Annotated in this window: 107 protein-coding genes, 2 tRNA genes, 1 pseudogene and 1 riboswitch (1 of these 111 cut by a window edge); of the genes and pseudogenes, 61 read left to right on the forward strand and 49 right to left on the reverse strand. The window is 65.4% G+C overall.

Features of this window, described 5'->3' with window-relative positions:
• Positions 1-5,035, reverse strand: a 5,035-nt coding sequence (locus GM910_RS03070; protein WP_159586049.1) for a DUF7507 domain-containing protein, incomplete at its 3' end; no start/stop codon positions are given.
• Between the two features lie 75 nt (positions 5,036-5,110).
• Here GM910_RS03070 and GM910_RS03075 point away from each other — a divergent pair.
• A complete protein-coding gene (locus tag GM910_RS03075) occupies positions 5,111-5,323 on the forward strand; it encodes a hypothetical protein (protein WP_159586050.1) in 213 nt (70 codons plus the stop codon).
• 173 nt (positions 5,324-5,496) lie between these two features.
• Here the strand turns inward: GM910_RS03075 and GM910_RS03080 are convergent, their stop codons facing one another.
• Positions 5,497-6,339 carry a helix-turn-helix domain-containing protein gene (locus tag GM910_RS03080; RefSeq protein WP_159586051.1) on the reverse strand — a complete coding sequence of 281 codons (843 nt, stop codon included), beginning with the start codon at positions 6,337-6,339 and terminating at the stop codon, positions 5,497-5,499.
• A gap of 379 nt (positions 6,340-6,718) precedes the next feature.
• Here GM910_RS03080 and GM910_RS03085 point away from each other — a divergent pair, with 379 nt between their 5' ends.
• Positions 6,719-7,012 (forward strand): hypothetical protein, encoded by a 294-nt coding sequence (locus GM910_RS03085; protein ID WP_159586052.1) that lies wholly within the window; start codon positions 6,719-6,721, stop codon positions 7,010-7,012.
• Positions 7,013-7,100: 88 nt separating this feature from the next.
• Here the strand turns inward: GM910_RS03085 and GM910_RS03090 are convergent, their stop codons facing one another.
• Both GM910_RS03090 and GM910_RS03095 read right to left on the reverse strand, forming a co-directional pair.
• Positions 7,101-11,030, reverse strand: coding sequence for an autotransporter outer membrane beta-barrel domain-containing protein (locus GM910_RS03090; RefSeq protein ID WP_159586053.1), 3,930 nt, complete (start codon positions 11,028-11,030; stop codon positions 7,101-7,103).
• 441 nt (positions 11,031-11,471) lie between these two features.
• Positions 11,472-11,556: transfer RNA gene (locus GM910_RS03095), tRNA-Leu, on the reverse strand.
• A gap of 181 nt (positions 11,557-11,737) precedes the next feature.
• On the opposite strand from GM910_RS03095, the gene GM910_RS03100 reads away from it, so the two are divergent.
• On the forward strand, positions 11,738-12,319 hold the full coding sequence (locus tag GM910_RS03100) for a YqaA family protein (RefSeq protein ID WP_159586054.1): 582 nt from the start codon (positions 11,738-11,740) through the stop codon (positions 12,317-12,319).
• Between the two features lie 7 nt (positions 12,320-12,326).
• Positions 12,327-12,830: a disulfide bond formation protein B gene (locus GM910_RS03105; RefSeq protein WP_159586055.1), complete on the forward strand. Its 504-nt coding sequence runs from the start codon at positions 12,327-12,329 to the stop codon at positions 12,828-12,830.
• A gap of 61 nt (positions 12,831-12,891) precedes the next feature.
• Here the strand turns inward: GM910_RS03105 and GM910_RS03110 are convergent, their stop codons facing one another.
• Positions 12,892-13,449 carry an HNH endonuclease gene (locus GM910_RS03110; protein ID WP_159586056.1) on the reverse strand — a complete coding sequence of 186 codons (558 nt, stop codon included), beginning with the start codon at positions 13,447-13,449 and terminating at the stop codon, positions 12,892-12,894.
• A gap of 129 nt (positions 13,450-13,578) precedes the next feature.
• Positions 13,579-14,223, reverse strand: coding sequence for a DNA-3-methyladenine glycosylase family protein (locus GM910_RS03115; RefSeq protein WP_159586057.1), 645 nt, complete (start codon positions 14,221-14,223; stop codon positions 13,579-13,581).
• Positions 14,224-14,302: 79 nt separating this feature from the next.
• Between GM910_RS03115 and gluQRS the strand changes: the two are divergent.
• A pseudogene (gene gluQRS, locus GM910_RS03120) lies at positions 14,303-15,172 on the forward strand (tRNA glutamyl-Q(34) synthetase GluQRS); the annotation flags it as partial.
• Positions 15,173-15,311: 139 nt separating this feature from the next.
• On the opposite strand, the gene GM910_RS03125 reads toward gluQRS, so the two are convergent.
• Complete coding sequence (locus GM910_RS03125) at positions 15,312-15,602, reverse strand: hypothetical protein (protein ID WP_159586263.1); 291 nt, start codon at positions 15,600-15,602, stop codon at positions 15,312-15,314.
• A 137-nt stretch (positions 15,603-15,739) separates the two neighbouring features.
• Here GM910_RS03125 and GM910_RS03130 point away from each other — a divergent pair, with 137 nt between their 5' ends.
• Positions 15,740-16,627, forward strand: a complete 888-nt coding sequence (locus GM910_RS03130) for a DMT family transporter (RefSeq protein WP_159586058.1) — start codon at positions 15,740-15,742, stop codon at positions 16,625-16,627.
• On the opposite strand, the gene GM910_RS03135 is transcribed toward GM910_RS03130, so the two are convergent.
• Positions 16,597-17,436 carry a YihY/virulence factor BrkB family protein gene (locus tag GM910_RS03135; protein ID WP_425482648.1) on the reverse strand — a complete coding sequence of 280 codons (840 nt, stop codon included), beginning with the start codon at positions 17,434-17,436 and terminating at the stop codon, positions 16,597-16,599. The genes GM910_RS03130 and GM910_RS03135 overlap by 31 nt on opposite strands.
• Between GM910_RS03135 and GM910_RS26895 the strand changes: the two genes are divergently transcribed.
• The 8 genes from GM910_RS26895 to GM910_RS03170 all read left to right on the forward strand — a co-directional run bounded on the left by GM910_RS26895 (position 17,395) and on the right by GM910_RS03170 (position 23,085).
• Positions 17,395-17,541, forward strand: a complete 147-nt coding sequence (locus GM910_RS26895) for a hypothetical protein (protein ID WP_201285398.1) — start codon at positions 17,395-17,397, stop codon at positions 17,539-17,541. The genes GM910_RS03135 and GM910_RS26895 overlap by 42 nt on opposite strands.
• A gap of 71 nt (positions 17,542-17,612) precedes the next feature.
• Positions 17,613-18,446 (forward strand): SDR family oxidoreductase, encoded by an 834-nt coding sequence (locus GM910_RS03140; protein WP_159586060.1) that lies wholly within the window; start codon positions 17,613-17,615, stop codon positions 18,444-18,446.
• Between the two features lie 28 nt (positions 18,447-18,474).
• Positions 18,475-18,672, forward strand: coding sequence for a twin transmembrane helix small protein (locus tag GM910_RS03145; protein WP_159586061.1), 198 nt, complete (start codon positions 18,475-18,477; stop codon positions 18,670-18,672).
• A 3-nt stretch (positions 18,673-18,675) separates the two neighbouring features.
• A complete protein-coding gene (locus GM910_RS03150; protein ID WP_159586062.1) occupies positions 18,676-19,257 on the forward strand; it encodes a cob(I)yrinic acid a,c-diamide adenosyltransferase in 582 nt (193 codons plus the stop codon).
• A gap of 33 nt (positions 19,258-19,290) precedes the next feature.
• A complete protein-coding gene (locus GM910_RS03155; protein ID WP_159586063.1) occupies positions 19,291-20,004 on the forward strand; it encodes a rhomboid family intramembrane serine protease in 714 nt (237 codons plus the stop codon).
• 273 nt (positions 20,005-20,277) lie between these two features.
• On the forward strand, positions 20,278-21,027 hold the full coding sequence (locus GM910_RS03160) for an electron transfer flavoprotein subunit beta/FixA family protein (RefSeq protein ID WP_159586064.1): 750 nt from the start codon (positions 20,278-20,280) through the stop codon (positions 21,025-21,027).
• 16 nt (positions 21,028-21,043) lie between these two features.
• The gene (locus GM910_RS03165; protein ID WP_159586065.1) at positions 21,044-21,973 is read left to right on the forward strand and encodes an electron transfer flavoprotein subunit alpha/FixB family protein; all 930 of its coding nucleotides are present in this window, start codon (positions 21,044-21,046) and stop codon (positions 21,971-21,973) included.
• Between the two features lie 230 nt (positions 21,974-22,203).
• Entirely contained in the window at positions 22,204-23,085 is an 882-nt protein-coding gene (locus GM910_RS03170) for a 3-hydroxybutyryl-CoA dehydrogenase (RefSeq protein WP_159586066.1), read from the forward strand.
• Here the strand turns inward: GM910_RS03170 and GM910_RS03175 are convergent.
• Both GM910_RS03175 and GM910_RS03180 read right to left on the reverse strand, forming a co-directional pair.
• Complete coding sequence (locus tag GM910_RS03175) at positions 23,082-23,873, reverse strand: GGDEF domain-containing protein (RefSeq protein ID WP_246225836.1); 792 nt, start codon at positions 23,871-23,873, stop codon at positions 23,082-23,084. The genes GM910_RS03170 and GM910_RS03175 overlap by 4 nt on opposite strands.
• An 87-nt stretch (positions 23,874-23,960) precedes the next feature.
• A complete protein-coding gene (locus GM910_RS03180; protein WP_159586067.1) occupies positions 23,961-26,246 on the reverse strand; it encodes an acyl-CoA dehydrogenase in 2,286 nt (761 codons plus the stop codon).
• 278 nt (positions 26,247-26,524) lie between these two features.
• Here GM910_RS03180 and GM910_RS03185 point away from each other — a divergent pair, with 278 nt between their 5' ends.
• Positions 26,525-27,682, forward strand: a complete 1,158-nt coding sequence (locus tag GM910_RS03185) for an autotransporter outer membrane beta-barrel domain-containing protein (protein ID WP_159586068.1) — start codon at positions 26,525-26,527, stop codon at positions 27,680-27,682.
• Between the two features lie 24 nt (positions 27,683-27,706).
• Here the strand turns inward: GM910_RS03185 and tlpA are convergent, their stop codons facing one another.
• Positions 27,707-28,375: a thiol:disulfide interchange protein TlpA gene (tlpA, locus tag GM910_RS03190; protein ID WP_159586069.1), complete on the reverse strand. Its 669-nt coding sequence runs from the start codon at positions 28,373-28,375 to the stop codon at positions 27,707-27,709.
• A 33-nt stretch (positions 28,376-28,408) separates the two neighbouring features.
• On the opposite strand from tlpA, the gene argH reads away from it, so the two are divergent.
• The 3 genes from argH to lysA are packed head-to-tail and all read left to right on the forward strand — an operon-like array spanning position 28,409 to position 31,359.
• Positions 28,409-29,845 (forward strand): argininosuccinate lyase, encoded by a 1,437-nt coding sequence (argH, locus tag GM910_RS03195; RefSeq protein ID WP_159586070.1) that lies wholly within the window; start codon positions 28,409-28,411, stop codon positions 29,843-29,845.
• Positions 29,846-29,886: 41 nt separating this feature from the next.
• The gene (lptM, locus tag GM910_RS03200) at positions 29,887-30,090 is read left to right on the forward strand and encodes an LPS translocon maturation chaperone LptM (protein WP_159586071.1); all 204 of its coding nucleotides are present in this window, start codon (positions 29,887-29,889) and stop codon (positions 30,088-30,090) included.
• Positions 30,091-30,093: 3 nt separating this feature from the next.
• Positions 30,094-31,359 carry a diaminopimelate decarboxylase gene (gene lysA, locus GM910_RS03205; RefSeq protein WP_159586072.1) on the forward strand — a complete coding sequence of 422 codons (1,266 nt, stop codon included), beginning with the start codon at positions 30,094-30,096 and terminating at the stop codon, positions 31,357-31,359.
• Here lysA and GM910_RS03210 read toward each other — a convergent pair.
• The 7 genes from GM910_RS03210 to GM910_RS03240 all read right to left on the reverse strand — a co-directional run bounded on the left by GM910_RS03210 (position 31,314) and on the right by GM910_RS03240 (position 38,625).
• Positions 31,314-32,504 (reverse strand): OpgC family protein, encoded by a 1,191-nt coding sequence (locus GM910_RS03210; protein WP_159586073.1) that lies wholly within the window; start codon positions 32,502-32,504, stop codon positions 31,314-31,316. The two genes, lysA and GM910_RS03210, sit on opposite strands and share 46 nt — an antisense overlap.
• On the reverse strand, positions 32,504-34,321 hold the full coding sequence (gene mdoH, locus GM910_RS03215) for a glucans biosynthesis glucosyltransferase MdoH (RefSeq protein ID WP_159586074.1): 1,818 nt from the start codon (positions 34,319-34,321) through the stop codon (positions 32,504-32,506). Before mdoH ends, GM910_RS03210 begins: the two co-directional genes overlap by 1 nt.
• Positions 34,322-34,354: 33 nt before the next feature.
• On the reverse strand, positions 34,355-34,510 hold the full coding sequence (locus GM910_RS03220; protein WP_159586075.1) for a hypothetical protein: 156 nt from the start codon (positions 34,508-34,510) through the stop codon (positions 34,355-34,357).
• Positions 34,494-36,095, reverse strand: a complete 1,602-nt coding sequence (locus tag GM910_RS03225; RefSeq protein WP_159586076.1) for an OpgD/OpgG family glucan biosynthesis protein — start codon at positions 36,093-36,095, stop codon at positions 34,494-34,496. The genes GM910_RS03220 and GM910_RS03225 overlap by 17 nt, the downstream gene beginning before the upstream one ends.
• A 203-nt stretch (positions 36,096-36,298) precedes the next feature.
• Entirely contained in the window at positions 36,299-37,252 is a 954-nt protein-coding gene (gene ligD, locus GM910_RS03230) for a non-homologous end-joining DNA ligase (protein WP_246225837.1), read from the reverse strand.
• A gap of 78 nt (positions 37,253-37,330) precedes the next feature.
• A tRNA-Arg gene (locus GM910_RS03235) sits at positions 37,331-37,407 on the reverse strand.
• Between the two features lie 54 nt (positions 37,408-37,461).
• The gene (locus GM910_RS03240) at positions 37,462-38,625 is read right to left on the reverse strand and encodes a M20 aminoacylase family protein (RefSeq protein WP_159586077.1); all 1,164 of its coding nucleotides are present in this window, start codon (positions 38,623-38,625) and stop codon (positions 37,462-37,464) included.
• A 179-nt stretch (positions 38,626-38,804) separates the two neighbouring features.
• Here GM910_RS03240 and GM910_RS03245 point away from each other — a divergent pair, with 179 nt between their 5' ends.
• A complete protein-coding gene (locus GM910_RS03245; protein WP_159586078.1) occupies positions 38,805-39,932 on the forward strand; it encodes a D-alanyl-D-alanine carboxypeptidase family protein in 1,128 nt (375 codons plus the stop codon).
• A 2-nt stretch (positions 39,933-39,934) separates the two neighbouring features.
• A complete protein-coding gene (locus GM910_RS03250; RefSeq protein WP_159586079.1) occupies positions 39,935-40,981 on the forward strand; it encodes a CobW family GTP-binding protein in 1,047 nt (348 codons plus the stop codon).
• 89 nt (positions 40,982-41,070) lie between these two features.
• Here the strand turns inward: GM910_RS03250 and GM910_RS03255 are convergent, their stop codons facing one another.
• The 5 genes from GM910_RS03255 to GM910_RS03275 form a co-directional block, all read right to left on the reverse strand.
• Positions 41,071-41,316, reverse strand: a complete 246-nt coding sequence (locus GM910_RS03255) for a sulfurtransferase TusA family protein (RefSeq protein WP_159586080.1) — start codon at positions 41,314-41,316, stop codon at positions 41,071-41,073.
• A gap of 4 nt (positions 41,317-41,320) precedes the next feature.
• A complete protein-coding gene (locus GM910_RS03260) occupies positions 41,321-42,523 on the reverse strand; it encodes a L,D-transpeptidase family protein (protein ID WP_159586081.1) in 1,203 nt (400 codons plus the stop codon).
• Between the two features lie 185 nt (positions 42,524-42,708).
• On the reverse strand, positions 42,709-43,659 hold the full coding sequence (locus GM910_RS03265) for an acetyl-CoA carboxylase carboxyltransferase subunit alpha (protein WP_159586082.1): 951 nt from the start codon (positions 43,657-43,659) through the stop codon (positions 42,709-42,711).
• A gap of 90 nt (positions 43,660-43,749) precedes the next feature.
• Positions 43,750-44,676 carry a site-specific tyrosine recombinase XerD gene (locus GM910_RS03270; protein ID WP_159586083.1) on the reverse strand — a complete coding sequence of 309 codons (927 nt, stop codon included), beginning with the start codon at positions 44,674-44,676 and terminating at the stop codon, positions 43,750-43,752.
• A gap of 7 nt (positions 44,677-44,683) precedes the next feature.
• Positions 44,684-44,830: a histidine kinase gene (locus tag GM910_RS03275; RefSeq protein WP_159586084.1), complete on the reverse strand. Its 147-nt coding sequence runs from the start codon at positions 44,828-44,830 to the stop codon at positions 44,684-44,686.
• A 120-nt stretch (positions 44,831-44,950) separates the two neighbouring features.
• Between GM910_RS03275 and GM910_RS03280 the strand changes: the two genes are divergently transcribed.
• From GM910_RS03280 to GM910_RS03290, 3 genes are read left to right on the forward strand one after another with little or no spacing between them, the layout of a single operon-like run.
• Positions 44,951-45,553 carry a shikimate kinase gene (locus tag GM910_RS03280; protein WP_159586085.1) on the forward strand — a complete coding sequence of 201 codons (603 nt, stop codon included), beginning with the start codon at positions 44,951-44,953 and terminating at the stop codon, positions 45,551-45,553.
• On the forward strand, positions 45,550-46,677 hold the full coding sequence (aroB, locus tag GM910_RS03285; protein ID WP_159586086.1) for a 3-dehydroquinate synthase: 1,128 nt from the start codon (positions 45,550-45,552) through the stop codon (positions 46,675-46,677). The genes GM910_RS03280 and aroB overlap by 4 nt, the downstream gene beginning before the upstream one ends.
• On the forward strand, positions 46,674-47,966 hold the full coding sequence (locus tag GM910_RS03290; RefSeq protein ID WP_159586087.1) for an HlyC/CorC family transporter: 1,293 nt from the start codon (positions 46,674-46,676) through the stop codon (positions 47,964-47,966). Before aroB ends, GM910_RS03290 begins: the two co-directional genes overlap by 4 nt.
• A gap of 57 nt (positions 47,967-48,023) precedes the next feature.
• On the opposite strand, the gene GM910_RS03295 is transcribed toward GM910_RS03290, so the two are convergent.
• A complete protein-coding gene (locus tag GM910_RS03295; protein WP_159586088.1) occupies positions 48,024-48,326 on the reverse strand; it encodes a BolA family protein in 303 nt (100 codons plus the stop codon).
• Positions 48,327-48,465: 139 nt separating this feature from the next.
• Here GM910_RS03295 and GM910_RS03300 point away from each other — a divergent pair, with 139 nt between their 5' ends.
• The 16 genes from GM910_RS03300 to GM910_RS03375 all read left to right on the forward strand — a co-directional run bounded on the left by GM910_RS03300 (position 48,466) and on the right by GM910_RS03375 (position 66,701).
• A complete protein-coding gene (locus GM910_RS03300; RefSeq protein WP_159586089.1) occupies positions 48,466-49,086 on the forward strand; it encodes a J domain-containing protein in 621 nt (206 codons plus the stop codon).
• A gap of 178 nt (positions 49,087-49,264) precedes the next feature.
• On the forward strand, positions 49,265-50,251 hold the full coding sequence (gene cobS / locus GM910_RS03305; protein ID WP_159586090.1) for a cobaltochelatase subunit CobS: 987 nt from the start codon (positions 49,265-49,267) through the stop codon (positions 50,249-50,251).
• A 9-nt stretch (positions 50,252-50,260) separates the two neighbouring features.
• Positions 50,261-50,608: a GFA family protein gene (locus tag GM910_RS03310; RefSeq protein WP_159586091.1), complete on the forward strand. Its 348-nt coding sequence runs from the start codon at positions 50,261-50,263 to the stop codon at positions 50,606-50,608.
• The gene (gene cobT, locus GM910_RS03315) at positions 50,592-52,517 is read left to right on the forward strand and encodes a cobaltochelatase subunit CobT (protein WP_159586092.1); all 1,926 of its coding nucleotides are present in this window, start codon (positions 50,592-50,594) and stop codon (positions 52,515-52,517) included. Before GM910_RS03310 ends, cobT begins: the two co-directional genes overlap by 17 nt.
• Positions 52,518-52,523: 6 nt before the next feature.
• A complete protein-coding gene (locus GM910_RS03320; protein ID WP_425482646.1) occupies positions 52,524-53,540 on the forward strand; it encodes an esterase-like activity of phytase family protein in 1,017 nt (338 codons plus the stop codon).
• 260 nt (positions 53,541-53,800) lie between these two features.
• Positions 53,801-54,841 (forward strand): LacI family DNA-binding transcriptional regulator, encoded by a 1,041-nt coding sequence (locus GM910_RS03325; RefSeq protein ID WP_159586093.1) that lies wholly within the window; start codon positions 53,801-53,803, stop codon positions 54,839-54,841.
• Positions 54,838-55,854: a Gfo/Idh/MocA family protein gene (locus GM910_RS03330; protein WP_159586094.1), complete on the forward strand. Its 1,017-nt coding sequence runs from the start codon at positions 54,838-54,840 to the stop codon at positions 55,852-55,854. Before GM910_RS03325 ends, GM910_RS03330 begins: the two co-directional genes overlap by 4 nt.
• The gene (locus GM910_RS03335) at positions 55,851-57,437 is read left to right on the forward strand and encodes an acyl CoA:acetate/3-ketoacid CoA transferase (RefSeq protein WP_159586095.1); all 1,587 of its coding nucleotides are present in this window, start codon (positions 55,851-55,853) and stop codon (positions 57,435-57,437) included. Before GM910_RS03330 ends, GM910_RS03335 begins: the two co-directional genes overlap by 4 nt.
• Complete coding sequence (locus GM910_RS03340; RefSeq protein ID WP_159586096.1) at positions 57,430-58,203, forward strand: enoyl-CoA hydratase/isomerase family protein; 774 nt, start codon at positions 57,430-57,432, stop codon at positions 58,201-58,203. The genes GM910_RS03335 and GM910_RS03340 overlap by 8 nt, the downstream gene beginning before the upstream one ends.
• Before the next feature lie 147 nt (positions 58,204-58,350).
• Positions 58,351-59,595 carry an ABC transporter substrate-binding protein gene (locus GM910_RS03345; protein WP_246225845.1) on the forward strand — a complete coding sequence of 415 codons (1,245 nt, stop codon included), beginning with the start codon at positions 58,351-58,353 and terminating at the stop codon, positions 59,593-59,595.
• Positions 59,596-59,659: 64 nt separating this feature from the next.
• Entirely contained in the window at positions 59,660-60,535 is an 876-nt protein-coding gene (locus GM910_RS03350; RefSeq protein WP_159586098.1) for a carbohydrate ABC transporter permease, read from the forward strand.
• Positions 60,532-61,440 carry a carbohydrate ABC transporter permease gene (locus GM910_RS03355; protein WP_159586099.1) on the forward strand — a complete coding sequence of 303 codons (909 nt, stop codon included), beginning with the start codon at positions 60,532-60,534 and terminating at the stop codon, positions 61,438-61,440. Before GM910_RS03350 ends, GM910_RS03355 begins: the two co-directional genes overlap by 4 nt.
• Positions 61,441-61,444: 4 nt before the next feature.
• The gene (locus GM910_RS03360) at positions 61,445-62,560 is read left to right on the forward strand and encodes an ABC transporter ATP-binding protein (RefSeq protein WP_159586100.1); all 1,116 of its coding nucleotides are present in this window, start codon (positions 61,445-61,447) and stop codon (positions 62,558-62,560) included.
• Between the two features lie 241 nt (positions 62,561-62,801).
• A complete protein-coding gene (locus tag GM910_RS03365) occupies positions 62,802-64,295 on the forward strand; it encodes a GMC oxidoreductase (protein ID WP_159586101.1) in 1,494 nt (497 codons plus the stop codon).
• A complete protein-coding gene (locus GM910_RS03370; RefSeq protein WP_159586102.1) occupies positions 64,292-65,053 on the forward strand; it encodes a 3-ketoacyl-ACP reductase in 762 nt (253 codons plus the stop codon). The genes GM910_RS03365 and GM910_RS03370 overlap by 4 nt, the downstream gene beginning before the upstream one ends.
• Before the next feature lie 16 nt (positions 65,054-65,069).
• Complete coding sequence (locus GM910_RS03375; RefSeq protein WP_159586103.1) at positions 65,070-66,701, forward strand: GMC family oxidoreductase; 1,632 nt, start codon at positions 65,070-65,072, stop codon at positions 66,699-66,701.
• Positions 66,702-66,857: 156 nt separating this feature from the next.
• Here GM910_RS03375 and GM910_RS03380 read toward each other — a convergent pair whose 3' ends face one another.
• A complete protein-coding gene (locus GM910_RS03380) occupies positions 66,858-67,484 on the reverse strand; it encodes a queuosine precursor transporter (RefSeq protein ID WP_159586104.1) in 627 nt (208 codons plus the stop codon).
• Positions 67,485-67,545: 61 nt separating this feature from the next.
• Complete coding sequence (gene rpmB, locus GM910_RS03385; RefSeq protein WP_159586105.1) at positions 67,546-67,842, reverse strand: 50S ribosomal protein L28; 297 nt, start codon at positions 67,840-67,842, stop codon at positions 67,546-67,548.
• A 1,134-nt stretch (positions 67,843-68,976) separates the two neighbouring features.
• On the opposite strand from rpmB, the gene GM910_RS03390 reads away from it, so the two are divergent.
• Both GM910_RS03390 and yddG read left to right on the forward strand, forming a co-directional pair.
• A complete protein-coding gene (locus tag GM910_RS03390) occupies positions 68,977-69,741 on the forward strand; it encodes a DUF3108 domain-containing protein (RefSeq protein WP_159586106.1) in 765 nt (254 codons plus the stop codon).
• Positions 69,742-69,763: 22 nt separating this feature from the next.
• Positions 69,764-70,657 (forward strand): aromatic amino acid exporter YddG, encoded by an 894-nt coding sequence (gene yddG / locus GM910_RS03395; protein ID WP_159586107.1) that lies wholly within the window; start codon positions 69,764-69,766, stop codon positions 70,655-70,657.
• A gap of 67 nt (positions 70,658-70,724) precedes the next feature.
• Here the strand turns inward: yddG and GM910_RS03400 are convergent, their stop codons facing one another.
• The 3 genes from GM910_RS03400 to GM910_RS03410 all read right to left on the reverse strand — a co-directional run bounded on the left by GM910_RS03400 (position 70,725) and on the right by GM910_RS03410 (position 75,277).
• A complete protein-coding gene (locus tag GM910_RS03400) occupies positions 70,725-72,437 on the reverse strand; it encodes an FG-GAP repeat domain-containing protein (protein ID WP_159586108.1) in 1,713 nt (570 codons plus the stop codon).
• A gap of 180 nt (positions 72,438-72,617) precedes the next feature.
• The gene (locus tag GM910_RS03405) at positions 72,618-74,033 is read right to left on the reverse strand and encodes a cytochrome c family protein (protein WP_159586109.1); all 1,416 of its coding nucleotides are present in this window, start codon (positions 74,031-74,033) and stop codon (positions 72,618-72,620) included.
• Positions 74,030-75,277 carry an ROK family transcriptional regulator gene (locus GM910_RS03410; protein WP_159586110.1) on the reverse strand — a complete coding sequence of 416 codons (1,248 nt, stop codon included), beginning with the start codon at positions 75,275-75,277 and terminating at the stop codon, positions 74,030-74,032. Before GM910_RS03410 ends, GM910_RS03405 begins: the two co-directional genes overlap by 4 nt.
• A gap of 173 nt (positions 75,278-75,450) precedes the next feature.
• Here GM910_RS03410 and xylF point away from each other — a divergent pair, with 173 nt between their 5' ends.
• From xylF to GM910_RS03425, 3 genes are all read left to right on the forward strand, one after another.
• A complete protein-coding gene (gene xylF / locus GM910_RS03415; RefSeq protein WP_159586111.1) occupies positions 75,451-76,494 on the forward strand; it encodes a D-xylose ABC transporter substrate-binding protein in 1,044 nt (347 codons plus the stop codon).
• A 102-nt stretch (positions 76,495-76,596) separates the two neighbouring features.
• The gene (locus tag GM910_RS03420) at positions 76,597-77,913 is read left to right on the forward strand and encodes a sugar ABC transporter permease (RefSeq protein WP_159586112.1); all 1,317 of its coding nucleotides are present in this window, start codon (positions 76,597-76,599) and stop codon (positions 77,911-77,913) included.
• A gap of 11 nt (positions 77,914-77,924) precedes the next feature.
• Complete coding sequence (locus GM910_RS03425; protein ID WP_159586113.1) at positions 77,925-78,710, forward strand: ATP-binding cassette domain-containing protein; 786 nt, start codon at positions 77,925-77,927, stop codon at positions 78,708-78,710.
• Positions 78,711-78,725: 15 nt separating this feature from the next.
• Here the strand turns inward: GM910_RS03425 and GM910_RS03430 are convergent, their stop codons facing one another.
• On the reverse strand, positions 78,726-79,520 hold the full coding sequence (locus GM910_RS03430) for a response regulator (RefSeq protein WP_159586114.1): 795 nt from the start codon (positions 79,518-79,520) through the stop codon (positions 78,726-78,728).
• Positions 79,521-79,722: 202 nt separating this feature from the next.
• On the opposite strand from GM910_RS03430, the gene GM910_RS03435 reads away from it, so the two are divergent.
• The 6 genes from GM910_RS03435 to GM910_RS03460 all read left to right on the forward strand — a co-directional run bounded on the left by GM910_RS03435 (position 79,723) and on the right by GM910_RS03460 (position 83,814).
• On the forward strand, positions 79,723-79,929 hold the full coding sequence (locus GM910_RS03435) for a NepR family anti-sigma factor (RefSeq protein WP_159586267.1): 207 nt from the start codon (positions 79,723-79,725) through the stop codon (positions 79,927-79,929).
• A gap of 2 nt (positions 79,930-79,931) precedes the next feature.
• Positions 79,932-80,474, forward strand: a complete 543-nt coding sequence (locus tag GM910_RS03440; RefSeq protein WP_159586115.1) for a sigma-70 family RNA polymerase sigma factor — start codon at positions 79,932-79,934, stop codon at positions 80,472-80,474.
• A 225-nt stretch (positions 80,475-80,699) separates the two neighbouring features.
• On the forward strand, positions 80,700-81,746 hold the full coding sequence (locus GM910_RS03445) for a PRC-barrel domain-containing protein (protein WP_159586116.1): 1,047 nt from the start codon (positions 80,700-80,702) through the stop codon (positions 81,744-81,746).
• A gap of 199 nt (positions 81,747-81,945) precedes the next feature.
• Positions 81,946-82,878 carry a VOC family protein gene (locus GM910_RS03450; protein WP_159586117.1) on the forward strand — a complete coding sequence of 311 codons (933 nt, stop codon included), beginning with the start codon at positions 81,946-81,948 and terminating at the stop codon, positions 82,876-82,878.
• Between the two features lie 4 nt (positions 82,879-82,882).
• Positions 82,883-83,521 carry an alpha/beta hydrolase gene (locus GM910_RS03455; protein ID WP_159586118.1) on the forward strand — a complete coding sequence of 213 codons (639 nt, stop codon included), beginning with the start codon at positions 82,883-82,885 and terminating at the stop codon, positions 83,519-83,521.
• Positions 83,518-83,814, forward strand: a complete 297-nt coding sequence (locus GM910_RS03460; protein ID WP_159586119.1) for a GNAT family N-acetyltransferase — start codon at positions 83,518-83,520, stop codon at positions 83,812-83,814. Before GM910_RS03455 ends, GM910_RS03460 begins: the two co-directional genes overlap by 4 nt.
• Positions 83,815-83,932: 118 nt before the next feature.
• Here GM910_RS03460 and GM910_RS03465 read toward each other — a convergent pair whose 3' ends face one another.
• The 5 genes from GM910_RS03465 to ectA all read right to left on the reverse strand — a co-directional run bounded on the left by GM910_RS03465 (position 83,933) and on the right by ectA (position 88,808).
• On the reverse strand, positions 83,933-85,423 hold the full coding sequence (locus GM910_RS03465; RefSeq protein WP_159586120.1) for an aspartate kinase: 1,491 nt from the start codon (positions 85,421-85,423) through the stop codon (positions 83,933-83,935).
• A gap of 120 nt (positions 85,424-85,543) precedes the next feature.
• Entirely contained in the window at positions 85,544-86,476 is a 933-nt protein-coding gene (gene thpD / locus GM910_RS03470; protein WP_159586121.1) for an ectoine hydroxylase, read from the reverse strand.
• Positions 86,477-86,520: 44 nt separating this feature from the next.
• The gene (locus GM910_RS03475) at positions 86,521-86,919 is read right to left on the reverse strand and encodes an ectoine synthase (RefSeq protein ID WP_159586122.1); all 399 of its coding nucleotides are present in this window, start codon (positions 86,917-86,919) and stop codon (positions 86,521-86,523) included.
• A 6-nt stretch (positions 86,920-86,925) separates the two neighbouring features.
• Entirely contained in the window at positions 86,926-88,215 is a 1,290-nt protein-coding gene (gene ectB, locus GM910_RS03480) for a diaminobutyrate--2-oxoglutarate transaminase (RefSeq protein ID WP_159586123.1), read from the reverse strand.
• Positions 88,216-88,262: 47 nt separating this feature from the next.
• Positions 88,263-88,808 carry a diaminobutyrate acetyltransferase gene (gene ectA / locus GM910_RS03485; RefSeq protein WP_159586124.1) on the reverse strand — a complete coding sequence of 182 codons (546 nt, stop codon included), beginning with the start codon at positions 88,806-88,808 and terminating at the stop codon, positions 88,263-88,265.
• 188 nt (positions 88,809-88,996) lie between these two features.
• Between ectA and GM910_RS03490 the strand changes: the two genes are divergently transcribed.
• From GM910_RS03490 to groL, 4 genes are all read left to right on the forward strand, one after another.
• Entirely contained in the window at positions 88,997-89,473 is a 477-nt protein-coding gene (locus GM910_RS03490) for a MarR family winged helix-turn-helix transcriptional regulator (protein ID WP_159586125.1), read from the forward strand.
• A gap of 176 nt (positions 89,474-89,649) precedes the next feature.
• The gene (locus tag GM910_RS03495; RefSeq protein WP_246225838.1) at positions 89,650-92,154 is read left to right on the forward strand and encodes a TIGR02302 family protein; all 2,505 of its coding nucleotides are present in this window, start codon (positions 89,650-89,652) and stop codon (positions 92,152-92,154) included.
• A gap of 379 nt (positions 92,155-92,533) precedes the next feature.
• Complete coding sequence (groES, locus tag GM910_RS03500) at positions 92,534-92,848, forward strand: co-chaperone GroES (RefSeq protein WP_159586127.1); 315 nt, start codon at positions 92,534-92,536, stop codon at positions 92,846-92,848.
• A gap of 45 nt (positions 92,849-92,893) precedes the next feature.
• The gene (groL, locus tag GM910_RS03505) at positions 92,894-94,522 is read left to right on the forward strand and encodes a chaperonin GroEL (protein ID WP_159586128.1); all 1,629 of its coding nucleotides are present in this window, start codon (positions 92,894-92,896) and stop codon (positions 94,520-94,522) included.
• 54 nt (positions 94,523-94,576) lie between these two features.
• On the opposite strand, the gene GM910_RS03510 is transcribed toward groL, so the two are convergent.
• The 4 genes from GM910_RS03510 to GM910_RS03525 all read right to left on the reverse strand — a co-directional run bounded on the left by GM910_RS03510 (position 94,577) and on the right by GM910_RS03525 (position 96,875).
• A complete protein-coding gene (locus tag GM910_RS03510; RefSeq protein WP_159586129.1) occupies positions 94,577-95,155 on the reverse strand; it encodes a TMEM175 family protein in 579 nt (192 codons plus the stop codon).
• Between the two features lie 102 nt (positions 95,156-95,257).
• The gene (locus tag GM910_RS03515) at positions 95,258-95,623 is read right to left on the reverse strand and encodes a response regulator (protein ID WP_159586130.1); all 366 of its coding nucleotides are present in this window, start codon (positions 95,621-95,623) and stop codon (positions 95,258-95,260) included.
• A 59-nt stretch (positions 95,624-95,682) separates the two neighbouring features.
• On the reverse strand, positions 95,683-96,225 hold the full coding sequence (hpt, locus tag GM910_RS03520) for a hypoxanthine phosphoribosyltransferase (protein ID WP_159586131.1): 543 nt from the start codon (positions 96,223-96,225) through the stop codon (positions 95,683-95,685).
• An 8-nt stretch (positions 96,226-96,233) separates the two neighbouring features.
• Complete coding sequence (locus GM910_RS03525; RefSeq protein WP_159586132.1) at positions 96,234-96,875, reverse strand: hypothetical protein; 642 nt, start codon at positions 96,873-96,875, stop codon at positions 96,234-96,236.
• A 178-nt stretch (positions 96,876-97,053) separates the two neighbouring features.
• Here GM910_RS03525 and ftsE point away from each other — a divergent pair, with 178 nt between their 5' ends.
• The 4 genes from ftsE to GM910_RS03545 all read left to right on the forward strand — a co-directional run bounded on the left by ftsE (position 97,054) and on the right by GM910_RS03545 (position 100,389).
• On the forward strand, positions 97,054-97,713 hold the full coding sequence (gene ftsE / locus GM910_RS03530; RefSeq protein WP_159586133.1) for a cell division ATP-binding protein FtsE: 660 nt from the start codon (positions 97,054-97,056) through the stop codon (positions 97,711-97,713).
• A complete protein-coding gene (locus GM910_RS03535; RefSeq protein WP_159586134.1) occupies positions 97,706-98,704 on the forward strand; it encodes a cell division protein FtsX in 999 nt (332 codons plus the stop codon). The genes ftsE and GM910_RS03535 overlap by 8 nt, the downstream gene beginning before the upstream one ends.
• Before the next feature lie 77 nt (positions 98,705-98,781).
• The gene (locus GM910_RS03540) at positions 98,782-99,480 is read left to right on the forward strand and encodes a YdcF family protein (protein ID WP_201285399.1); all 699 of its coding nucleotides are present in this window, start codon (positions 98,782-98,784) and stop codon (positions 99,478-99,480) included.
• A gap of 102 nt (positions 99,481-99,582) precedes the next feature.
• Positions 99,583-100,389, forward strand: coding sequence for a lysophospholipid acyltransferase family protein (locus GM910_RS03545; protein WP_159586135.1), 807 nt, complete (start codon positions 99,583-99,585; stop codon positions 100,387-100,389).
• Between the two features lie 11 nt (positions 100,390-100,400).
• Here the strand turns inward: GM910_RS03545 and GM910_RS03550 are convergent, their stop codons facing one another.
• Positions 100,401-100,919 carry a gamma-glutamylcyclotransferase gene (locus GM910_RS03550; protein ID WP_159586136.1) on the reverse strand — a complete coding sequence of 173 codons (519 nt, stop codon included), beginning with the start codon at positions 100,917-100,919 and terminating at the stop codon, positions 100,401-100,403.
• A gap of 64 nt (positions 100,920-100,983) precedes the next feature.
• On the opposite strand from GM910_RS03550, the gene GM910_RS03555 reads away from it, so the two are divergent.
• A complete protein-coding gene (locus tag GM910_RS03555) occupies positions 100,984-101,967 on the forward strand; it encodes a DUF2125 domain-containing protein (protein ID WP_159586137.1) in 984 nt (327 codons plus the stop codon).
• Here GM910_RS03555 and GM910_RS03560 read toward each other — a convergent pair.
• Both GM910_RS03560 and hisC read right to left on the reverse strand, forming a co-directional pair.
• On the reverse strand, positions 101,964-102,914 hold the full coding sequence (locus tag GM910_RS03560; protein ID WP_159586138.1) for a prephenate/arogenate dehydrogenase family protein: 951 nt from the start codon (positions 102,912-102,914) through the stop codon (positions 101,964-101,966). The two genes, GM910_RS03555 and GM910_RS03560, sit on opposite strands and share 4 nt — an antisense overlap.
• A 4-nt stretch (positions 102,915-102,918) precedes the next feature.
• On the reverse strand, positions 102,919-104,019 hold the full coding sequence (gene hisC / locus GM910_RS03565; protein WP_159586139.1) for a histidinol-phosphate transaminase: 1,101 nt from the start codon (positions 104,017-104,019) through the stop codon (positions 102,919-102,921).
• A 78-nt stretch (positions 104,020-104,097) separates the two neighbouring features.
• Positions 104,098-104,175: riboswitch (SAM riboswitch) on the forward strand.
• Positions 104,176-104,229: 54 nt separating this feature from the next.
• Between hisC and metA the strand changes: the two genes are divergently transcribed.
• Complete coding sequence (gene metA, locus GM910_RS03570; RefSeq protein WP_159586140.1) at positions 104,230-105,150, forward strand: homoserine O-acetyltransferase MetA; 921 nt, start codon at positions 104,230-104,232, stop codon at positions 105,148-105,150.
• 90 nt (positions 105,151-105,240) lie between these two features.
• On the opposite strand, the gene GM910_RS03575 is transcribed toward metA, so the two are convergent.
• Positions 105,241-106,011, reverse strand: coding sequence for a class I SAM-dependent methyltransferase (locus GM910_RS03575; protein ID WP_159586269.1), 771 nt, complete (start codon positions 106,009-106,011; stop codon positions 105,241-105,243).
• A gap of 101 nt (positions 106,012-106,112) precedes the next feature.
• Here GM910_RS03575 and gloB point away from each other — a divergent pair, with 101 nt between their 5' ends.
• Positions 106,113-106,880 carry a hydroxyacylglutathione hydrolase gene (gene gloB, locus GM910_RS03580; protein ID WP_159586141.1) on the forward strand — a complete coding sequence of 256 codons (768 nt, stop codon included), beginning with the start codon at positions 106,113-106,115 and terminating at the stop codon, positions 106,878-106,880.
• Positions 106,881-106,919: 39 nt separating this feature from the next.
• Here the strand turns inward: gloB and phoB are convergent, their stop codons facing one another.
• From phoB to GM910_RS03610, 6 genes are all read right to left on the reverse strand, one after another.
• Entirely contained in the window at positions 106,920-107,609 is a 690-nt protein-coding gene (phoB, locus tag GM910_RS03585) for a phosphate regulon transcriptional regulator PhoB (protein ID WP_159586142.1), read from the reverse strand.
• Between the two features lie 19 nt (positions 107,610-107,628).
• Positions 107,629-108,333 carry a phosphate signaling complex protein PhoU gene (gene phoU / locus GM910_RS03590; protein WP_159586143.1) on the reverse strand — a complete coding sequence of 235 codons (705 nt, stop codon included), beginning with the start codon at positions 108,331-108,333 and terminating at the stop codon, positions 107,629-107,631.
• A 39-nt stretch (positions 108,334-108,372) separates the two neighbouring features.
• Positions 108,373-109,188, reverse strand: coding sequence for a phosphate ABC transporter ATP-binding protein PstB (gene pstB, locus GM910_RS03595; protein WP_159586144.1), 816 nt, complete (start codon positions 109,186-109,188; stop codon positions 108,373-108,375).
• Between the two features lie 14 nt (positions 109,189-109,202).
• Positions 109,203-110,489 (reverse strand): phosphate ABC transporter permease PstA, encoded by a 1,287-nt coding sequence (gene pstA / locus GM910_RS03600; RefSeq protein ID WP_159586145.1) that lies wholly within the window; start codon positions 110,487-110,489, stop codon positions 109,203-109,205.
• A gap of 4 nt (positions 110,490-110,493) precedes the next feature.
• The gene (gene pstC / locus GM910_RS03605; protein WP_201285400.1) at positions 110,494-111,873 is read right to left on the reverse strand and encodes a phosphate ABC transporter permease subunit PstC; all 1,380 of its coding nucleotides are present in this window, start codon (positions 111,871-111,873) and stop codon (positions 110,494-110,496) included.
• A gap of 84 nt (positions 111,874-111,957) precedes the next feature.
• Positions 111,958-112,963 carry the 3' portion of a substrate-binding domain-containing protein gene (locus GM910_RS03610; protein ID WP_159586147.1) on the reverse strand. It continues 29 nt past the right edge of the window, so only the last 1,006 of its 1,035 coding nucleotides appear in the window; its start codon lies beyond the right edge, outside the window; its stop codon occupies positions 111,958-111,960.

Below are 112,963 nucleotides of genomic sequence, written 5' to 3' on the forward strand. Positions count from 1 at the left end.
CCTCCGGCGCCAACGCCGTGCCCGTCGCATCCGTCACCCTGGCCCGGTTCACATGCTCGCCAGGGCCCGCCGAGCTCAGGGCCAGCATTTGAAGGCGGATGGCCACTTCGGCATTCGGACCGAGCGCTATGTTCTCGAACCTCACCCGCAGGCCGTTGATGACCGGCGTTACCGCCACCCCGTCCACGGTCGCCGAGCCATCGACATAGCGGAAGCCCGATGGGAGAGTATCCGTTACGGTTATGGACCCGACATCGCGGTTGGCGTGGTTGGTGATCCGGATCGTGAACGGGGCTCTCTCGCCGCGCCGGATTTGGCGCAGTCCGGCAATCTTGGCGATGCTCACATCCGACGCCACGGCTGCCGGCGTGGTGATGGTGGACGTTGACGGATCGGACGAAACTTCGCCACCGTTTGCCTCTCCCCGGGCCGTCGCCGAATTCTCGACGCTGTCGGTGATCCCCGCGGCATTGTCGATGTCGCCTTGGGAGAGGACATAGGTCGCCGTGAAGGTCTGCGAGGCGCCGGGGGCAAGCGTCACCGCCGACGGCTGGAATTGAGACAGCGCGTTGGTGCCGGGCCTGCCGTTGAATGTCGGCCCGGCGTCCACCGGCCAGACATTCGTGACGGTCCGTCCGCCATCATTGGTCACCTTGACCGTATAGGTCAGCGTGTCGCCGATGCTCGCGTGACCGTCACTATCGACATCGTTGAAGGCGCCGGTCTTCTCGGCCAGAAGGCTGGCCGGCAGCGGCGGGATCGTCACCGTGTCCGGCGGGCTTTCCCTGGGGGTGCCGGCGGGGCCGGTAGCGGTGGCCGTGGCCGTGTTGACGACCGAGCCTTCGTCGATGTCGGCCTGCGTCGGCGTATAGGCCGCCGTGAAGGTGAAGGAGGCGCCGGGAGCCAGCGTCTGCGGATCCTGATCCACCGTCAGCAGCGGATCGTTCACCGTCACATCGGATAGCGTCACGTTGCCGATGTTTGTGACGAGGAACGAGTAGCTGATCGTCTCGCCGAAATCGATAAGCCCGTTGCCGTTGGTGTCGTTCAGCGTGCCGGTCTTCTCGATGGTCATGCCGGAGGCCTGGTCCGGCGGCACCGTCACCGTATCGGGCGGGCTTTCAGTCGTGTTGCCGCTGGGATCGGTGCCGGTACCGGTCGCAGTGTTCTCCACCGAGCCGGCGTCGATGTCGGCCTGTGTCGGCGTATAGGTCGCCGTGAAGGTGAAGGAGGCACCGGGAGCCAGCGTCTGCGGGTCCTGGTCGATCGTCACCAGCGGATCGTTCACCGTCACATCGGTCATCGTGACGTTGCCGGTGTTGGTGACCAGGAAAGAGTAGCTGATCGTCTCGCCCGGATCGAGCAGGCCGTCGCCGTCGAGATCGTTGAACGTGCCCGTCTTCTCGATGGTCATGCCCGGAGTCTGGTCCGGCGGCACCGTCACCGTGTCCGGCGGGCTTTCCGTGGTACCGCCATTCGGGTCAGTGCCCGTGCCGGTCGCGGTGTTGGTGACCGAGCCGTTGTCGATGTCGGCCTGCGTCGGGGTATAGGTGGCGGTGAAGGTGAAGCTGCCGCCCGGCGCCAGCGTCTGCGGCCCCTGATCGACGGCGACCAGCGGGTCGTTCACCGTGACGTTGGTCACGGTGACATTGCCGGTGTTGCGGACGAGGAAGGAATAGCCGATCGTCTCGCCCGGATCGAGCAGGCCGTCGCCGTCGAGGTCGTTCAGGGTGCCGGTCTTCTCGATGGTCATGCCCGGAGTCTGGTCCGGCGGCACCGTCACCGTGTCCGGCGGGCTTTCGGTGGTGCCGCCATTCGGGTCGGTGCCGGTCCCGCTCGCCGTGTTGGTGACCGAGCCGTTGTCGATGTCGGCCTGCGTCGGGGTATAGGTGGCGGTGAAGGTGAAGCTCTCACCCGGTGCCAAGGTCTGTGGGCCCTGGTCGACGGTGACCATCGGGTCGTTCACCGTGACGTTCGCCTGCGTCACCGTGCCGGTGTTGGTGACGAGGAAGGAGAAGCTGATCGTCTCGCCCGGATCGAGCAGATCGTCGCCGTCGAGATCGTTGAGCGTGCCCGTCTTCTCGATGGTCAGCGCGGGCGCCTGGTCCGGCGGTACCGTCGCGCTGTCCGGCGGGCTTTCATAGGTGTTGCCGCCAGGGTCGGTGCCGGTGCCGGTCGCGGTGTTCTCCACCGAGCCGTTGTCGATGTCGGCTTGCGTCGGCGTGTAGGTGGCGGTGAAGGTGAAGGTTCCGCCCGGCGCCAGCGTCTGCGGGACCTGGTCGACCGTGAGCAGCGGGTCGTTCACCGTGACGTCGGTCAACGTCACGTTGCCGGTGTTGGTGACGAGGAAGGAGTAGTTGATGGTCTCGCCGAGGTCGATCAGCCCGTCGCCGTCGAGATCGTTCAGCGTGCCCGTCTTCTCGATGGTCATCGAGGGGATGCCCTGCTCATCGATGTCGGTCGACGTGTTGCTGCTGGGATCCGGGTCTGGCACGTCCGACGGATTGGTGACGGTGGCCGTGTTGACAAGGTCGCCGGTGAAGTCGGCGGGCACGCTCATGGTCAGCGTGTAGGTCACCGTGCCGCCGAGCGGGATGTTGGCCGTGGTGTTGATCGCACCCGTGCCGCTCGCCGCGCCGCAAACCGCGCCCGCGGCCGCCGCGCAGGTCCAGTTCGCCGTGGTGATGCCGGCCGGCAGCGGATCGCTGATCGTTGCGCCCTGCACGCCGAACGGACCGTCATTGGTGACCACGATGGTGTAGGTGACGTCCGTACCCGGCGAGTAGACGGTGTTGCCGTCAGTCTTGGTGATCGAGAGGTCGGCCGGGAAGCCCACCGCCGTGGTCACGCATTTGGCACCGTCGTTGCTGCCCGAGCCCTGCAGATCCGAGATCAGCGTGGCCGCGCCCGTCGTCAGGTCGAACCGGTAGAAGCCGCCGCTGTTGTTGCTGCCGAAGACGCCGTTGGTGGCGCCGAACATGCCGCCGAAATTACCGGCAACCCCCGTAAGGCCGATGGCGGTGACGTTTCCGTTGGCCGGATTGATGGCGAAGAGGCCGGTGCCGTCGACTGCCGTGTAAAGCAGACCGTTGTGCCACGCCATGTCCAGGGTGCCGACACTCTGGCTCAGTGCGACCGAAGTCGCGCTCATCGTCTCCAGATTGACGCGATAGAGCGTCGTGCTCGTCGCCACATAGTATGTACCGTCCGGACCTATCTCGCCGGACACGCTGGCCACCGGCAGGCCCGAAATCGTGCCGAGTTCCACCACGCTGCCATCGCTGCCGACACGAACCAGCATGGGTGGTGTCGTTGCCCGCACCCCATAGATGTAGCCATCGGTTGGGTGCATGGCGATCGCGTTGTACTGGCCCGACGATGTCGGCCCGACCGGATTGACGACGAAGGGATTGGAGGCCGTATCGAACTGGAAAAGGCCGGTCGGATTGTTCTGCCCCAGATACAAGGTCGCATCGCACGCGCCGAAACTCGGCTGCGGCGGCGACACCGCGTTCGTGTCGCTTGCCGTGTTGTTGCTCGTGTCTGGATCGCCGACGCCGACCGGCGCCGCGACCGTGGCGGTATTGGTCAGTTGGACGCCGGAATATCCTGCGGGCACGGTCAGCGTCAGGGTATAGGTGACCGAAGAGCCCGCCGGCAGGTCCGCCGTCGTATTGATCGCGCCCGTGCCGCTCGCCGCGCCGCAGATGGCCCCGCCCGTGGCACCGCCGCAGGTCCAATTCGCCGTTGTAGTGCCGGTCGGCAGCGGATCGTTGACGGCAGCTCCGATGGCGTCCGCCGGGCCGTCATTGCTGACGACGATGGTGTAGATGACGTTGGAACCGCGCGTGAACGTCGTTGCGCCATCGTCCTTGGTGATGGCGAGGTCCGCCATCGCGAGCAGCCCAATGTTGAAATCCGGATGATCTCCGGTAGCAGAATCCGCGCGGATGACGTTCAGAATGCCGTCAAGCGGTTGAGCGCCCGTCGTGCCATAGGTTGGATTGGGCGTCTCGCTCACCACTCCATAGCCGGAAGGAACGGTGGCCGCCGTAACGACCTGCCCAAGCGATGGCGCGCTGCTCAGCAGGACGACCTTCTGGCCGATATCCGATGTGGAATATGCCGCGTTCTGGAGCAGGTAGGTGCCATCGGCAGCGATCTGGACGAAATCGATGACAGCATTGTTCGCGTCGACCACCGCAACGTAAGGCAAGGGGCCAGAAAGCGTTTCGTCTCCCGCGTCGAAAACGCCGTTCGCGTTGTTATCGACGTATATCTGCCCCGATATTCTGGCCCTCGCCATCTCGACGCGGATATCGTCAACGACAATATCATTCCCTTGAGGAACCAGCGGGGAAGTATTGAAGAAATTGAGATATATCGCGTCTGCGGCGTAGTTGACCGGCAATTGAAAGGAAACGGTTCTCTCCACCCACGGAAGAGGCCCCGGCCCCGTGGCGCGTGACAACGGAACGGAGTTGTCCGGGCCCGTCGCATAAATCGTCCCCCCACTGGGCTGATCCTCCACGGTGAGGCCGATATACCCGTCCGAGTAGATGGGATCTCCGTCGTAAATGATGGCATTGGCCGCCCAGTAGCTGACCCGGTATGTCGCACCAGGCACTTCGACGGGCGAGCTTATGAGATAATAAGGACTCTGATAGTCGGCGTTGAACAGGACCATGTAGCCGGTGCCGGTCGTATGATCGGGGGCGTCCTGCCATGCGGGGTTAGCCAAGGACGGGTTTGTGAGCACAAAGTACTCGCCCACCATGCTCGACGACGTTCCCGGCGCCAGATAGGCATCGGGGTTCGAGGCAACCGGCTCGGCACCCTGTCCAAAGTCCTGGAACAGCGAGGTCTCCCAGATGGCCTGGGCATGGGCGGTAGTGCTCGAGGAAAAAACCGCGCCGATCATCAGTAGGGCGGCCAGCACGTTGTGCCTTAGACCGCACCCCATGAGCAGCAGTGCCGGTATGGCCAGTCTTATGCGCGACGCGGTGTCGGCGGAGCGGGAAGAACTGCGCCACAACGATGCATGCTCTTGCCGGGCTGTCCGCTCGGTCAACACAGCGGGTAGACTGGCCAAAACCCCGGGGATGAAAAGATGGCGCGCGACATCGCGCAGCGAAAATGCATTCCGCATGCAAAGGCCCCCTCGAATGACATCACCCGACGGAGGATCGCGCTGTCAGCACGCAGACCTGTGTCGCACTGCCGAAACTTTGCGCTGGCTTCCCTCGCGAAATCCAACGCGCTGCATCAAAAGCTTCGGCACGACCCGCTGCCGGACAATTCCAACCGGGTCTACGAAGCATAGTTTTTCTGATTTGTTCCCAGAAATTTCGCCCGTTTCAAGATACTACGGCATATTTTCAGGATGCTACGCGATCAGGCGAGTGCAGGAATCGCGCTTTCAATATTGCGCAACAAAAAGAATGCGATATCCATCAGAATGATGGTTATTTAACGCATCGTTATTTTTTGACAATTTTATTTTTTCGTCCGAATCATCGCTGGCGTCTTCTGCCTGTACTTGCTCATCGCGGAGGTGAGATGGCTGTGGCTCGAAAAGCCGCTCATGAAAGCGACCTGATTGTATGGCAGGTCTGTCTCGGCAAGAAGCTTCACCGCAAAGTCGAGGCGCAATCCGATGAGATATCTGTGCGGCTGCTGTCCGAACGTCCTGGTGAAGGCGTGGATGAAATAGTTCGGAGAGAGACCGCAGATGGCGGCAAGCTCGGGCACCGACAGCTTTGAGGCAAAGTTTTCGGCCATGTATTCCCGCAGCAGGCGGGCGCTTTCCGCGGAGAGCCCGCCCTTCACCTTCACTGGAGTTTTGCTGCCGCTCGAATAATTGCGAAGAAGATGGATGCCGAAGAGGGTGAGCAGGGAATCGACATAGAGCTCGTTCGGCGGCTCACCCGTCGTCAACTCCGCCTTCAACAGTTGCGCCACATTGAGGGCCAGCGGATCGACCGTTCCGAAGGGCGGCGGCTGAAGCTCGACATCGCCCATGCCGAACTCCTGGGCGGCAAGCCCGAGCAAATATTCCGGTTCGATGGCTACCGCCACATACTCCTTGGTGGACGACCACCTCACATTGCTTTCCAGACCGGCGGGACTGACATTGATCATGCCCGCCGGAGCATCGAACGACCGCATCTCGTCGCTGCCGCGGGAAACTTGAATACCCGGCGAAGGCGTCAGCAGGATCTTTGCCAAATGGTTGCGGGATTTGACGATCTGCGCGCCAGGCGGGCGGATCGCGTGAACCACGCTGCCCTTGAGTGTTGTCGCCCGTCGGCCGATGTCTTCGGGAATAGAGGTCAGCATGGGATGGTTGCCGCGCGCCGACCCGTTCCAAGCAGTCGGCGACGCGAATCGCCAAGTCCATCATGCATCGCCAGCCGCAACCCCGAATCAACGTTTCCCGTATAGCTTCGGGCATTTGGATGACGATCACAACGTGAGCGGTCGGATCACGTTTAACAACACCTTAAAACACGGCTCCGAAAGCCGGCGTTCCCATGCGTTTACTTAGGTTTCCGCGTCCGGCGCCTACCACTTTTGTCTAGGGGGCCGAGGGATTGCGACCTCGCTATATAGGCCTCGAACACGGCCGCCTTGTTCTCGTCCCGTTCGAGGTGCAGACCATTTTGCACGCAAAATGGCCATTGTCGCAGGCAAAAGCTGCTCTATTTATTGCACACTCATGGCGAACAGATACGATAAACGTCTCGAAGACGAAGACCTGTGGGAGGTCTATGAGGTCAGGACGGGCCGCGTCGTTTTGATCGCAGGGCAGCCCTATGACGGGATGGCCGAGCACGAGGCCGACGAAATAGTCCAACTCCTCGAGACGGGCGCGGTCACGCCTGATGACGAATGGAGTGTTCTCCTGCCTCCGCAACGCCGGCAAGCCGACCCCTTTCCATTGCCGATTAAGCGGCGGGCCGATCTGCCGGACAACGCGGCGACCACCAGGCGCGCCCGCCGCAAGGGTTAGGGCGCCGTCTTCACCCGCACTTTGCTGCCGGTTCTCTGCATCCGATGCGGAAGTCGGCGAGCGCCCCCAGAGCGCCCGCCGGGCTCCTTTACCACCGTATCTTGAAGCCCACTGTGCCGCTCAGGACAAGACTATCTCCGAAATCCCGGAGGCTGGTTTTCGCCTGTGCTTCACCATAAAGGGCGTACTTATTGTCGGCAAAACTGAGCGAGCCGCCGACCCCGATTTCGCCCCACAGCGCCTGATTCCTGCTTGAGAAGCCGGTTCCCGCAACATCCACCCGACTCTCATCGGCAAAGTCGTGGATGAGATTGGCGATGCCGTAGAAATGCGCCCGGCTCTTCTGCCCGGCCCGGTCCTCCCAGCTCCTCTCATGGTCCACTGAGAGGCCCAAGCGCCCCAGGACACTCTCACTTCGGTCCAGGGACACGTGGGCGCCGAACGGATCGACAAAATCGTCGAAATCGACAGAGGAGTAGACGAGTTGGGCTTGCGGGGTGAGCGACCAGCCTCGATTGAGCGCGATGCGCTTGCCGCCCTCAAGCCCAACGGCGTAACCGAAACCTTTGTTGCCGCTGGCCAGGGTGCGACGGGCTGTACTGGAGTGGATGTCGCTGTCGTACCAGGTGACCTCCGCCACCCCATCCAGATAAAAGCCGTCTTCCCCGTACCAGGTGAGCGTGCCGCCCACGCCATAGCCCGCGGTCTTTATGGTGCCGCTGCCGTACAACGAAGCGACATCGGCCGAAATCGAGCCGTAGTGGACGGTGATCCCGCCGATGAGCACGCCCTGGTCTCGCTCGACCAGCGGAATGTCAACCCCGGCCTGCAGCTTCACGGTTGACAGATCATAATCCGTACCGCTCGTGGAAAAAGCCGGCTCGTAGTTGGCGTGAGAGGCCTGAACCCGCGCCCAGGTCCCGTTCCCTTCGATCAGGCGATCAGCCTTCGTGCCGTTCTGAGCCGCACCCGCGCCTGCCCATGAGCGGTTGCCGACGCGCTGCTGATGCGTGCCCGGCGTGTTGAGCGCCTGCAACGTACCGGCATAGGCCTCATAGAGGGGCACGCCGGCCTGATAGTGGGGCTCCGGCTCGGGTTCGGGTTCTGGTTCCGGCTCGGGCTCCGGTTCAGGTTCGGGCTCCGGTTCGGGCTCGGGCTCGGGTTCGGGTTCGGGCTCCGGTTCGGGCTCGGGCTCCGGTTCTGGCTCCGGCTCCGGCTCCGGCTCCGGTTCTGGCTCCGGCTCGGGCTCCGGCTCCGGCTCCGGCTCGGGCTCCGGCTCCGGCTCCGGTTCGGGCTCCGGCTCCGGTTCGGGCTCCGGCTCCGGTTCGGGCTCCGGCTCGACTAGGCTCGAACGAAGATACCAGTCGCCGTCGGTGGGTGAGCTGACGCCGTGCTGATGAAGCATATAGAGATACGCCCCGCCGACGACGGCCTGCTGCCCTTCGAACTCGTAGTCGCCGAGAAGGCTGAAAATGCCGTTGGACGCACCGTCGACATCGACGATCTTGATACCCTCCACCGTCGGCGCGCCCGTGCCGCCGAGATTGATAACCTGGACATTGGTGCTGCCCAAAGTATCGCCGGTCACCACAAGCAGGTCGCTCGGGGAATCGTCGCCGCCCAGGATGACTTCGATCTCCAGGATGTCGCCATCACCGGTATAGTTGCCATCCACAGTGAGCGTGCCGATCAAGTTTCCCGGGGCTATGGTGCCGCCGGCAAGGCCGGTGGTATCACAGACGGTGCCCGTACCCTGCAGCCGACCGCCGGAAGCCACCACGAGTGCGCCGCAGAGACTGCCGTCCACCTGCAGCGTGCCCTCCTCCACCGACGTGGCACCATCGAAGGCCGAGCTGTCTGCGGTAAGGATCGTCTTTCCCGTGCCGATCTGCCTGACGGCACCGCTGCCCGAGATCACGCCTTCGAAGGTAATGCTGTCGGAGCGGTTGAAGGCAAGCGTGCCTTCATTCGCCACATCGCCGACAATCGAGCCCGATGTGCCGCCGTCGCCAAGCTGCAGCGTGCCGGCGGCGATCGTGGTGCCCCCGGTATAGGTGTTTTCACCGGTGAGGATCGTGGTCCCCTCGCCGATCTGATCCACCGTGCCGCCACCGGAAATCACACCGTCGAAAGTCATGCTGTCGGAGCGGTTGAAGGCAAGCGTGCCCTCATTCGCAACGTCGCCGACGATCGAGCCCGACGTGCCGCCGTCGCCAAGCTGCAGCGTGCCGGCGGCGATCGTGGTGCCCCCGGTGTAGGTGTTTTCGCCGGTGAGGATCGTAGTCCCCTCGCCGATCTGCTCCACCGTCCCTGTGCCGGAGATCACACCGCCGAAGGTCGCATTGTCGGAGCGGTTGAAGACGAGTGTGCCTTCATTCGCCACGTCGCCCACAATCGAACCCGCCGTGCCGCCATCGCCGAGCTGCAGAATGCCCGCCGAAATCGTCGTGCCCCCGGTATAGGTGTTTTCGCCGACCAGCAGCAGTGTGCCGGCGCCGAGCTTCTCCAGCGGGCCGCCGCCGCTTAGGCTCTGGTCGAGGGTGAACACGTGATCCGGATCGGCGATGTCGAAGCCGCCTCCCTCGGCGCCCCAGGTGATCGCGCGGGTTGTCGCCGCGAAATCCGTTCCCGTCACCTGCAGGATGCCGCCGTCGAAGGTGAGCCCGCCCGCCGCACCGCCCAGGTTCGTGTTGCTCGACACGGACAGGATGCCGCCGAGCAGTTGCCAGGGGGTGACGACATTGGTCGTTCCCGACAGTGTCCAGGTGCTGTCGCCGGTCTTCTGGTAGTGCTCGAAGCGGTTGAATTGGCGCACCGGGTTTGGGAAGGTGCCGCCGATGTCTCCAGCATTGAAGCTGTCGTCCGTGTCACCGCCCAATCTGAGAGTGTCGCTGCCGCCCAAGGCATTAACGCGGCCGAGGATCGTGGATCCGCCGTGCATCTCGAGCACATTGGCTGCCCCCCCAAGATTGATGGCAATCTGGTTCGCATCTCCGGTTCCGGTGGAGATTGTGCCCTTGTTGATGATCGTCAGATCGGTGCCGTATATACCCGCACCGGAGCCGCCAGCGCCGCTAACACCGCCTCGGATGGTGTCGTTATTGATGATCGTGCTGTTCGTTGCGATGATGCCGGCACCGCCTGCGCTACCGCCGGTATCGTTTGTACCGCCCCCGGCGCGTCCATCCGCCCCGAGGATATCTCCGTCATTGGTGATTGTTGCGTCGGTGATTTGCAGGCCGTCTCCACCAGCGCCATGGGATGAACTACCCGCATTGGCGCCGAAACCGCCCAGACCGCCGATGATGGTGCCGCTGTTGACGTGACTGCCGCCGGTGAGCGAGGCGCCGACACCGCCTCCGCCGGCAAAGAGATTATCTCCCCCCGCCGGTATGTTGATGACGCTGCCACCGAGCCCGCCGGTGATCGTGCCCTGGTTGTTAAGCGAGCCGCCGGACATGGCAAGCCCCGCCCCGCCGGTTGCCACCGCTACACCGATGGTGGGACTGCTTGTGTTTTCGGCGTCGATATCGCCGCTGGTGCCTCCGACGATCGCGCCGCGGTTGACGAGGTCCGCATCGGTAAGCGACATGCCGACCCCGCCGGCACCGGAAATCGTATCGAGGCCGGTGTTCCTCCCGCCCGTTCCGCCAGTCACGGTCCCGCCATTGTCGACCGAGCCATTCGTCATCGAAAGGCCGATGCCGCCGGTATCGGTGCTGGTTGTACTGTCGACGTTGCCCCCCTGGAATGCGCCGCCGATGATGAGCGAGCCGCCCAGGGACGACAGGCTTGCACCGTCGGCACCGCCCAGGGAGTCGGCCCCCTTGAGTGTGAAGCTCCCGCTATCGATGGTCACCGGGTTGGCAAACGCCGGGAAAGGCGTTGGATCGGAAATCACGATGTCGTTCAGGAGCGTGATCGTGTCGGTTGCATCGACATTCGCGTTGGCTGCGGCAATCGCGGCACGCAGCTGCGCCTCGTTCGAGACGGAATAGTCTGCCGTGTACGCCTGCATCGGTGCCGCAGCGGAAGCCGCTACGATTGCGCAGGCCACGCCCGAACGACTCAAGGGCCACAGCGCCAGCGCCGTTGATTCCAGCAGAAACCGTGAGCGCTTGGCAAGATTTTGCCCGACTTTACGCCCACCTTTCCCGCGGATCGGAACCTCAACGCCGGAGCTTATACTGCTATTCGTGGAAAATAATAGAGAACCTAACGCCTCTTTATGCATCTTGACGCCTCTCAGGAAGAAACTCACGCGTCTCCAGCCTGAGGTGCGGCTCCAGCTATCTTGAAATAAGCATATGGATTTATCCGCGGTTTTCCCCCGTCGGCGTTTATACTTGGGGATAACGGTAAATGGAAACGAACAGCTCTATGGTTCCGGGCTGCCCTCTCCGTTTGGCCGCGCGGCCAATCGGGAAGCCTGCGTATCCAAAGCGCGAAAAGCGAAGCGTGGTGCCCCTGGCCGGACTCGAACCAGCACTCCTTGCGGAAACCGATTTTGAGTCGGTCGCGTCTACCAATTCCGCCACAGGGGCCTATGCCCGATATGGGCAGGCGCGGACTATACGGTCAAGCACGGTCACGTCAACTGTTAGAACGGTGGTTAGGAGGGGCGCGCGTAAGGGCATGGGCATTTCCGTTTGGCCTGCGGCAGTTGGAGCGTTGCGCTGCTCCGCCCGGCTCGCTAGATAAGGCGGCGCTATCCAAGGACGCTTCATGCTTCGCAGACTTTACGACTTCACCATGTCGCTGGCGGCGACGCGGCATGCGGAAAAAGGGCTGGCCGGCGTTTCCTTCGTCGAAAGCTCGGTCTTTCCCATTCCGCCGGACGTGCTGCTCATCCCCATGGTGCTGGCGGAGCGGACGAAATGGCTGCGCTATGCCTTCATCTGCACGCTCGCCTCGGTGGCCGGCGCCCTGCTCGGCTATGCCATCGGCGCCTTTCTCTACGAGACCCTGGGTGAGCCGATCCTGCGTTTTTACGGCCAGGAAGATGCGTTCCAGCGCATCGCCGAATGGTATAACCGCTGGGGCGGCTGGGGCGTCCTCTTCGCCGCCGTCACGCCCTTTCCCTATAAGGTGCTGACCATCTTCTCCGGCGCCACGGGGCTGAACCTGCCAGTCTTCATCGCCGTCTCCATCGTCGGGCGCAGCCTGCGCTTCTTCCTCGTCTCCTGGCTGCTCTATCATTTCGGCCCGCCGATCCGTGTCTTCATCGAAAAGAATCTCGGCCTTCTTTTCACCCTGTTCATGGTTTTGCTCATCGGCGGCTTCGCGGCTGTGCGCTACGTCTTCTGAGGTTGACATGACCCTTACCGCCCCCACCGGCAGACTGCAGACCATCACCTCCGGCTTCCTGGCGCTTGCCATGGCCGCGACGGTGGGCACGGCGCTCGGCTTCGAGCATCTGGGCGGCTTCATTCCCTGCAAGCTGTGTCTGGAACAGCGCACGCCCTATTACATCGGCGTGCCCCTGATGCTGGTGGCCCTCGTCTCGGCCACCATGCGCTGGCCGGCGCTCGTTACGCGCGGCCTGCTCCTGGCAGGCGGGCTCCTGATGCTGTGGGGGCTGGGGCTAGGGGTCTACCACGCGGGCGTGGAATGGAGCTGGTGGCAAGGCCCGTCCGACTGCGGCGTGGTCGCGCCCTCCAGCGGCTCCGGCAGCCTTCTCGACCAGCTCAACGCCGTCGTCCCGCCCGCCTGCGATCAGGCGGCAGGGCGCTTCCTGGGCCTCTCCTTCGCCGGCTGGAACGTGGTGGCAAGCGCCATCCTGGCGGCAGTGGCCCTGCGTGGCGCCTTGAAGCGCTGAGCAATTCCAGGAAAAGTGGAAACCGGTTTTCCGTCCGGAATTGCAAACAAACAAAGCGCCCTTACGGCTCCAGCTCGACGTCCCAGTAGAGAAAGTCCATCCAGCTTTCGTGCAAATAATTGGGCGGGAAAAGCCGCCCATTGTTATGCAGATCGTGCACCGTCGGCCGGAACGGTTTCTGTTGCGGCCACATCTTCGCCCTTTCCGGCATCAGCCCGCCCTTCTTCAGGTTGCAGGGCGAGCAGGCGGCGACCACGTTCTCCCACGAGGTGACGCCGCCGGAGCGGCGGGGCACCACGTGGTCGAAGGTGAGGTCCTCCCTTGCCCCGCAATACTGGCATTGGAAGCGGTCGCGCAGGAACACGTTGAAGCGCGTGAAGGCGGGATATCGCGACGGCTTCACATAGGTCTTGAGGCTGACGACGCTGGGAACCTTCATGGAGAAGGAAGGCGAGGACACCGCGTGCTCGTATTCGGCAACGATGTTCACCCGGTCGAGGAACACAGCCTTGATGGCGTCCTGCCACGACCACAGCGACAGGGGGTAATAGCTGAGCGGGCGATAGTCCGCATTCAACACCAGAGCGGGCATGCCGTCCGGCGATACAGCGATCGTCACGTTCCCTGAGCTCCTTCTCCAGGCAGATCGATCGGTGCGGATACTGTAAGCAGGTGATGACAGGAATGTGAAGCTGTTATTCGCCGCCGCAATGCAGCAAATACGCGAAGCCACTGATTTTTAAGCACTTCACGCCGCCGGAGCGGCCTCCCGGCCCTTCATTTCGCGATAGTAGGCCCAGAATAGCCGGGCCGCGACGGAGCGCCAGGGGCTCCATGATTCGGCCATGAGGGCGAGATTCTTGCCGTCCGGACGCGAATCAAGCGCCAGCGCGTGCGCCGCAGCGCTTTGCAGGGCGATGTCGCCCGCGGGGAAGATATCGGCGTGGCCGGCCGCCACCAGAAGGTAGACCTGGGCCGTCCACGGGCCGATGCCGGGAACCGCGGTCATGGCCGCGATCGCCTCGTCAGCGGGCAGCGCGCCGAGGCTTTCAAGGTCCAGCGAGCCGCCGGCGAGCGCGGTGGAGAGCGCTACCAGTGCCCGCTGCTTGGCGCGCGAGAGGCCGGCCTCCACGAGCGCCGGCTCGCCGGCGGCCAGGAGACGCTTCGGCGCCAGCGGCTCTATGAGGCGGCATAGCCGGCCGAAGATGGCGTCGGCGCTGGCCCTTGAAACCTGCTGGGAGACGATGACCGAGGCAAGGCTATGGAAGCCGGGCGGGCTGCGCCTCAAGGGAACAGTGCCCGCCGCCGCGCGCACCGCGCCCAGCCGGCGATCGGCGGCGACCAGCGCATCGAGCCCGCGGGCGATGTCCTCCGGCGTTTCGATGCGCTGCATGTCCCTGGTCCTTGCGGTTTTTCCGGGCGAAGCCTAGCAATGCCGGGATGGCCACCACAATCCGTTTCCTGCGCGGCTCATGACAACTCCTGTCTTCCGCTTCGCCCCGAGCCCCAACGGCGCCCTGCATCTGGGCCACGCCTATTCGGCGCTCCTGAACTTCGCCATGGCCCGCGAGGCAGGCGGCCGTTTCCTCCTGCGCATCGAGGATATCGATATCACCCGTTGCACGCCGGAGTTGGAAGAACAGATCTACCGCGACTTGGCCTGGCTGGGGCTCGAATGGGAGACCCCCGTGCGCCGCCAGTCGGAGCATTTCGACGACTATGCCGAGGCGCTGGAGCGCCTTGTCGAGGCGGAGATCGTCTACCCTTCCTTCACGAGCCGGGGCGAAGCACGCGCCTATATCGCCGATGCGGAGGCGGACGGTGCGCCCTGGCCGCGCGATCCCGACGGAGCGCCGCTCTTCCCGCCCGTCGACAGGGAGCGGCCGGCGTCCGAGCGGCGGCGGCGCATGGAGGGGGGAGAGCCCTTCGCCTGGCGGCTCGACATGGAGGCAGCCATGGCGCATTGGGGCCGGCCGCTTTTCTGGGACGAGAGCGGCAGCGGGCCCGACGGCGCGACGGGCAGCGTGCCGGCGCGGCCGGAGGCCTGGGGCGACGTGGTGATCGCCCGCAAGGAGATGCCGGCGAGTTATCATCTGTCGGTGGTGGTGGACGATGCATTGCAAGGCATCACCCACGTGGTGCGCGGGCGCGACCTCTTTCACGCGACGGCGGTTCATCGGCTGCTGCAGGAGTTGCTTGGCCTGCCGGTGCCATTCTATCACCATCACGCGCTCATCCTCGACGAGGACGGGCGCAAGCTCTCCAAGAGTCGCGGTGACACCGGGATCGCCGCTTTGCGCGCGGCCGGTGCCACGCCGGGGGATGTCGCGCGGATGGTGGGCTGGGGTCGGACTAGTTTTACAGGTGCGATTTACCGCCGCGCCCCTTTGCGCTCCCTCTGTCCTGCCGGACATCTCCCCCGCACGGGGGGAGATTGGCTGTCATCGTCGCTTTTGCCAGGGGGCGCGAAGGGGCGCCGGCCTACAGAAGCCGGTTCAGACCCAGCTTCGCCAGCACCAGCAACAGGAAGAGCGCGAACGCACCCGCAAGGCCCGCGAGCACGGCGTCCAGCAGGCTGCCGAAGCGGATGCCGTACATGTTCGCGCCCTGAATGGCGCCGAAGAAGCCGAGCACGACGATCGCCGCGTTGCCGAGCACGCCGAAGCCGTCGTCGCGCAAAAGGGCGTTGAGGCCGATGGAAAACAGGTAGGAGAGCAACGCCACCGTGACGATGGCGAAGATGAGCCAGCTTGCGTCGAGCTTCATCAGCATGTGGCGCGCCGCCGGCCCTCTGGGCCAGCGCTCCCGAGCTTCAGCACCATTGACAATAGAACGCAAAACTTTCGCTTTCCTTGCGGTGCCGAAAAGCGCAGAGAACGCCCCGTTCAACAACCTCCCCCGGATCGTCCATGGCCGACGCCGCCAAAGCCATTCCCGCGCTTTTCGTCCTGCTCTGGGCCACCGGCTTTATCGGCGCGCGCTACGCCATGCCGTGGGCCGAGCCCTTCACCTTCCTGTGGGTGCGCTTTGCGCTGAGCTTCGCGCTCCTGCTGCTGCTCGTTCCGGTGATGAAGGCGCGAAAGCTCGCTCCGCGCACGGCCTTCCACGCCGGCATCGCCGGCATGCTCATGCACGGCGTCTATCTGGGCGGCGTGTTCTGGGCCGTCCGCAACGGCCTGCCGGCGGGCCTGGCCGGCCTCATTGTCGGGCTGCAGCCGTTGCTGACGGCAGCGATGGCCGGCGCGTTCACCGGCGAGACGGTGGACCGGCGGCTCTGGCTGGGGCTCGGCGTCGGGCTTGTCGGTGTCGCCATCGTGCTTTCGCCGAAGCTCGGAGAGGCCGCCGGCGGTGTCACCGTCGCGACGGTCGGCGCCGGGCTTGTCGCCGTCATCGCCATGAGCGCCGGCACCGTGTGGCAGAAACGCTTCGTCGCCAACGCCGATCTCGTCACGGCGACCCTGTGCCAATATCTCGGCGGCTGGCTGATCGTCTTCCTCGCCTCGCTGCTGCTGGAAGACCAGCAATTCGTGCTCACCGGCGAGCTTCTGTTCGCCATGGCGTGGCTGGTGCTGGTGCTTTCGCTGGGCGCGATCTTCCTCTTGATGGTCTTGATCCGCAACGGAGCGGTGGCGCGCGTCGCCTCGCTCTTCTACCTCGTGCCGGCGGTCACGGCGGTGATGGCCTGGGCGCTGTTCGGAGAGACCCTGACACCGCTGCAGATCGCCGGCATGGCCGTCACCACGCTTGGCGTGGCGCTCGCCACGGGTCAGTCGGCCACCGTCCGCCGCCCGCGGTAGCGCATGATGGCGGCGTTGATCTCGCCGCCCAGGATGAAGATCGCCGAGACGATGTAGAGGAAGACGACAGCGATCATGATCGAGGCGAGGCCTGCATAGGTGCTGGCATAGCTGTTGAAACGGGCGAGATAGGCCGCAAACAGGCCGGAGCCGGCGATCCACCCGATGAGCGTGAAGACGATGCCGGGCAGGATGTCCGCCAGTGTCCGCTTGCCCCCCGGAAGCCACAGATGAATGGAGGCGAGCGCCGCCACGAGCACCACCACCGCGATCACATAGCGCCAAAGGTTGATCGTGCCGAGATAGGGCTCGATCCATTCCAGGTGCCGGGCCGCCAGCTCGGCGGCCACGGGCGCGACCACCAGAAGCAGGCTGACCGTCAGGAAACCCGCCGTGGCGATCAGCACGAAACCCAGGCTCTGCACCCTGAGCCAGATGAAGGAGCGCTGCTCGTCGACGCGGTAGGCCCGGTTGAGCGAAAGCCTGAGCGCTTCGACGCCGTTCGAGGCGAAGAAAGCGGCGCCGGCGACGCCGAAGGTCAAAATACCGCCCCGCCGCACCTTCAGCACGTGTTCCACTTCCGCACCGATCGGCCCGGCGACTTCCTCCGGCAGCGTCTCGAAGATGAGGTGCACCACCCTGTCGGCATAGATGCCCGCACCAAGGAAGCTCGCCAGCGCCACGGCGAAGATCATGAACGGGAACAGCGCCATGATGGCGCTGATTGCCAAATGACTGGCCATCGCCCAGCCGTCGTCGGAGTTGAAATGACCGAAGGCATCGCCCGCGATTTGCCTGAGCGCTTTCAATCCAAGCACGATGAGCCCTCGACCATTCCCGCCCTCCTTGAGATCGATTTGTCGCGCCCGGCGCGAAGGGACGCCGGTATTTCCAAGACGGCTAATTCCACCTGAACACTTCCCGCACTACTATGCGAAACCAGTGTCCTTATAGGCAATCAACCACCGCAGCGAAACAACACCCCATGAACAAGAACAAGACCATCCTTCTCACCGGAGCCTCCTCCGGTATCGGCGCTTATTGCGCCCGGGCGCTCAAGCGCGAGGGGTGGCGCGTCTTCGCCACGGCGCGCAAGGCGGAAGATCTGGCGGCGCTGCAAGAGGACGACATCGAGGCCTTCTATCTCGACTACCGGGAGCCCGCTTCCATCGCCGCACTGGCCGATGAGGTGCTTGCCCGCACCGGCGGCGGGCTCGACGCGCTGTTCAACAACGGCGCCTACGCACAGGCAGGCGCGGTGGAGGACCTGCCGGTGGCGGCTTTGCGCGAGCAATTCGAGGCGAATTTCTTCGGCTGGCACGACCTGACGCGCCGCATCGTGCCGACGATGCGCGCCGAGGGGCGTGGCCGCATCGTCCACTGCTCCTCGATCCTTGGCCTCGTGCCGGTCACCTATCGCGGCGCCTACGCGGCCTCCAAGCACGCGTTGGAGGGGCTGATGCTGTGCATGCGCGCCGAGTTGGAGGGCTCGGGCGTTCATGTCTCCCTCATCGAGCCCGGCCCGATCCGCTCGAAGATCGCCATCAACGGCCTTTACTGGTTCGAGCGCAACATCGATATCGAGAACTCCGTCCACCGCGAAGCCTATCAGGCCCAGCTTCAGCGCTTGCGCGCCGGCGGCAGCAAGTCGCGCCTGAAGCTCGGACCGGAGGCCGTCCACAAGGTTTTGCGCCATGCGCTTCTTCACCCGCGCCCCCGGCCACATTATGTCGTAACCTTGCCGGCGAAGATCGGTGTAACCCTGAAGCGGCTCATGCCCGCTTCGGCCCTTTACCGCATCCTCGCCACCCAGGGCTGAGCCAGCCCCGCAACAGAAGCAGGAGTCCATGTCCACCGCCTTCAACATCCTGATCGTCGTTGTCATGGTCGCGGTCGTCTTCGTGCTCGTCCGCGGCCTCATCAACATGATGCGCGGCGGCTCGGGGAATACCTCGAACAAGCTGATGCAGGCACGCGTGGCGCTCCAGTTCGTGGCCATCGTGCTGATCGTCCTGGCGATGTGGTACGCCCAGTCGCAAGGTTGAGCCATGGTGAAGCTGAATAAGATCTACACCCGCAAGGGCGACGATGGCACGACGGGCCTCGCGGTGGGCGGGCGACGGCTGAAAAGCGATCTGCGCGTGGCCGCATACGGCACGGTGGACGAAGCCAGCGCCTGCATCGGCATGGCGCGCGTCCACACCGCGCAAACGCATCCCGAGATCGACGCCATGCTGATGCGCGTGCAGAACGACCTGTTCGATCTCGGCGCCGACCTTGCCACGCCGGAGACCGGCAAAAAGCCCGCCCATGAACCGCTGCGCATCGTCGCCGCGCAGGTGGAGCGCGTTGAGCGCGACATCGACGTGCTGAATGCCAAGCTCTCGCCCCTCACCTCCTTCGTGCTGCCGGGCGGCACGCCGGCTTCCGCGGCACTGCACCTCGCCCGCACCGTAGCGCGGCGCGCCGAGAGGCTGATAGTGGAGTTGAGCCGCATGCCGGGCGAGACAGTGAGTGCGGAAGCGATCGGCTACATCAACCGCGTCTCCGACCTCCTCTTCGTCGCCGCCCGCGCCGTCAATGACAACGGCGCGCGCGACGTGCTATGGGTGCCCGGGCAATATCGCTGAAGAGAGCGGGCCGATCGGCCCGGGGCAAGGCCGATGTTCATACCGCTCCACGACGCCAACCGGCTGAGGCATATCGACCGCCAGTACGTCACCCTCGGCATCATCGCCCTCAACGTGCTCGTCTGGCTGACGACGACGGTCGGCGGTGCGGGTTTCGCGCAAGCGGCTGCCCTCGGCCTCGGCTACATCCCCTCCGTCGCCTACGATTTGGCGGTGCTGCCGCCGGAGCTCGAGCTGGTGCCGGCACCGCTGACCTACGTCACCTATGCCTTCCTGCACGGCGACATCATGCATCTGGGCGGCAACATGCTGTTCCTGTGGGTGTTCGGCGACAATGTCGAGGATGCGCTGGGCCATTTCCGCTACCTCATCTTCTATCTCGCCTGCGCCATCGCGGGCGCGGCCTTTCACGGCGTGGTGACGCCAGAGTCCCAGGCGCCGCTTATCGGCGCCTCGGGCGCGGTGGCGGGCGTCATTGCCGCCTATCTGATACTGCACCCCAGGGTGAAGTTGTGGGTGCTCGCTTTTGCCCGTATCCCGCTGCGCGTGCCGGCCTTCCTGGCTCTGGCATTGTGGATCGGCACGCAGTTCTTCATGTTCGTGGTCGACCGCGAGAACCAGGTTTCCTGGGCGGCCCATATCGGCGGCATCCTGGCCGGCGCCGTCCTCGTCGTCGTCATGCGCCGGCGTGGCGTGCCGTTGCTCGACCGGCGTATCGTGCCGCCGGAGGCGGTGGAGCTCGAATGAGTGAGTAGTGAGTAGAGTGGGCGACGGACCGATTTTTCCGCTGCGCCGCGATCTCTTTCTCACTACTGACCGCTCACTATTCCCTATTCGCTTTGTCCGTATTGACGTGCACGTCAGGCCTCACTACGGTTCGGCGGCTTCCGGCAAAGCCGCGCCTTCGGGGAACGACCGAGCTGTCCCGTTTTGCCCCGAACATGGCGGAAATCAGCCATCGGACCGGACCTGGCGCTGCTATCCAGCGCCGGGTTGCGGAGTTGAGAAAGGTGAATGCGCATGAAGGTCCTTGTTCCGGTGAAGCGGGTGATCGACGCGAATGTGAAGCCGCGCGTGAAAGCCGACGGCTCCGGTGTCGAGCTCGCCAACGTCAAGATGGCGATGAACCCGTTCGACGAGATCGCGGTGGAAGAGGCGATCCGCCTCAAGGAGACCGGCAAGGCGGAAGAGATCGTGGCCGTCTCCATCGGCCCGGCGCAGGCGCAGGAGACGCTGCGTACGGCGCTCGCCATGGGTGCGGACCGCGCTATCCTGGTGAAGACCGACCTAGCTGTTGAGCCGCTCGACGTGGCGAAGATCCTCAAGGGTGTGGCCGATGAGGAGAAGCCGGGCCTCATCATCCTCGGCAAGCAGGCGATCGACGACGATTCCAACCAGACGGGGCAGATGCTGGCAGCCCTTCTCGGCTGGGCCCAGGGCACCTTCGCCTCCAACGTGGCGATCGACGGCGAGAAGGCGACGGTGACGCGCGAGGTCGACGGCGGCCTGCAGGTGGTGGAACTCAAGCTGCCGGCCATCGTGACGACGGACCTGAGGCTGAACCAGCCGCGCTACGCCTCGCTGCCCAACATCATGAAAGCCAAGAAGAAGCCGCTCGACGAGAAGAGCCCCGCGGATTACGGCGTCGAGGTGAAGACGCGCCTCAAGGTCCTGAAGACCGAGGAGCCGGCGGGCCGCAAGGCCGGCATCAAGGTCGGCTCGGTGGCCGAGCTGGTCGACAAGCTGAAGAACGAAGCCGGCGTGCTTTAGGGAAGGAAACGACGAGATGGCAATTCTCCTCATCGCGGAACACGACAACCAGTCGCTCTCCGACCAGACGGCCAAGGCGCTTGCGGCGGCGGCGAAGATCGGCTCCGATATCGACGTGCTGGTTGCGGGCCAAGGCGCCAGGGCGGCGGCCGAGGCCGCGGCCAAGCTCTCCGGCGTGCGCAAGGTGCTTCTGGCCGAGAGCGGCGCGTTGGCAGAGCGCCTGGCCGAGCCGCTGGCCGCTACCGTGCTTTCGCTGGCCGACGGCTACGACACGCTGATTGCGCCAGCCACGACGACGGGCAAGAACGTGATGCCGCGCGTTGCAGCACTTCTCGACGTGATGCAGGTCTCCGAGGTCATCGAGGTGGTGGACGAGAAGACCTTCAAGCGCCCCACCTATGCCGGCAACGCCATCCAGACGGTGGAAGCGACCGACGCCAAGCGCGTCGTCACCGTGCGCACCGCCTCCTTCCAGGCGGCGGGTGAAGGCGGCTCGGCTCCGGTCGAGACGGTGAATGCCGCCGAAGACCCCCGCCTTTCCGCTTTCATTGAGAACAAGATCGAGGAAAGCGACCGGCCCGAGCTCACCTCCGCAAAAATCATCATATCCGGCGGTCGGGCGCTCGGCTCGGCGGAGAAGTTCGAGGAGGTGATCCTGCCCGTGGCCGACAAACTGGGAGCCGCGGTCGGCGCCTCACGCGCTGCGGTCGATGCGGGATATGCGCCCAACGATTGGCAGGTGGGCCAGACGGGCAAGGTGGTGGCGCCCGATCTCTATATCGCCTGCGGCATCTCCGGCGCCATCCAGCATCTGGCTGGCATGAAGGATTCCAAGGTCATCGTCGCGATCAACAAGGACGAGGAGGCGCCCATCTTCCAGGTCGCCGACTACGGGCTGGTGGCCGATCTCTTCGACGTCCTGCCGGAGCTCGAAAAGGCGCTTTGACATTCCTCAAGGCGCGTGCACAATTTGTGAAGGGCGGGGTAGACGCGGCTCTCCCGCCCTTTTGGAGTGTCGGGCGTCCGTTCGGGCGCTACACAAGGACGCTCTAAGTTTTTGAATCTACGCATCGTGCTTTCCGAAAAATCGATTCCGATTTTCGGGCCGATGCTGTAGGTTGCACTGCAACAAGAACATGCGCGGGGCGACACGCACCCCGCGGCAGGATCGGTGACATGACGGGCAAGATCGAGACGGTGGGTATCGTCGGCGCCGGCCAGATGGGCAGCGGCATCGCCCATGTAAGCGCGTTGGCCGGCTATCGCGTGAAGCTTTACGACATTTCGCCGGAGCGCATCGAGGCGGGCATCGCCACCATCAGCGGCAACATGGCGCGCCAGGTCTCCTCCGACAAGCTCGAGGACAAGGAAAGGCAGAAGGCGCTCGGCCGCATCGCGCCGGCGAACGCGCTGGAGGATCTGGCGGACTGCGATCTCGTCATCGAGGCGGCGACGGAAGACGAGACGATCAAGCGCAAGATATTCGCCCAGCTCTGCCCGATCCTCAACCCGGAGGCGCTGGTCGCCACCAACACCTCTTCCATCTCCATCACGCGGCTGGCCTCGCAAACCGACCGCGCCGAGCGCTTCATCGGCATCCATTTCATGAACCCGGTGCCGGTGATGAAGCTGGTGGAGCTGGTGCGCGGCATCGCCACCGAGGACCTGACCTTTGACACCGCCCGTGCCTTCGTCGAAAGCCTCGACAAGACCATCACCGTGGCGGAGGACTTCCCGGCCTTCATCGTCAACCGCATCCTGTTGCCGATGATCAACGAGGCCATCTACACGCTCTACGAGGGCGTAGGCTCCGTGGAAGCGATCGACACGGCCATGAAGCTCGGTGCCAACCACCCGATGGGCCCGCTGCAGCTTGCCGATTTCATCGGCCTCGACACGTGCCTCTCCATCATGCAGGTGCTCTACGAGGGGCTGGCTGATTCCAAATACCGCCCCTGCCCTTTGCTGGTGAAATATGTCGAGGCGGGATGGCTCGGCCGCAAGTCGGGCCGCGGCTTCTACGACTACCGCGAGGACCCGCCCGTTCCGACGCGCTAGTGCAGCGCCGGGGCCGGCGGCTGGTCCAACCCGATGCGCGTCAGCATGATGCGGTTGCGGCCGGCGCTCTTAGCCTCGTAGAGGCGTTCGTCGGCGACGCGGAAGAGCTCGCTGAAGCCGACCCTGCGTACGAATGCGGCACATCCAACGCTGACCGAGAGCGGGCAGATATCGCCGCCAGGGCGAAAGGCCACGCGATTGACCCTCTGGCGGATGCGCTCGGCAACACTTGCCGCCCCGCGCTCGGTCGCCCCCGGCAGGAAGACGCCGAACTCCTCCCCGCCGAGCCGGCCCACCAGATCGGTCTTGCGCACGGCGGAGCGGATCGCGTGGGCGATCGCCTTCAGAGCCATATCGCCTTCGTAGTGCCCGAAGCGGTCGTTGATCTTCTTGAAGTGGTCGGCGTCGATCACCAGGAGCGCCCCCACGACAGCCTCGTCATCGACGCCGTCGGCCAGCCACTTCTCGACGCGCGCGGAGAAGGAGCCGCGATTGAGGCACCGTGTCAGGAAATCCGTCGCCGCCGCGTCGGCCAGCTTGTAATTGACAATGGCCAGTTCACGCAGCTTGAGTGTCAGGTAGAAGAACAGCGGCGCAGCCAGCAGAATTGTGATTACGACGGCGGAGAAGACGGCCCGCTTCCGCACTGCTTCGCCAAAGGGGAGGAACAAGGTGTAGTTGATGCTGACCGCGACGGCGATACAGCCTGCTGTACCGAGAATCGTCCAATAGGTGAGCTTGATGCGGCCGCGCGCGGACATTCCCCGCAATGAGGCAAGCAAACGCATTTGACCTGTCCCCCGACAATCCCCCCTTTTCTCAGGAAAGCATGAAGAATGGGTTTAACGGGGGCCTCGATGGCCGCTGGCGGAGGCCTATTGCGCCGGCTGCTTCTGGCGGCGAGGGCGGGCGCTGGTCCTCTTTGCCTTCCTGTGCTGATCGGCGATGGGGGAGATGTCCTCCATGGGGAAGGCGTCCACCGCGACCACCTTGTGCACTGCCTCCCTGACCTTCGCGAGGAGGGCGAGCTCGGTTGCGGTGATGATACCTTTTTCGTGAGCCGCCTGCGGGTCCGGCACCTTGCCGTCGCGCAGCTTCTTCTCGATGGGTGCAGCCTCCGTGACGAGATGGAAAGCCTCCTCGAGGTCCTTGATGGGGTGCTCGGCATGGCCGGCGCCGAGGTAGAGGTCCGGGGTCAGCCGGTCGCGCTGGACTGAGGGCTTCATGAGGATGTCAGCCACCTGCGAGATCAGCCGGTCGGAGGGAACGGGCTCCGGCACACCCATGGGGAAGGCGACAATGCGCACGGACCAGGCGGCCCAGCGCGCCGGCAGATTGTCCAGCACGCCCTTGAAGGCCGCGCCGACGCGGCTTTCGCCCTGACGCATCAGGTAGTCGACGATCGGCCGGTCCTCCTCCTGCCGGCCCTCGTCCTCGAACCGCTTGAGGACGGCGCCGAGCAGATAAAGCTCGGCCAGGATGTCGCCAAGCCGCGCCGAGATCAGCTCCTTGCGCTTCAGGGCGCCGCCCAGGGTCAAGAGCGCGACGTCGGTGAGGAGCGCGAAGGCGGCGGCATAGCGTGACAGCCTCTTCCAGTGGCGCGGCATGGCGGCGCCGTCGGGCGCCGGGCCGATCAGCCCGCCCGACCAGCCGCGCACGATGGCCCGCCACTTGGTCTTCGCGACATGCCCGAAATGCGTCCAAAAGGCGCGATCGAAGGCTTCGAGCCCTTCCGCCTTATCCTCGTTCGAAAGCGCCAGCATCTCCTTGAGCATGAAGGGGTGCGAGCGCACCGCGCCCTGGCCGAAGATCATCAGGCTGCGGGTGAGGATGTTCGCCCCCTCGACGGTGATGCCGATGGGCACCGAGCGGTAGCCGCTGGCGAGATAATTGCGCGGGCCGTCGATGATGCCCTTGCCGCCGTGAATGTCCATGGCGTGCTCCAGCGAGCGGCGCATGCGCTCCGTGGCGTGGTACTTCATGATCGCCGAGAGGACCGACGGCCTGTGCCCCTGGTCGAGCGCGGCGATCGTCAGCCGCCGCGCCGCGTCGATGAGATAGGCGTTGCCGGCGATCTCGGCGAGCGGCTCCTGCACGCCCTCGAACAGGCCGATGGGCACGTTGAACTGGCTGCGCACGCGCGCATAGGCGCCCGTGGCACGCGCACTCATGGCGGCGGACGCCGCCGATTGCGACGGCAGCGAGATGCTGCGCCCGGCGGCAAGGGCGGTCATCAGCATGGTCCAGCCCTGGCCGATCTGCTCTTCCCCGCCCAGGATATGGTCCAGCGGCACAAACACGTCCTTGCCGTAGAGCGGCCCGTTCTGGAAGAAGGTGAAGAGCGGGATGTGCCGCTCGCCATGGCTGACGCCTGGGGTATCGGTGGGCAAGAGCGCCACGGTGATGCCCAGCTCCTCGCCGCGACCCAGATGGTTTTCAGGGTCGCGCATCTTGAAGGCGAGCCCCATCACCGTGGCGATGGGGCCGAGCGTGATATAGCGCTTGTGGAAGTTGAGGCGCACGCCGAGCACCTTTTTCCCCTTCCAGGTGCCGTATTCGACCACGCCCGTATCGGCCATCGCCGCGGCGTCCGAGCCGGCGTCGGGCGAGGTGAGGCCAAAGCAGGGGATCTCGCGGCCGTCGGCGAGCCGCGGCAGCCAGTAGTTGCGCTGCGCATCCGTGCCGAAATGCATGAGAAGCTCGCCCGGCCCCAGCGAATTGGGCACCATCACGGTGACACCCGCCACCACACTGGCCGAAGAGACCATGCGCACCACCTCGGAATGCGCCGTGTTGGAGAAGCCGAGCCCGCCATAGTCCTTCGGGATGATCATGCCGAAGAACTTCTTCTTGCGCATGAAATCCCAGACGGATTTGGCAAGGTCGCGGTCGCGCCAGTTCAGCGTCCAGTCGTCGACGAGCGCGCAAAGTTCGCGCACCTCCCCGTCCATGAAGGCTTGCTCTTCCTCCGACAGCCTTGCTCTTGGGGTGGCCAGAAGCGCGTTCCAGTCCGGATTGCCGGAGAACAGTTCCCCGTCCCACCACACGGTGCCGGCATCGATCGCCTCGCGCTCCGTCTCGGAGATGGGCGGCATGATGCTCGCGGCCCACTTGAAGATTGGTGCGGTGACGTAATCGCGGCGAAATGTGCGGAGATCCATGGCGCTGCCTTCCGTCCGAGTGCCTCTTATCGCGGGCTCCAATGCAGAATGGCCAGCCCCGCGACCGTGTTCCGTCGGAGAAATTCGACGTGGAAGCCCTCCGATCGTCCCCGCAAGCCTGCCTCGACTATGGCAGATAAACAACACTCGCCAACAATCACGCAAAATTTAAGTCCGAAACGAAGAGTTACTGATTGTGATAAATCTCGATTGCGATTAGTTGAGTGGCTGGGTGCAGGTTTGAGTGAGCTGAACGCGTTCTTGCGGGCGGCGGGGCTATGTTTCGATCTCTGATGCTCAGGCGGCTGAGCGCTACCGGATTGGTTGCGATATTTGCGCTGGCGGCGGGTCCGCCGGCGGCGGCCGAGGACGGCACGGCGATTGCCCTTTCCGACACCCTTGCAGCGCTTTCCAGACAGAGGGGCAAGAGCGTGGCGAGCGCCAACCGGCAGCTCGAATTGGTCCGCAACCGTCTTGAAAGCACGCGCGGCCCGCGCCTCTACGGCACAAACGTCAATGCAAGCTCGCTGGCGATGCGGTTCGCCGGCGGATCGAAGAAGAAGAGCGCCGCCTTCGAGACCAAGCACCTTCTCGCACCGGAAAAGGAGCGCCGCACGCGGCGCCGCGCGGCCTGGCTCGGCGGCAACGTGACGCTCGACAGCGCGCGCGCCGAAAACCCGCGCCTTGCAGCGCTTTACACCAACGGCCTCACGTTCGGCGCCGACGTGCGCCTTGGCCCGCGCCTTCTGGTGGGAAATGCCGTTGGCGCGGCCTTCGACAGGGTACCCTTCGGTGCCGACGGTTCTCTGGGAACCTACACCCTGTCCAACACGCTCTATGGCAGCCTGACGACGTCGAGGGGTACTTTTCTGGACGTCGCGCTCGGCGCTTCCCGCAGCGAATTCTCGGGCAACTACGGCGCCGCCAGGCACTCCGCATCAGGCCGCCGTGCGGCAAACCAGCTCTACGGTCAGGCGCGCTACAGCCATCGCTTCGAGCGCGACCGGGTCCGCGTCCGCTCCTACGGACAGGCAAAGCTCCTGCACACGCGCTACGGCGACTATTTGGAGAAGGGCGACGGCGCCCATCACAGCCAGCCGCAATCGATCGCTTCGCTCGAACTTACGCTTGGCGTGCACGGAGAAACGACGGTAACCGCCAATGTCGGGAAGCTGACGCCGCACGCCGTCCTGGAAGTGTCGCGGGCGGCGAGGAGGACGTCGCGCGCTATCGTCGCGTCACTGGATGACACGACGGGCGACAGCCATGTGATAGCCTCGTCGAGCGGCCAATCGGGCAGGCTCACCGCCCGCACCGGGCTCAATTGGGCGATCAGCGAGGGCGCCACTCTCAAGGGCGAGTATTCTGTGTCCTCGGGAATGGCCGAATTCCTCCCGCAACAGAAAGTGACGGCCGGCTTCAAGCTGAAATTCTGATGCCGGGCGGGGCCGCCCGTGGTGTCAGCGCACTTCACCCACGACAGCCGTAACCAGCCGTTTGGCGTCCTCGCCCGCCCATTCGGCCGGCCCGTTCATGTGGGCAAGCAGGCAGCCTTCCTCGTCGATGAGGACGGTCACCGGGAGGCCAAGCGCCAGCCCGCGTCGCTTCAGGTCGTTGAAGATGGCGAGCGATTCGTCGCGGTAGTAGCCGAGCGAGCCGATGCCGATCTCTTCGAGAAAGGCTTTCGGCTTCTCGTCGCCGCCGCGGTCGATGTTCACGGCCACCACCTCGAAGCGGTCGGAGCCCATTTCCCGCTGCAGCGCGTCAAGCGCCGGCATCTCCTCGCGGCAGGGAACGCACCAGGTGGCCCACAGATTGACGAGCAGCGCCTTGCCGGCGAAGTCGGCGACCGTCATCGCCTCGCCGTTGGGGCCGTTGAAGGCAAGGTCGCTCAGGGGCTGGGACGGATCGGCCGGCAGTAGCGCCGCCACATCGCCTGTGATGACAGGTTCGAGAGCCGCCGCCTCTTCGGTCTTGGCGGCGCAGGCCGTCTGTTCGCTCCCGCCGGCGGCATTGTTGCCATCGGCCCCGCCCATCACGTATACGGCGATGGCCCCGGCGACGACGCCCGCCACCGCGGCGATTGCGATCAGGCGAAGCGCTGGAAGGTTCCGCATAGTGTCCGCCATTCCTAAAACACCACTCCGAGCCCGGTTATCACAATGAGCGAAAACAAAGCCAGCAACCGCATGTGGGGCGGACGTTTTGCCTCAGGCCCCGACGCCGTGATGGAAGCCATCAACGCGTCTATCGGCTTCGACAAGAAGCTCTACGCCCAGGACATCCGCGGCAGCCTGGCACACGCCGCCATGCTGGCCGAAACTGGCATAATCTCGGCCGAAGACGAACGAAAGATCGCTCACGGACTGAACACGATCCTGTCAGAGATCGAGGCCGGCACGTTCGAATTCTCCGCCAAATTGGAGGACATCCACATGAATGTGGAGGCGCGGCTTGCCGAACTGATCGGGCCAGCCGCCGGACGGCTACACACCGCGCGCTCGCGCAACGACCAGGTGGCGCTCGACTTCCGCCTATGGGTGAAGGAGGAGTTGCAGCGCGTCGATGCGGCCCTTGGTGGACTTCTGGAGGCGTTCCTGACCCGCGCCGAGGAGCACGTGGCGACGGTGATGCCGGGCTTCACCCATTTGCAGACGGCCCAGCCCGTCACCTTCGGCCACCACCTGATGGCCTATGTAGAGATGTTCGGCCGCGACCGCTCTCGCGTGCGCGACGCGGTTCTTCGGTTGGACGAATGCCCGCTGGGCGCGGCCGCGCTTGCCGGCACAGGCTTTCCCGTCGACCGGCACATGGCGGCCAAGGCACTCGGCTTCCGCGAGCCGACGCGCAACTCCATCGACACGGTCTCGGACCGAGATTTCGCACTGGAGTTCCTTTCCGTCGCCGCCATCTGCGCCACGCATCTTTCACGGCTTGCCGAAGAGATCGTTATCTGGTCGACGCCGCAATTCGGCTTCGTGCGGCTCTCCGACGCCTTCTCCACCGGCTCCTCCATCATGCCGCAGAAGAAGAACCCGGACGCGGCCGAACTGATACGCGCCAAGACCGGCCGCATCAATGGCGGACTGGTCGGGCTTCTGACCGTGATGAAAGGCCTGCCGCTCGCCTATTCCAAGGATATGCAAGAGGACAAGGAGGCCGTCTTCGACGCCGCCGAGACGCTCGACCTGATGCTCGCCGCCATGACCGGCATGGTGGGCGACCTGGAGGTGGACAGCCGGGCGATGCGGAAGGCGGCCGGAAGCGGCTTCTCCACCGCCACCGACCTCGCCGACTGGCTGGTGCGCGAGGCGGGGCTGCCCTTCCGCGAGGCCCATCACGTGACCGGCCGCGCCGTGGCGCTGGCGGAAGACAGGAAATGCGGGCTGGAGAGGCTGCCGCTCGACGATCTCAAGGCGATCCATCCGGCGATCACCGACGGTGTATACTCGGTCCTGTCGGTGACGAACTCGGTCAAGAGCCGCACCTCCTACGGCGGCACGGCGCCAGCCGAGGTGCGCCGGCAGATCCGCGCCTGGAGGAAACGCCTGAAACGGGATGCCCCGAAACCGGATGCAACGGCGACGAAAAGGCGTTAAAACCCCCGCACCTTTGTTTGCTTGAAGAGAACGGACGATACATGACGGCCCGCGGAACGCTCACCCTTCTCGTGCTCGGCCTGGCGCTTGGCCTTGCCGCCTGCGGCCGCAAGGCGCCGCTCGACACGCCCTACGAGGCGGCCGTCGACGCGCGCAAGGAGGCGGAACGCAACGACGAGCCCCTGCCCCCGGCGCCGAAGAGGCCGGTCAAGGACCGGCCGTTCATTCTCGATGGACTGATTTAGCCCGTGAACCACTTTCAGTATCAGGACGGCATCCTGCATGCCGAGGACGTGTCGTTGCCGGACATCGCGGCAGCCGTCGGCACCCCCTTCTATTGCTATTCCACCGCCACGCTGACGCGCCACTATCGCGTCTTCCAGGAAGCGCTTTCCGGACTCGATTCGCTGATCTGCTACGCCATGAAGGCCAACTCGAACCAGGCGGTGGTGAAGACGCTGGGCGGCCTTGGCGCCGGCGCCGACGTGGTATCCGAGGGTGAGCTGCGCCGCGCACTCGCCGCCGATATACCGGCGCAAAGGATCCTCTTTTCCGGCATCGGCAAGACGGCGCGCGAGATGGATTTCGCGCTGTCGGCCGGCATTCTCTGCTTCAACGTCGAGTCCCTGCCCGAACTGGAGCTTCTTTCCGCCCGCGCCCAGGCGCTGGGCCTGACGGCCCCTGTCTCGCTGCGCATCAACCCGGACGTCGACGCCAAGACGCACCGGAAGATCTCCACCGGCAAGTCGGAGAACAAGTTCGGCATTCCCTGGAAGGATGCCCGTGCCGCCTACCGGCGCGCCGCCGAGCTGCCCGGCCTCAAGGTCACCGGCATCGACATGCATATCGGCAGCCAGATCACCGAGCTGCAGCCTTTCGACGACGCCTTCGCGCTTCTGACGGAGCTGACGGAGACGCTGCGAAAGGACGGCCACGCCATCGAACATGTGGACCTCGGCGGCGGGCTCGGTGTGCCCTACCGCGAGGACAACGAGCCGCCGCCGCTGCCTCAAGCCTATGCCGAGATCGTGCGCAAGCACGTGACCCGGCTGGGCGTGAAGGTGTTTCTGGAGCCGGGCCGGCTGATCGCCGGCAACGCCGGTGTCCTGGTGTCGCAGGTCCTGTACGTGAAGGAAGGCGAGGCGAAGAACTTCCTCATCGTCGACGCGGCGATGAACGACCTCATCCGCCCGACGCTCTACGACGCCTATCACACCATCCGCCCGGTGCGCGAGCCGGCGGTGGACGCTCCGCGCATAACGGCGGACGTGGTGGGCCCCGTGTGCGAGACGGGCGACTTCCTGGCGCTGGACCGCGACCTGCCGGCGATGCGGTCTGGCGACCTGATCGCCATCGCCACGGCGGGCGCCTATGGCGCGGTGCAGGCAAGCACCTACAATTCACGCCTCCTGGTGCCGGAAGTTCTGGTCAAGGACGGACAGTTCCACGTGGTGCGCCCGCGCCTGACCTATGAGGCGCTCATCGGCTTGGATTCGATGCCCGACTGGCTTTGAACCGCAGCTGCAAGGGGCGGCTCAGGCAGAGCGGCTGTACGCCTCTTCTTCTCCGACGTTTCCGAAAGGAAGCGGGCAACCGCATATTGCAGGAGGATGCCGCCAACGATCAGTGCGGTATCCTCCAGAACCGTCGTCTCGAAGCGCGCGCGCAGGACCTGCAGCGCGATCGATAGCACCGAGCCCGTTGCGAAAACCGCAAGGCCGTTCTGACCCATGAGCGCGACGGGCCGGAAGGCCGGCTCCGCCAGGAGGCGCGACACCGCGGCAAGGTTCGTCAATACGTAGGCCAGCGCCAGCGTATGCAGCAGGCGCGGCAGGGACAGGAACGTCTTGTCGAAGCCGGCGATGAAGAAGGGCAGATGTTGCCGGCCCGGCAAGGCACCCATGCGCAGCTTTATCCACATCAGCGCGAAGGCGAGGAAAATTGCGGCGGCGTAGAACAGCCTGCGGTTGAAGGGCACCAGCTTGCGCCCCTCGCTTGCCGACAGACCAGCGGCGATGCCGATGGCGTAGATGAGCTGCCAGGACAGCGGATTGAAGAACCAGCCGCCGGGGTTGGGGTAGTTGGGCAGGTTCAGCCGGAACGTCCCCGCCACAAGCCAAATCAGAACGGCAAGGCCGATCATCGCCCAGCGGTCTCTCAGCCCGATGATGATGTAGAGCGGCGAGACGACCAACAGCGTGAAATAGAGCGGCAGGATGTTGAAATAGCCGAGCTGGTGGCCGAGCGTCGGCACGCCGACCATCGCCGAAAGCGGACGGTCGAGAAGGCGGGTGAAGTTGAACTTCTCCACCAGCTCCGCCGTGTCCAGGAACAGGATACCGCCGGCGACGATGGCGATGGCGAACACGGTGGTGACGATATGCGTGACGTAGATCGTCCCCGCCCGCCGCCATACCCGCAGGAGGGCTTTGCCGAGGTCGCCGGACCTGAAGCCGCGCGCATAGGCAAGCCCCACGGCAATACCCGACATCAGCACGAATGCCTCGGCCGCGTCGGAGAAGCCGAAATTGCGCGACGTTAGCCCCTCGTAGATGTTGCCCGGCACGTGATTGACGAAAATCGTCAGCAAGGCCAGTCCACGGAAGACGTCGAGACGATGGTCCCGGCCCCCAACGGCCGGCGGAATGGATGTGCTCACTAAGTTCTCCCCGCCCCGGCCGGCGTATGGGTGTCACGCAGCGGCTGTATAGGTCTGGCCACAGCCTCGCCTGCCTCTGCCGGCACGTCGCTGCGCCAGCGCAAAAGAATGCCCTCCTGCAAGCGCATCACCGAAGCGGGTACCCGCTCCTCGACGGTGGCGAAGAGGCCGAACCGCCGGCCAAGCCCGGCGGCGGCGAAAGATGTGCCGCTGATAAGAAGCGGCGCCAGAAGCTGCGGTCCCGTCACCAGCATGACATAGGGCAGGTAGTCCGGCGCCAGCCGGTAGGCGGCGCCGATCGTCAGCGAGCCCGCCACGACGATCCACCAGCTCGCCGCCCACGCTTCGCCGAGGCTCACCCGATCCGCCTCGCGGTTGGCCGCCGGCCATCCCGCATCCAGACCGGCCAGCACCTGGATCACGGCGCGCGTCTGGAACATCATCATCACCGGGGCAAGCAGGCTTGTGCAGGCGACCTCGGCCACGACACTGAAGAAACAGCGCAGCGAGCCGCCGAAACGGCGGTTGCGCCCGGTCACCGCGCCGTCGAGGAGAATGAGCAGCTTCGGCCCGATCAAGAGGCCGACGACGCCTGTCAGAAGGGCCAGTGCGTTGGCCTGTTCGACGCGCGGAAACACCGGCAACAGCCCCGGCACGGGGAAATAGTCCGGGATCACCTTCATCGCCGGTGCGACGATGCTGGCGACCAGGAACAGCGCCCAAAGGGGGGCGGCCACATAGGCCATGATGCCCTGGATGAAGACAAAGCGGTTCCAGGCCTTCAAGCCGGGAGCGGCAAGGAGGCGGCTGTGCTGCAGGTTTCCCTGGCACCAGCGCCGGTCACGCTTGGCGAAGTCGACCACATTGTCCGGCCCTTCCTCGAAGGAGCCCCTGAGATCCGGGTCGAGACGCACCCTCCAGCCGTTGCGCGCGAGAAGCGCGGCCTCGACGTAGTCGTGGCTCAGAATATGGCCGCCAAAGGGCGGCCTGCCCGGCAGCTCGGGTAGACCGCAGCTGCCAGCGAAGGCGCGCGTGCGCACGATGGCGTTGTGCCCCCAGAACGGCCCTTCCCTGCCTTGCAGCATCGCCAGCCCGCCCGCATAGACGGGCGAATAATAGGAGGCGGAGAACTGGATCGCGCGGCCGAAGAAGGACCGCGCATGGACCACCTTGGGCAGCGTCTGCAGGAGGCCGAGCTCCGGATCAGCCTCCATACGCCGCACCATCTCCGCCATCGTGACGCCTTCCATCAGGCTGTCGGCGTCGAGGATGATGAGATAGTCGTAGAGCGCGCCGGAGGTCTTGATGAAATCGGCGATGTTGCCCGCTTTCTTGCCGGGATTGGACTCCCTGCGGCGATAGAACACCTGGCAGGCCTCGCCCACTTCCCCCTTCAGCCGGTCGAGCCAGAATTCCTCCTGGCGAGCGATCCGCGGGTCGTTGGTATCGGAAAGGATGGCGAAGTCGAATTGCCCGCCGATGCCGAGGTGGTCGAGGCTTCTGGTCATCGCCGCCACATGCGAGAAGCTCTTGGCCGGATCCTCGTTGTAGACGGGAACGAGCACCGCTGTTCTCACCGCCGGCGCCGTCTGGGGGGGAGCGTCCGGCGTTCTTTTTCCACGCGCCGAAAGAAGGCCGTTAAGAGCCAGCCCCGCTCCCCAGGCGAGCCAGGCAGTGCTGATCGCCAGAAGCACGACGCGCGCCGGGTCGAGCCATTGCACGCCGTCGGCGTAGAAATAGCCCGCCGCCAGAAAACTGGCGATCGCCGCCATCGTGATAGCGAACGAAAGGGAGAGAATGCGTCGGAGCGTGACCATGCATTGTTATCCGTTGGAGCCAGCAAGGCCGGCTTAGCGCAGCGCAAACCACTGCATCAGCGGCCGCAGGAGCAGGCCGCGGCGCTGTCGAACGAGTGTCTGCTCCGGCATCGCCATCGGGGCGGCTGGCAGGCCGCTTTCCTCGACAAGGTGACGCACGCGGCTTTTTCCCTCAGGAACGCCCATCATTTTCTCTCCACTGATACACCCACGTTTCCGACAACTTGCGCTCGCCGAGGTGCAGCGAAGCGCTCAATTCCACGGGCGCATCGCCGTCCGGCTCCAGATCGATCACCATGCGCCACGCACCGTTGGCGTCGATCCGCGACACTGTGGTATGGACAACCTCTGCACGGCTGACGGAAATGCTCGCTTCAACGTCTTCATCGGCAGAAAGGTTCCGCAACGCCTCGCCCTCGAAATCGACCACGAACTTGCGCAGCGTCTGCGAGTTCTCGACACCCGATACGCCGCCGATTCCCGTCCTGAGGGCGGAGACCCGCGCCAGCGCATCGCTCGGCTCCTCGATGGCACCCCATGTGAGGCGGTAGCGGAACTCGAACTCCTGGCCCGCCTTCACATCGCCTTCCGGGATCCAGAAGGCGACGATGTTGTCGTTGATCTCCAGCTCCGTCGGCAACTCGACAAGGTTGATCGTGCCTTTGCCCCAGTCGCCCATGGGTTCGACCAGCAGCGAAGGCCGGCGCTCGTAGCCGGCGCCGGCGTCCTGGTAGTGATCGAATAGGCGGTCGCGCTGGAACAGGCCAAAGGCCTTCGGGCTCGTCTCCGAAAAGAACGAGTTCGCCAGCTCGTGCGGGTTGTTGAGGTTCCGCCACAATTCCTCGCCGCTGGCGCGGACGATCTTCAGCCCGTCGCTGTCGTGCACCTGGCCGCGAAAATCGTCGAAGGCACTCCTGTTGTTCTCGGCGAAGAGGAACATGGAGGTCATGGGGGCAATACCCAGGCGCTTTACGTCGCTGCGGATGTAAAGCCGCGCCGTCACCTCCATCACGGTGTTCTGCCCGGGGGTGATCTTGAAGGCATAGGCGCCGGTCACGCTCTCGCTGTCGAGCGCGGCGTAGACCGAGACGTCGGCGCTCTCGCGGGTCGGCTTCTCGATCCAGAAATCGGTGAAGCGGGGAAACTCCTCACCCTCGCTCGTCGCCGTGTTGACGGCAAGGCCGCGCGCCGAGAGCCCGTAGACGTTGCCGCGACCGAGCGCACGGAAATAGCTGGCGCCGAGGAAGGCAACCAGTTCGTCCATCACCTGCGGATCGTTGAGCGGATAGTGCAGCCGGTAACCGGCGACACCCGGCAGTTCGAGGCCGGCGAAATCTTTCGCATTCAGCGGCTTGCGGTACTCGAACATGCTGCTGTCGATATGGATCGGCGAGGCGCGGCCGTTCTCGACCACGTGGATCCTCACCGGCTGCTTGAAGAGCCAGCCGGGATGGAACGCCTGGAACTCGAACGGCGCCTCGCCGCGCCACAGCGCCTCTTCCGGGCGGAAACGGATGGCGCGGTGCTGATCGTAGGTGAGCTCCGTGATGACGTCGGGCAGCGTGCTCTCCGGCGGCTCGTAGCTCTCGCCGGCGCGCTGCTTCATGGCCGCGCTGAGTTGCTCGAACGAAAAGGCGGCGCTCTCGTCGGCTGCTCCGTCTCCTGCGCGCGGCGCCGCCGTCTGCTCCTGGGCAAAGACGGCTGAACTGCTGAGAGCCGCCGAAGCGCCCAACAGAAAACGGGCACCGGAAACGATGAATGAACGACGCTGCATGAACATCCTGCTTGGTTAATGGGAAGTGCGCGGAAGCTGCGATAGGCGCTCCGGGAAACCCTTTGAATGCGATGAGTTGGAAAAGGTTGAGGCAGACTTCATAAAATTCAGAGACGTTCTGTCATAGAATATGAATAGCCGCCTAATCTCCGCCATGATTGGACCGCCCGGGACAGGCGCTCGAAAACGAATGTCGTCTGGGGTTAGGGGTCGAAATTCGGCCTCAGCACCTCTTCCGCCCGCACCTCGAGTGCGCGCAAGGTGGCCGCCTTGAGCCCTTGCCGGTCGCCATAGCTCCTCCAGGCGGAAACCGCCTGCGGATCGGCCTCACCGAGGCGGAACACGTCTGCGGCGTCGATCGATCCCAGTTCGTCCCAGTCGACGGGCCAGGCGAGCGGGGCTCCTTTTCTGGCACGCGGCGAAAAAGGTGCGATCGCCGAAGCGCCGCGCTCGTTGCGGAAATAGTCGATGAAGATGCGTCCCTTGCGCTTTGCCTTACTCATGGTTGCGACATAACGCCCCGGATCATCTTCGGCCATGCGCACGGCCAGCGCCTTGGCGAAAGCTTTTATCGTTGGCCATCGATAGCGGCGCACGAGCGGGCACACGACGTGAATGCCCTTGCCGCCGGTGAGTAGGGGAAAGCTCGAAAGGCCATGCGTCTCAAGGATGTCGCGCATGTGCACCGCCGCTTCCTTGACCTTCTCGAAATTGACCGTGGGGTCCGGATCGAGGTCGAAAACGAGCCTGTCCGGCCGCTCGATATCGTCCACCCGCGAACCCCAGACGTGGAGCTCAAGGACGCCGATCTGGGCGGCCGCGACGAGCCCGGCCGCGTCCCTGATGTAAAGATACTCTCTTTCGCCGCCCTTCTTCTGATGCACGTCGAGGCGGTGGAACTGCTGCGGCATGCCGGCGCTGCCATGACGTTGGAAGAAACACTGCCTTGCCTTGCCCTGAGGGCAGCGCACCAAGCTGAGGAGCCTGCCCTTGAGGTAAGGCAACATGTGCCCCGATGCCCGCTCCATATAGGCGGCGAGATCGCGCTTCGTGACGCCCTGTTCCTTGAACAGGATCCTTTCGGGGTGGCTGAGACGGATTCCGGCGATCACGGACCGTTCGCCGTTCGCCGCCCGATTGGTGGCCTTCTCGATCACTTCAAAACCCCTTCGGGGCAAAAGCGTTGTGTCCAAAATGAAGTGTAACCCATGTGTCCGGAACGGACCGAATTTTGTTGGCGATCCCGGCTGGATTCGAACCAGCGACCCTCAGATTAGGAATCTGATGCTCTATCCTGCTGAGCTACGGGACCGGAAACGGGCACACTCATAACGCGTCGCGGCGGCTTCGCCAAGCCGAAATGGAATTAGCCCGGCAGTGCCGTTTCCGCCAGCCGCACCCAGTAGCTCACGCCGTACGGTATGGCCTCGTCGTTGAAGTCGTAGCGCGGGTTGTGCAGATAGGCGCCGTCGCCGTTGCCGACGAAGATGAAGGCGCCGGGGCGCGCTTCCAGCATGTAGGAAAAATCCTCACCGCCCATCAGGGGCGCAATGCCGGTGTCCACGTTGCTGTCGCCCGCCACCTCGCGCGCCACTTGCACCGCGAATTCCGTCTCCTCGGCGTGGTTGAAGGTGACCGGGTAATTCGACTGATAGGCCACCGTGACGCTGGCCCCGTGCGCCCCGGCAATGCCCGTGCACAGGGCGCGCAGGCGCTCTTCGGCGAGCGCGTTCATCTCCTTCTTCAAGGTGCGCACCGTGCCTTCCATCCGCACCCTGTCGGGGATGATGTTGTGGGAATCGCCGCCGTGGATCTTGGTCACCGAAACGACGACCGATTCCAGCGGATCAGCGGAGCGCGCGGCGATCGTCTGCAGCGCGCCGATCATCTGCCCGGCGACGACGATGGAATCCACCGTCTTGTGCGGCATCGCCGCGTGCCCACCCTTGCCCTGCACCTCGATGACGAATTCCGCCGTCGCCGCCATAATGGGGCCGGAGCGGATGGCGAAGTGCCCCACCGGCAGGCCGGGCAGGTTGTGCATGCCGAACACGCGTTCAATCCCGAAGCGCTCCATCATGCCGTCTTTCACCATCTCGCGGCCACCGCCCCCGCCCTCTTCGGCCGGCTGGAAGATGACAGCCACGGTGCCCGCGAAATTACGCGTCTCGGCGAGATACTTGGCCGCACCGAGGAGCATGGAGGTGTGCCCGTCATGGCCGCAGGCATGCATCCGGCCCGGCACCGTCGAGCGATAAGGGGCGCCGGTCTCCTCCTCGATCGGCAGCGCGTCCATATCGGCGCGCAGGCCGATCGTCGGTCCGGCGCCGCGACTGCCGCGGATGATCCCCACCACGCCGGTCCGTCCGAGGCCTGTGACCACCTCGTCGCAGCCGAAAGCTTCCAGCTTCGCGCGCACGAAGGACGCCGTTTCGTGGACGTCGAACAGAATTTCCGGTTTTCTGTGCAATTCGCGGCGCCACGCCGTGATCTCGTCATGAAGTTCGGCTGAACGATTCACGATGGGCATAAAGTGTGTTCCTTCGCTTGCTGGATCCCGCCGGCTGCGGGACAATGCAGCTGACCCGCCCTTTGCCATCGTGGCGACATATGCGCTAGATATGGCAGCGGCCGCGAGCTTGAAAGGGGTGGGCAGGGCAGGCTTTTGACCCGGCCATCTTACGGATATCGGCAGCACACAGGCAATACATGAAATCGGGATACGCAATTCGGTTTTGGCGGAGCGGCAGAGCGCTCACTGCGGCAGCGGCAATTTTGCTGTCGCTGCCGGGCGCGGCGGCCCTTGCCGGGCCCCATGTTCTCATGGATGTGGATAGCGGGCGCGTGCTGGCCGCGGAAGACGCCTTCAAGCGTTGGTATCCGGCCTCGCTTACCAAGCTGATGACGGCCTATGTGGCCTTCCGCGCTGTCGAGGCCGGCGAAATGCAGTTCGATTCGCCCGTGCGCATGACGCAGAGCGCCGCCAAGGAGCCGCCCAGCAAGATGGGCTATCCGCCGGGCTCGGTACTCACCCTCGACAACGCACTGAAGATCATCATGGTCAAGTCGGCCAACGACGTGGCCACGGCAATCGCCGAGAACGTCGGCGGTTCGGAAAGTGCTTTCGCCGCCCGCATGAACGCGGAGGCACAGCGCCTGGGCATGACGGGGACGCATTTCGTCAACGCCCACGGGCTGCATTCCACGCAGCAATACACGACGGCACGCGACCTAGCCCTGCTGGTGCGGGCTATCCGCACCGAGTTTCCGCAGTACGCGGCCTACTTCTCCATCGAGGGCTTGCGCGACGGCAAGAAGGTCATGCGCAACTACAACTTCCTGATCGGCCGCTTCGAGGGCGCCGACGGCATGAAGACGGGCTACGTCTGCGCCTCCGGCTTCAACCTTGTCGCCACGGCCACGCGGGGCCGGCGCACGCTCGCCGCCGTCGTGCTGGGTGCGCAGTCGCAGGTGGAGCGGGCGGAGAAGGCGGCGGAGCTCCTGGCGCAGGGCTTCAAGGCACGAGGCTTTGCCGCGCCGGCGCTGGCGAGCCTGCGCCCATCCTCGCCCGACAGCAATACGGCCACCGATATGCGGCCTGAGATCTGCTCGCAGGAGGCGGTGGCAAAGCGCGTGAAAATGCGGGACGACGAAGGCCGCCTCGTCGTCAATTCGCCCTATGTACGGGAAATGACGCATGAGCCCCGGCTTGTCGCCATCGGCCTCGGCGGCGCCGATGGGCCGGAATCGAAGACACCCCGCTACGCCAATGTGCCGATACCGACCCCGCGTCCCGCCTATCCGCCGCAGGCGGCTGTTGTGGACCAGGGCGACTGAGCATGGGAAGCGAGCCGATAGCCCTCGACATCGTCACCGGCTTCCTCGGCGCCGGCAAGACGACGCTCATCAACAGGCTGCTGAAGGACCCCGCACTCGCCGACACCGCCGTGATCATCAACGAGTTTGGTGAGGTTTCCATCGACCACCTGCTCGTCGAGCAGGCCTCCGACGGCGTCATCGAGCTTGGCGACGGCTGTCTGTGCTGCACGGTGCGCGGAGCGCTGGTCGACACGCTGGCAGCGCTTGCCGGGCGCGCGCAAAAGCTGCGCCGCGTGGTGGTGGAGACTACCGGTCTTGCCAATCCCGTGCCCGTGCTGCAGGCGGTCATGGCCCATCCCGAGCTGTCGCGGATCTATAGCATCGAGAGCGTGGTGACGGTGGTCGACGCGGTGAACGGCGCGGCCACGCTCGACGCCCATGAAGAAGCGCTGAGCCAGGTCGTCGTGGCCGACCGCCTGATCCTCGCCAAGGGCGATCTTGCGCCAGAGGAGGATCGGCAGGCGCTCATCCGTCGCATGGCCGCACTCAACCCGAACGCAGAGATCCTCGACGCCCGCGCGCCCGAGGCGGGCTCGGCGGCCATGTTCGAGCGAGACGCAGGGCCCCGCATGGCACCGCCGCCCGTCGCGCACCGCGACCATGACCACGCGCACGATCACCACGGGCACCGCGAAGAGCGCTTCCAGTCCGTGTCGCTCACCCACGACCGCCCCCTGCCGCAGGCGGCGGTCGAGAATTTCCTCGATCTGCTCGCCACGCAGCAGGGCGAGCACATCCTGCGCATCAAGGGGCTGGTGGAGACGGTAGAGGAGCCTTCGCGCCCGCTCCTCGTTCAGGGCGCGCAAAGGCTTCTGCACGCGCCGGAAAGGCTCCCCCGCTGGCCCGACGGCGGGCGTGGCACGCGCATTGTCGTTATCGGACATGCGCTGGATACGGACTATGTCCGCCGCATCTTCGCAGCCTTCGCGGGCCAAGCGGCGGTCGACACGCCCGACCGCACAGCCTTGGAGGACAATCCCCTGGCGATCCCCGGCTTCCACGCCTGAAGTCGAACGGAGGCACAAAGGACGCTGTAGATTATTGGATCTACACATCGTGCTTTCCGAAAATCGGCTCCGATTTCCGGGCCGATGCGCTAGCTGGCGCCGCGCTCGATGAGGAAGCGATGGCCGCCCGGCACGGCCTGCGTTTCCACGAGGCGGTGCTTCTGCTCGGCGCAGAAGGCGGGGATATCGATCGCCGCCAACGGATCCGTCGTCTCCAGCCAAAGGCATGCGCCCGGCTGCATGCCGGCAAGCCGCTTGCGCGCCTTCAGGACCGGCAGGGGGCAGTTGAGCCCCTTGAGATCGTAAATCTCGGCCGTACCGCGTACGAGACTCATGGCGTCAATTGCTGAAGATGTTCAAAAAGCGGCTCATGCGCGACTGCGGCGAAGATTCCGCCTGCCGAGCCGGCGCGGGCGCACCCTTCGGGTTCGGTGTCGGCGCGGGCAGCGAGCCGGTGGTCAGCGGCGGTACGCCTGCCTCGGTCTGTGCTTCCCGTGCACCGGTGGAGGCGGAAGCAAAGGCGGATACGGGTGCCGGGGCGTCGTTTTCCGGTTTCTCACTCGCGGCGACATTTATCGACGCCAGCGACGGCGGCTCGGGCGAGACCTTTTCGCCCCTCGCCCGCCGCCGGGTCCAATCAGCCACCAGAAGCGCTTCCTCGTGCCCGAGGATCGAAGGGTTCGGCTCGGGCTTCTTCTTCTTTTTCACCGCTTCGGCGAAGGCGACGTCCTGCTGTGCCTTGTATTTCTTGTAGGCGGCCATCAGGCTATCGGGCTGCGTGGAGGGCGGACAAGCCTCCGTCGCCACAAAGCTCTCGCCCTCCGCCGGGATGCGGTTGAAGACATAGCGCCTCTCGCACACATCCACCCGCGGCGGCTGCTTGGTGATCTCGAAGTGGTCGTAGCCTTCCTTCAGCATGGTCCAGTACGGATAATTCGGATCATTGCGGTAACGCGCCATATTCTCCGGCGTCATACGGAAGGGAAAGGCCTGGAGTTGGAAGGCCTGCTGGCCGCCGCGAAAAGCATCGCGCGCGAAGGCATAGATCTCTTCCACCTGCTCGTCGGTCATCGAATAGCAGCCGGCGGACGAGCAGGCGCCGTGCACCATCAGGTGCTGCCCTGTACGGCCGTTGGCGCGGTCGTAGATATTGGGAAAGCCGATGTTGAAGGACAGGTGATAGCTCGACCGCGGATTCATCTGCTGCGGGCGCACCCCGTAGAAGCCCTCCGGCGCCTGCCGGTCGCCCTCGGTGTATTTCGGCCCAAGCTTGCCCGACCATTTGCAGATGTCGTAGCTGGTGACGAGGTCGTAGCGGCCGCTCTGCTTCTGCTTCCAGACCTCAAGCACACCTTCCTCTTTAAAGATGCGCATCATGATCGGGGCGCCCTTGCTGATCCCCTTCGCTTTCATGGTCTGAACGATGGCGGCCGGGAGCTGGCGCTCGGCTTTGGGCGCGATGTCTTCCAGCGATTCGCCGCTGCATCCCGCGAGCGCGAGGCCGACGGTCAGCAGGGCAGCGCGTGCGATGCGGCTCTTCATGCAACGTCTCTATTTGACTGCCAATCCCCCTCCAGGCGGCAGGAGCGGGCTTTTACCCCACAACTAAAGACCCGTTAGGCTTGACAAATCATTACCGGTAACGTGCGAATTGATGTTTATCGCCTACCATTGAAGTCGCTGGCAAGGCAAGATTATGGCAGTCCCGCGGCATAACGGTACGACGATTACAGGTTGCGGCCGATGGCGAGGAACTTTTCCCTGCGGTGCTCGCGATAGTCGGAGCCGCCCTCGGCGAGTTCCTTGAAGCCCTTCTCGATAGTCTCCCCGGCCGCCGCGATCACCGCATCCGGTGCCCGGTGCGCGCCGCCCACGGGTTCGGGCACGATGCCGTCGATGATCTTGAGCTGCAGCAGGTCCTGGGCGGTGATCTTCATATTCGTCGCCGCGTCCTTGGCACGCGTGGAATCGTGCCACAGGATCGACGCCGCACCTTCCGGCGAGATCACCGAATAGATGGAATGCTCCAGCATGTAGACCTGGTTGGCGGTGGCTATGGCGATGGCCCCGCCCGAGCCGCCCTCGCCGATGATGACGGAGAGGTTCGGCACCTGGAGGCCGAGACATTTGGAGGTGGAACGGGCGATGGCCTCGGCCTGCCCCCGCTCCTCGGCACCGATGCCCGGATAGGCGCCGGCCGTATCCACCAAGGTGATGACGGGGATGCCGAAACGGTCGGCCAAATCCATCACACGCACTGCCTTGCGGTAGCCTTCGGGCCTCGCCATGCCGAAATTGTGCTTGAGCCGGCTTTGCGTATCGTTGCCCTTTTCCTGGCCGATGAGGGCGATCGCCTCGCCCTTGAAGCGGGCGAAGCCGGTGACGATCGCCTGGTCCTCGCCGAAGGCGCGGTCGCCGGCCAGCGGCGTGAAATCGGTGAACAGCTCGCGCACGTAGTCCATACAGTGCGGCCGGTCGGGATGGCGGGCGACCTGCGCCTTCTGCCACGGCGTCAGCGCCCTATAGATTTCGCGCAGGGCATCCTTCGAGCGCTTTTCCAGCCGTGCGATCTCCTCGGCGACGTCGACGGCCTCGCCGCTTTCACTCAACGTCTTCAGTTCGAGGATTTTGCCTTCAAGATCGGCGACCGGTTTTTCGAAATCGAGATAGTTGTACATTAACCCGCCAAATCGACACGAGACACGCGGTTCAGGGCACTGAAAGGATAAAAGGCCCGCGATTGATGGCCTCACATAGCGACCATAAGCCTAGTCGGCAAGCGGATGGTGTTTTTGTACCAGTTCTTGCAGCCGCTTTTCCAGCACATGCGTGTAGATTTGCGTCGTCGAAATATCCGAATGGCCGAGAAGCTGCTGCACCGCCCGCAAGTCTGCCCCGTTCTGCAGGAGATGGCTGGCGAAGGCGTGGCGCAGCACGTGCGGCGAGACCTTGGCGCTGGCGATGCCTGCGCGCGCGGCAAGGCCTTTGAGCTCGCGCGCGAACACCTGCCGGGGCAGATAGCCGCGCTCCGAGGCGGCGGGGAAGAGCCAGGGGCTTTCCGCCAGCGCCGGGTGCCTGGCGCGCTCGGTAAGCCACAGCGCCACCGCGGCCCGCGCCTTGCCCGACAGCGGCACGATGCGCTCCTTGCCGCCCTTGCCGCGTACGGTGAAGAAGCGCTCGTCGCGCAGCGCCACCGTGACCGGCAGGCTGACAAGCTCCGAGACACGCAGGCCCGACGCGTAGAGCACCTCGAGAAGCGTCGACAGCCGTTGCGCGGCGATACGCTCGGGCGAACCTTCGACTGCTGCCCGCGCTTCTTGCGCGGCGCGTTCCAGAATCAGCCCCGTCTCCGCCTCGCTCAGCGTCTTCGGCAGCGGCCGCCCCTTCTTCGGGCTGTCGAGCACGCCTGTCGGGTCGTCGCCGCGCAGGCCTTCGGCATAGAGGAACTTGAAGAACTGGCGCAGCGCCGAGAGCTTGCGCGCCTGGGTCGTGGCCGCGAAGCCGCGCTCGGCCATGTCGCCGAGATAGGCGCGGATCCCCGCCGGGCTGGCACCCGCAAGCCCGCTCTCAGCCGCCTCCAGAAAAGCGTCCGCGTCCTCCAGGTCGCGGCGGTAGGAGGCGAGCGTGTTGTCGCTCGCCCCGCGCTCGGCGGCCATCATCTCCAGGAATGCCTCGATCTTCGCACCGCTCGCCATGGTTCGCTCACTCGGTCAGAAGCCGTTCCGCCGGCACGTCCACGGTCATCTCGACCCTGTTCGGCTCCACCAGCGTGGCGAGCGCGAACATGGCGCCGTAGAAGAGACCGGCGAGGATGGCGATCACCGTCAAGAGCCGGAAAAGGGTCGGCATGTCGCTCCCGTCGAGGCGTTAATTCCTCAAGGTTATGGAACGCGCGGACGGGCAAGGCAAGCCACCGCCAGCATCGCAAACGCTTGACGCGATATGTCTTTTGATGTCGAAACCTGCGGCATGACGGCGACCGACAAGATAGACGCGGCGAACATCCCGGCCCTGCTCAACCGGCTTGGGCGGCGCACGGTCGTCTTCGTCGGGCTGATGGGCGCCGGCAAGACCGTGATCGGGCGCAAGGTGGCGGCGACGCTGGGCTTGCCTTTCATCGACAGCGACCACGAAATCGAGGACGTTTCGCGCATGACGATCCCCGATCTCTTTGCCGCTTACGGTGAAGAGGAGTTCCGCGCGCTGGAGCGCCGGGTGATCGCGCGCCTCCTGAAGGAGGGGCCGCAGGTGCTGTCGACCGGCGGCGGTGCCTTCATGAACGCTGCGACGCGCCAGGCGGTTGCCCGCCGCGGCGTTTCCGTGTGGCTGAAGGCCGACCTCGACACGCTGATGCAGCGGGTGGCCAAGCGCCAGAACCGGCCGCTTCTTCAGGCCGACGACCCGCGCGCGGTCATGCAGCGCCTTATGGAAGTTCGCTATCCGGTCTATGAAGAGGCGGACGTCACCGTGCGCTCGCGCGACGAGCCAAAAGAGGTGATCGCCGCGGAAGTCATGACCAGCCTCGCCCGCTTCCTGGCGGAGGGGCGAGAGGTGAGGAAACCTGCACCATGAACCAGCGCACCGAAGAACCGGTCACCGTTTCCGTCGGCCTTGGCGAACGCGCCTATGAAATCCTCATCGGCGCCGGCCTCCTCGCGCGCGCCGGCGCGGAGATTGCCGCCCGCCTGCCCGGCGCGCGTGCGGCCATCGTGACGGACGAGAATGTCGCCACCCTGCACCTCGAGCCGCTGCAGGAAGGGCTGGGGGCGGCGGGCATCGAAAGCACCGCCATCACCCTTCCCCCCGGCGAGCGCAGCAAGAGCTTCGACGCCCTTGAAGAGACGGTGGACGGAATTCTCGGCGCCCGGCTGGAGCGGCGGGATGTGGTAATCGCGCTTGGCGGCGGCGTAATGGGCGACTTGGCAGGCTTCGCCGCCGGCATCGTGCGCCGCGGCATGAACTTCGTGCAGGTGCCGACCTCCCTGCTGGCACAGGTGGATTCCTCGGTCGGCGGCAAGACCGGCATCAATACACGCCACGGGAAAAATCTCGTCGGCGTCTTCCACCAGCCCAGGCTGGTGATCGCCGACACCGCCACCCTCGACACGCTGCCCGGGCGCGAGCTCCGTGCCGGCTACGCCGAGGTGGCGAAATACGGGCTGATCGACCGCCCGGATTTCTTCGCCTGGCTGGAGGCAAACTGGCGCGATGTCTTTTCCGGCAGCGCGGCGCGTACCGAGGCCATCGCCCGGTCCTGCCGCGCCAAGGCCGAGATCGTCGAGCGCGACGAACGCGAGAGCGGCGAGCGCGCGCTGCTCAATCTCGGCCACACCTTCGGCCATGCACTCGAGGCAGCCACCGGCTACGACAGCGCACGCCTGGTGCATGGCGAGGGCGTGGCCATCGGCATGGTGCTGGCGCACCGCTTCTCCGCCCGCATGAATCTCGCCAGCCCCGACGACGCCGACCGCGTGGAAGCACATTTGCGCGAAGTCGGCCTGCCGACGCGACTGGAGCATATCTCCGGCGCCCTTCCTGGCGCGGAAGCGCTACTTTCCTATATCGCGCAGGACAAGAAGGTCTCGCGCGGCGCGCTGACCTTCATTCTTACCCACGGTGTCGGCCGGTCCTTCATCGCCAAGGACGTGCCGGCATCGCAGGTGCTCGCGTTCCTGAGGGAGTGTCAAACGAAATGACGGCCGAGATGCTGATCACCGGCGGTGCCATTCTGGCGCTGATCTTTCTGTCCTTCCTCTTTTCCGGCACCGAGACCGGCGTGACCGCCGTCTCTCGTGCCCGGCTGCACACACTGGAGCGCAATGGCGACAAACGCGCCGCTTTGGTCAGCAAGCTCATCGAGCGGCGCAATCGGCTGGTGGGCGCCCTGCTCATCGGCAACAACCTCGTCAACATCTTCGCCTCCGCGCTCGCCACCAGCCTGTTCCTGAGCCTGTTCGGAGAGGCGGGCGTCCTCTACGCCACCCTTGTCATGACGGCGTTGCTCGTTATCTTCGCCGAGATCCTGCCGAAATCCTGGGCGCTGGCGAGGCCCGAGCAGTTCGCCCTCTTCGTCTCGCCCTTCGCACGCCTGACGGTTCTCCTGTTCGGCGCCCTGTCGTCGGCGGTGAATGCCATCGTGCGCGTCATACTATCCATCTTTGGCGTCAATCTTTCGCGCGACACCTTCGCGCTGTCGGCCCATGAGGAGCTGCGCGGCACGGTGGAGGTGCTGCACCGCGAGGGCGCGGTGGTGAAGCAGGACCGCGACCGCGTCGGCGGTCTGCTCGACCTGCACGAGCTGGAAGTCTCCGACGTCATGATCCACCGAACCAACATGCGCTCCATCAATGCCGACGACCCGCCGGAGACCGTGGTGCATGAGATCCTGAAGAGCCCCTACACACGCCTGCCGCTCTGGCACGGCACGACGGAGAACATCGTCGGTGTGGTGCACACCAAGGATCTCCTGCGCGCCCTCCACGACGCTGATAACGACGCCAGCAAGATCGACGTCATGAAGATCGCCTCGAAACCGTGGTTCGTGCCCGACACGACGACGCTGCAGGACCAGCTCAATGCCTTCTTGCGCCGCAAGGCGCACATCGCCATCGTTGTCGACGAATATGGTGAGGTGGAAGGGCTGGTGACGCTCGAGGACATCATCGAGGAGATCGTCGGCGACATCGCCGATGAGCACGACGTGGAGATGCAGGGCGTCAAGCAGGAGGCCGACGGCTCCATCGTCGTGGAAGGCTCGGTGCCCATCCGCGACCTGAACCGCGCGCTCGACTGGAACCTTCCGGACGAGGAGGCCACCACCATCGCCGGCCTCGTCATCCACGAGACTCAAACCATTCCGGAAGAAAAGCAGGCCTTCACCTTCTTCGGCAAGCGCTTCATCGTCATGAAGCGGGAAAAGAACCGCATCACCCGGCTGAGGATCAGGCCGGCGGTGGAGGAGACGACCGCGGGAAAAAGCGAATAATGTCAAACCAGCTATCGTCATCCCGGCCGAATGGAGCGAACTGGCACGCCGGTTAAATCACCACCGCGTCGCCTCGCCCGGTGCCGCCGGCTCGATGGCCAGCGCGTGCACGCCGCCCTCGAGTTCCTCGGCCAACACGTCGTTCACCGCCCGGTGCCGCTCGACCCGGCTCATGCCGGTAAAGGCTTGGCTGACGATGCGCACACGGAAATGCGTCTCGCCCGAACCATCGAAGGTCTCCTCATGGTCACCCGCCGTGTGGTGATGGCCGGCATGCAGGTGGCTTTCGTTGACGACGGCCAGGCGCTCGGGCGAAAAGGCTTTTGTAAGCTTGGCTTCGATGGCGGATTGTATGGACAATACGGTCTCCTGACACCATATGGGGCGTGTCCCCCGGCGCGAGTCTTTGGCGTAGGTCCATTCCCTGCGAAATGTCAATTCTTGTTTCGTGGTGGCCATCCGCCATAATCCGTACTGATTTGCTGTCTTCAGGTCAGGTATGAAACTGAACTCGAAATATTTCGAGAAAATCCGCATCCGCCCCGACACCAAGGCGGAGGCCGACGTGCATGCGCCGCGCTGCCAGTGGGACGGCTGCGATCAGCCTGGCCTGCACCGCGCGCCGGTGGGCCGGCACAAGGAGGGCGAGTATTTCCGCTTCTGCTTCGAGCATGTGCGGCAGTACAATAAGAGCTACAATTATTTTTCCGGCCTCAAGGACAGCGAGATCGCCCGGTTCCAGAAGGAGGCGATGACCGGCCATCGGCCCACCTGGAAGGTCGGCTCTGTCGGCAAGGGCCAGGCGGCGCCCGATTTCGCCCCTTTCCGCTCCGGCCACGCCGCCTATTACCGGCGCCTGGGCGACCCCTTCAACCTGTTCGGCGATGCGCAGGCCGAGGCGCGCAGGCCGGTCGAAAGGCGCCTCAAGCCCCTTGAGGCCAAAGCGCTGGAAACGCTGGGCCTGGACGCCAAAGCGACTGGCGCCGACATCAAGGCACGCTATAAAACCCTGGTAAAGCGCCACCATCCCGATGCGAATGGCGGTGACCGGGGCTCCGAGGCCCGCCTGCGCGACGTCCTTCAGGCCTACAGGCTCCTGAAGCAAGCGGGTTTCTGTTAACCCCGGTCTCTGCTAGAGCAATTCCAGGAAAAGTGGAAACCGGTTTTCCGTCCGGAATTGCGACGAAACAAAGAGTTAGACCAGTTCATCGATTCCACGAAACGATAAACTGGTCTAAGAGGCCACGGTTTAAACGACAAGCGGCGCGGACAGGGGTCCGCTGCACGCTGGAGGTATGATGAACAAGATCGACCGCGATATCGCGAACCTGCCCGACACGACCGCCTCGGTGAGGGAAACATTCGGCTTCGATGCCGACATGGTGGTGCCTGCCTATTCCGTGGCGGATTCCCACGTGCCGGACATCGACCCCGACTATCTGTTCGACAAGCAGACGACGCTCGCCATCCTGGCCGGCTTCGCCTACAACCGCCGCGTCATGGTGGCGGGCTACCACGGCACCGGCAAGTCGACGCACATCGAGCAGGTGGCGGCAAGGCTCAACTGGCCCTGCGTGCGCATCAACCTCGACAGCCATGTGAGCCGCATCGACCTCGTCGGCAAGGACGCCATCGTGGTCAAGGAAGGGATGCAGGTCACCGAGTTCCGCGACGGCATCCTGCCCTGGGCCTATCAGCACAATGTCGCCCTGGTCTTCGACGAGTACGACGCCGGACGCCCGGACGTCATGTTCGTCATCCAGCGCGTGCTGGAGTCCTCCGGCCGCCTGACGCTGCTCGACCAAAGCCGCGTCATCCGCCCGCACCCGGCCTTCCGCCTGTTCTCGACGGCCAACACCGTGGGTCTCGGCGACACGACCGGCCTCTACCACGGCACGCAGCAGATCAACCAGGCGCAGATGGATCGCTGGTCCATCGTCACCACGCTGAACTACCTGCCGCATGACGACGAGGTGGCCATCGTCCAGGCCAAGGCCAAGCACTACCAGAACGAGAAGGGCCGCGAGATCGTCGGCCGCATGGTGCGCGTGGCCGACATGACGCGCTCGGCCTTCATGAACGGCGATCTTTCGACCGTCATGAGCCCGCGCACGGTCATCATGTGGGCGGAGAACGCGGAGATCTTCGGCAATGTCGGCTTTGCCTTCCGGCTCACCTTCCTCAACAAGTGCGACGAGCTGGAGCGCGCCGTCGTGGCGGAGTTCTATCAGCGCGCCTTCGGCGAGGAACTGCCGGAATCGGCCGCCAACGTGGTGCTGAGCTAGGAGGAGGAGATGCTCTACGAAGGCGGATGCCATTGCGGCGCGGTGCACTTCCACGTCGACGTCGACCTGTCGGGCCCGATCACCTGCAACTGCTCCTACTGCACGCGGCGCGGCAGCATCCTCGCATTCACGCCGGCCGAGAATTTCGAGCTTAAAAGAGGTGAAGACAGCCTGACCGAGTACCGCTTCTACACCGAGAAGATCCAGCACCTCTTCTGCTCGGTCTGTGGCATGGAGTCCTTTGCCCGAAGCGCCATGCCCGACGGCACGAAGATGACGGCTGTCAACGTGCGCTGCCTTGAGGGCGTCGACCTCGACGCCCTGGACATCAAACCGGTGGATGGCCGCTCCCGCTGAGCGGTCGGAGAATACGTCCTTGAGCCAAACGAACCGCAAGCCAGGCCAGCCCCAGGAGGCGCCGCTCGACCCGTTCAAGCGCGCGGTGGCGTCCTGCGTGCGCGCGATCGCCGGCGATCACGAGTTGGAGGTGGGTTTCACGAAGGACAGGCCCGGCATCGCCGGCAACCATGTCCGCCTGCCCGAACTGCCGAAGAAGCCGACGCCCGAAGCGCTGCACGTCACCCGCGGGCTCGGCGATTCCATGGCCCTGCGCCACGCCTGCCATGACGTACGCCTGCACAACCGCCTTGCGCCTCAGGGCCAGCAGGCGCGTGCCATCTTCGACGCCGTGGAGCAAGCGCGCGTGGAGGCTATCGGCGCCCGCTCCATGCAAGGCGTGTCCGACAACATCGCCGCCATGCTGGAGGAGAAGTTCGCCCGCGCCAACCTCGCCGAGGTGCGCGAGAGGGCCGATGCGCCGCTCGAGGAAGCCATCGCGCTGATGGTACGCGAGAAACTGACGGGCCGCGCCGCGCCCAAGAGCGGGGAGCGGGTCGTCGAATTATGGCGCGACTGGGTGGAGGAGAAGGCAGGTACCGACCTAAACGCCCTCCTGCCCAACATCGAGGACCAGGACGCCTTCGCCCGTACCGTGCGCGAGCTTCTGGGCTCCATGGACATGGGCGAGGATCTCGAGGAGGACAAGCAGGGCGAAGAAAGCGAGGAGGACAACGACCGGCCCAAGGGCGAGGAATCCTCCGAGGAAGGCGGCGAGGACGAATCCGAAGGCGACCGTAGCCAGGCCGACGAGGCCGACGCCGCCAGCGATGAGAACGAGGCGGGCGAGAGCGACGCCGCCGCGACCACGGCGGAAGACGTTTCCGAGCAGGACGACCTGGACACGGAGACGCCGGGCGAGGCAAGGCGCCCCGAAAGCCCCTTCGATCAGGCCGCGAGCGAGATCGACTACCGCCTCTACACGACCGAGTTCGATGAGGTGGTGAACGCCGAGGACCTGTGCGACGAGGAGGAACTGGACCGCCTGCGCGCCTTCCTCGACAAGCAGCTTGCCAACCTGCAGGGCGTCGTCGGACGGCTGGCGAACCGTCTGCAACGGCGTCTGATGGCGCAGCAGAACCGCTCCTGGGATTTCGACCTGGAGGAAGGTGTGCTCGACACGGCCCGCCTCCCCCGTCTCATCATCGATCCCATGCAACCGCTCTCCTTCAAGCAGGAGCGCGACACCAATTTCCGTGACACGGTGGTGACGCTCTTGCTCGACAATTCCGGCTCCATGCGCGGCCGGCCCATCTCGGTCGCCGCCACCTGCGCCGACATCCTCGCCCGCACGCTGGAGCGCTGCGGTGTGCGCGTGGAGATCCTGGGGTTCACCACGCGGGCTTGGAAGGGCGGCCAGGCACGCGAGAAGTGGCTGAAGGAGGGCAAGCCCGCCAACCCCGGCCGCCTCAACGACCTGCGCCACATCATCTACAAGAGTGCGGACACGCCCTGGCGCCGCGCCCGGCGCAATCTCGGCCTGATGATGCGCGAGGGGCTCCTGAAGGAGAACATCGACGGCGAGGCGCTTTTGTGGGCGCATCAGCGCCTGATCGCCCGCCCCGAGCAGCGCCGGATCCTGATGATGATCTCCGACGGCGCCCCGGTCGACGATTCCACGCTGTCCGTCAATCCCGGCAACTATCTGGAGCGCCACCTGCGCGGGATCATCGACCTCATCGAGACGCGCTCGCCTGTCGAACTGCTCGCCATCGGCATCGGCCACGACGTGACGCGCTACTACCGCCGCGCCGTCACCATCGTCGATGCGGAGGAGCTCGCCGGCGCCATGACGGAGCAGCTCGCCTCCCTCTTCGAGGAAGAAAGCTTTCGCCGCGGCCAGGCCGGCCGCTTGCGGCGCGCGGGCTGACGCTCCGTGGGCCGACGCTTTCCGTCCGGGCTTTGCGCGCTTCTCTTTTCTTTTGCCACCCTCTGCCCTTCCGGCACATGGGCCGAGGAAGCACCTCAAGCCTATGAGATCATAGCCCGTCCCATCGCCGAATTCCGCATCGGCTCCAGCGAGGCCCGTTTCGGGCCGCTGGAGTTCATCGGCGGACTGGAGATGACGTCGCGCAACCGCGCCTTCGGCGGCCTCTCCTCCTTCCGCTTCCTGGATGCGGGCAGGCGGTTCGTCGGCGTTGCCGACACCGGCCTCTGGTTCTTCGGTGCGCTCTCGCACGATGCCGGAGGCCGCCCGGAGGGCATCGACACTTTCACCATGGAGCCTATCCAGGACCTCGACGGCAACGTCAGCGGGGAGAAGTGGACCACCGATGCCGAGGCCATCGCCGTCGAAGGCGACCGGGTGACCGTCGGCTTCGAGCGCGACCACCGCATCGCCGAGTTCCGCCTCATGCCCGAGGCCATGGGCGCGGCTACCGGCGAGGTGGATTTCCTCGTTCCCGACTACGAACTGCGCACGAACCGCGGCTTCGAGACAGTCGCCCATGCGCCCGAGGACAGCGCCTTTGCCGGCGCCCGCGTGGCCGTAACCGAGCGCAGCATCGACACGCGCGGCAACGTCTTCGCCGCTATCCTCGAAGGCCCGCTGAAAGGCGTCTTCACCGTCGCCCGCAGCGACAACTATGACATCACCGACGGCGCTTTCCTGCCCAACGGCGACCTACTCCTCCTGGAGCGGCGCTTCTCCATGGCGTCGGGCATCGCCATGCGCCTGCGGCGTATTTCCGCCGCGAGCATCCGCCCCGGCAGCGTGGCCGACGGCCCGGTGCTGCTTGAAGCCGACATGAGCTACCAGATCGACAACATGGAAGCGCTGGACGTCTGGCGCCGCGGCGCCGACGGCGCCCTCATCGTCTCGCTCCTGTCCGACGACAACCACTCGATCCTGCAGCGCAACCTCTATCTGGAATTCCGGCTGCACGGGGAATAGGCGGGAATCCGGCGCCATGCATAAGCGGCGGTTCCACTGCTTGTGCGAGGGGAAATTGGAACGGTCTATTTATTGTCTTTCGGCCCCTGCCGCGCCACCAGCGATCAATGTCAATTCTACATTCTCGGACATGGAAGTTCGCACTTTGCTCAGCTTCTTTGACCAAGGCGCATATCGACAACACGAAAAGCCCCTGTTGACGTAGAGCACCTCCGTGAATTAGAACGTTCCAAAAGACAAACGCTGCTCCGGGGAGGAACATGGCCAGTCGCGGCAAGGCGACGATTCTCGACATCGCCCGCAAGGCCGGCGTTTCCAAGTCGACCGTGTCGCTGGTCCTGCAGGGCAGCGCGCTGATCCGGCCGGAGACCGCCTTGCGGGTCAGAAAGGCCATCGAAGAGGTCGGCTACGTTTACAACCGCGGTGCAGCCAATCTGAGAAAGGCCCACTCCAACGTGGTGGGCATGGTCATCAACGACCTCACCAATCCCTTCTTCGCCGAACTCGCCGTCGGCATGGAACGGGTCTTCCAGTCGGCCGGCATCGTGCCCTTCATCGCCAACACGGCGGAGAGCCCCGTGCGCCAGGGCGAAGTGCTGAAATCGCTGATGGAGCAGGGTGTGGCCGGCCTCATTGTCTCGCCCGCCCACGGCACGTCGCCGGACGCTTTCGAACACGTCCGCTCAGCCGGCATACCGGTGATCTTCACCATGCGCCGCTTGTCCGGCAGCCGCATCCCGGTGGTGGTGCCCGACAACCCCCGGGGCGCCTTCCTCGCCACGAGGCACCTCATCGGCAAGGGCCACCGCCGCATCGCCTTCCTGGGCGGCTTCCCGGACATGGTGGTCTATCACGAACGCGTCGGCGGCTATCGCGAGGCGCTTGCCGCGCATGGCATCGCAGCGGACGAGGCACTGGTCATCCAGGGCGACACAAACCGCAAAGGCGGCATGAGCGCGATCGATACGGCGCTTGCCTTCAGCCCGGCGCCGACGGCGGCCATGTGCTTCAACGACGCCGTCGCCTTCGGCGCCATGACCGGCCTGCGCAAGCGCGGCTTGGAGCCCGGCGGCAATTTCGCCATCGTCGGCTTCGACGACGTGGCCGAGGCCCAGCACTACATGCCCGCGCTCACCAGCGTCGCCGTCGATACTGCCGGGCTCGGCGAGCGGGCAGCGCACACGATGCTCAACATGATCCGCGCCGGCACCACCTGCGCCGAGAACCACATCGGTGCAATCAGCCTGATCGTGCGCGACAGCTGCGGGCCGGACATTACAGAAGCGAGGAGGTCGGCATGACGGTGAAATGGGGCCTGATCGGCGCCAGCACGATCGCGCGGCAGTTCATGATAAACGCCATCCGCAGCCAACCCGACGGCGAGGTTGTCGCCGTGATGAGTTCGAGCGCGGAACGCGCCGAGGCGTATGCGAGGGAGAACGATATCCCCCGTCACTTCAACGATCTCGACGCCCTTCTGGCTTCCGATATCGACGCTGTCTACATCTCCACCACCAACGAACTGCATCTGGAGCAGACGCTCGCCGCCGCCAAGGCCGGCAAGCATGTGCTGTGCGAGAAGCCGCTGGCGCTCGCCAGCGCCGACGCGCGCACGATGGTCGAAGCCTGCCGGGCGGCCGGCGTCCTCATGGGTACCAACCATCACCTGCGCAATGCCGGCGCCCATCGTGCCATGCGCGAAGCGATCAAGGCGGGCCGGATCGGCCGGCCGCTCGCCGCCCGCGTCTTCCATGCCGTCTATCTGCCGGAACACCTGCAGGGCTGGCGTATCACGCGGCCGGAGGCCGGCGGCGGCGTGGTGCTCGACATCACGGTGCACGATGCCGACACGCTGCGCTTCGTGCTGGGCGACGACCCGACGCAGGTCGCCGCCGTCACGCAATCCGCCGGCATGGCCGCCGGAGGGCTGGAGGACGGGGTGATGACGGCGATGACGTTCTCCTCCGGCCTCATCGCCCAGACGCACGACTCCTTCACGGTGAAGCATGCCGGCACCGGCTTCGAAGTGCACGGCACCGAGGGCTCCCTGATCGCCCGCGACATGATGACCCAGAAGCCGGTGGGCAGCGTCCTCTTGCGCACGGCCGAGGGTGAGGAGGAACTGAGCTTCGACCGGGAAGACCTCTACACACGCTCGCTGCGCAAGTTCCACGCCGCCATCCGCGGCGAAGGAAAACCGTCGGCGACGGGCGAGGACGGCGTCTGGTCGCTGGCGATCGCCGAAGCGGCGCTCGAAGCCGCCCGCACCGGCAGGACCGTCACTATCGATCCAAAGCTGGAGGCGCGCGCGTGAAGAAGGAGGTCACAGCGGCGCAGGCGGCGGAACTGATCCGCGACGGCGCGATCGTCTCCGTCTCTTCCTCCTCGGGGCTCGGCTGTCCCGACGCCATGCTCGCCGCCATCGGCGCCCGCTTCGAGCGCGAAGGGCACCCGCGCGCCATCACCACGCTGCACCCCATCGCCGCCGGCGACATGTACGGCATCAAGGGCATCGACCATCTGGCAAAGCCCGGCCTTCTGAAAAAGACGCTCTGCGGCTCCTACCCCTCGGGCCCCTCCTCCGCCGAGCCGCCGGAAATCTGGAAGATGATCGGCGCCAACGAAGTGGCGGCCTACAACGTGCCCTCCGGCATCCTCTTCGACATGCACCGCGAGGCGGCTGCCAAGCGGCCGGGCGTCTTGACCAAGGTCGGCCTCGGCACCTTCGTCGATCCGGAAAACGAGGGCTGCGCCATGAACGCGGCGGCCAGCGAGCCTATCGTTGCCCGCGTCTCCTTCGACGGCGAAGACTGGCTCTATTTCCGCGCCATCGCCCCCGACGTCGCCATCATCCGCGCCACCACGGCCGACGAACGCGGCAATCTTACCTACGAGCACGAGGGCGCCTATCTCGGCGCGCTCGACCAGGCGCTCGCCGCCCGCAACAATGGCGGTATCGTGATCGCCCAGGTCAAACGCATCGTCGAGAACGGCACCTTGAGGCCGCATGACGTGCGCGTGCCGGGTGTGCTTGTCGACCGCATCGTGGTGGCGCCGGACCAGCTGCAGACGACGCAGACGCCCTACGACCCGGCGATCTCCGGCGAAATCTTCCGCCCCCTCTCTTCCTTCTCCACGCCCGGGATGAGTGTGCAGAAGGCGATCGCCCGGCGCGTCGCCATGGAGCTTGCCGAGGGCATGGCGGTCAATATCGGCTTCGGCATCTCCGCCAACGTGCCGCGCATCCTCCTCGAAGAGGGCCAGCACGGCAAGGTGACCTGGGTCATCGAGCAGGGCGCGGTGGGTGGCGTTCCGCTCACTGACTTCAAGTTCGGCTGCGCTTCGAATGCCGAGGCCATCATGCCCTCGCCCCAGCAGTTCACCTATTTCCAGGCTGGCGGCTTCGATGCCTCGCTGCTCTCCTTCCTCGAGATCGACCGTGAGGGCTCCGTCAACGTCTCCAGGCTCGCAGCCCGCCCGCACGTCACGGCAGGCGCCGGCGGCTTCGTGGACATCACGGCGCGGGCGAAGAAGATCGTCTTCTCCGGCTTCTTCAAAGCCGGCGCCAAGCTGTCGTTGAGGAACGGCGGCGTCGGCATCGACCAGGAAGGCAAGGTCAACAAGGTTGTCGAAAAGGTCGAGCAGATCTCCTTCTCCGGTCGCCGTGCAGTCGAGCAGGGGCAGGACATCACCTACGTCACGGAGCGCTGCGTCATGAAGTTGACGCCGGACGGCCTGCTCGTCACCGAGCTTGCACCGGGCATCGACCTGCAACGCGACGTGCTGGCGCAGGCCGATATCCCGCTGCGCGTCGCCGACGGCCTCAAAACCTCTCCCGCCATTCTCTATGGCGAAGGCCCCATGGGCCTGGAACTCAACGGAGGCGCCCGTGTCTGATACGCTCGTGCGGCTGGAGACCGACGGCCATCTCGGCATCGTGACGCTTTGCCGGCCGGAGAAGTTCAATGCACTCGACATTCCGATGCTTGAAGCACTCGCCCGCCGCCTGGACGAGGTCGAGGGGGCCGAGGAGGTCCGCGTCGTGCTTATCCGCGGGGAGGGCAAAGGGTTCTGCGCCGGCGGCGACGTCGATGCCTGGTCCGCCTTGAGCGCGGCGGACTTCCAGACGAAATGGATCCGCCTCGGTCACCGCGTCTTTGACCGTCTGGCCCGCCTGCGCCAGCCCACCATCGCCGTCCTTTCCCGCCATGCACTGGGCGGCGGACTGGAACTTGCCGCGGCAGCGGACTTCCGGGTGGCCGAGAAGCATGCCAAGATCGGCTTTCCCGAAACGGGGATCGGCGTGGTGCCGGGATGGTCGGGCACGCAGCGCGCGGTGCGCCGCTTCGGCGCCCAGGCGGTGCGCCGCATGGCCATCGGCGGCGAGGTGATGACGGCCGAGGTCGCCCATACCTTGGGCGTCGTCGACCGGCTGGCCGAGACGGGACAGGGACTGGAGGAGGCGCGTGCCTGGGCGGCTGTTATCGCCGCGCGCGGGCCGCTGGCCACGGAGGCAACGAAGGCGATGATTGCCATTGCCGAAGGCGACGACGATGCAGCGGCGGACGTGCTCGCCAGCGGCTTCGTCGCCATGACGGGCGATCTGCGCGCCGGTGTGGCCGCCTTCCGCGACAAGCGAGCGCCCGCCTTCAGTCGGAAATGAGGACGAGGTCGCGTAGGAGGGCGACGGCACGAAGGAGGAACGGACCACAGGATCAGCCGACAGCCGGACCGCAAAGGCGCCCGGCAGGCTACGGAATTTCCGGCGCCCCGCGCCGGAGCATGCTGCAACTAGGGAGGAAACGATATGTTGCGCAAACTTCTGATCGGAACAATGCTTGCGTCGAGCGTCGGCGCTGCGGCCTACGCCCAGGACGTCGGCCGTGTCGAGGTGCTGCACTGGTGGACCTCGGGTGGCGAGGCCGCCGCCCTCGACGTGCTCAAGAAGGACCTGGAATCGAAGGGCGTCACCTGGGCGGACATGCCGGTTGCCGGCGGCGGCGGCGAGCAGGCGATGACGGCCCTGCGCGCCCGCGTCACGGCCGGCAACGCGCCGACGGCGGTGCAGATGCTCGGCTTCGACATTCTCGACTGGGCACAACAGGGCGTCGTCGCGGACCTCAACCAGATCGCCAGCGAGGAGGGCTGGGAAGAGGTCGTCCCCGACGCCTTGAAGCAGTTCTCCAAATATGAGGACACCTGGATCGCCGCTCCCGTGAACGTCCACTCCACCAACTGGGTATGGATCAACAAGGAAGCACTGGATGCCGCCGGCGGCAAGGCACCGGAGACCTGGGACGAACTGATCACAGTCCTCGACAAGATGCAGGAGAACGGCATCACGCCGCTCGGCCATGGCGGCCAGGCATGGCAGGACGCGACGATCTTCGACGCGGTCGTTCTCTCGCTCGGCACGGATTTCTACAAGGCCTCGATGATCGACCTCGATCCCGAAGCGCTTGGCGGCGAAAAGATGGGCGAAGCCTTCGCCCGCATGGAGAAGCTGCGCTCCTATGTCGACGACAACTTCTCCGGCCGCGACTGGAACCTTGCATCCTCGATGGTGATCGAGGGCGAGGCCGGCATGCAGATGATGGGCGACTGGGCAAAGGGCGAGTTCCTCAATGCCGACCAGACTCCGGGCGAGGACTTCGTGTGCATCCGCTTCCCCGGCACGCAAGGAGCGGTGACCTTCAATTCCGACCAGTTCGTCATGTTCCAGGTGGGTGACGAGCAGCGCGAAGCGCAGCTCATGATGGCCTCGGCGATCATGGACCCCGGCTTCCAGATCGCCTTCAATACGGTCAAGGGCTCCGTGCCCGCCCGCACCGACGTCCCCAATGAAGAGTTCGACGACTGCGGCAAGAAGGGCATGGCGGATTTGGCGGAGGCCAACACCAACGGCACGCTCTACGGCTCCATGGCCCACGGCCACGCCAATCCTGCCGCGGTGAAGAATGCCATGTACGACGTCATCACCCAGCACTTCAACGGCGAGATCTCGACCGACGACGCGCCGGCCGAGCTGGCGGCCGCCGTCGAGGCCGTGAAGTAACGCGTTCGCACCCATCCCGGCGGCTCCGGCCGCCGGGAGCCACCGCCAAGCCAGGGAGCGGCCCGTGAAGGAACGCCTGCAGGACTACGTCCCCAAGCTGGTGCTCAGCCCCAGCTTCTTCCTCATCCTTTTGTTCGTATACGGCTTCATCGCCTATACGGGCTACCTCTCCTTCACCGATTCGCGCATCCTGCCCTCCTACAACTGGGTCGGCTTCGAAAATTACGAGCGCCTCTGGAAGCTGCCGCACTGGTGGCGCGCCATCACCAACCTGGCGATCTTCGGCACGCTCTACATCGTTATCTGCACCGTTCTCGGCCTCCTGGTGGCCATCCTGCTCGATCAGAAAATCCGCGCCGAGGGCTTCCTGCGACCCATCTATCTCTATCCGATGGCGCTCTCCTTCATCGTCACGGGCACGGCGTGGAAGTGGTTCCTCGACCCCGGCATCGGCATCGAACACACCATGCATCAATGGGGCTGGGAGAGCTTCGCCTTCGACTGGATCAAGGACAGGCGGATGGCGATCTATACGGTGGTCATTGCCGCAGTGTGGCAATCCTCCGGCTTCGTCATGGCCATGTTCCTGGCCGGCCTGCGCGGCGTCGACCCCGACATCATCAAGGCGGCGCAAATCGATGGCGCCTCGACCTTCACCACCTACCGCCGCATCATCATCCCCTTGATGCGGCCTGTCTTCCTGTCGGCCTTCGTCGTGCTCGCCCACCTCGCCATCAAGGCGTACGACCTGGTCATCGCACTCACCGGCGGCGGACCGGGCCAGGCGACCGAGCTGCCGGCCACCTTCATGTATTCCTACACCTTCACGCGCAACCTCATGGGCATCGGCGCCTCGTCGGCCATCATCATGATGATCATGATCTTCTCGATCATCATCCCCTACCTCTATTCCGAGCTGCGCGCGGGGGCACGGCGATGACGACGGCAGCCACCGAAACGCCGCTTGCCGCTTCGCGCGCGCCATCCACCCTCGCGCCGAACCGGCTCGCCCGCGCCCTCATCTACGCTGCGCTCATCCTGTTCGCGGTCTACTATCTGCTGCCGCTCTACGTGATGCTGGTGAACTCGCTGAAGCCCCTCGACGAGATCCGCCGGGGCGATATGCTTTCCCTGCCGCTGGCGACTACCGTCGAGCCATGGCTCAAGGCCTGGTCGACGGCGCAGATCGGCGTGCAGCCGACGGGGCTCAAGCCCTATTTCACGAACTCGATCCTCATGGTGGTTCCAGCCGTCTTCATCTCTACCGTGCTCGGCGCGCTGAACGGCTATGTGCTCACCAAATGGACCTTCCGCGGCGCCGGCGTCGTCTTCGGGGTGATGCTGCTCGCCTGCTTCATCCCGTTCCAGATCGTGCTCATCCCCATGGCGCGCATGCTGGGCTTGCTCGGCTTGGCAGGCACCATCCCCGGCCTCGTTCTGGTGCATGTCGTCTACGGCCTCGGCTTCACCACGCTCTTTTTCCGCAACTACTACGCGGCCTTCCCGAGCGAACTCGTACGCGCGGCGCAGATCGACGGCGCCAGCTTCTTCCAGATCTTCCGCCGCATCCTGCTCCCCTCCTCGGGGCCGATCATCGTCGTCACCGTCATCTGGCAGTTCACCAACATCTGGAACGATTTCCTGTTCGGCGCCTCCTTCGCCGGCGTCGATTCCATTCCCATGACGGTGGCGCTCAACAACCTCGTCTCCTCCTCCACGGGCGTGAAGGAGTACAACGTCCACTTCGCCGGCGCGATCATGGCGGCGCTGCCGACGCTGATCGTCTACATCGTCTCCGGCCGCTATTTCGTGCGCGGGCTGATGGCCGGCGCGGTCAAGGGATAAGGCAATGTCGTTCCTTCAGATCATCGACCTCGAAAAATCCTTCGGCAATGTCGAAGTGCTGAAGCGCATCAATCTGGAGATCGAGGAAGGCGGTTTCCTGGTGCTCGTCGGCCCGTCGGGCTGCGGCAAGTCCACGCTTCTCAACACCATCGCCGGGCTGGAGCCGATCACCGCCGGCGAAATCCGCATCGGCGGCCGGCGGGTCAACGAGCTGCACCCCTCGAAGCGCGACATCGCCATGGTGTTCCAATCCTATGCGCTCTACCCCAACATGACCGTGGCGCAGAACATCGGCTTCGGCATGGAAATCCGCGGCGTACCCAAGGCCGAGCGCGAAGCGGCGATCGCCCGCGTGGCGGAGATGCTGCAGATCGGCCCCCTGCTTTCCCGCAAGCCCAGCCAGCTTTCCGGCGGCCAGCGCCAGCGCGTCGCCATGGGCCGGGCGCTGGTGCGCGACCCGCAGGTCTTCCTGTTCGACGAGCCGCTGTCCAACCTCGACGCCAAGCTGCGCGTCGACATGCGCACGGAGATCAAACGTCTGCACCAGCGCATGGGCACGACCATCGTCTACGTCACCCACGACCAGATCGAGGCGATGACGCTCGCCTCCAAGATCGCGGTCTTGAAGGACGGTGTCCTGCAGCAGTTCGGCACGCCGGCCGAGATCTACAACAACCCGGTCAACACCTTCGTCGCCGACTTCATGGGTTCGCCGGCGATGAACCTCATCCCCGCGCGTATCACCAACGGCTCGGCCGGCCTGGCGCTCGACTTGGAGCGCAGCGCCGCACCCCCCATCAGCCTGCCGCTCGCCCACCCGCCGGCGGGGCTTGTCGCCTACAAGGGGCGCGACGTGATCTTCGGCGTGCGCCCGGAGGCGCTGACCGATCCCGAAGGCGCCGACCGCAACGCAGCACACCTCGCCCATGCCGATTGCTTCATCGAGGTGGTCGAGCCGGCCGGTTCCGACACCTTCGCCGTCACCCACTTGGGCGGTAAGGGCGTGATCGCCCGCCTGCGCGCCGACGCCAACATCGCACCGGGCACCACCGCGCCACTCGCCTTCAACCTCTCCAAGAGCGTCTTCTTCGACCCGGAGACGGAGAGCCGGATTCTCTAGGAGTGCACGTGAAACCAATGCTTGCGCCCCTTCGCGCCCCCCTCTGCCCTGCCGGGCATCTCCCCCACATGGGGGGAGATCGGCCTTCACGATTGCTTTCGCCAATCGCCAGAGTTGCCGAACAGGCGCCGGAGCAAGCGGCCGGCATAATCTCCCCCCGTGTGGGGGAGATGCCCGGCAGGGCAGAGGGGGGCGTGAAGGAACGCCGCCCATCTCCAACCAGCGAACGCAACCTAGCCCCATGACCTCCCCCGACATCGTCATCATCGGATCAGGCATAGGCGGCGCGACGGTGGCCGCCGGTCTCGCCCGTTCCGGCGCCTCGGTCCTGATCCTGGAGCGCGGCGGGCGGCTCCTCGACACGCCCGAATGCGTCGACGCGAAGGCCATCTTCGGCGCCGGCCACTATCGGCCGCAGGAGATGTGGCGCGAGGCCGGGCGCGCGCCCTTCAACCCCGGCAACTACTACTATGTCGGCGGCAACTCGAAATTCTACGGCGCCGTGCTGATCCGTTTCCGGCGCGAGGATTTCTCCGAGATCGAGCATTTCGGCGGCGTCTCGCCCGCATGGCCCTTTCCTTACGAAGAGCTGGAGCCCTGGTACACGAAGGCCGAAGCGCTCTTCAACGTGCGTGGCGCGCTCGGCGAGGACCCGACGGAGCCATTTCACTCCGCCCCCTACCCCTTTCCGCCGGTGCCGGACGAGCCGGCCATCGCCCGCGTGCGCGAGAAGCTCAAGGCGCAGGGCCTCCACCCTGCCTCCCTGCCGCTCGGCGTCGACCACGAAGCCTGGCTCAGCCGTGCCGGAACACCGTGGGACGCCTTTCCCAACGCAGGGCGCGGCAAGATGGACGCGGAGACCTGTGCGCTGGCCGCAGCGCTCGAGGACGCCGACATCCGCCTGGAAACGGAAGCGAAGGTGGAGCGGCTGGAGGCGGCCGCCGACGGCAAATCCATCGCCCGCGTGCACTATCGCCAGGGCGGCGAGCGGAAGAGCGTGGGCCCCAAGCTGGTGATCCTGTCGGCCGGCGCGGTGAACTCGGCCGCACTCCTTCTGCGCTCGGGCGAGAATGGCGGGCTTGCCAACAGTTCCGGCCAGGTCGGCCGCAACTTCATGAACCACAACAGCGCGGCGATGCTGGCCATCGACCCGCGGCGGAAGAACGACGCGGTCTACCAGAAGACCCTCGGCTTCAACGATTTCTACCTGGAGGACGGCAACGGCGGCAGGCCGCTCGGCAACGTCCAGCTTCTCGGCAAGATCTCCGGCGACATCCTGCGCCCCAACGTGCGCTTCCTGCCCGGCCCGGCGGCGGACTTCATCGCCGGCCGCTCGGTCGACTGGTACCTGATGACCGAGGACCTGCCGGACCCGGAGAGCCGCGTCACGGTGGACGGCGCCGACATCCTCCTCCAATGGCGCCGCACGAACCTCGGTACCTTGAAGCGCCTTACCAGGCGCATGCGCGAAATCTGCCGCGCTTCCGGCTATCCCATCGTGCTCTCGCGCCCGTTCGACAAGCGTACGCCGTCGCACCAATGCGGAACCGTGCGCATGGGTGTGGACCCGGCGACAGCCCCGCTCGACCCCTTCTGCCGTTCTTACGATCACCGCAACCTCTTCGTGGTGGATGCCGGCTTCCTGCCCACCTCCGCCGCCGTCAATCCCGCGCTCACCGTCGCCGCGCAGGCGCTGCGCGTGGCCGATCACATCCGCCAGGAGGAACGCGCATGAGCCGCCCTGCCGCCATCGTCACCGGGGCCTTGCGCGGCATCGGCCGCGCCGTGGCCGATGCGCTTGCCGCCGAGGGCTTCGATCTCGTGGTGACGGACGTGCGCGAGGAGGGCGTTGCCGAGGTGCGGGCGGCGATGGAGGCTTGCGGCGCCGGCTTCGCGTTCCATCAGGCCGACATCTCCGATCTGGCCGACCATCCGAAGCTCGTCGAGGCCGCGCTTGGCGCCTTCGGCCGTATCGACTGCCTCGTCAACAATGCCGGCATCGCCGCGCCGGCGCGTGGCGACCTGCTCGATCTGAAGCCCGAGAACTTCGACCGTGTGATGGCGGTCAACCTGCGCGGCACGGTCTTTCTCACGCAGGCCGTCGTCAAGGCGATGCTTGCCGCCCCTGCCGGGCACCCGCGAACCATCGTCAACATCACCTCCGTCAGCGCCGAGATGGCCTCGCCGGAGCGCGCCGACTACTGCATGTCCAAGGCCGGGCTTGCCATGTGGACCAAGAACCTCGCCCTGCGCCTGGCCGACGAGGGCATCGCCGTGTTCGAGGTACGGCCCGGCATCATCCGTACCGGTATGACCGCCGGTGTGGCCGGTAAGTACGACAGGCTGATCGCCGATGGCCTGGTGCCGGCGCGGCGCTGGGGGGAGCCGGAGGATGTGGGCCGGGCGGTTGCGGGGCTCGCAACCGGCCGCTTCGGCTTTGCCACCGGGACGATCGTCAACGTGGACGGCGCGCTGTCGCTCGCCCGGCTATGATGCGAACGAGGAAGGAATGACGGACTTCATCATCGTCGGCGCCGGCTCCGCGGGTTGCGTGCTCGCCAACAGGCTGAGCGAGGATCCGGAGAATTCCGTCCTCCTGATCGAGGCGGGCGGAAGCGACTGGCATCCGCTGATCCATATGCCGGCGGGCTTTGCCAGGATGACCAAGGGCATCGCCAGCTGGGGCTGGTCTACCGTGCCGCAAAAGCATCTGGGCGACCGCGTGCTGCGCTATACGCAGGCCAAGGTGGTCGGCGGCGGCTCGTCCATCAATGCCCAGATCTACACCCGCGGCAATCCGCGCGACTACGACGCCTGGGCCAGCGAGGAAGGCTGCGCCGGCTGGAGCTATCGCGAGGTGCTGCCCTACTTCAAGCGTGCCGAGGCCAACGAGCGCTTCGCCAACGACTACCACGGAGAGGACGGTCCGCTGGGCGTCTCCAATCCCATCGCGCCGCTGCCCATCTGCGAGGCCTATTTCCGCGCCGCGCAGGAGCTCGGCATCCCCTTTAACCCGGACTTCAACGGCACGCGCCAGGAAGGCGTCGGCTACTACCAGCTCACCCAGCGCGACGCCCGCCGCTCCTCCGCCGCCGTCGCCTATCTCAAGCCCGCCCGCGACCGGCCGAACCTGGCGGTGAAAACCGCCGCCATGGTGACGCGCATCGTCGTCGAAAACGGCCGCGCGACGGGGGTCGAACTGGTCGAAAGGCCGGGCGCGGCGCCGGTCGTCCTGAGGGCGGAGCGCGAGGTGATCGTCTCGGCCGGCGCCATCGGCTCGCCGAAGCTTCTGATGCAGTCGGGCATCGGCCCCGCCGACCACTTGAAATCCGTCGGCATTCTGCCGCTCCACGATCTCTCGGGCGTCGGCGCCAACCTGCAGGATCACCTCGACCTCTTCGTCATCGCCGAATGCACCGGCGACCACACCTACGACAACTATGCCAAGCTGCACCGGACGGTCTGGGCCGGCTTGCAGTATATCCTGCTCAAGAAGGGCCCCGCCGCCTCCAGCCTCTTCGAGACCGGCGGTTTCTGGTACGCCGACCCGACCGCCGCCCATCCGGACATCCAGTTCCACCTGGGGCTTGGCTCGGGCATCGAGGCAGGTGTCGAGAAGCTGAAGAACCCCGGCGTCACGCTCAACTCCGCTTTCCTGAGGCCCCGCTCGCGCGGCACGGTGCGCCTGAAGAGCGCCGATCCGGCCGATAGCCCGCTGATCGACCCCAACTATTGGAGCGATCCCTACGACCGGGAGATGGCGTTCCGCGGATTACGGCTGGCCCGCGAGATCATGCGGCAGAAGGCGCTGCAGCGCTTCGTTGCCCGCGAGGTGCTGCCCGGCCCGGGCGCCGACAGCGACGAAGCGCTCCTCGACTACGCTTGCCGCACGGCCAAGACGGATCACCACCCCGTCGGCACATGCCGCATGGGCACCGGCGAGACCGCCGTCGTGACGCCGGAGTTGAAGGTGCGCGGCGTGGAAGGCCTGCGCGTGTGCGATGCCTCGGTCATGCCGCGCATCCCCTCCTCCAACACCAACGCCCCGGCCATCATGGTGGGCGAGAAGGGCGCCGACCTCATCCTCGGGCGCGAGCCGGCGCCGCCTGCCGTCTTCAAGGACAATCTGGAGCGGGCGTAGTTTTGTCGGCACGGCGATGCGGTGCGTGGTTCGACAAGCTCACCATGAGGGTGAAGGCAGGGCAATCTTGCCGCAAGCCTCAGTCGGTGAACGGGCGAAAACGGAGCCCTCATGGTGAGCTTGTCGAACCACGAGGGCGGGATGCCGTCCGCCGGCCTACCGCACCGCCTCCGCCGGCCTCAACACTGTGAGGAGCGCGCCGTAGGGGATGAGCATGGCCAGGCCCACCAGGAGCTTCACCCCGAGATCGCCCAGCGCAAGCGACACCCACAGCGGCACATCCATGCCGGAACCGAAGAGCGGCACCGGGAAGGCGAGCGAGCCGTCTTCCAAGCCTAATCCCGTGTCGAGGAAGGAGAAGGCTGCGGCGAAGGCGAGCGAGAAGAACAGCGCGGTGTCGAGCACCGAGCCGACCAGCGTCGAGATCAGCGGCGCGTGCCACCAGGCGCTTTTCCGCAGGCGGTCGAACACAGCGACGTCGAGAAGCTGCGCAACGAGGAAGGCCGAGCCCGAAGCGAGCGCGATGCGCGGGCTGGCGAGCAGCACCGAGAGCGCCATCGCCAACACGAAACCCACCATCACAACGCGCCGCGCGGCCTCCGGCCCGAAGCGGCGGTTGGTCAGGTCGTTGATGAGGAAAGCGATCGGATAGGTGAACGCGCCCCAGGTGAGGAGTTCGCCGAGGCCGAGATAGGAAAAGGGGAACTGAACGAGGAAGTTCGAGGCGGCGACGACGATCGCCATGGCGGCCACGAAGGGCCAGACTGCAAGGATGCGCGTCATTTTTTTATCCTGGGTGATGGAACCAGTGGGCGGGAAACGCTCCCGCCCCGGATCGGATGGCTCAGGCGGTCGCCTGCTCTGTCAGCTTCTTGGCGACCTGCTTCTTCAAGAGGCGCGCGCGCTGGGAAAGCTCGTTCGACTTCGCCTTCATGAGGAAGGCATCGAGCCCGCCGCGATGCTCGACCGTGCGCAGCGCATTGGCCGAAACGCGCAGCCGGTAGTTCTGGCCGAGCGCCTCCGACATCAGCGTGACGTCGCACAGGTTCGGCAGGAAGCGGCGGCGGCTCCGGTTGTTGGCGTGGCTCACATTGTTGCCGCTCATCACGGCCTTACCGGTCAGTTCACATGCGCGGGACATTTTTCTACCTTTATCTTTCGGGCCATGACCCCTTGCCGCACCCGAAAAGGACGGCGCGCGGAAAGTTTCAGGCGGCCTCGTGGAAAGTCGCCGTCCCCATAAAGACATTTGCCTTGCCGGTCAAGCTCGGGGTCTCCGGGACGCGCGGCAACGCATTCCTGGCGGTGGGGATGGGATAATCGCCCCCGACGGCACACGGGCGCGTCCACCCCCACCCCTTACCCCTCCCCACAAGGGGGAGGGGAGACGCGAGTGTTGTGCCTTTCCTGGCGAAGGACATGCCTATCCGTTGCCGCGCTTCATCCGAAGCCGGGCTATGTCAAAGAACGTGGGAAGCGGGGCGCGTTGTCCGTGCCACTCAATTTATTTTTTAAGGCGCGTCCAACGCGCCCCACCGGAGGCTGTCCCGACGGTCGGCCGGTCACTCGGGTTCCATCTTTCCCGGCTGCACCCAATTAGGGGGTGGTCTTAGCCGGGCCATGCGAAACCCTAGCGGCTTCTCCGCAGTTGCCTGGCACCGTCTCTCACCCAGCACCCCGGCACCGCCGGCCTGTCGCGGGCCCTCACGCCTGCGGGCACCGGCAGCCCACAGGAAGAGGTCTCCGCCGCCCTCCCCGTGTCCCCGGTCCGGACCAAGGTTCCCGTGAGGGCGATGGGTGGATTGTAAGGGGGGCAGAGGGAGGGGGGATAAAATCCTGCGAAAAAGTTGGAGAAATTATTCGGAAGCGAGCGAAAACAATGGGTTGGTGGGGAAGAAAGATTCTTTGTGGCCACATTTTATCCCCGCGCGGGTGGGCTACTTTTGAAATGTCGGCCTCCCTTCGCGCCCCCTCTGTCCTGCCGGACATCTCCCCCGCAAGGGGGGAGATCGGCCGTCGCGCAGGGTTTCGCAAATCGTCAACGTTGCAGGAAAGGCGCCGAATCAAGCGGCAGGCCAATCTCCCCCCTTGCGGGGGAGATGTCCGGCAGAACAGAGGGGGCGCGAAGGGGTGGCGGCTTATCCGAGAGACACGCCTTGCGCCGGAAGGGCTGTTGTCGACGCGATCTCGCTCGCTCCACATATCCGCCCCATTTGCCGCTTTTGCCTAAGGGCGGAGGGCTTGGCGGGTAGACCGCCTGTGCGGAGATGAGGAAATGGCCAGGCTTCGCGCGCGTGCACTCGTTGCCGCCATCGTGCTTGCAGGCGTCGCCAGCCCGCTTTCGGCGGCGCGAGAGACCTACCGCGTGCAGTACAGCGCCTCGCTCTTTGGGCTGCCGATCGGCCGCGCCGTGCTGGAAAGCCGCTTCGAGGGCCGAGGGTTTGCCATCGCCGGCCGTTTTGCCAGTGCTGGCATCGCCCGCATCTTCGACCGCACGGACGGCACGGTGAGCGTGAACGGATGGATGGGGGAAAGCGCCAGCCAGCCGAAGGAATATACGCTCGACTACAAGAGCGGGAAGAAAACGAAGAAGACGGCCATCCGCTTCGCCAACGGGAGCGTGGCCGAGACGGAGAACCGGCCCGAGCGCAAGAAGCGCGGCAAGGACTGGGTGCCGGTGGCGCGCGAACATCTGGCCGATGTCGCCGACCCGCTGTCGGCGCTTCTTCTGCCCGTATCGAACGCAGCCGAGGTCTGCCGGCGCACGGTCAAGGTCTATGACGGCGAGACGCGCGCCGACCTCGTCTTGCAGCCGGCGGCGAAAGGCGAGACCTTCTCCCGCGCCGCTGTGACCTGCCGGGCGCGCTTCGTGCCCGTCGCCGGCTACCGCAAGGGCCATTCCTCTATCAAATATCTGCGCGACAGGTCGCGGATTCTCGTTGGCTTCCAGCCGGTCGAAGGCCGCGACCTTTACTCTCCGGTCGAGGCTACCATTGCCACGAAGATCGGAACCGTGCACATCAGGGCGCGTCCCATGTGAGGGCGGTTGCGAAGGAGGGGAAATGGCGCGCGCCACGTTGATCGGCTTTTCGGCTGTTGCCATGTGGGCGCTGCTGGCGCTCTTCACCGCGGCCTCGGGCAAGGTGCCGCCCTTCCAGCTTTCGGCGCTGTCCTTCACCGTCGGCACGGGGATCGGTGTCGTCGCGCAGCTTCTGGCGCCCGCCTTCCGCCGGCGCGAGGCCGTTCCGCCGGTCGTCTGGCTCATCGGTGTCGGCGGGCTCTTCGGCTATCACTTCCTCTACTTCACCGCACTGCGCAACGCACCGGCCGTGGAGGCGAGCCTGATCGCCTATCTGTGGCCGCTGCTCATCGTGCTGGGCTCGGCCTTGATGCCGGGGGAGCGGCTCGGCTGGCACCACGTGGCCGGCGCGCTTCTCGGCCTTCTCGGCACCTTCCTCATCGTCACCAAGGGAGGCGGCCTCACCCTCGACGGCCGCTATGCGCTCGGCTATGCGGCGGCCGGCGGCTGCGCGCTCTTCTGGTCCGGCTATTCGCTCCTGTCGCGCCGCTTCCAGGCCGTGCCGACCGGCATCGTCACCTGGTTCTGCGCCGCCACGGCGATCCTCTCCGCCCTTTGCCACCTGGCCCTGGAGGAGACGGTATGGCCGGCGGGCGCCGGCGAATGGCTGGCCGTTCTGGGCCTCGGCCTGCTTCCCGTGGGGGCGGCATTCTATGCCTGGGACTATGGCGTCAAGCACGGCAACATCCAGGTGCTGGGGGCCGCGAGCTATGCAGCACCGCTCCTGTCGACGCTGATCCTCATCGCCGCCGGCAGGGCGGAGCCGACGATCAACATCCTCGCCGCGTGCCTGCTGATCACCGGCGGGGCGGCATTGGCGGCCAAGAACATGCTGCGGCGGCGCAAGCCGGCAGTTCCGGGTGATGCGGCGGCTTGAGGTTGGGGTGATCGGCTCGCTGGATTCTGGGTTTTCCGGAGATGCCGGCGCCCCTTCGCGCGCCCCTCTACTCCGCCGGATACCAGTAGCGCGCCTCCGCCGCACCGCGTTCGATGCGCACGAAGTTGTTGGCGAAGACGCGGTAGGGCGGGCTCCACTCGCCGTCCGGCCATTTGACGCGGATCTCGGCGCGCTCGGCGGTGCCGACGCCGGCATGCACGAAGCCTGAATGGCCGGATGCATGGCCGCCGCCCACCTGCACCGTGCGATTGGCGGTGCGCGTGCCGTATTTGACGGCGATCAGCGCGCCGACGGCATTGGCGTTGGGGCCCTTCTGGGCAAGCTCGACGGCGACGAAATTGCCCATGGGCATGGGCCCGGCTTCGGCCATTTGCTTTGCCGCAGTACCGGACGGAAACCCGGTTCCCGCTTCTCCTGGAATTGCCCTGGCACCGAGATTACGGAAGAGCGAGACGTTTTCTTCCCGGTTGACGACCAGGAGGTCCAGCATGCCGTCCATGTTGAAATCGTCGACGATGGCGCCGCGCCCCTTGGTCGGCAGCCCGATGCCCGCTTCGGCGCCGGCCTCCGCGAAGCGGCCGTCCCACTGGCCGAGAAGCAGATTGTCGGGATCGACCGCCGCGAAATCCGGCATCTGCTCGACATTGCCCTTGGCGATGAAGAGGTCGAGCAGGCCGTCGTTGTTGAAGTCGGCGAACTCGGCGTGCCAGCCGGTGGAGGGCTTCAGGTCCTCGCCGATATAGGGGCGATGCGCGGTGGCGCCGCGGTCGTAGGCGATGTCGGTGTAGATGGGGCGGTCTTCCTCTGCCTCCTCGTCCAGCATCTGCAGCTTGGTGTCGCCCATGGAGGTGAGCGCGTATTCGGGATAGCCGTCGCTGTTAAGGTCGCCTTCGGCGATGCCCATGCCCCAGATCGTGAGGTGGCGCCAGCCCTCGGAGCGGCTGAAGAGACGCGGCGCGCGGCCAGGCTCGATGTGCCAGAGCTGCTCCTCGCCGCCGCGGTAATAGTGCCGGTCGTTGGTGATCCTCAAATCGGGCGTGCCGGAGCGGTTCCAGTCGGTAAAGAGCATGGAGAGAGCGCAGTAGCCGGGGCTGAGCGGGCGTCTTTCGGCATAGCGCGGCCGGCCCTCGCCCGCCTCCGGGCGGTAGAGGGCGTTGTCGTGGCAGGTGCCCCAGGGCGAACCGGGGGCGGAGCGGTCGACATAGTTGCCGAAGGCCAGCGTCGGGAAGGCGTTGCCCTCCTCCCAACTCGCGGAGAAGGCGGTGGTCCAGGCGTTGCCGCCGTCAAAGGCGAAAAGCGCGTTCGCTTGCCTGAAGGTGCATTCCGGGCCGCCTTTCAGGAGCACGTTCTCGCCCAGCCTGAGGAGCGCGAGGTCGAGATGGCCGTCATTGTCGATGTCGAGCGGATAGGCGCCCAGCACCTTTTCAAGGGTGCGCTGGCTCAGCCCCGTGTCGCGCGCCGCAAAGCGCAGCGGGCCGCCGGCCGTGCTTTCGTTGACGTAGAGCCTGGCGGGGTCCTTGCCGCCGGCGAGGAAGAGATCGGGTAGCCGGTCGCCGTTGCAATCGAAGGAGGCGGCGCCTCCGCCGACGAAATATTCCCACGGGCCGCGATAGGCGTGCTCGATGCCAGCGGCGAGGGCTTCCTCGTGCATGGCGGGGATGTCGTTGAGGGGGCCGGCGGCGGCGGGGGTGGCGGTTAGGAGGGAAAGAGCGATGAGAAGGTGGCGCCCCTTCGCGCCCCCCTCTGCCCTGCCGGGCATCTCCCCCACGAGGGGGGAGATTGGCTGTCGCGAATGGTTTCGCCAATCGCCGGCATTGCACAATAGCTGCCGGAACAAGCGGCCGGCGCAATCTCCCCCCGTGTGGGGGAGATGCCCGGCAGGGCAGAGGGGGGCGCGAAGGGGCGCGGGCTTCTCCATGTAGCCGTATCCACCCAACATCTAAGGCCCAATCACCAGCGTCCGCAAAAATGCGATCAGCGCACCGCGCTCCTCCTCCGCCGCTTCCACATAGCGGTCGCGGGCGGCGCGGCCTTCGCCGCCATGGGCGCGGATCACTTCGTCGAGCGTCGAAAGGTCGTTGCGGTGGCCGTAGGGAGCGGTCGAGCCGGCGCCCCATAATTCGGCGGTCATGAAGACGTTGCGCTCCACGAAGCGCTGGGCGAGGAGTTCGTTGCCGAGGGCGGCGACCTCCTGATCGGCGATCGTGTGGCGCTTCAAGTCACCGAAGAGCGGCACGAGCACCGCGCCCTTTCCGTTGCGCGGCAGGCCGCGCGCCCAGTCGAGGAGGGCGAGGTCGTAGACGGCCGGCTCGGCAAGCTCGCTCCCGCGCAGCGTGCCGGCCATGTCGAGCGGGCCGGGGTCGGCGAAGGACAGCGATTGGAGCGGCAGGGCGCGGCGGTGGCATTCGTTGCAGCCGAGCGCATCGAAGACGGCGCTGCCCTTTCTGGCGGCCGCCTGCCATTCCGGACCGTCGGGCGTGCGCTCTACCGGCGGCTTCAGGCCGGCCTGCCAGGCAACGAGGGCCGAGACGTCGCCCTCGCTCACCTCGTCCTCCACGCCGTCGCCGTCGTGATCGCGCTCGCCGGTCCAGCGCGGGCCGAAGCGCTCGCTCGCCTGCATGCCATGGTGGTGGTTGAGGGCGTTGACGGTGAACTGGCGCAGCGAGGTCATCACGCCTTTCTGGCTGAAGGGGCGGATGACGAGATCGTGATCGACGCCCGCAACGGCGGAAAGGTCCAGCATGCCGTCCGGTTCGGCGACGATGACGCCGAAATCGACGCCCTTGCTCGCAAGCCTCGCCGTGACGGCGCTGCCCTGGCGGCGTGCCTTGGCCAGCGCCTCGCGGCGCATGCGCTGCAGATCCACGGTCATCTCGCGCGCCAGGAGCTCGATCAGGCCGGCGCCGAAGAGATGGTTGGTGCCCCGCTCGTTGGAGAATTGCGGGTCGAGGCTGTCGAAATCGGCGCTTTCGAAGCCTTCCGAGACGAAGACATTGGTGACGAAATCGCCGGCACCGCCGGTGGCCGGCAGGTTGTGGCAGCCGGCGCAGGCGTTGGCGTCGAGGCCGGCGGAGCGGAAGAAGGCGTTTTCGGGCGGACGCTTGCGCTTGGTCGGAACGATGGCCTGGGTGGCAAACGGCCTGCCGACGCCGTCGGCGGGGGTGAAGTGGCCGACGAAGAGCTCTTCGCCGCGCTCGCGCAGGGCCTCGAGCGCCGCCTTGTCGAGCGTTCCGGACAAGGCGTCCTGGTCCACGTGCCGCGACATCACGCCCTCGTGCCACGGCTCCGCGGCCGCGCTTGCGGCGGCGATCAGGACTGCCGCGGCGAGAGCCGGGGCACGGCCGACCCGCTTCATGCCACGACCCTCCCGTCTTCGGGCTTTCTGCCGCCCGCGCCGGGGCGGAGGCCGGGGCCGAAAACTTCCCAGTCGAGGCCCGTCAGCGCCGTCATGGCGCAGCCTTGCTGAATGAAGGGCACCTCGTCGGGCCATGTCTCGAACGAAACGTCATCGGCGTGCTGGCCGCCGGCCGTCTGGGCGAGTGCGGCGCGGATCTCCGGCTCCAGGATGTCGAAGGCCGCCGTGCCCTGGCCGACCATGGCGACGGGCGCGGGGTCGATCAGGGCGAAGAGGCTGCCGATGCCGATGCCGATCGCCTCGGCCGCTTCGCGGAACGCCTGGCGTGCCGGGCCGTCCCCGCGGCGCGCCGTTGCCGCCAGCGCCTCCATCTCGCCGGCCTTGATGTCGGCGATCGGCTTTTCCATGGCGCTCTTGCCGTGCGCCTTGCGCCAGATGGCGTAGTTGCCCGCATAGGCCTCGATGCAGCCCCGGCGCCCGCAACGGCATAGGGCACCGTCGGGCCTGTGGATCATGTGGCCGAATTCGCCGGCGGATGAATGGGTGCCGGTGAACAATTGCCCGTTCAGCATCAGGCCCATGCCGATGCCTTGCGACAGGAGGAGGGCGATGAAATTGTCGCGGTAGCGTTCCGGGTTGCGCCAGCGCAGCGCGGCGGCGATCATGTTGCAATCGTTCTGCACCGTCACCGGGACGCCGAACGCCGCCTCCAGCTCCGGGCCGAAGGCGATATCGCTGTGCGGGGTGATCGGCGACCACAGCATCTGGCGGCCGGCGGCGTCGGTGATGCCCTGCACGGCGAAGGCGATGCGCAGGAAGCCTTCGCGGCCGCAGGCGATCTCGCGCACGGCGGAGACCGCCGCGTCCAGGAGCGCCTGCCGGCTGAGCGCCAGCGTCGACAGATGGTGGGTCCCGGTATCGATCACGCGGCCGCAATAGTCGACCAGCACCGCCGACAGGCTGTTGAAGGACAGATGCAGGCAGACGACGGTGGCGGCTTCCGGATCGAGCCCCAGCGCCACCTGCGGGCGCCCGCGCCGGGCGGGTGCCGCCTCGCCCTGCCCGATCTCGCGCATGATGCCTTCCTCGATGAGATCGGAAGCGATGGCCGAGATGGTGGAATGGCTGAGCCCCGTCAGACGGGCGATCTCCGTGCGCGACGGCTGGTCGGCCCGCCGCACGGCGGCGATCACCAGCGCGCGATTGCGCTTGCGCATCTCGTCATGGCGGATTCCGGTCGTCAATCCGCATCCTCCCTTGGCCGCTTCGGCGCCTATCCTCCCGCGCCGGCAGACTGAAATGCCATATTGACACGGGTGAAAACGTGAGTCATTCTTTTTTTCGAGGCTCGAAAAAATGAGCCTTCGTTACAGGCAATAGAATTGTCGTGCCCTTTTCGGGCATATGGGAGGAAATCATGAAGAATATGACGACCGCCGTCCTGGCGGGCCTCGCATTTTCGTTGTCGCTGTCGACGGCGGCGCTGGCCGAAGGCAAGGTGATAGGCGTTTCCTGGTCCAACTTCCAGGAAGAGCGCTGGAAGACGGACGAGGCCGCCATCAAGGCGCAGATCGAGGCGGATGGCAACAGCTACATCTCCGCCGACGCGCAGTCCTCGGCCTCGAAGCAGCTCACGGACGTGGAATCGCTCATCTCCCAGGGTGCGAACGCGCTGATCATCCTGGCGCAGGACTCCTCGGCCATCGGTCCGGCGGTGGAAAATGCCGTCAACGAGGGTATTCCGGTGGTCGGCTATGACCGGCTCATCGAGAACACCGACGCCTTCTACCTGACCTTCGACAACAAGGAAGTGGGCCGCATGCAGGCGCGTGCCGTGTTCGAGGCGCAGCCGGAAGGCAGCTATGCCTTCATCAAGGGCTCCTCGGCCGACCCGAACGCCGACTTCCTGTTCGAGGGGCAGATGGAGGTGCTTAAGGAGGCGATCGATTCCGGCGCGATCAAGAATGTCGGCGAGGCCTATACGGACGGCTGGCTGCCCGCCAACGCGCAGCGCAACATGGAGCAGATCCTGACCGCCAACAACAACGAGGTGGACGCGGTCGTGGCTTCCAACGACGGCACGGCAGGCGGTGTCGTCGCCGCGCTCGAGGCGCAGGGCCTTGCCGGTGCCGTGCCGGTCTCCGGCCAGGACGGCGACCATGCCGCGCTCAATCGCGTTGCGCTCGGCTCGCAGACCGTCTCGGTGTGGAAGGACGCGCGCGACCTCGGCGCGGAGGCGGCCAAGATCGCCAACCAGCTCGCCGAGGGCACGGCGATGGAAGATGTCGAGAACGCGGTGAAGTGGTCCGACGGCCCGAACGGCGTCGAGATGAATGCCGTCTTCCTGGCACCGGTACCGATCACGCGGGACAACCTCAACGTCGTCATCGACGCCGGCTGGGTGACGAAGGATGTCGTCTGCCAGGGCGTCCAGCCCGGCACGGTTGACGTCTGCGGCTAACGCACCACGTAGGAAATCGAAACGCCGCGGTTCGTACCGGACTGCGGCGTTTTCATAATCAGCCCCGCGCGGTGTATGGTGGGGCCGTGAGGGAGGATCGGAATGGCGGATGCAACGTCCCACGCGTCGACGTCGCAGGGCGCCTCGGCGACGCCAGACGGCGTGGTGATGCGATTTCTCAAGGCGACGGAGCTCGACACGCGCATGCTTGGCATGCTGGGAGCGCTGCTGATCGTCTGGCTCGGCTTCCACCTCCTCTCCGGCGGCCTTTTCCTCACACCGCGCAATCTGTGGAACCTTTCGGTCCAGTCCGCCTCGGTCGCCACGATGGCCACCGGCATGGTGCTCGTCATCGTGACGCGCAACATCGACCTTTCGGTTGGCTCGCTTCTCGGTTTCGTCGGCATGATCATGGCCGTCACACAGGCGCTGATCCTGCCGGATTTCCTGGATTTCGGCCATCCGGCCATCTGGATCATCGCGCTCGCCGTGGGCATCCTGGTCGGCGCCCTCATCGGCGCGCTGCACGGCTATGTCATCGCCTTTCTCGGCGTCCCGGCTTTCATCGTCACGCTGGGCGGGCTGCTTGTGTGGCGCGGCGCGGCATGGTGGGTCACCAGCGGCCGCACCATTGCCCCCATGGACACCACCTTCCGCCTCATGGGCGGTGGGCCTGGCGGTTCGATCGGCGCCACCTGGAGCTGGATCATCGGCATCCTCGCCTGTGCGGCGCTCGTTCTCATGCTGATCCAGGGGCGCAGGCAAAGGCGCAAGTTCAAGTTTCCTCTGCGTCCGCTGTGGGCGGAAGGCTTTCTGGGCACCGTCGGCTGCGCACTCATTCTCGGCGCCGTCGCGGTGGCCAATGCCTATCCCCTGCCCTCGGCCATCGCGCGGCGCTATGCCGAGGCGAACAATATTCCCATCCCCGAAGGCGGGCTCTTCATCGCTCACGGCATCGCCATTCCGGTGCTGATCGCCGTTGGCGTCGGCATCGTCATGACGTTCCTGGCCACGCGCACGCGCTTTGGCCGCTATGTCTTCGCCATCGGCGGCAACCCGGAAGCGGCCGAGCTTGCCGGCATCAACACCCGCTGGGTGGTGATGAAGATCTTCATCCTCATGGGCGTGCTCGCGTCGATCGCCGCGGCCATATCGACGGCGCGGCTCAACGCGGCGACCAACGCGCAAGGAACCCTCGACGAGCTCCTGGTGATCGCCGCCGCCGTCATCGGCGGCACCTCGCTCGGCGGCGGCGTGGGCACCGTCGCCGGCGCCATGATCGGCGCGGTTCTGATGCAGTCGCTTGCCACTGGCATGATCCTGCTCGGCGTCGACACGCCGCTGCAGAACATCGTTGTCGGCGCGGTTCTGGTCGTTGCCGTCTGGCTCGACACGATCTACCGCAAGCGCACGCAGTAAGGGAGGGCGCGATGGCAGACAACACACCGCTCGTCGAGATGAAGAACATCTCCATTGCCTTCGGCGGCATCCACGCCGTCGAGGACGTCTCGGTCGACCTTCACGGGGGCGAGGTGGTCGCGCTTGTCGGGCACAACGGCGCCGGCAAGTCGACGCTCATCAAGATCCTGTCGGGCGCCTACAAGCGCGATGCGGGCACGATCCTCGTCAACGGCGAGGAAGCGCAGATCACCAACCCGCGCGATGCCAAGAAATACGGCATCGAGACCATCTATCAGACGCTGGCGCTGGCCGACAACGTGGACGCCGCCGCCAACCTCTTCCTCGGGCGCGAGTTGAGGACCTCCTGGGGGACGCTCGACGACGTGGCGATGGAATCGGAGACGCGCAAGGTGATGGGCCGGCTCAACCCGCGCTTCCAGCGCTTCAAGGAGCCGGTGAGCCGGCTTTCGGGCGGACAGCGGCAGTCGGTGGCGATCGCCCGCGCCATCTATTTCGACGCGCGCATCCTCATCATGGACGAGCCGACGGCGGCACTCGGACCGCAGGAGACGGCGCAGGTCTCCGACCTCGTACGTCAGCTCAAGCAGGAGGGCATCGGCATCTTCCTCATCAGCCACGATATCCACGACGTCTTCGACCTCGCGGACCGGGTGGTGGTGATGAAGAACGGACAGGTGGTCGGCACGGCACGCCCGGGCGACGTGACCGAGGACGACGTGCTCGGCATGATCATCCTCGGCAAATGTCCACCCGGCGCCGTGCCCGGACCCGGCGCGCTGCAGGTGGCCGCCTGAGGCGGCCTTACCCGGTTACGCCGCCGCCCTTGCCTGTTGAGCGAAGAACAGTGCCTGGCTGATGAGCGCCTTCACCATGTCGGGGTTGAAGGGCTTGGTGACGAGGAAGGCCGGCTCCGGCCGCTCCCCGGTCAGAAGCCGCTCGGGGAAAGCGGTGATGAAGATGACGGGAACCGGGTTGGTCTCGAGGATTTCATTGACCGCGTCTATGCCCGAGCTGCCGTCGGCGAGCTGAATGTCGGCCAGCACCATGCCTGGCCTCGTCTTTCGGAAGAGTTCGACCGCCTCCTGGTGGGTGCGCGCCGTGCCGACGGCGCGGTGGCCGAGGCTTTCAACCAACTCCTCGATATCCATGGCGATCAGCGGCTCGTCTTCGATGATCAGGATATCGGTCGCCACCTGACGCGAGATCTCGTCGCTCGCCTCCTTCAAAAGCGTATTCAGGCGCTCTTCTTCCACATCCAGGATCTCCGCGGCCTCCTCCGTGCCGAACCCCTCGACCGCCACCAGCAGGAAGGCCTGCCGCGGCCGTGGCGAGAGGGCGGACAAATTTGTGATGGCGCGCTCTTCCCACGCGGAAGTGGGCCGCGCCTCGGGCATTTGGATCTTGAGGGTTCCGAAAAGCCTGGCGAAAAGCTTGAACAGCGCAATGCGATCGTTCGAGGCTCTGGGAAAGATCGACGTGTCGGCGATCAGCGCCTCCAAGGTGGCCGCAACCAACGCATCGCCGCTGGTCTGCGACCCGGAGACAGCACGGGAGAACCTCCGCAGATAGGGCAAATGCGGGGCAATTTTCGCTGACAAGCTCATGCTGAATTTGTCTCCCTCGGTGGATGGAAGCTGGAATCGGCAAATAACTGGCCTCAACGCAGGCGCGTTTAAAAAGTTCCCGACACGATGGAACAAATTCGCCCCCATAACGTTCCCGTCCGAATTTGCGTAATGGCAGGCAACATGCATGATCGGCAAGACAGTACGGGAACCGGGGTGCCAAACGGGCGTTGAAACGGGCATGAAGTATCAGAAGACTGAAATGAAACGAGATTCCGGGGAACGACGTTCCGGTTCCGACCCTCTGGGGCCTAACTCGGAAATAGGCCGCAAGCTCCGGCAGTATTATGCCGACTTGATTTCGGAGGAGATTCCCGACCGCTTCAACCAGTTGCTAAGCGAACTCGAGGGGAAGGAACAGCCTCAGTCAGCGGTGAAAGAGGATTGAGCATGTCCCCATCACCGAGTTTCCGCAACGGCTTGTTGGCGGCGGTGCCGGTGTTACGGGCCTTCGCGGTCTCGCTTGCGAAGAACGCCGATCGGGCGGACGACCTCGTCCAGGAAACACTGGTCAAGGCATGGGACAAGCAGGACAGCTTCCAGCCCGGCACGAACTTGAAGGCCTGGCTGTTCACCATCCTGCGCAACGAGTTCTACTCGCAAATGCGCAAGCGCAAGCGTGAGGTGGAGGACACGGACGGGACGATGACGGCACAGCTTTCCGTGCATCCGAGCCAAGAGGGCTCGACCGACCTGACCGATTTCCGCAAGGCATTGGAATTGCTGCCGGAAGACCAGCGTGAGGCGATCATCCTGGTCGGCGCTTCGGGCTTCTCCTACGAGGAAGCCGCGGAGATCTGCGGCTGCGCGGTGGGCACGATCAAAAGCCGCGTCAGCCGTGCACGGGCCCGGCTTCAGGAGATCCTCGGGATCGAGGGGGAAAGCGATTTCGGTCCCGGTTCGAGTACCACCCACATAACGAACGTCGCCTGAGCGGTTCGCAACCGACGGCTTCCATCGCCTCGACCCTGGCGATTGGACGAACCGTAGTCCTCTCGGCGGAAGAATTGCGGGCAAATGGAAGACGTGGACCGCTGCAAGGTGGTCGGCGGTCGTGGAACTGTTTGGAGCGCATCGACGTTTAAACGAGGAGTGGCCGCGCACCAGTTCGGTCGACTCCGCGGCCGTGTACAGAAAACTGCACATGGAGAGCTTATCATGATCCGCAAACTTTTGGCGACCACCGCGATCGCTACGCTGGTTGCAACTGGCGCGGTCGCTCAGACAACGGCGCCCACCGGCGATCCGACGACGTTGGATCAGCAGCCGGCGGAGGAAATGACCATCCGCGCAGAGGGCAATCTGGCATCCAACATCATCGGTGAGGCCGTCTACAACGGCACCGGCGAGGACGCCGAGAATATCGGTTCCGTCCGCGACCTCGTGATCGACAAGGAAGGCAACGTCGAAGCCATCGTCGTCGGCGTCGGCGGCTTCCTCGGCATCGGCCAGAAGGAAGTCGCGCTCGAATACGACCTCGCCCAGTGGTCGGAGCAGCAGGACGGCGAGCGTTGGCTGGTTGTCGAGACGACGGCCGACGCACTGAGGGCGCAGCCCGATTTCGACCGGTCGGCCTATCGCCCGATGCCGGCCGATGCGGACGTCGCCGAGACCAAGCCCGCCACGGCGGAAGACCTGGCCGCGGCGCCGACACCGGACGAGGGTGCCGAGGACGCAATGGGCACGGACGGCACGACAGCCGAGGCCCCCGCCCCGGCCCCCACCCCGGCCGACGACCAGGCCGGCGAAGGCGAGACCACCATGGCCGAGGATCGCCAGGACCGTCCCGCCGAGGACACTGCCGCGATGACGGAGGAACGTCAGGCGGACGAGACCGACCCGACCCGGACCGGGGCCATCGATCGCAGCCAGCTGCAGGAGGCCGAGCCCGGACAGCTTAGCGCAGAGAACCTGACCGGCACCACGGTCTTCGGCGCCAACGAGGAGAACATCGGTGAGATCGGCGATGTCGTCCTGACGCCGGAAGGCAAGGTGGATGCAGTGGTCGTCGATGTCGGCGGGTTCCTCGAGGTCGGTGAGAGGAAGGTTGCCATCGGCATGGACAACCTCGCCTTCATGACCGATGAGGGCGGCGACCTATATCTCTACACCGAGTTCACCCAGCAGGAACTCGAGGCGCAGCCGGAATACGATGAGGCAACGTACGCCGAGCGGCGCGATGAGATGCGCATGCAAGTGCAGTAAGGCCCACACCCGCGACCGCAAAGACGAGGCCCCGCACCGCTCGCCGGTGCGGGGCCTTTATTATGTCTTGGCGCGAGCGGCAGAAAGGTCGACACTGTCGCCGGCGGGGAGACAGTCCTTATCCGGACAGACGCCTTCCGCGCCGGGCCGCGCCGCTCCATATGGGCCATGCGGACCATCCAACCGAAGGAGCGGCATCATGCTCGACACCATCGAAGGCATTCATCACATCACCTCCATGGCAAAGGACGCCGCGGGGACCGACAACTTCGCCACGAAGGTGCTGGGGCTGCGCCGCGTCAAGAAGACGGTGAATTTCGACGCGCCGGATGTCTACCACCTCTACTACGCCAACGGTATCGGCCAGCCGGGCACCGTGCTGACATATTTCCCCTTCCCCGACATCGTTCGCGGCACGCGGGGGGCGGGCGAGGTCGGCACCACCGTTTTCTCGGTTCCCGAAGGCAGCCTCGACTTCTGGGAGAAGCATCTCAACGCCAATGCGGTGAGCGGGCTGCGGCGCGCCTCACGCTTCGATGAAGAGCGTCTCCATTTCGACGGTGCGGACGGCGATGGCTTCGCGCTGGTGGAGGTGGCGGAGGATGCCCGCCAGCCCTGGACCGGCGCCGGCGTTCCCGGCGAGCACGCGATCCGCGGCTTCCACTCCGCATCGCTGACGCTCAACGACAGCGGAGGGACAGGCGCGCTTCTGGAGCTGATGGGCTTCAAGAATGCCGCGGAGGAGGAAAACCTGCGCCGCATGGTGCGCGCCGGCGGGAACGGCGCCGAGATCATCGACCTGAAGACGGACCCGACGGCGGGGGCGGCGCGTCAGGGAGCCGGTTCCGTGCATCACATCGCCTTCGCGGTTCCCGACAGCACTGCGCAACTGGCGGTGCGCGAGGCGCTGGTGAGGGAGCGGTTCGGCGTTACGCCGGTGATCGACCGCGACTATTTCCTCTCCATCTATTTCCGGGCGCCGGGCGGCGTGCTGTTCGAGATCGCCACCGACGATCCGGGCTTTGCGCGCGACGAGGACATGGAGCATCTGGGCGAGGCGCTGAAGCTGCCGCGCCAGCATGCCCATCTCAGGCCCCTTCTGGAAAGCCAACTGCCGCGTATCGGAGAGTAGAGCGATGTCCGCCGACGCCTACCAACACTATATCGCACCCACTGGGCCGGGCCGGCCGCTGCTCTTCCTTTTTCACGGCACGGGCGGCGATGAGCGCCAGCTTCTGCCGATGGCCGAAACAGTCTTGCCGGGCGCCGGCATCGTCGCGCCGCGCGGCGACGTCAGCGAACAGGGCGCGGCGCGCTTCTTCCGGCGCACGGGCGAGGGTGTCTATGATATGGACGATCTTGCGCGCGCGACGCAGAAGATGGCGGGTTTCGTGCGCGCCCATGTGGCGGCGCAGAAGCCGGGCTCCGTCCTCGGCCTCGGCTACTCCAACGGCGCCAACATCCTTGCCTCGGTCATCTTTGCCGACCCGGCGTTGTTCGATGCCGCGGTGCTGATGCACCCGCTTATTCCCTTCCAGCCGCGCATCGGCGCTGAAACGTTCAAGACCCGGCTGCTGGTGACGGCAGGCCGCAGGGACCCTATCTGCCCCTCGACCCTCACCGACAGGCTGATGGCGCATCTGGGCGCCGCCGGCGCCGAGACCGAGATCGTGTGGCACGAGGGTGGGCACGAGGTGCGGCCGCAGGAGACGGCGGCCGCCAGGCGCTTTCTCGCTCCCTACGCGGGCGAAGCCGTGCGGGAGGCGGGCGAATGACATTCGATCCGTCGCGTATCCATCTTGAGGACCTGGGCGGAAAGGGCCGCTATGTCTATGCCGCCGACGGGGAGAAGGCGGAGATGACCTTCACCAGGATCGGCACGAGCCAGATCATCATCGATCATACGGAGGTTCCGACGCCCTTTCGCGGGCAAGGCGTCGGCGAAGGGCTGGTGGCGCATGCGGTGGAGGCGGCGCGCAAGGACGGTGTGAAGATCAGGCCGCTCTGCCCCTTCGCAGCGGCCCAGTTCCGCCGGCATCCCGAGTGGCAGGACGTTTTGGCGCGGTAAGCCGGCGGAGCCTCACTTAGACCAGTTCATCGTTTCACGGAATCGATGAACTGGTCCAACGCCTTGCTTTGTCGCAATTCCGGACGGAAAACCGGCTTCCACTTTTCCTGGAATTGCTCTAGGCGGCCTTCGCCAGACGCGGGCTCTCGCCGGCCTCGACGAAGGCCCGGTGCAGCGTCTTTACCGCCTCCTCCCGGCTTTCGCTCGCTACCACGAACTGCACGTCGACGCCGCGGCCCGTCTCCTGCGCCGAGATCGGCTCGATGCCGGCCTCGCAGAGCGCCGTCAACCCCTTGAGCATGACGTTGAGGCCCTTCAGGTCGCGCCCGATGACCGACACCATGCCGGCGCGGCGGGTGGTGATGCGGGCGGAGGGATAGCGCTCCGTCAGGTCCCGCTCGACGCGCCGAACGGTCTTCAGCGGCGCCTGGATGTGGTGGACGATCGAGTTGGCGTTGGATACCTTCGAGACGATGCGCACCCGGTGGCGGGCCAGCACGTCGAGGATGGCCGCGTCGTAGCCCTTCACGCCCACCATATCCTGCTCGAACAGCTCCAGCGTGGTGACGGGCAGCCCCGTGACCATCTCGACGCCGGGCCTGTTCGCGGGCTCGGCGTCGATCAGCGTGCCGGGATCGTGCGGCTCGAAGGCGTTGGCGACGCGCAAGGGAACGCCCGCCTGGCGCAGCTTCTTCGCCGCCTTCGGGTGGATCGCCTCCATGCCCATGTTCGAGAGCTGATCGGCAACGTCGTAGTTGGTGCGGCCGATCTTGCGCACGTTCTCGGCCCCGACCAGGCGCGGATCGGCGCTGGAGAGGTGGAACTCCTTGTGGATGATCGCCTCGCGGGCGCCGGTGAGCGCTGCGATGGTGGCGAAGGTGACCTCGGAATAGCCGCGGTCGAACTCGCGCATCAGCCCCTCGCGGCACTGGGCATAGCCGGTGACGATGGGTAATTCGCGCGCAAGATCCACCTCGGCGAAGGCCGCTTCGATGCGCTCGTCGAGGCTTGGCTGGGCCTCGTCGCGCCAGCCCGTCAGGTCGATAAGGCACGCGTCGACGCCGTGGCGGCGCAAAAGCAGGGTCAGGTTGCTGGCCGAATGCGCCTCGCCGAGGGCCGACAGCATCTCGCGGATGGTCTGCATGTGCTCGACGAGCTGGAAATGCCCGTAGGAGCACAGGCGCTGCAGATCGATCAGGCAGCGGCGCGCGCCTTCGATGCGCTCGCGCACGAAATCATCGGCGGCCTGCCGGTCGCCGGCACAATCGAACATCCCCGCATTGATGTCGTGCATGGCGCGGCTGACCTCGCCCAGCGCCACCATCCATCCATGCTCGTTGTCGGCGTGGGCAAACTGCGCGTAGACGCCGGCCTTGCCCGACTTCTTGTGTTCGAGCAGCTTGTCCGTGATGCCGCCGAAGGCGGAGACCACGAAGACGCGGTGATAGAGCGCCTCGCCCTTGCGCGCGCCGATCAGGATGGTGTCGAGCAGCTCGCGCGCCCGGCTCATGGAGGTTCCGCCGATCTTCTCGACGGTATGGCTGCGGGGCGCATTTGCCGGCACGCCGCGATGCGCCGCGGCGTGCTCCTCTTCCGCTAATTGTGTCATGGCTTGAGCCGTTTTCTCCCAGACCAGTTCATCGTTTCATGGAATCGATGAACTTGTCTAACTCTTTGTTTTTTCTCAATTCCGGACGGAAAACCGGTTTCCACTTTTCCTGGAATTGCTCTAAACCAGCTTGCCGGAAGCGATCTCGATGGCCTTGGCCTCGCCGCGCTCGGCCAGGAAATCAGGCCGCGGCTTCTTGGCGCCGAAGGGCTCCTCGAGCTGGTTGGACATGGCGTTGAACACGAAGAAGGCGTTCGAACGGGAGAAGGGGGTTATGTTGCCGTTCGAGCCGTGCATCGTGTTGCAGTCGAACAGAACCAGCGTGCCCGCCTTGCCGGTGGCAGCATGGATGCCGTGCTCGGACGCCAGCTTGGTCAGCGCGCCATGCGAGGGGACACCCACCTCCTGCTTCTTCAGCGAGGCCTTGTGGTTGTCCTCCGGCGTTTCGCCGGCGCAAGCGATGAAATGCTTGTGCGAGCCGGGCATCAGCATGAGCGGGCCGTTGAGCGCGTCGTTGTCCGTCAGGAGCAGCGACGCGGAGACGGCGCGCATGCGCGGCATGCCGTCCTCGGCGTGCCAGGTCTCGAAGTCGGAGTGCCAGTAGAACTCCTTGCCGGTGAAGCCCGGCTTGTAGTTGAGGCGCGACTGGTGGACGTAGACGTCGTCGCCGAGCAGGAAGCTGGCGATACCGGCAATGCGGCGGTCACGCGCCAGCCGGTTGAAGAGCGGGCTCTGCTCGGGCAGCTTGAAGACCGTGCGCACCTCGTCGGAACCCGGCTCCGTGATGATGCTGCCGTCCATCAATTCACGTTCGCCACCGCGCAGGGCGGCCGATTCGGCCATCAGCGCCTTCACCTCATCTTCGGTGAAGAGGTCCTTGAGCACCAGGAAACCGTCGCGGTCGAACTGGTCGGCCTGCTGAGCCGTCAGGGGCGCGTCGGGGCGCCACTGGCTCCAGACAGTCTTGTCCTGCCGCGGCAGCCAGCGCTCTTCCGGCAGGCGGCTCGGATAGGGATCCTGTCGTCGGTCGGCGGGATGAGTGATTGCAGACATCTTTTTCTCCTTCTTCTTTTGGTTTCTGCCGGCGTGGCTTCACATCACGCCGACTCGGCCTCCAGTGCGTAGGAGCCATCGTCCTTGTGAACTTCGGTGCCCGTTACGGGCGGGTTGAAGACACAGGCCATGATCATGGGCTTCTCCGCGTCGGCGCGGAGAATGTGCTTGTCGTTCTTGTCGAGGGCGTAGACCACGCCCGGCTTTATCCGGTGGACCTTGCCGGTGGCGCAGTCCTCGATGGAGCCAGTGCCGTCGACGCAGTAGACGCTTTCGAAATGGTTCTTGTAGTGCATCTCAAGCTCGGCGCCGGCGTAGATGGTGGTGATGTGGAAAGAGAAGCCCATGCCGTCGGACTTCAAGAGCAGCCGCACGCTGTCCCAGCCCTCCGAGAAGACATGGCGCTCCGTGTTCTTGGCCTCGTTCAGGTCACGCACGATCATCGACGCTCACTCCGCTGCAATTTTGGTGGACTGGGCAATTTCGCTCGCGGCTTCTTCGAGGATGTCGAGGCCGCGGGCAAAGGTCTTCTCATCGATGGTCAGCGGCGCCAGGACCTTGACCACCTCGTCGTGGGCGCCCGAGGTCTCGATGACGAGGCCGTTCTCGAAACAGCGGGCGCAGATCTCTTCCGCCAGCTTGCCGGAGCCGACGTCGATGCCGAGCATCATGCCCCGGCCTTTCAGGCGGGCGGCGGGCAGGCGCTCCGCGATTTTCGCGAGCCGCGATTTCAGGTAGGCGGCGCGCTTCGTCACCGTCTCCTTAAAGCTGCCGTCTGCCCAGAACTTCTCCAGCGCCACGCGCGCGGTAACGAAGGCATGGTTGTTGCCGCGGAAAGTGCCGTTGTGCTCGGCCGGGCCGAACACGTCGTAATCCGGCTTCACCAGCAGCGCGGCGAAGGGCAGGCCGAAGCCCGAAAGCGACTTCGCCATGGTGATGATATCCGGCTTCACGCCCATCTCCTCGAAGGAGAAGAAGGGGCCGGTGCGGCCGCAGCCCGCCTGGATGTCGTCGACGATGAAGAGCGCACCGTGGGCGCGAGCGATCTCGGCGATGCGGCGCACCCACTCACGGGAGGCGGCGTTCAAACCGCCCTCCCCCTGCACGGTCTCCAGGATGATCGCCGCCGGCGGCTCGATGCCGCTGGACGGCTCGGAGAGCATACGGTTCAGGAAATCGGCGGTGTCGATGTCCTCTCCCATCGCGCCCTCGAACGGCATGCGCGTGACACCGGAAAGCGGAACGCCGGCGCCGCCGCGGTGGTAGCCGTTGCCGGTGGCGGCGAGCGCGCCGAGCGTGACGCCGTGGAAGCCGTTGGTGAAGGCGACGACGTTGGTGCGTCCCGTCACCTTGCGGGCGAGCTTCAGCGCCGCCTCGACGGCGTTGGCGCCCGTCGGGCCCATGAACATCATGCGATGGTCCATGCCGCGCGGGGTCAGGATGATGCGCTCGAAGGCCTCCAGGAAGGCGGCCTTGGCTCTGGTGTGCATGTCGAGGCCGTGCGCCACGCCATCGCCGGCGATATAGTCGACGAGGGCAGCCTTCATGTCGGGGTCGTTATGCCCGTAGTTGAGCGACGAGCAGCCGGCGAGGAAGTCGATGTAGTCGCGGCCGTCGCGGCCGGTGAGCGTGGCGCCCCGCGCCTTCTCGAACACGACGGGGAAGCTGCGGCAATAGCTGCGCGCGGCGGACTCGCGCCGTTCAAAGATAGCTTTGTCGTCCGTTCGTACGGTCGTCATGATATTCCCTTCGGGTTGAATGTCTCGGAGGCGTTGCATCGCGCCGATCAGGCCGCGTTGCGCGCCTCCTCGGGCAGCGTGATCGTCACCATGTGCTCGGTGGCGTGCTCCCCGTCGAAATGGGCATCCTTGCGGAAATAGGGCTCGCTCTTCAGCTCCGTGCCCTGGCTGCGGGCGAAGGAGTTGAAGAGGGCCCAGCTTGCCGCATTGTCGGATGTGATGGTGGTCTTGAGGCCGCGTACGTCCGCGCAGGCCGCGCGCGCCAGGAGAGCTGTGAGCATTCGCTTGGCAATGCCCTGGCCCTGCGCGCTCTCGTCTACGGCGACCTGCCAGATGAAGAGTAAAGACGGGTCATCCGGCAACAGATAGCCGGAAACCCAGCCGACGATGGCGCCGTCGGCCACGCGCTCGGCGACCATGCAGGTGTCGCTGAAATGGTCGCACTGGAGCAGGTTGCAGTAGAGGGAATTTTCGTCGAGGGGGTCGCAGGATCTGATGAGGCGCCAGACGGCCGTGCCATCCTCGGTGCGGGGGGTGCGAAAGGCGATCCGACCAGATCGTTTTCGAACAAGTTCGATATTTCCGGTATGCATTGTCTCTTCTCCTGAGCGGGCCGGATATTACGATTGGCGAAGGATATTTCAACCGGCGAACAGGGAATTTCTGGCATCGGCCGTGGAGAAAACGTGCTTTCCCACTGATTCTGCGGGAAATTTCATTCGCTAATCAAATCATATTTTTTCTGCTATCAAGGGCCATCTCTCTCTGACGAAGCTGTCCCATGGAAAACCGCACCCAGACCAGCCTCATCGCGCTCAGGCGCATTCTGCGAGCGACGGAGCTCAATGCGCGAACCCTGGCGCGCGCGACGGGGCTGACGACACCGCAGCTCATCGTGCTGGAGATTGTCGCTGCTGCCACTCGCCTTACACCGAAGGATATCGCCGCAAGAGCAGGTGTCGGCCAGGCGACGGCGACGGCGCTGGTCGACAAGCTGGAGGCACGGGGGCTGGTGACGCGCACGCGCGGCGAAAAGGACCGGCGCGTCGTCTGGGTGGCGCCGACGGAGGCCGGCCTGGAAATGCTCAAGGCAGCGCCCGACCCGCTGCAGCGCACGTTCTCCAAACAGTTCGAGGCGCTGCCCGACTGGGAGCAGGCGATGGTCGTGGCGGCGCTGGAAAAGGTAGGCGCCATGCTGAACGCCGGCACCATCGACGCCTCGCCGCTTCTTGACGTCGGCGCGGTCGACCGCAAGTAACGGTATTGGAAGACAAGGATGACGCGGTCGTGAAGGCGCGTGCGGCATCTTTTGCCCGTACCGCCTCGCCTTCGCCGCGTTTGATGTTATCTTAGGAAGGCAGGGCGCGCCGCATCGGGCCGTGCGCCCGGCAGTCTGGACGCGTGATGGCCGAGCACCGCTTCATTGATCGCCCAATGTCCGGGCTTCTCGCCCGGCTCGCACGGACGCGCGCGGTCGTGCGCGGCGCGATCCTGGTCGAACGCCTGTGGCCGCTCGTCCTACCGCTCGTGGTGGTGGCGAGCCTGTTCCTGAGCCTCGCGTGGTTCGGCGTCTTCCGCTTCCTGCCGGATTGGGCGCGGCTCGGCCTGCTGGCGCTGCTGGCGATTGCCGCGCTTGCCTCGCTGTGGCCGCTCAGGCTGTTTCGCATGCCCGTGGCGAGCGAGGTCGACCGCCGCATAGAGCGGGCGAACCTGCTTGAGCACGCGCCGGTCTCCGTACAGTCCGACCGGCTGGCCGGCAGCGGCGATGGGGATGCCTTTGCCTCCGCGCTATGGCGCGAGCACCAGAAACGGATGGCCGAGCGGCTTTCGCGCCTGCACGGCGATCTGCCGCAAACGTCCGTTCCCGAACGCGACCCGTGGGGATTGCGCGCTGTCGCCGCGCTGCTGTTCGTCACCGCACTCGCCTATTCGACCGGGCCTTATGGCGGACGCATCGCCGACGCGTTCCAACCTCCGGCGCGAACGGACGTCGCGCCGGCGCGCATCGACGCCTGGGTCACCCCGCCGCCCTATACGGGACGCGCACCGATCTACCTGACGGCCGACGCCAATCGCGAGCGGCGGGACTTCGCCGTGCCGCAGAGCAGCACCGTGGCCGTGCGTGTGAGCGGCGGTTCGGGGGAAGAGGCGCTGTCATTCATCGATGCGGGCGGCGCGGAGCGGGCGATCGAGCCCGAGGGCGGAGCGGACCCGGCAGGCGGGGCGCTGCGTTTTTCCGAGACGCTTACCGGTGCGGGCACCGTCAGCCTTTCCGATGGCGGACGGGAGGTGGAGCGCTGGCAATTCTCGGTGGTGCCCGACACGCCGCCCGAGATCCGCTTCACAGAGGAGCCCAGGCGCGCGGTGAACGGGGCGCTGGAGCTGGCCTACGAGATCGAGGACGACTACGGCGCCGTGGGTGCCGAGGCGTTGTTCGCACGGCCGGAGCCGAACCCGGATGCACAGCCGCTCTACGAGGCGCCGGAAATGCCGCTCTCCTTGCCGCGCCGCGGCAACCGGGACGGGATGGCGGCCAAGACCTCGCGCGACCTGAGGGAGCATCCGTGGGCGGGACTCCCGGTGGATCTCACGCTTTCGGCCAGGGACGCGGCCGAGCAGACGGGCGAGAGCGAAACCAGAACTTTCGTCCTGCCGCAACGGCCTTTCACCAACCCGCTGGCCCAGGCGCTGATCGAGCAGCGGCGCATTCTAGCGCTCGACAAGAACCAGCAGCCTCGCGTCCTGGCGCTCATGGATGCCGTGCTCATGTGGCCGGAGGAGACGTTCGACGAGCCCTCGCATTTCCTGCTGATTTCGGCCGCGCGCTCGCGCCTTGGAGCCGCCGACCGGGATGAGACGCTGCGTGCGGTGGTGGACGAATTGTGGGAGATCGCGCTGATCATCGAGGACGGCGACCTGACCGCCGCCGAGCGGCGCCTGCGCCAGGCCCAGGAGGCGCTCCGGCAGGCCCTCGAGGACGGGGCGAGCGACGAGGAGATCGAGCGGCTGATGGACGAATTGCGCACGGCGATGCAGGAGTTCCTGCGCGAGTTCGCCGAGCGCGCCATGCAGAACCAGGATTTCGCCGAGGGCCAGGAAGGCCAGACGATGAGCCAGAGCGACCTGGAGCGCATGCTCGACCAGATCGAGGATCTCGCCAAGTCGGGCGCCCGCGACCAGGCGCAGGACCTTCTCTCACAGCTCGAGAACATGATGAACAACCTGCAGGCCGGCAGGCCGCAGCAGGGCCAGGGCGGCGGGCAACAGTCCGAGATGCGCCAGCAGATGGACCGGCTGGGCGAGATCATGCGTCGCCAGCAGGAGTTGATGAACGAGACCTTCCGCCTCGACCAGCAGCAGCGCGGCCAGCAAGGGCAGCAAGGGCAACAGGGGCAACAGGGCCAGCAAGGTCAGGGGGGCCAGGGTCAAGGCATGTCGCCTGAGGAGCTTACCGAGGCGCTGCGCGGCCTGCAGGAGGGACAGGGCGCCCTGCGGGGCGACCTGCAAAGCCTGATGGAGGGGCTCGAAGGCCTGGGCATCCAGCCCGGCGAGGGCTTCGGCGAGGCCGGCGAGGCGATGGAGGGAGCCGAAGGCGCACTCGGCGAAGGCCAGGGCGAGCGCGCCGTCGGCGAGCAGGGCCGCGCGCTGGAGGCGCTGCGGCGCGGCGCGCAGGACATGATGAGCCAGATGCAGCAGGCCATGCGCGGCCAGCAGGGCGAGGGCCAGCAGGGCGGCCGCCAGGACCGGGCAGGAAGGGACCCGCTGGGCCGTCCGCGCGCGACGACCGGGCCGGACTTCGGCGATTCCGTCGACGTACCCGACGAGATCGACACGCAGCGGGCGCGCGAGATCCTCGAAGCCATCCGCCGCCGGCTGGGCGATGCGCTGAGCCCGGAGTTGGAGCGCGAATACCTGGAGCGGCTGCTCGACATACAGTGAGGGTGGGTGCCAAGCGCCCTCGTGGTTCGACAAGCTCACCATGAGGGCTACTGGGATGTCGCCGCTCGTTTTGGCGCCAGGATGTGTGGCTGAGTGGCGGCCGCTTGGTTCCTCAGCATCGAAGGGCGCAAAGGCTCCAGTAGCCCTCATGGTGAGCTTGTCGAACCACGAGGGCGGCGCCTGGCGGCGGCCGGCGAGCCTGCCCCGGCAGGGATTTTTGGCATTCTCATACGGTGAGTGCTAATTTTTCCCTTTCGGCCTCTTGAACGGGAACTTTTTTGCGACCAAATTTTCTTCGCGCGGTGCCGCAACGGGCCGCGTGCCGCGCCGGGGAGGCCGGCGCGGGAGGTGCTTCAATCATTGTCTTTAGGAGGAAGACATGGAGTTCCGTCCTTTGCATGACCGCTTGGTCGTCCGCCGCATAGAAGCGGAGGAGAAAACGGCGGGAGGGGTCATCATTCCCGATACCGCGAAGGAAAAGCCGCAGGAAGGCGAGGTGCTGGCTGTCGGTCCCGGTGCGCGCGCCGACAACGGCGAACTCGTGCCGCTGGAGGTGAAGGTCGGCGACCGCATCCTCTTCGGCAAGTGGTCGGGCACGGAAATTCGCCTCAAGGGCGAAGACCTTCTCATCATGAAGGAGAGCGACGTGCTCGGTATCATAGAGGCCGCGGCCTCGGCACAAAGGGCCGCCTGAGTGCGCCCGTACGGTCGTTGATGCTGCCCATCGAGGAGTATTGAAATGGCTGCCAAAGATGTAAGATTCCACGCTGACGCGCGCGAGCGCATGCTCAAAGGCGTCGATATCCTCGCCAATGCGGTGAAGGTGACGCTGGGGCCCAAGGGTCGCAACGTCGTTCTCGACAAGTCGTTCGGGGCGCCGCGCATCACCAAGGACGGCGTGACCGTCGCCAAAGAGATCGAGCTCGAGGACAAGTTCGAGAACATGGGCGCGCAGATGGTGCGCGAGATCGCGTCCAAGACCAGCGACGCGGCCGGAGACGGCACCACCACGGCCACGGTTCTTGCCCAGTCGATCGTGCAGGAGGGCGCCAAGGCGGTTGCCGCCGGCATGAACCCGATGGACCTGAAACGCGGTGTCGACAAGGCCGTCGCCGCGGTGGTGGAAGAACTGAAGAGGAACGCCCGCCAGGTCACCCGCAACGACGAGATCGCCCAGGTGGGCACCATCTCGGCCAATGGCGACCGGGAGATCGGCAGCTTCCTCGCCCAGGCGATGGAGAAGGTGGGCAACGAGGGCGTGATCACGGTCGAGGAGGCCAAGACCGCCGAGACGGAGCTCGAAGTGGTCGAGGGCATGCAGTTCGACCGCGGCTATCTCTCCCCCTACTTCATCACCGACCAGGACAAGATGCGCGTCGAGCTCGAAGAGCCTTACGTGCTGATCCACGAGAAGAAGCTGTCGAACCTGCAGGCCATGCTGCCGGTGCTTGAAAGCGTCGTGCAGTCGTCCAAGCCCCTGCTCATCATCGCCGAGGACGTCGAGGGCGAGGCGCTGGCCACCCTCGTCGTCAACAAGCTGCGCGGCGGCCTGAAGGTCGCGGCCGTCAAGGCGCCGGGCTTTGGCGACCGCCGCAAGGCGATGCTGCAGGACATCGCCATCCTCACCGGCGGCACCGCCATCTCGGAGGATCTCGGCATCAAGCTGGAGAACGTGACGCTGGAGATGCTGGGCCGGGCCAAGAGGGTGCTGGTGGAGAAGGAAAACACCACCATCGTCGACGGCGCCGGCTCGAAGGCCGAGATCGAGGGCCGCATCAACCAGATCAAGGCGCAGATCGAGGAGACCACCTCCGACTACGACCGCGAGAAGCTGCAGGAGCGGCTGGCGAAGCTCGCCGGCGGCGTCGCCGTCATCCGCGTCGGCGGCTCGACCGAGGTCGAGGTGAAGGAGCGCAAGGACCGCGTCGACGACGCCATGCACGCCACCCGTGCGGCGGTGGAGGAAGGGCTTCTGCCCGGCGGCGGCGTGGCGCTGTTGCGCGCAGTCAAGGCCCTGGACGGCCTCACGGTTGAGAACCACGACCAGCAGGTGGGCGTCAACATCGTGCGCCGCGCCATCGAGGCGCCGGTCCGTCAGATCGCCGAGAATTCGGGCGCCGAGGGCTCCATCATCGTCGGCCGGCTGCGCGAGAAGGACGACTTCGGCTATGGCTGGAACGCGCAGACCGGCGACTATGGCGACCTCTACGCCATGGGCATCGTCGACCCGCTGAAGGTGGTGCGCACGGCACTGCAGGACGCAGCCTCGGTTGCCGGCCTCTTGATCACCACCGAGGCGATGGTGGCCGAGCGGCCGAAGAGGGAAGCCCCGCCGCCCGCGCACGCCGGTGCAGGCATGGACTTCTGAAACGTCCGATCGGCGACACGAAAAAGGCGCGGCCGGCCTCCGGCCGCGCTTTTTTCAGCGCTCCATCAGGACACGTTCGAAGCGGCGGTCGGGGATGAACCACATCACGGCAACGGCGACGTAAAAGGCCAAGGCGAGCCATTCGGTAACGAAGGCAAGCGGAATTGCGGCGGCATAGATGACGACCGAGACCTTGCCTTTGAAATCGCTGCCGATCGCCTTGGCGAAGGCCGTGTCGCCGCCATGCAGGCGCAGGAGGGTGTGCACCAGGATGAAATAGGCGACGGCCGCCATGATGAGCACGCCGCCGTAGAGGGCGACGGGCAGCGGCGCGAAATGATTCTCTCCCATCCAGCCGGTTACGAACGGCATGAGCGACAGCCAGAACAGGAGGTGCAGATTGGCCCACAGCACGGAACCGTCGACGCGCTTGACGGCATGGAACATGTGATGGTGGTTGTTCCAGTAGATGCCGATATGGGCGAAGGACAGGATATAGGACAGGAAGACCGGCCACAGCGGGAGGACGGCCGCCCAGTCCGCGCCGTGCGGCACCTTCATCTCCAGCACCATGATTGTGATGACGATGGCCAGGACCCCGTCGGAAAACGCCTCGACCCGTCCCCTTGTCATTTCAGCTCTCCATGCGGCCGTGCGCAGCCGGCATTCTTTCCGGGTTCGATAGTAGCGGCATGACGACAGCGCCGCGACGGTATTTTTTTGGGAAGCTGGTTCCTACGCCGCCAGCGCCTCGCCCACGCGATCGCGGATCTCGGCCAGCGAAAAGGGCTTGTTGACCACGCCCTTCACGGTGCCCTCCAGCTCGGCGGCGCGCTCGCGCTGGTCGGCGAAGCCGGTCATCAGGAGAAGGCGCAGGCTGGGGAAGGCGCTCGCCGCGGCGCGGGCCATTTCGATGCCGTCCATTGCCGGCATGCGGATGTCGGACAGCACCAGATCGAATCCGCCTGCCGCCTCCTCTATCTTCTGAAGCCCTTCGACCCCGTCTTCCGCGGTCTCGACCGAATGGCCGGCAGCGGCGAGTGCACGGGCGGTGAAGGAGCGGACGGAGAGGTCGTCCTCAACGATCAGCAGTCTAGCCATGCCGCGATTGTCGCCATCAATCCTTAACAGTTCGCTGAACGACTACCGACCAAAAAGGTTCACGCGTCGCCTTTCACCACACCGACGAAGGGAAGCTCGCGGAAGGCGTGCGCAACGTCCATCCCATAGCCGACGACGAAATAGTCGGGGCATTCGAAACCCACGAAATCGGCATCCAGGCTCGCCTGGCGACGCGAGTGCTTGTCGAGCAGGACGGCGATGGAGACGGACTTGGCGCCGCGCGACAGCATCAGGTCGCGCGTGTATTTGAGCGTCTTGCCGGACTCCAGGATGTCGTCGATCAGGAGGATGTCGCGGCCCTTCACGTCGTTGTCGATGTCGCGCAGGACCTTGATCTCACCGCTCGTGGTGCCCGCCCCGTAGCTGGAGATCATGATGAACTCGACCTCCGGCGATATGCCCGCATCGTGCATGGCGCGGATGAGATCGGCGGCGAAGATGAAAGAGCCCTTCAGCACGGAAACGACCAGCAGGTCGTTGTAGTCGCGCGACGCGACCTCCTTGGCGAGTTCCAGGTTGCGCCGCGCGATCGCCGAGGCGGAGAAAAGAACTTCGATTTCCTTGCCGCGTACAACAGGCATTGTTCGCGCTACTCCCTGAACGTCACCGAGACCGACTTCACGCCATCCTTAGGAGCGGCAAGCCGGCTGGAGAAGGCGAAGCGTTCGCCGGCCGCGAGCTGCTTGCCGCTTGTCCCCAGGAAATAGTGGGTCGTGCGGCCCGCCATGTCCAGCACGTTGACGGACAGGTCGGGCAGGCGCTCGGCCTCACCGCCTTCATTGACCGCCTCCCCGTCGATCAGCAAAAGGGCTCTTCCGCCGGAGCGCTCTATGCGGCTTTCCAGCTCGGCGATGCGCAAGGCGGAGCCTTGCGCCCACGCCGGCGACACACGGTCGAGCGCAGCATGGCCACCGGAGACCCAGAAAGCGCCGGCCACGGCGAGAAGGCCGAATGCCCAAAAGGCCGGATTGCCGAGCGAAAGGCGTCGTTCCGAAATGTGGCTTGCGCCACCGCGCAGCATGTCGAGGCCCGAAGGAGGCGCTGTTGCCGCCGTCGCCGCGCCAGCGGCCTGCCGCATCCTCCCTTGCGGGGCCAGCGTCTCGTATTCGGCCTCGACGATATCGACAAATGGGCTGGAGACGGCATCGAGCGGCCCGAAGCCTGCGGCAGCGGGTTCTCCCTCGACGATGATTTCGCCCGAGACGGGCGCTCGACTTCGTTTTTCGGGCATTCGGGGCAGAACCGTTCTTTCGTCGCCGGCCGTTCTTGGCTAAATCAAAATGGTTAATGCTTCGCCATTTTGCGGTTTTCGCGGCCATGTTAACCATCGGTTTACCATGCGCCTCGAAGGTCGGGTTCGCACCGGCGGAAGCTTGTCCGCTCCACGCCCAGCACGCAGGTCGCCCCACGTGATTCGTTTCGAGAATGTAGGCCTCAGATACGGGATGGGTCCGGAGGTGCTCCGCGACGTCTCATTCCATCTGCCCGAGCGTTCGTTCCAGTTCCTGAGCGGACCGTCGGGAACCGGCAAGACGACGCTTCTGCGCCTCCTCTTCATGTCGCTCAAGCCGACACGCGGCCTCATCACCATCTTCGGCAAGGACCGCTCTCGCGTCACGCGGCAGGAACTGCCGCTCCTGCGCCGGCGCATCGGCGTGGTCTTCCAGGATTTCCGGCTGCTCGACCACATGACGACCTATGAGAACGTCGCGCTGCCGCTGCGCGTGCGCGGGCGCGAGGAGGCGAGCTATCGCGGTGACGTGGTCGAGCTTCTGAAATGGGTCGGGCTGGGCGACCGCATGCACGTTCTGCCGCCGGTGCTTTCGGGCGGCGAGAAGCAGCGCGCCGCCATTGCGCGCGCCCTCATCGAACAGCCGCGCATCCTGCTTGCCGACGAGCCGACGGGCAACGTGGACCCGCAGCTCGCACGCCGGCTTCTGCGCCTGTTGATCGAGCTCAACCGGATGGGAACCGCCGTCGTCATCGCCACCCACGACATCGGCCTGATGGAACAGGTGGAGGCGCGGCGCATGGTGCTGTCGGGCGGAAGGCTGGAAATCTATGACTAAGGCCAAAGCCGCAAAGGCGCCGCATCCCGCCGTCAAGCTGAAGGAGAAGGTCAGCGCCGGCGTCCGCCAGCAGGCCGCCAGGACCCTGGCGCGCAAGCAGACGCCCATCGTGCCGCCTGACAACATCGCCGCGCGCGCGATGATCCTCGTCGTTGCCATCATGACCTTCCTTTCGTGCCTGACGCTGGGTGCAGTGACCCTGGTGCGCGACACCGCCGCCACATGGCAGACGCAGATCGCGCGCGAGGCGACGATCCAGATCAAGCCGGCGGACGGGCTGGATATGGAAGCCGCACTTGCCGACGCGCGCGACATCGCCGCCGGTCATCGCGGCGTGCGCGGCGCCAGCATCGTCAGCCGGGAGGCGACGACGCGCCTGCTCGAGCCGTGGCTGGGGCCGGGGCTCGACATCGACGAACTGCCGGTGCCCAGGCTCATCATCGTCACTATCGATCCCGTGGAGCGGCCGGACTTTGCGGCCATGCGCGCCGAGTTGGCGGAGGCTGTGCCGAACGCCGCGCTCGACGATCACCGCACCTGGGTGGACCGGCTGGTGGCCATGGCGCGCACCACGGTGACAATCGGCATGGCCGTCCTGGCGCTCATGCTTTCGGCGACGGCGCTGACGGTGATCTTCGCCACGCGCGGCGCCATGGCGGGCAACGGCCACGTCATCGAGGTCATGCATTTCGTGGGAGCGGAGGCGCCGTTCATCGCGCGGGAGTTCCGCCGGCACTTCCTTCTGGCCGGATCGCGCGGCGCGGCCGCCGGCGGGGCGGCCGCCATCATCGTCTTCGTGCTGTTTTCCTGGTGGTCCTCGCGCAACGTCGCCACGCCGGAGGGCGACCAGACGGCGGCGCTGTTCGGCAATTTCGCCATCGGTACGTCCGGTTATCTCGGCGTGGCACTGGTGGTGATACTGATCGCAGTGCTGACGGCGGCGACCTCGCATGTCACCGTTATGGCTCATTTGAAGCGGATCGAGACGTGAGCGCGGCGTGAATCTTTTTGTTTCATGACGCCCGGTGAGGACTATCCCTCGCCGCATTTGGACATTAACCATGCGATATGAGCGAGATTGCGGGCATGTCGGCCAGGGCTGATTCGCAGCGTCGCCGTGGGCGGTTGCTGCTGCGCGCGGGCATGACAGCCCTTGCTGCCTGTGCTTTTGCCTTCGTCGTCGGCTTTGCTCTCTTCCTCGATCATGTGGCGAACCTTAAGGCGCCGCCCGAGCTGCGGTCGGCGGACGGCATCGTCGTCCTCACCGGCGGCCAGTCGCGCATCGATACCGGGCTCCACCTCCTGAAGGCGGGCAAGGGCAAGCGCCTGCTCATCAGCGGCGTCAATCCCGTGGCCCGGCGCGACGATCTCCGGCTTGCCACAGGCGGCGACAGCAACCTTTTCAACTGTTGCATCGATATCGACCGGGTCGCGCTGAATACCATCGGCAATGCCGAGGAAAGCGCCAAATGGGCGAGCGCCAACACCTATGGCAGCATCATCGTCGTGACCAACAACTACCACATGCCGCGCAGCCTCCTGGAGATGCGCCGCATCCTGCCGGCGGCCGATCTGCAGCCCTATCCGGTGGTCAACACCCCGCTTTCCGGCAGCGCCTGGCTCGCCAATCCCGATGCCCTGCGCGTTCTCGTCATCGAATACACCAAATATGTTGCCGCCCTGACGCGTGGCCTCGCGTCAACCCCGCATCCCGCGCCTTCTCTCCCCGAGAGCGTCGAGGATATGCGCGCCATTGTGCGGAAATAGGCGGTCTTTTTCCATTCTCCCCTTTGCAGGCTTTGCCAATCGGCGCGCTTGGGATAACCAACGGCCAACGGGTGCTGTGCGCCTTCGGTCTGGAATCCACGCATGCTCATCGTCCGCTCCCTGGCGTTCAACGTCGCATTCTATCTGAACCTGATCGTCCAGATGATTGTCTGGACGCCGCTCTATTTCGTGCTGCCGCGCAAGAAGGCCTGGTTCGTGCCCAAGGTGTGGGCCGCCTCCAGCCTGTGGCTGCACAAGGTGCTGGCCGGCGCGCATGCGGAATTTCTGGGCCTGGAGAACCTGCCCGACGGCCCGTGCATCGTCGCGCCCAAGCACCAGTCGTTCTGGGATACCATCGCCTTCCTGCCCTACATCCCCGACGCGCTCTACATCCTGAAGAGGGAACTGATGTGGATCCCGCTGTTCGGCTGGTACGTGGCCAAGATGCGCATGATCCCGATCGACCGCGGCAGCCGCTCCAAGGCGCTCAGACAGGCCGTCAAGATCGCTCGCGAGCGCCTCAAGGACAACCGCCAGCTCATCATCTATCCCGAAGGCACGCGACGGGCACCGGGCGCGGAGCCCGCCTACAAATACGGCATCGTCGAGCTCTACAAGCAGCTCAATGTGCCGGTGGTGCCGGTCGCGCATGTGGCGGGCCTCCACTGGCCGCGGCGCAAATTCCTGCGCTACCCCGGCACCATCCGCGCCCGTTTCCTGCCGGCCATCGAACCCGGCCTCTCGCGCGAGGCCTTTCAGGAGCGCCTGATCCGCGAGACCGAGGCGGCGTGCGATGCGCTTCTTGTGGAGGCGGCCAAGGGGCCCAACCCGCCGCCACTGCCGGAGACGGCACGACGAAGGCTTGCGGAGCTCGGCGTGAAGACCGAAGGCGCGTTGACGAAGGACTGATACCGAGGGAGCTATCGCGTGATCCGCGCGGCCACCGTTTCCAGCCAGTGGTCGCGGATGCCGAGCGCCTTCAGATGCTCGACGGTGTTGATCACGTATTCCTCGTTGCGGCCGGACTGGCCGACGGCGCCGTAGACCCGCTGCGCGGCGTGCTCGGCATCTAGACGGCCGGCATATTGCGGGTGGGCGCGATCGACGACGTAGGTGAGCGCCTCGACCACGGGCCCATCGTGAAGCCGCACGGGCAAGTGGCGTTCCAGATAGACGTTCGTCACCAGTTCACGTTCGCGCAGATAGGCGATCACCTCGCCCGACAGTTCGCCCGGCACACGGAAGACCATGCCGAGGCAGGAGCCCCCGCGGTCGAGCCCGAGCACGAGGCCCGGCCGGTCCGGCGTGCCGCGATGCACATGCGAATGCACGCACAACGCCCGGCGATAACCGAAAAGCCGCGCTTTCCTGGTTTCAACATGGGCAAAACCCGGCCGCCATATCAGCGACCCGTAGCCAAACACCCAAAAATCGTCCATTTCCACCTGATGTCTGCTTCGCCCATGCGGGGCCGGTGACACTCCGGGTAGCGGGAGGATGGCAATGGCGTCAAGGACGGGAGCGGAATCACGCTTCGGCCGCCGCATGTTTTTGCTGGCGGCAGCCATCGCGGTCGCCGTATTCGCCTATACGGCCGCGTGGTTCTATCTGGCGCACATGCTCGAGCAACGGACGGCGGCGACCGTCGCAGCGTTCAATGGCAACGGTGTGCGTGCCTTCTGCGAGGAGCCCGAGGCAAGAGGCTATCCCTTCCGCATCGGCCTGTTCTGCCGCAGCGTGTTCTACGAGAACGGCAGAGGCGGGATCTCCGTGCGCGCCGGCGCCCTGCGTTCCGCCGCGCAGGTCTATCAGCCTTTCCGCATCGTCGGCGAATTGGACGGGCCGGCGACGATCCGGCTGCCTTTCGCCGCAGCGCTGGAAGCGCGCTGGGAGAACCTGCGTGCCAGCACCCGCCTCGCCCGCCCGTTGCCCGAGCGCCTCTCCGCCGAGGCAAGGCAGATGGTGCTTTCCTACGAGGAAGGCGCCGATACGCCGCTCGCTACGGCCAAGGCCGTGCAGTTCCATGCGCGGCCGCAAGGGGAGGATCTGGAGGCGGCGGCGAGCTTCAGCTCCCTTGCGCTCGATGAACGGCTGACACCCGGCCTGCCCCCGCTCGACGGCCGGATGCGCATGACCCTCAATGACGGCCTTTCCCTGCTTGCCGGCGGCCCACTGGCCCTGCGAGGGCGGTCGGGCACGATTCAGGAGCTGACGGTGGGTATCGCCGGCGACACGGCCGGCTTTGCGCTTTCGGGGCCGGTGGCGATCGGCGCGAACGGCCTGATCGACGCCGATCTTGCAGTCCGCGTGGACGATCCCGCCGCGGTGGGGCGGTTTCTTGCCAATATCTTTCCCGATGCGCGCGACGAGATCACCACCGCGGCCGCCGCCTTCAGCGGCCTCGGCGATGCGCCGCTTCAGCTTCGCATCACGCGCGGCCGCGTCTTCGCGGGCTTCATCCCGCTCGGCAGGATCCCGCCGCTCTAGGCGCTCTCGGACTCCGGTTTCGGCGGGTGGGCGAGCACGTGGCGGCCGAAGTCCGGCACGTCGACCTCCTGGCCGGCTTCGATGATCGAGTGGCGGATGTCGCGGGTGCGGGTAAAAAGGTCGAACAGCTTGTCGCCGTCGCCCCAACGGATGGCGCGCTGCAGGGCCGAGAGGTCCTCAGAAAACCGCGCCAGCATCTCCAGGATGGCATCGCGATTGTGCAGGCACACATCGCGCCACATGGTGGGGTCGGAGGCGGCCAGACGGGTGAAGTCGCGGAAGCCGGAGGCGGAGTATTTGATGACCTCGGATTTCGTCACCGTCTCCAGGTCGTCCGCAGTGCCGACGATGTTGTAGGCGATGATGTGCGGCAGGTGGGAGACGATGGCCAGCACCATGTCGTGGTGCTCGGGGTCCATCGTGTCGACGCGCGAGCCGCAGGCTTCCCAGAAGCGGGTAAGCTTTGCCTGCGCCTCGGCATCGGTGCCGGGCAGTGGCGTGAGGATGCACCAGCGCTCCTCGAAAAGCTCGGCGAAACCCGCATCGGGACCGGAATGCTCCGTGCCCGCGATGGGATGGCCGGGGATGAAGTGGACGTTCTCCGGGATGAAGGACGTCATCTCACGGATGACCGAGGTCTTCGTCGAGCCGGCGTCGGTGACGATGGCGCCGGGCTTCAAGCCTCCGGCGATCTCTGCGGCCACGGCGCCCGAGGCGCCCACGGGCACGGAGACGATCACCAGGTCGGCGTCGCGGACCGCTTCGGCGGCATCCAGGAAATAATCGTCACCAAGGCCGAGCTCGCGGGCGCGGGCGAGCGTTTCGGCGCGGCGAGTGGCGATGCTGAGCCGGCCCGCCAGCCCTTCGCGGCGGATGACGCGGGCGAGCGAGGAGCCGATGAGGCCGATACCGACGAGGGCGATTTTTTGAAAGAGGGGCTCAGGCACAGTCTTAACCGTTCAGGAATTCGGTGAGCGCCGAAACGACACCGCGATTGGCTTCTTCCGGCCCTACCGTCATGCGCAGGGCATTGGGGAAGCCGTAGGCGGTCACGCGGCGCAGGACAAAGCCGCGGGCGGTGAGGAAGGCATCCGCCTCCGCCGCCGTCTTGCTGCCGTTTTCGGCAAAGTGGACGAGCAGGAAATTGCCGACGCTGGGCGTCACCCTGAGGCCAAGCCCGGTCAATTCCTCCGTCAGCCAGGTGCGCCATGTCTCGTTGTGGGCGATGGCTTGCTCCACATGCGCCTTGTCGCGGATGGCGGCCGCACCCGCCTCGATGGCAAGCGCATTGACGTTGAACGGCCCGCGCACGCGGTTCACCGCATCGATCACATGCGCCGGCGCGTACATCCAGCCGATACGCAGGCCCGCCAGACCGTGGATCTTGGAGAACGTGCGCGTCATGACGACATTGTCGGACGAGGACACCAGCTCGATGCCGGCCTCGTAGTCGTTGCGGCGCACATATTCCGCGTAAGCCGCATCGAGCACCAGGAGCACATGCTTCGGCAAGCCGGCGCGGAGGCGGCGCACTTCGTCCACGGGCAGATACGTGCCGGTGGGGTTGTTGGGATTAGCAAGGAAGACGATCTTCGTGCGCTCCGTCACGGCCGCCAGAAGAGCGTCGACGTCGGCGCGCTCATCCGTCTCCTTCGCCGCCACTGGCGTGGCGCCCGTGGCGAGGATCTGGATGCGGTAGACGAGGAAGCCGTGCTCGGAGAAGAGGCCCTCGTCGCCGGGTTTCAGATAGGTCTGGGCGAGCAGGCCCAGAAGCTCGTCCGAACCGTTGGCACACAGGATATTCGCCGGATTGAGACCGTGCGCCTCGGCGATCGCCTCGCGCAGCTTTGTCGCAGAGCCGTCGGGATAGAGCTCCACGTGGCGGCTGGCCGCCCGAATAGCCTCGAGCGCGGCCGGCGAAGGGCCAAGCGGCGTCTCGTTGGAGGAGAGCTTCCAAACCTTTGCCACGCCCGGTGCGTCTTCGCGGCCGGGAACGTAAGGGGCGATATCCAGGATGCCGGATTTGGGCTGCGGACGGTCGAGCGGGCTCATCGGATGGTTCCAAATAATCGAAGCCGCCTGCTTTAGTCCATTAACCGCATTGACGCAAAGGGTTGTCCGGCTTAAAAGGCGCCATTCCGTGGTGATTTGGCCGGTCGGCTTGCAGCCACGTAAAACAAGTCGCTAAAAGGCCGAGGGATGCAAATTCCGCTGAGACCGGCCGCGATTTCGCCGCCGGTCTTTTTGTTTGGAGCCTGCGCCATGCCGATAAAGATTCCCGACCAGCTTCCCGCCCGTGACGTGCTCGCGCGCGAGGGTGTGTCCGTCATGGGCGAAGAGACGGCGCTGCGTCAGGACATCCGTCCGCTGCAGATCGGGCTCCTGAACCTCATGCCCAACAAGATCCGCACGGAGACCCAGCTCGCCCGGCTGATCGGTGCGTCGCCTCTTCAGGTGGAGCTGACGCTGGTGCGCATCGGCAACCACAAGGCCAAGAACACACCCGAGGACCACCTTATTGCCTTCTACCGGACCTGGGAGGAGGTGGCGGATCGCAAATTCGACGGCTTCATCGTCACCGGCGCGCCGGTGGAGCTTCTGCCGTATGAGGAAGTCACGTACTGGGATGAACTGACGCGCATCTTCGATTGGACAACGTCCCACGTCCATTCCCCTTTCTTCATCTGCTGGGGTGCGATGGCCGCTGCCTGGCACTTCCACCGCATTCCCAAACACACGTTGGAGAAGAAGGCCTTCGGCGTCTTCCGTCACCGCAACAACGCGCCCGCCTCGCCCTATCTTGCCGGCTTCTCGGATGATTTCGCGATTCCCGTTTCGCGGTGGACGGAAGTGCGTGCCGCCGACATTCCCTCCTTCCCGGGCCTGGAGCTGCTCATGGAATCGGACGAAACCGGCCCCTGTCTACTTGCCGAGGCGACCGGCAACCGGCTCTATATGTTCAACCACATCGAATACGACTCCACGTCGCTCAACGAAGAGTATCGGCGCGATATGGCTGCCGGCGTGCCCACCGATGTGCCGCACGATTACTACCCCGAAGACGATCCGGCCCGCCAACCGCTCAACCGCTGGCGCTCGCACGCCCATCTGCTCTTTGGCAACTGGATCAACCAGGTCTACCAGACCACACCCTACGAGATGGAGAAGATCGGCCAACGGTGAAGCCGGGCCTGTTTCCGGTGCGCGGCACGGCGCGGAATGATGCGCCAGCCTCGCTCACGGCAATGGTCGACTTCGAACCGCCCGCCATCGTCATCCTCTCCTTCCCCGGTCGCGCATTGCAGCGCCCGAGCCGAAGCCTGCCACGCCCTGCGGGGTCAGCACCGGCACCAGCGCGCGGCGTGAGCGGCGCGCCATGGCCGGCAGGCCCTGGTAGAGGCGCTTTTCCGCCTCCACCACCAGGACGCCGGCAAAGAGCGGCCAGAAGCGCTGGCCGGCGCGCTCCAGCCAGCCGTGCAGGCGCATTAGCCAGCGCCGCCGTGCCGGCGGAAAGTGCAGCGTATCGGCCCAGGCACCGGGGGTGAAGTTGGCTCCGCGCAGCGCCTCCACGAGCTGGGCACGCGAATAGGGCCGGCCCGTACCGAAGGGTGTGTGCTCGAAACGGGCCCACAGACCGCGCCTGTTGGGCACGACGATGACGAGGCGGCCGCCCGGCGCCAGAACGCGCCATATCTCCATGAGCGTCTGCTCCGGATTTTCCGCGTGCTCCAGCGCATGGACGAGAAGTATGCGGTCCACCGAAGAATCGGACAGCGGCAGCTCTTCCTCGAAGACGAGCGCGGTGGCCGACGGCTTGCCGGATGGCCAACGCACGGCGCCCTGGCGTGCCGGCATGAAGGCGAAGACGCGTTCGGCGTCGGACCCGAAGCGGTCGAGCCAGGGCACGGTGTAGCCGAGGCCGACGAGCCGCTCTTCCGGCAGCTTGGCCCAGATCGAGGAAAGCGCCATGGCGATGGACCGCTCCGCCAGCCGCCCGAGCAGGCTGGCATAGAAAGCTCTGAGATCGACGATGTCCGCGTTCATGGAAAAGACGGTAAGCATCACCGATGGCGACCGCAAGGTGCCTTGTCGCGGGTGACAAACCACCTTCGCCGCCCTATCGTCCGGTTTACGGAGGCCTTTTCATGACACTCGAAATCGAACAGTTCATGTGCCGCAGCGACAACTTCGGCATCCTCGCCCACGATAGCGAGACCGGCGAGACGGCGCTGATCGACGCGCCGGAGGAGCGGCCGATCCTCGAAGCGGTCGAGCGCACGGGCTGGGCGCCCACCATGATCCTGACCACCCATCACCACGGCGACCACGTGGCCGCCAACCTGGCGCTGAAGGAGCGCTTCAAGCTCGCCATCGTCGGGCCGGCGGCGGAGGCCGACAAGATCCCCGGCATCGACCGGCGGGTGAAGGAGGGCGACACGGTGCGCGTCGGCCGGCAGGAGGCGCGGGTGATCGAGACGCCGGGGCATACCGCCGGCCACATCTCCTATCACTTCGCCGATGCCGGCATCGGCTTTACCGCCGACACACTGTTCGCGCTCGGCTGCGGGCGGCTGTTCGAGGCCAAACCGCCGGTGATGCTGAACTCGCTGAAGAAGCTCGCGGCGCTGCCGCTCGAAACGGTGATCTATTGCGGGCACGAATACACGAAGGCCAACGCGCGCTTCGCGCTGACGGTCGATCCCACCAACTCGGCGCTGAAGGAGCGGGCGAAGCACATCGAGACACTGAGGAGCGAGGGCAAGCCGACGCTGCCGACCACATTGGCGGAGGAGATGGCTACCAACCCCTTCCTGCGCTGGCACGACCCGGTGATCCGCCGCAATCTCGGCATGGAAGGGGCTTCGGACGAGGCGGTATTCGCGGAAATCCGCAAGCGCAAGGACATCTTTTAAACGCGTTCGGGCCGGGGATACAGCCGGCATCCCCGAGTTCTACGATTCCCTGATCGCGTATCCCGCGCCGCGTATCGTGCGGATGACGTCGGGCATACGGCCCTGGTTCACCGCCTTGCGCAGGCGCCCGACATGCACGTCGACGGTGCGCTCGTCGATATAGATCGTCTCGCCCCACACATTGTCGAGAAGCTGGCTGCGCGAGAAGACGCGGCCAGGGTGCTGCATCATGAATTCCAGGAGGCGGAATTCGGTCGGCCCGAGGCGGATTTCGTTCTTGCGGCGGTAGACGCGGTGGGCCTCGCGGTCGAGCACGATGTCGCCCACCTTGAGCACCGTCGACAGCACTTCCGGCTTGGCACGCCGCAGCAGCGCCCGCACCCGGGCGACGAACTCGGGCGTCGAGAACGGTTTGACGAGATAGTCATCCGCGCCGGTGGAAAGTCCGCGCACGCGGTCGGTTTCCTCGCCGCGCGCTGTCAGCATGATGATGGGCAGACGCTCCGTTTCGGCCCGCATCCTGAGCCGCCGGCACAGTTCGATGCCGGAGATGGCCGGCACCATCCAGTCGAGCACGAGGAGGTCGGGCACGTTTTCCTGCAGCCGCATCTCCGCCTCATCGCCGCGGTTGACCACCTCGACCTGGTAGCCCTCGGCCTCGAGGTTGTAACGCAGCAGCACGCAAAGCGGCTCGTCGTCCTCCACCACCATGATTTTCGGAGCGATCATGCGCACGCCCTCTGTCCGCCTACGATTCGGCCGTCATCTGCGTCTCGTCCAGCTTTGGCCGCTGCACGGGAAGCTGTTCGCCGGTCAGGATATAATAGGCGTTTTCGGCGATGTTGGTCACGTGATCGCCCACCCGTTCCAGGTTCTTGGCGCAGAACAGGAGATGCGTGCAGGCAGTGATGTTGCGCGGGTCTTCCATCATGTAGGTGAGAAGCTCGCGGAACACCGATGTGTAGTGGATGTCGATCTTCTCGTCCTCGTCGCGCAGCGCCATAAGGTCGGCCGCCTTGCGCGCCACGTAGCGGTCGACCACCGCGTTGACCTGGGCAAGCACCATCGACGCCATGGTGTCGATCGAGTGCGACAGCTTGCGCGGCGTTGCACTCTGGCCGACCGCGCCGACGCGCTTGGCGATATTCTTTGCCAGATCGCCGATGCGCTCCAGATCGGAGGCCATGCGGATGGCGCCAACGACGGCGCGCAGGTCCTGCGCCATCGGCTGGCGCTTGGCGATCAGCGTGATGGCCCGTTCATCGAGCTCGGTCTGTTTGGCGTCCATGATGGTGTCGTCGGAGACGACGCGCTGCGCCAGCGCGTTGTCGGACGTGAGCAGCGCCCGGGTCGCCGCCTGGGTCATCGAGCCAGCCAATTCGCCCATGTCGCGCAAGAGCCGGTCGATATGCTCAAGGTCTTCGTCAAAGGAAGCGACGATGTGCTCGGCCATGGAAACTGCTCCTTCTGATGCGGCGGCGCGGACGATCGATCAGCCGAAACGGCCGGTGATGTAGTCCTGGGTGCGCTTGTCTTCCGGGTTGGTGAACATCTTGTCGGTCGGCCCTTCTTCCACCAGGTTGCCGAGGTGGAACATCGCCGTGCGCTGCGACACGCGCGCCGCCTGCTGCATGGAGTGGGTGACGATGACGATAGTGTAGTTCTCGCGCAATTCGTCGATCAATTCTTCCACGCGTGCCGTAGCGATCGGATCGAGCGCCGAGCATGGCTCGTCCATGAGGATGACCTCCGGCGAGACGGCGATGGCGCGGGCGATGCACAGGCGCTGCTGCTGGCCGCCGGAAAGCCCGGTGCCGGGCTCATGCAGCCGATCCTTCACCTCGTTGAAGAGGCCGGCCTTCTGCAGGCTGGTCTCGACGATGCCGTCGAGATCGCCCTTGGCCGAGGCGAGGCCGTGGATGCGCGGCCCATAGGCGATGTTCTCGTAGATCGACTTTGGAAACGGGTTCGGCTTCTGGAACACCATGCCGACACGGGCTCTGAGCTCCACGACGTCGATGCGCGGATTGTAGATGTCCTCGCCGTCGAGCGTGATCTCACCTTTTACGCTGCAGATGTCGATCGTGTCATTCATACGATTGAGACAGCGCAGAAAGGTGGACTTGCCGCAGCCCGAAGGGCCGATCAGGGCCGTCACCTGGTTCTCTCTGACATCGAGACTGACGTCGAACAATGCCTGCTTCTCGCCGTAGAAGACGTTGACCTTGTTGCCCCGCATCTTCACGGCATTGCTCTCCGGCGCGCCTTCCAGCGCGGTCTCGACGGCTGCATCTGTCAGCATGTTCATATCCCTCAACTCCATTACCAGCGACGCTCGAACCGTTGCCGGAGGTAGATGGCCAGCGCGTTCATGAAAATCAGGAAGCCCAAAAGCACGAGGATGGCGGCGGAGGTACGCGAGACGAAGCCGCGTTCCGGGCTGTCCGCCCAAATGAAGATCTGAGTCGGTAAGGCGGTGGCCGGATCCATGATACCACCGGGCGGCGAGGTCAGAAAGGCGTTCATGCCGATCAGCAGCAGCGGCGCCGTCTCGCCCAGCGCCTGCGCCAGGCCGATGATCGTGCCCGTCAGGATACCGGGGATCGCGAGCGGCAGCACGTGATGCAGAATCACCTCATGCTTGGACGCGCCGATGCCGAGCGCCGCCTCGCGGATCGAGGGCGGGATCGACTTGAGCGCGACGCGCGTGACGATGATGATCGTGGGCAGCGTCATCAGCGAAAGCACGAGCCCGCCCACCAGCGGCGCTGACCTTGGAAGGCCGAAGACCTGGATGAAGACGGCGAGGCCCAGGAGGCCGAAGACGATCGACGGCACGGCCGCCAGATTGTTGATGTTCACCTCCACGAGGTCCGTCCAGCGGTTCTTGGGTGCGAACTCCTCGAGGTAGATCGCCGCGGCTATGCCGACCGGGAAGGAGATCAGGAAGCACACGAGAAGCGCATAGAAGGAGCCTGCGATCGCGCCGGCCAGTCCCGCCAGCTCCGGAAAGCGGCTGTCCGAGTTGACGAACAGCCCCCAGTTGAACGGCGTCGAGACCAGGCCGCGCTCCTCCAGCGTCTCGAACAAGGCGATCTGCTCGTTTGAGACCCTGCGGCGCTCTTCCGGCAGGTCGCGGTTGATCACGCCCTTGTTGAGCTGGTCGTAGGGATCGGACGCGGGAACCTCCAGGGTGAACGACTGCCCCGCGACTTCGGGATGCGCAGTCACATAGTTGCGCACGATGTTGACCGCGCCGTCGGACAGGATGCCCGACGCAGTGCGCAATTCACGCGGATCGTCGATTTCCGGGAACAGCTGCTGGACCGCGTTGGACACCACGGCGCGGAAATTGCCCGATGCCGGGTCGTCCGCCGGCACGTTCTCGGGGTCGGCCGTGAACTCTACCGCGATCTCGGTCTGCACGAAGGCGGTGTGGCCGGTGACGATGAGCGAGGCGATCAGCACGCCGAGCAGGCCGATCGCCGTCAGGATCGAGATCAGCCCGTAGAGGCGCAGGCGCCGATCGGCGGCATAGCGCCGCTTGCGTATGGCCGTGGCTTCCGGCGAGGACCAATCGAACGGTTTGGGAGCAGTCGTCTCGGACATGGATCTACTCGTATCTCTCGCGGTAGCGGCGCACGATCCTGAGCGCCAGCACGTTCAGGCAAAGCGTGACGACGAAGAGGACAAGCCCAAGCGCGAACGCCGAAAGTGTCTTCGGGTTGTCGAAGGCCGTATCGCCGATCAGAAGCGTGACGATCTGCACCGTCACCGTCGTTACGCCGTTCAGCGGGTTCGCTGTCAGCGTCGCCGTGAGCCCGGCCGCCATGACGACGATCATCGTCTCGCCGATGGCGCGGCTGGCGGCAAGGAGGACGCCGCCGACGATGCCGGGAAGTGCGGCGGGAAGCAGCACTCGGGTGATCGTCTCCGCGCGCGTCGCTCCCATGGCGAAGGAGCCGTCGCGCATCGACTGCGGCACCGCGCGCAACGCGTCATCGGACAGCGAGGAGATGAACGGGATGATCATGATGCCCATTACGGCGCCGGCGGCCAGCGCGCTGTTGGGAGATATCCCGATGCCCATGAGGCCGCCGGCCTGGCGGATTGCCGGCGCGACGGTGAGAACGGCGAAGAAGCCGTAGACGACGGTGGGCACGCCGGCGAGGATTTCCAGGATGGGCTTGACGATGCCGCGAATGCGGTCGTCGGCGAACTCGACGAGGTAGACGGCCGAGAACAGGCCGATAGGAACGGCGACGACAAGCGCTATGGTGGCGATCAGCAATGTGCCGGTGAAAACAGGCACGGCCCCGAAGGCGCCCGTTCCGGCAACCTGATCCTCGCGGATGGCGATCTGCGGTTCCCAATTGAGCCCGAAGAAGAATTCCTGCGGCGGCACGAGCCGGAAGAACTGTATTGCCTCGTAGGTCAGCGACACGATGATGCCGATGGTTACCAGGATCGCCGCCACCGCCGACAGGATCATCACGATATCGAGCGTGCGCTCGAAGCTCTGCCGGGCGCGAAAGCGTGGCGCCATGCGTGCGCGTGTGATGTACAGCGCGAGCGCGGCCACGGCCAGCGCGACCACGACCATCGCCCACTGCGCGATCATCTGCCAGCTCTGGTAGCGCTCGGCAGCGGCAATGACTTCCGGCGACGGCTCGCTGAAGACACGGCCGGAAGCGACGTTCTTGATCTCGCTGAGATAAAGAGACAGGCGCGATGCCGAAGCGCCCTCCGTAAGGCTGGCCGGCAGCGAGGCCAGAAGCAGTCGGTCTATGATGCTGCCCTGGAAGAGAAGCCACAGGAGGACGAGGACGAGTGCGGGAAGCCCCACCCACACGGCCGCGAATGCGCCGTGGTAGATCGGGCGGGAATGAACGTCCGCCCCCTGCTCGGCGACAAACCGGTTCGCCGTCGTCCGCCCGACATAGAAGGCGATGAACGACAGGGCCAGAATTGCGAGAAACAGATATCCGGTCACGGCTGCCTGCATCCATTTCGGCTGCGTTGAAGAGGGTTCGCGCCGCGCGGGGCTCTCCGCGCGGCGCAAGACTAGTACAAGGCGTTACTGGGTATAGCGCGTGAAGCTGTCACCCGCGACCGCAGCGTTGCGGATTTCCTCACGCTGCTCGTCGGAGAGCGGGATGAGACCACGCTCCTCGAGATAACCGCCGGGACCCATCGATTCCTCGGAGACGTACTCGGCGACGAACTCCTGAAGGCCGGGAATGACGCCGCGATGCGCGTTCTTGACATAGAAGAACAGCGGACGGGCGACCGTGTAGCTTTCGTCGGCGATGGTCTCAGGCGACGGCTTGACGCCTTCCACCGCAACCGCCTTCAGCGTGTCCTGGTTCTCGTAGAGGAAGGAATAGCCGAAGATGCCGAGCGCATTGGCGTCCGCCTGAAGACGCTGCACGATCAGGTTGTCGTTCTCGCCGGCCTCGACGAAGGGGCCGTCCGTGCGCATGCGCTGGCAGACCTCGTCCTTGCGGTCGTCCTCGAGCGCCTCGACCGCCGGAAACGCTCCGCAGCCCTCTTCCATGACCAGCTCAACGAAAGCGTCGCGCGTGCCGGAGGTGGGGGGAGGTCCAAAGACGGTGATTTCCGCGTCGGGCAACGAAGGATCGATCTCGTTCCACCGCTTGTACGGGTTGGCAACCACCTCACCGTCGACCTCCACCTCGGCGGCCAGCGCCTGGAAGATCTGCGCCTTGGTCAGGTCGATCTCGGGGCCGTCGACCGAATGGGCGATCGACAGGCCGTCGGAGCCGATCTGGACTTCCGAGATGCTGTCCACGCCGTTCTCGACGCAGAGCTTGTACTCGCTCTCCTTCATGGCCCGCGAGGCGCCGGTGATGTCCGGATGGTCGACGCCGACGCCGCCGCAGAAGATCTGCATGCCGCCGCCCGTGCCGGTCGACTCTGTCACCGGAGCCGCGAAATCGGTGGTGTTACCGAACTCCTCGGCCACGGCCTGTGTGTAGGGAAAGACCGTCGAGGAGCCGACGATACGAATCTGGTCGCGCGCCGCGGCGGCGCCGACAGACAACGACGCGGCAATTGCCGTC

The organism is Chelativorans xinjiangensis (assembly GCF_009812055.1).
Lineage (GTDB): Bacteria > Pseudomonadota > Alphaproteobacteria > Rhizobiales > Rhizobiaceae > Chelativorans > Chelativorans xinjiangense.

Bases quoted from the DNA above. Each gene is read 5' to 3' on its own strand.
- GM910_RS03265 (WP_159586082.1), bottom strand. From the start codon at position 43,659: ATGTACAACTATCTCGATTTCGAAAAACCGGTCGCCGATCTTGAAGGC.
- GM910_RS03280 (WP_159586085.1), top strand. From the start codon at position 44,951: ATGACGGCGACCGACAAGATAGACGCGGCGAACATCCCGGCCCTGCTC.
- GM910_RS03450 (WP_159586117.1), top strand. From the start codon at position 81,946: ATGCTCGACACCATCGAAGGCATTCATCACATCACCTCCATGGCAAAG.
- GM910_RS03380 (WP_159586104.1), bottom strand. From the start codon at position 67,484: ATGACGCGCATCCTTGCAGTCTGGCCCTTCGTGGCCGCCATGGCGATC.
- GM910_RS03220 (WP_159586075.1), bottom strand. From the start codon at position 34,510: ATGATGGGCGTTCCTGAGGGAAAAAGCCGCGTGCGTCACCTTGTCGAG.
- hpt (WP_159586131.1), bottom strand. From the start codon at position 96,225: ATGCCTGTTGTACGCGGCAAGGAAATCGAAGTTCTTTTCTCCGCCTCG.
- GM910_RS03360 (WP_159586100.1), top strand. From the start codon at position 61,445: ATGTCGTTCCTTCAGATCATCGACCTCGAAAAATCCTTCGGCAATGTC.
- GM910_RS03165 (WP_159586065.1), top strand. From the start codon at position 21,044: ATGGCAATTCTCCTCATCGCGGAACACGACAACCAGTCGCTCTCCGAC.
- GM910_RS03545 (WP_159586135.1), top strand. From the start codon at position 99,583: ATGCTCATCGTCCGCTCCCTGGCGTTCAACGTCGCATTCTATCTGAAC.
- GM910_RS03555 (WP_159586137.1), top strand. From the start codon at position 100,984: ATGGCGTCAAGGACGGGAGCGGAATCACGCTTCGGCCGCCGCATGTTT.
- rpmB (WP_159586105.1), bottom strand. From the start codon at position 67,842: ATGTCCCGCGCATGTGAACTGACCGGTAAGGCCGTGATGAGCGGCAAC.
- GM910_RS03130 (WP_159586058.1), top strand. From the start codon at position 15,740: ATGGCCGACGCCGCCAAAGCCATTCCCGCGCTTTTCGTCCTGCTCTGG.
- GM910_RS03490 (WP_159586125.1), top strand. From the start codon at position 88,997: ATGGAAAACCGCACCCAGACCAGCCTCATCGCGCTCAGGCGCATTCTG.
- ectB (WP_159586123.1), bottom strand. From the start codon at position 88,215: ATGACGACCGTACGAACGGACGACAAAGCTATCTTTGAACGGCGCGAG.
- GM910_RS03275 (WP_159586084.1), bottom strand. From the start codon at position 44,830: ATGCCGACCCTTTTCCGGCTCTTGACGGTGATCGCCATCCTCGCCGGT.
- GM910_RS03355 (WP_159586099.1), top strand. From the start codon at position 60,532: ATGACGACGGCAGCCACCGAAACGCCGCTTGCCGCTTCGCGCGCGCCA.
- GM910_RS03185 (WP_159586068.1), top strand. From the start codon at position 26,525: ATGTTTCGATCTCTGATGCTCAGGCGGCTGAGCGCTACCGGATTGGTT.
- GM910_RS03175 (WP_246225836.1), bottom strand. From the start codon at position 23,873: ATGCGTTTGCTTGCCTCATTGCGGGGAATGTCCGCGCGCGGCCGCATC.
- GM910_RS26895 (WP_201285398.1), top strand. From the start codon at position 17,395: ATGACCGAAGGCATCGCCCGCGATTTGCCTGAGCGCTTTCAATCCAAG.
- GM910_RS03225 (WP_159586076.1), bottom strand. From the start codon at position 36,095: ATGCAGCGTCGTTCATTCATCGTTTCCGGTGCCCGTTTTCTGTTGGGC.
- GM910_RS03390 (WP_159586106.1), top strand. From the start codon at position 68,977: ATGGCCAGGCTTCGCGCGCGTGCACTCGTTGCCGCCATCGTGCTTGCA.
- groL (WP_159586128.1), top strand. From the start codon at position 92,894: ATGGCTGCCAAAGATGTAAGATTCCACGCTGACGCGCGCGAGCGCATG.
- hisC (WP_159586139.1), bottom strand. From the start codon at position 104,019: ATGAGCCCGCTCGACCGTCCGCAGCCCAAATCCGGCATCCTGGATATC.
- GM910_RS03125 (WP_159586263.1), bottom strand. From the start codon at position 15,602: ATGCTGATGAAGCTCGACGCAAGCTGGCTCATCTTCGCCATCGTCACG.
- GM910_RS03115 (WP_159586057.1), bottom strand. From the start codon at position 14,223: ATGCAGCGCATCGAAACGCCGGAGGACATCGCCCGCGGGCTCGATGCG.
- GM910_RS03170 (WP_159586066.1), top strand. From the start codon at position 22,204: ATGACGGGCAAGATCGAGACGGTGGGTATCGTCGGCGCCGGCCAGATG.
- argH (WP_159586070.1), top strand. From the start codon at position 28,409: ATGAGCGAAAACAAAGCCAGCAACCGCATGTGGGGCGGACGTTTTGCC.
- GM910_RS03535 (WP_159586134.1), top strand. From the start codon at position 97,706: ATGACTAAGGCCAAAGCCGCAAAGGCGCCGCATCCCGCCGTCAAGCTG.
- GM910_RS03155 (WP_159586063.1), top strand. From the start codon at position 19,291: ATGTTCATACCGCTCCACGACGCCAACCGGCTGAGGCATATCGACCGC.
- GM910_RS03105 (WP_159586055.1), top strand. From the start codon at position 12,327: ATGACCCTTACCGCCCCCACCGGCAGACTGCAGACCATCACCTCCGGC.
- GM910_RS03330 (WP_159586094.1), top strand. From the start codon at position 54,838: ATGACGGTGAAATGGGGCCTGATCGGCGCCAGCACGATCGCGCGGCAG.
- GM910_RS03540 (WP_201285399.1), top strand. From the start codon at position 98,782: ATGAGCGAGATTGCGGGCATGTCGGCCAGGGCTGATTCGCAGCGTCGC.
- GM910_RS03465 (WP_159586120.1), bottom strand. From the start codon at position 85,423: ATGACACAATTAGCGGAAGAGGAGCACGCCGCGGCGCATCGCGGCGTG.
- GM910_RS03090 (WP_159586053.1), bottom strand. From the start codon at position 11,030: ATGCAGGCGTACACGGCAGACTATTCCGTCTCGAACGAGGCGCAGCTG.
- GM910_RS03455 (WP_159586118.1), top strand. From the start codon at position 82,883: ATGTCCGCCGACGCCTACCAACACTATATCGCACCCACTGGGCCGGGC.
- GM910_RS03325 (WP_159586093.1), top strand. From the start codon at position 53,801: ATGGCCAGTCGCGGCAAGGCGACGATTCTCGACATCGCCCGCAAGGCC.
- thpD (WP_159586121.1), bottom strand. From the start codon at position 86,476: ATGTCTGCAATCACTCATCCCGCCGACCGACGACAGGATCCCTATCCG.
- groES (WP_159586127.1), top strand. From the start codon at position 92,534: ATGGAGTTCCGTCCTTTGCATGACCGCTTGGTCGTCCGCCGCATAGAA.
- GM910_RS03575 (WP_159586269.1), bottom strand. From the start codon at position 106,011: ATGAACGCGGACATCGTCGATCTCAGAGCTTTCTATGCCAGCCTGCTC.
- pstA (WP_159586145.1), bottom strand. From the start codon at position 110,489: ATGTCCGAGACGACTGCTCCCAAACCGTTCGATTGGTCCTCGCCGGAA.
- phoB (WP_159586142.1), bottom strand. From the start codon at position 107,609: ATGATCGCTCCGAAAATCATGGTGGTGGAGGACGACGAGCCGCTTTGC.
- cobT (WP_159586092.1), top strand. From the start codon at position 50,592: ATGGCCGCTCCCGCTGAGCGGTCGGAGAATACGTCCTTGAGCCAAACG.
- metA (WP_159586140.1), top strand. From the start codon at position 104,230: ATGCCGATAAAGATTCCCGACCAGCTTCCCGCCCGTGACGTGCTCGCG.
- GM910_RS03240 (WP_159586077.1), bottom strand. From the start codon at position 38,625: ATGCCCATCGTGAATCGTTCAGCCGAACTTCATGACGAGATCACGGCG.
- GM910_RS03180 (WP_159586067.1), bottom strand. From the start codon at position 26,246: ATGGATCTCCGCACATTTCGCCGCGATTACGTCACCGCACCAATCTTC.
- GM910_RS03365 (WP_159586101.1), top strand. From the start codon at position 62,802: ATGACCTCCCCCGACATCGTCATCATCGGATCAGGCATAGGCGGCGCG.
- GM910_RS03550 (WP_159586136.1), bottom strand. From the start codon at position 100,919: ATGGACGATTTTTGGGTGTTTGGCTACGGGTCGCTGATATGGCGGCCG.
- mdoH (WP_159586074.1), bottom strand. From the start codon at position 34,321: ATGGTCACGCTCCGACGCATTCTCTCCCTTTCGTTCGCTATCACGATG.
- lptM (WP_159586071.1), top strand. From the start codon at position 29,887: ATGACGGCCCGCGGAACGCTCACCCTTCTCGTGCTCGGCCTGGCGCTT.
- GM910_RS03140 (WP_159586060.1), top strand. From the start codon at position 17,613: ATGAACAAGAACAAGACCATCCTTCTCACCGGAGCCTCCTCCGGTATC.
- GM910_RS03255 (WP_159586080.1), bottom strand. From the start codon at position 41,316: ATGAGTCTCGTACGCGGTACGGCCGAGATTTACGATCTCAAGGGGCTC.
- GM910_RS03440 (WP_159586115.1), top strand. From the start codon at position 79,932: ATGTCCCCATCACCGAGTTTCCGCAACGGCTTGTTGGCGGCGGTGCCG.
- ectA (WP_159586124.1), bottom strand. From the start codon at position 88,808: ATGCATACCGGAAATATCGAACTTGTTCGAAAACGATCTGGTCGGATC.
- pstB (WP_159586144.1), bottom strand. From the start codon at position 109,188: ATGAACATGCTGACAGATGCAGCCGTCGAGACCGCGCTGGAAGGCGCG.
- GM910_RS03405 (WP_159586109.1), bottom strand. From the start codon at position 74,033: ATGAAGCGGGTCGGCCGTGCCCCGGCTCTCGCCGCGGCAGTCCTGATC.
- gloB (WP_159586141.1), top strand. From the start codon at position 106,113: ATGACACTCGAAATCGAACAGTTCATGTGCCGCAGCGACAACTTCGGC.
- tlpA (WP_159586069.1), bottom strand. From the start codon at position 28,375: ATGGCGGACACTATGCGGAACCTTCCAGCGCTTCGCCTGATCGCAATC.
- GM910_RS03250 (WP_159586079.1), top strand. From the start codon at position 39,935: ATGGGAAGCGAGCCGATAGCCCTCGACATCGTCACCGGCTTCCTCGGC.
- GM910_RS03525 (WP_159586132.1), bottom strand. From the start codon at position 96,875: ATGCCCGAAAAACGAAGTCGAGCGCCCGTCTCGGGCGAAATCATCGTC.
- phoU (WP_159586143.1), bottom strand. From the start codon at position 108,333: ATGGCCGAGCACATCGTCGCTTCCTTTGACGAAGACCTTGAGCATATC.
- GM910_RS03290 (WP_159586087.1), top strand. From the start codon at position 46,674: ATGACGGCCGAGATGCTGATCACCGGCGGTGCCATTCTGGCGCTGATC.
- GM910_RS03430 (WP_159586114.1), bottom strand. From the start codon at position 79,520: ATGAGCTTGTCAGCGAAAATTGCCCCGCATTTGCCCTATCTGCGGAGG.
- GM910_RS03495 (WP_246225838.1), top strand. From the start codon at position 89,650: ATGTCCGGGCTTCTCGCCCGGCTCGCACGGACGCGCGCGGTCGTGCGC.
- GM910_RS03400 (WP_159586108.1), bottom strand. From the start codon at position 72,437: ATGCCCGGCAGGGCAGAGGGGGGCGCGAAGGGGCGCCACCTTCTCATC.
- GM910_RS03310 (WP_159586091.1), top strand. From the start codon at position 50,261: ATGCTCTACGAAGGCGGATGCCATTGCGGCGCGGTGCACTTCCACGTC.
- GM910_RS03370 (WP_159586102.1), top strand. From the start codon at position 64,292: ATGAGCCGCCCTGCCGCCATCGTCACCGGGGCCTTGCGCGGCATCGGC.
- GM910_RS03145 (WP_159586061.1), top strand. From the start codon at position 18,475: ATGTCCACCGCCTTCAACATCCTGATCGTCGTTGTCATGGTCGCGGTC.
- GM910_RS03270 (WP_159586083.1), bottom strand. From the start codon at position 44,676: ATGGCGAGCGGTGCGAAGATCGAGGCATTCCTGGAGATGATGGCCGCC.
- GM910_RS03475 (WP_159586122.1), bottom strand. From the start codon at position 86,919: ATGATCGTGCGTGACCTGAACGAGGCCAAGAACACGGAGCGCCATGTC.
- GM910_RS03515 (WP_159586130.1), bottom strand. From the start codon at position 95,623: ATGGCTAGACTGCTGATCGTTGAGGACGACCTCTCCGTCCGCTCCTTC.
- GM910_RS03085 (WP_159586052.1), top strand. From the start codon at position 6,719: ATGGCGAACAGATACGATAAACGTCTCGAAGACGAAGACCTGTGGGAG.
- GM910_RS03080 (WP_159586051.1), bottom strand. From the start codon at position 6,339: ATGCTGACCTCTATTCCCGAAGACATCGGCCGACGGGCGACAACACTC.
- GM910_RS03510 (WP_159586129.1), bottom strand. From the start codon at position 95,155: ATGACAAGGGGACGGGTCGAGGCGTTTTCCGACGGGGTCCTGGCCATC.
- GM910_RS03150 (WP_159586062.1), top strand. From the start codon at position 18,676: ATGGTGAAGCTGAATAAGATCTACACCCGCAAGGGCGACGATGGCACG.
- aroB (WP_159586086.1), top strand. From the start codon at position 45,550: ATGAACCAGCGCACCGAAGAACCGGTCACCGTTTCCGTCGGCCTTGGC.
- GM910_RS03300 (WP_159586089.1), top strand. From the start codon at position 48,466: ATGAAACTGAACTCGAAATATTTCGAGAAAATCCGCATCCGCCCCGAC.
- cobS (WP_159586090.1), top strand. From the start codon at position 49,265: ATGAACAAGATCGACCGCGATATCGCGAACCTGCCCGACACGACCGCC.
- yddG (WP_159586107.1), top strand. From the start codon at position 69,764: ATGGCGCGCGCCACGTTGATCGGCTTTTCGGCTGTTGCCATGTGGGCG.
- GM910_RS03260 (WP_159586081.1), bottom strand. From the start codon at position 42,523: ATGAAGAGCCGCATCGCACGCGCTGCCCTGCTGACCGTCGGCCTCGCG.
- xylF (WP_159586111.1), top strand. From the start codon at position 75,451: ATGAAGAATATGACGACCGCCGTCCTGGCGGGCCTCGCATTTTCGTTG.
- GM910_RS03245 (WP_159586078.1), top strand. From the start codon at position 38,805: ATGAAATCGGGATACGCAATTCGGTTTTGGCGGAGCGGCAGAGCGCTC.
- GM910_RS03075 (WP_159586050.1), top strand. From the start codon at position 5,111: ATGGCGCGCGACATCGCGCAGCGAAAATGCATTCCGCATGCAAAGGCC.
- GM910_RS03425 (WP_159586113.1), top strand. From the start codon at position 77,925: ATGGCAGACAACACACCGCTCGTCGAGATGAAGAACATCTCCATTGCC.
- GM910_RS03420 (WP_159586112.1), top strand. From the start codon at position 76,597: ATGGCGGATGCAACGTCCCACGCGTCGACGTCGCAGGGCGCCTCGGCG.
- GM910_RS03160 (WP_159586064.1), top strand. From the start codon at position 20,278: ATGAAGGTCCTTGTTCCGGTGAAGCGGGTGATCGACGCGAATGTGAAG.
- GM910_RS03460 (WP_159586119.1), top strand. From the start codon at position 83,518: ATGACATTCGATCCGTCGCGTATCCATCTTGAGGACCTGGGCGGAAAG.
- GM910_RS03375 (WP_159586103.1), top strand. From the start codon at position 65,070: ATGACGGACTTCATCATCGTCGGCGCCGGCTCCGCGGGTTGCGTGCTC.
- GM910_RS03435 (WP_159586267.1), top strand. From the start codon at position 79,723: ATGAAGTATCAGAAGACTGAAATGAAACGAGATTCCGGGGAACGACGT.
- GM910_RS03445 (WP_159586116.1), top strand. From the start codon at position 80,700: ATGATCCGCAAACTTTTGGCGACCACCGCGATCGCTACGCTGGTTGCA.
- GM910_RS03100 (WP_159586054.1), top strand. From the start codon at position 11,738: ATGCTTCGCAGACTTTACGACTTCACCATGTCGCTGGCGGCGACGCGG.